Source organism: Cellvibrio fibrivorans, from assembly GCF_031457055.1.
Classification (GTDB): domain Bacteria; phylum Pseudomonadota; class Gammaproteobacteria; order Pseudomonadales; family Cellvibrionaceae; genus Cellvibrio; species Cellvibrio fibrivorans.
In genome coordinates, this window is sequence record NZ_JAVDVX010000001.1 from 519,041 (window position 1) to 634,383 (window position 115,343).

91 protein-coding genes, 1 tRNA gene and 1 other RNA gene (2 of these 93 running past the window's edge) are annotated in these 115,343 nt (G+C 49.1%); 40 read left to right on the forward strand and 53 right to left on the reverse strand.

The window, feature by feature from the left end; all coding sequences use genetic code 11:
- The 8 genes from J2X05_RS02215 to J2X05_RS02250 all read right to left on the reverse strand — a co-directional run.
- Positions 1 to 97, reverse strand: partial view of a DUF3301 domain-containing protein gene (locus J2X05_RS02215; protein WP_310068080.1) — the start only. Its footprint begins 221 nt before the window's first position; 97 of the gene's 318 nt are visible here — the first part of the coding sequence; it begins with the start codon at positions 95 to 97; the stop codon falls past the left edge of the window.
- 141 nt (positions 98 to 238) lie between these two features.
- Positions 239 to 448 carry a cold-shock protein gene (locus tag J2X05_RS02220; protein ID WP_039912329.1) on the reverse strand — a complete coding sequence of 70 codons (210 nt, stop codon included), beginning with the start codon at positions 446 to 448 and terminating at the stop codon, positions 239 to 241.
- A gap of 282 nt (positions 449 to 730) precedes the next feature.
- A complete protein-coding gene (locus tag J2X05_RS02225) occupies positions 731 to 1,105 on the reverse strand; it encodes a hypothetical protein (protein WP_310068084.1) in 375 nt (124 codons plus the stop codon).
- Positions 1,106 to 1,141: 36 nt separating this feature from the next.
- Positions 1,142 to 1,657 carry an MgtC/SapB family protein gene (locus tag J2X05_RS02230; protein ID WP_310068086.1) on the reverse strand — a complete coding sequence of 172 codons (516 nt, stop codon included), beginning with the start codon at positions 1,655 to 1,657 and terminating at the stop codon, positions 1,142 to 1,144.
- 21 nt (positions 1,658 to 1,678) lie between these two features.
- Positions 1,679 to 4,222 carry a 2-octaprenyl-6-methoxyphenyl hydroxylase gene (ubiH, locus tag J2X05_RS02235; RefSeq protein ID WP_310068089.1) on the reverse strand — a complete coding sequence of 848 codons (2,544 nt, stop codon included), beginning with the start codon at positions 4,220 to 4,222 and terminating at the stop codon, positions 1,679 to 1,681.
- The gene (locus J2X05_RS02240; RefSeq protein WP_310068090.1) at positions 4,219 to 5,745 is read right to left on the reverse strand and encodes an ArnT family glycosyltransferase; all 1,527 of its coding nucleotides are present in this window, start codon (positions 5,743 to 5,745) and stop codon (positions 4,219 to 4,221) included. The genes ubiH and J2X05_RS02240 overlap by 4 nt, the downstream gene beginning before the upstream one ends.
- Positions 5,732 to 7,060: a Xaa-Pro aminopeptidase gene (pepP, locus tag J2X05_RS02245; protein WP_310068092.1), complete on the reverse strand. Its 1,329-nt coding sequence runs from the start codon at positions 7,058 to 7,060 to the stop codon at positions 5,732 to 5,734. The genes J2X05_RS02240 and pepP overlap by 14 nt, the downstream gene beginning before the upstream one ends.
- A gap of 18 nt (positions 7,061 to 7,078) precedes the next feature.
- Positions 7,079 to 7,693 (reverse strand): UPF0149 family protein, encoded by a 615-nt coding sequence (locus tag J2X05_RS02250; RefSeq protein ID WP_310068094.1) that lies wholly within the window; start codon positions 7,691 to 7,693, stop codon positions 7,079 to 7,081.
- A gap of 230 nt (positions 7,694 to 7,923) precedes the next feature.
- Between J2X05_RS02250 and J2X05_RS02255 the strand changes: the two genes are divergently transcribed.
- From J2X05_RS02255 to J2X05_RS02270, 4 genes are all read left to right on the forward strand, one after another.
- On the forward strand, positions 7,924 to 8,130 hold the full coding sequence (locus tag J2X05_RS02255; RefSeq protein ID WP_133680147.1) for a TIGR02449 family protein: 207 nt from the start codon (positions 7,924 to 7,926) through the stop codon (positions 8,128 to 8,130).
- A gap of 11 nt (positions 8,131 to 8,141) precedes the next feature.
- Entirely contained in the window at positions 8,142 to 8,441 is a 300-nt protein-coding gene (locus J2X05_RS02260; RefSeq protein WP_310068098.1) for a cell division protein ZapA, read from the forward strand.
- Positions 8,442 to 8,568: 127 nt separating this feature from the next.
- A non-coding RNA gene (gene ssrS, locus J2X05_RS02265) (6S RNA) lies at positions 8,569 to 8,745 on the forward strand.
- A 32-nt stretch (positions 8,746 to 8,777) separates the two neighbouring features.
- Positions 8,778 to 9,434 carry a 5-formyltetrahydrofolate cyclo-ligase gene (locus tag J2X05_RS02270; protein WP_310068101.1) on the forward strand — a complete coding sequence of 219 codons (657 nt, stop codon included), beginning with the start codon at positions 8,778 to 8,780 and terminating at the stop codon, positions 9,432 to 9,434.
- 505 nt (positions 9,435 to 9,939) lie between these two features.
- Here J2X05_RS02270 and J2X05_RS02275 read toward each other — a convergent pair.
- Entirely contained in the window at positions 9,940 to 12,528 is a 2,589-nt protein-coding gene (locus J2X05_RS02275) for a beta-N-acetylhexosaminidase (protein WP_310068102.1), read from the reverse strand.
- 232 nt (positions 12,529 to 12,760) lie between these two features.
- Positions 12,761 to 14,317, reverse strand: a complete 1,557-nt coding sequence (ilvA, locus tag J2X05_RS02280) for a threonine ammonia-lyase, biosynthetic (protein WP_310068104.1) — start codon at positions 14,315 to 14,317, stop codon at positions 12,761 to 12,763.
- 103 nt (positions 14,318 to 14,420) lie between these two features.
- Here ilvA and rpiA point away from each other — a divergent pair, with 103 nt between their 5' ends.
- From rpiA to J2X05_RS02310, 6 genes are all read left to right on the forward strand, one after another.
- Entirely contained in the window at positions 14,421 to 15,095 is a 675-nt protein-coding gene (rpiA, locus tag J2X05_RS02285) for a ribose-5-phosphate isomerase RpiA (protein WP_310068105.1), read from the forward strand.
- Between the two features lie 17 nt (positions 15,096 to 15,112).
- A complete protein-coding gene (locus J2X05_RS02290; RefSeq protein WP_310068108.1) occupies positions 15,113 to 16,282 on the forward strand; it encodes a helix-turn-helix domain-containing protein in 1,170 nt (389 codons plus the stop codon).
- Between the two features lie 153 nt (positions 16,283 to 16,435).
- Positions 16,436 to 17,749, forward strand: coding sequence for a glycoside hydrolase family 5 protein (locus tag J2X05_RS02295; protein WP_310068112.1), 1,314 nt, complete (start codon positions 16,436 to 16,438; stop codon positions 17,747 to 17,749).
- A 34-nt stretch (positions 17,750 to 17,783) separates the two neighbouring features.
- Positions 17,784 to 18,593: a pirin family protein gene (locus tag J2X05_RS02300; protein ID WP_310068114.1), complete on the forward strand. Its 810-nt coding sequence runs from the start codon at positions 17,784 to 17,786 to the stop codon at positions 18,591 to 18,593.
- A gap of 97 nt (positions 18,594 to 18,690) precedes the next feature.
- The gene (locus J2X05_RS02305) at positions 18,691 to 20,331 is read left to right on the forward strand and encodes a family 43 glycosylhydrolase (RefSeq protein ID WP_310068116.1); all 1,641 of its coding nucleotides are present in this window, start codon (positions 18,691 to 18,693) and stop codon (positions 20,329 to 20,331) included.
- 72 nt (positions 20,332 to 20,403) lie between these two features.
- Entirely contained in the window at positions 20,404 to 22,023 is a 1,620-nt protein-coding gene (locus tag J2X05_RS02310) for a methyl-accepting chemotaxis protein (protein ID WP_310068118.1), read from the forward strand.
- A gap of 82 nt (positions 22,024 to 22,105) precedes the next feature.
- On the opposite strand, the gene J2X05_RS02315 is transcribed toward J2X05_RS02310, so the two are convergent.
- Positions 22,106 to 24,898 (reverse strand): TonB-dependent receptor, encoded by a 2,793-nt coding sequence (locus J2X05_RS02315; RefSeq protein ID WP_310068120.1) that lies wholly within the window; start codon positions 24,896 to 24,898, stop codon positions 22,106 to 22,108.
- Positions 24,899 to 25,252: 354 nt separating this feature from the next.
- Between J2X05_RS02315 and J2X05_RS02320 the strand changes: the two genes are divergently transcribed.
- On the forward strand, positions 25,253 to 27,295 hold the full coding sequence (locus tag J2X05_RS02320; RefSeq protein WP_310068121.1) for a metallophosphoesterase: 2,043 nt from the start codon (positions 25,253 to 25,255) through the stop codon (positions 27,293 to 27,295).
- A 76-nt stretch (positions 27,296 to 27,371) separates the two neighbouring features.
- Here J2X05_RS02320 and J2X05_RS02325 read toward each other — a convergent pair whose 3' ends face one another.
- Both J2X05_RS02325 and J2X05_RS02330 read right to left on the reverse strand, forming a co-directional pair.
- A complete protein-coding gene (locus J2X05_RS02325; RefSeq protein ID WP_310068123.1) occupies positions 27,372 to 28,307 on the reverse strand; it encodes a choice-of-anchor A family protein in 936 nt (311 codons plus the stop codon).
- Between the two features lie 217 nt (positions 28,308 to 28,524).
- The gene (locus J2X05_RS02330) at positions 28,525 to 29,754 is read right to left on the reverse strand and encodes a glycoside hydrolase family 26 protein (RefSeq protein ID WP_310068125.1); all 1,230 of its coding nucleotides are present in this window, start codon (positions 29,752 to 29,754) and stop codon (positions 28,525 to 28,527) included.
- 184 nt (positions 29,755 to 29,938) lie between these two features.
- Here J2X05_RS02330 and tsaA point away from each other — a divergent pair, with 184 nt between their 5' ends.
- Both tsaA and serA read left to right on the forward strand, forming a co-directional pair.
- Entirely contained in the window at positions 29,939 to 30,661 is a 723-nt protein-coding gene (gene tsaA, locus J2X05_RS02335; RefSeq protein ID WP_310068126.1) for a tRNA (N6-threonylcarbamoyladenosine(37)-N6)-methyltransferase TrmO, read from the forward strand.
- A 123-nt stretch (positions 30,662 to 30,784) separates the two neighbouring features.
- Positions 30,785 to 32,014, forward strand: a complete 1,230-nt coding sequence (serA, locus tag J2X05_RS02340; RefSeq protein ID WP_310068128.1) for a phosphoglycerate dehydrogenase — start codon at positions 30,785 to 30,787, stop codon at positions 32,012 to 32,014.
- 77 nt (positions 32,015 to 32,091) lie between these two features.
- Here serA and J2X05_RS02345 read toward each other — a convergent pair whose 3' ends face one another.
- Positions 32,092 to 33,060: a DUF368 domain-containing protein gene (locus J2X05_RS02345; protein WP_310068131.1), complete on the reverse strand. Its 969-nt coding sequence runs from the start codon at positions 33,058 to 33,060 to the stop codon at positions 32,092 to 32,094.
- Between the two features lie 96 nt (positions 33,061 to 33,156).
- Entirely contained in the window at positions 33,157 to 34,158 is a 1,002-nt protein-coding gene (locus J2X05_RS02350) for an alpha/beta hydrolase (protein ID WP_310068133.1), read from the reverse strand.
- Positions 34,159 to 34,360: 202 nt separating this feature from the next.
- On the opposite strand from J2X05_RS02350, the gene J2X05_RS02355 reads away from it, so the two are divergent.
- On the forward strand, positions 34,361 to 35,521 hold the full coding sequence (locus tag J2X05_RS02355) for a helix-turn-helix domain-containing protein (RefSeq protein ID WP_310068136.1): 1,161 nt from the start codon (positions 34,361 to 34,363) through the stop codon (positions 35,519 to 35,521).
- A 114-nt stretch (positions 35,522 to 35,635) separates the two neighbouring features.
- Positions 35,636 to 35,711 (forward strand) — tRNA-Phe (locus J2X05_RS02360).
- Between the two features lie 351 nt (positions 35,712 to 36,062).
- Here the strand turns inward: J2X05_RS02360 and aga27 are convergent.
- From aga27 to J2X05_RS02385, 5 genes are all read right to left on the reverse strand, one after another.
- Positions 36,063 to 37,280: an alpha-galactosidase Aga27 gene (gene aga27 / locus J2X05_RS02365; RefSeq protein WP_310068137.1), complete on the reverse strand. Its 1,218-nt coding sequence runs from the start codon at positions 37,278 to 37,280 to the stop codon at positions 36,063 to 36,065.
- 155 nt (positions 37,281 to 37,435) lie between these two features.
- Entirely contained in the window at positions 37,436 to 38,788 is a 1,353-nt protein-coding gene (locus J2X05_RS02370) for a glycoside hydrolase 5 family protein (RefSeq protein WP_310068138.1), read from the reverse strand.
- A gap of 30 nt (positions 38,789 to 38,818) precedes the next feature.
- A complete protein-coding gene (locus J2X05_RS02375; protein ID WP_310068140.1) occupies positions 38,819 to 40,036 on the reverse strand; it encodes an AGE family epimerase/isomerase in 1,218 nt (405 codons plus the stop codon).
- Between the two features lie 3 nt (positions 40,037 to 40,039).
- Entirely contained in the window at positions 40,040 to 41,221 is a 1,182-nt protein-coding gene (mgp130, locus tag J2X05_RS02380; protein WP_310068142.1) for a 4-O-beta-d-mannosyl-d-glucose phosphorylase Mgp130, read from the reverse strand.
- A 140-nt stretch (positions 41,222 to 41,361) separates the two neighbouring features.
- Positions 41,362 to 43,233 (reverse strand): sodium:solute symporter family protein, encoded by a 1,872-nt coding sequence (locus tag J2X05_RS02385; protein WP_310068145.1) that lies wholly within the window; start codon positions 43,231 to 43,233, stop codon positions 41,362 to 41,364.
- A 320-nt stretch (positions 43,234 to 43,553) separates the two neighbouring features.
- Here J2X05_RS02385 and J2X05_RS02390 point away from each other — a divergent pair, with 320 nt between their 5' ends.
- The 3 genes from J2X05_RS02390 (at position 43,554) to gshA (ending at position 46,695) form a co-directional block, all read left to right on the forward strand.
- Positions 43,554 to 44,555 (forward strand): LacI family DNA-binding transcriptional regulator, encoded by a 1,002-nt coding sequence (locus J2X05_RS02390; protein ID WP_310068147.1) that lies wholly within the window; start codon positions 43,554 to 43,556, stop codon positions 44,553 to 44,555.
- A gap of 98 nt (positions 44,556 to 44,653) precedes the next feature.
- Positions 44,654 to 44,986 (forward strand): hypothetical protein, encoded by a 333-nt coding sequence (locus J2X05_RS02395; RefSeq protein ID WP_310068149.1) that lies wholly within the window; start codon positions 44,654 to 44,656, stop codon positions 44,984 to 44,986.
- 80 nt (positions 44,987 to 45,066) lie between these two features.
- Positions 45,067 to 46,695 (forward strand): glutamate--cysteine ligase, encoded by a 1,629-nt coding sequence (gene gshA / locus J2X05_RS02400; protein WP_310068152.1) that lies wholly within the window; start codon positions 45,067 to 45,069, stop codon positions 46,693 to 46,695.
- A gap of 64 nt (positions 46,696 to 46,759) precedes the next feature.
- Here the strand turns inward: gshA and J2X05_RS02405 are convergent, their stop codons facing one another.
- Complete coding sequence (locus J2X05_RS02405) at positions 46,760 to 47,329, reverse strand: flagellar basal body-associated FliL family protein (RefSeq protein WP_310068154.1); 570 nt, start codon at positions 47,327 to 47,329, stop codon at positions 46,760 to 46,762.
- 239 nt (positions 47,330 to 47,568) lie between these two features.
- Here J2X05_RS02405 and J2X05_RS02410 point away from each other — a divergent pair, with 239 nt between their 5' ends.
- Together J2X05_RS02410 and rsd are read left to right on the forward strand one after the other, a co-directional pair.
- The gene (locus J2X05_RS02410) at positions 47,569 to 48,066 is read left to right on the forward strand and encodes a disulfide bond formation protein B (RefSeq protein ID WP_310068157.1); all 498 of its coding nucleotides are present in this window, start codon (positions 47,569 to 47,571) and stop codon (positions 48,064 to 48,066) included.
- 134 nt (positions 48,067 to 48,200) lie between these two features.
- Positions 48,201 to 48,665 (forward strand): sigma D regulator, encoded by a 465-nt coding sequence (gene rsd / locus J2X05_RS02415; RefSeq protein ID WP_310068160.1) that lies wholly within the window; start codon positions 48,201 to 48,203, stop codon positions 48,663 to 48,665.
- A gap of 81 nt (positions 48,666 to 48,746) precedes the next feature.
- Here rsd and bamJ read toward each other — a convergent pair whose 3' ends face one another.
- Positions 48,747 to 49,490, reverse strand: coding sequence for a BamJ family beta-barrel-assembly machinery protein (bamJ, locus tag J2X05_RS02420; RefSeq protein ID WP_310068163.1), 744 nt, complete (start codon positions 49,488 to 49,490; stop codon positions 48,747 to 48,749).
- 439 nt (positions 49,491 to 49,929) lie between these two features.
- Between bamJ and J2X05_RS02425 the strand changes: the two genes are divergently transcribed.
- Entirely contained in the window at positions 49,930 to 50,781 is an 852-nt protein-coding gene (locus tag J2X05_RS02425; RefSeq protein WP_310068166.1) for a hypothetical protein, read from the forward strand.
- A 129-nt stretch (positions 50,782 to 50,910) separates the two neighbouring features.
- The gene (locus tag J2X05_RS02430; RefSeq protein ID WP_310068169.1) at positions 50,911 to 51,141 is read left to right on the forward strand and encodes a DUF2789 domain-containing protein; all 231 of its coding nucleotides are present in this window, start codon (positions 50,911 to 50,913) and stop codon (positions 51,139 to 51,141) included.
- 7 nt (positions 51,142 to 51,148) lie between these two features.
- On the opposite strand, the gene J2X05_RS02435 is transcribed toward J2X05_RS02430, so the two are convergent.
- Positions 51,149 to 51,649, reverse strand: coding sequence for a TIGR02444 family protein (locus J2X05_RS02435; RefSeq protein ID WP_310068171.1), 501 nt, complete (start codon positions 51,647 to 51,649; stop codon positions 51,149 to 51,151).
- A 50-nt stretch (positions 51,650 to 51,699) separates the two neighbouring features.
- On the opposite strand from J2X05_RS02435, the gene J2X05_RS02440 reads away from it, so the two are divergent.
- Complete coding sequence (locus J2X05_RS02440; RefSeq protein WP_310068174.1) at positions 51,700 to 53,610, forward strand: ATP-binding cassette domain-containing protein; 1,911 nt, start codon at positions 51,700 to 51,702, stop codon at positions 53,608 to 53,610.
- Positions 53,611 to 53,687: 77 nt separating this feature from the next.
- Here the strand turns inward: J2X05_RS02440 and J2X05_RS02445 are convergent, their stop codons facing one another.
- The 3 genes from J2X05_RS02445 to J2X05_RS02455 form a co-directional block, all read right to left on the reverse strand.
- Positions 53,688 to 54,251, reverse strand: coding sequence for a hypothetical protein (locus tag J2X05_RS02445; protein WP_310068176.1), 564 nt, complete (start codon positions 54,249 to 54,251; stop codon positions 53,688 to 53,690).
- A 248-nt stretch (positions 54,252 to 54,499) separates the two neighbouring features.
- Complete coding sequence (locus J2X05_RS02450; RefSeq protein ID WP_310068178.1) at positions 54,500 to 56,065, reverse strand: TerC family protein; 1,566 nt, start codon at positions 56,063 to 56,065, stop codon at positions 54,500 to 54,502.
- Between the two features lie 21 nt (positions 56,066 to 56,086).
- A complete protein-coding gene (locus tag J2X05_RS02455) occupies positions 56,087 to 56,740 on the reverse strand; it encodes an exopolysaccharide biosynthesis protein (RefSeq protein WP_310068181.1) in 654 nt (217 codons plus the stop codon).
- A gap of 178 nt (positions 56,741 to 56,918) precedes the next feature.
- On the opposite strand from J2X05_RS02455, the gene J2X05_RS02460 reads away from it, so the two are divergent.
- A complete protein-coding gene (locus J2X05_RS02460; protein ID WP_310068184.1) occupies positions 56,919 to 58,064 on the forward strand; it encodes a GNAT family N-acetyltransferase in 1,146 nt (381 codons plus the stop codon).
- 114 nt (positions 58,065 to 58,178) lie between these two features.
- Here J2X05_RS02460 and J2X05_RS02465 read toward each other — a convergent pair whose 3' ends face one another.
- Positions 58,179 to 60,326, reverse strand: a complete 2,148-nt coding sequence (locus J2X05_RS02465; protein ID WP_310068186.1) for a family 16 glycosylhydrolase — start codon at positions 60,324 to 60,326, stop codon at positions 58,179 to 58,181.
- A gap of 160 nt (positions 60,327 to 60,486) precedes the next feature.
- A complete protein-coding gene (locus J2X05_RS02470) occupies positions 60,487 to 63,042 on the reverse strand; it encodes a glycoside hydrolase family 3 protein (protein WP_310068188.1) in 2,556 nt (851 codons plus the stop codon).
- A 658-nt stretch (positions 63,043 to 63,700) separates the two neighbouring features.
- Between J2X05_RS02470 and J2X05_RS02475 the strand changes: the two genes are divergently transcribed.
- Both J2X05_RS02475 and J2X05_RS02480 read left to right on the forward strand, forming a co-directional pair.
- Positions 63,701 to 64,378, forward strand: coding sequence for a hypothetical protein (locus J2X05_RS02475; protein ID WP_310068189.1), 678 nt, complete (start codon positions 63,701 to 63,703; stop codon positions 64,376 to 64,378).
- 153 nt (positions 64,379 to 64,531) lie between these two features.
- Entirely contained in the window at positions 64,532 to 64,993 is a 462-nt protein-coding gene (locus tag J2X05_RS02480) for a hypothetical protein (RefSeq protein WP_310068190.1), read from the forward strand.
- Positions 64,994 to 65,067: 74 nt separating this feature from the next.
- Here the strand turns inward: J2X05_RS02480 and J2X05_RS02485 are convergent, their stop codons facing one another.
- The 5 genes from J2X05_RS02485 to J2X05_RS02505 all read right to left on the reverse strand — a co-directional run bounded on the left by J2X05_RS02485 (position 65,068) and on the right by J2X05_RS02505 (position 75,115).
- Positions 65,068 to 66,552, reverse strand: a complete 1,485-nt coding sequence (locus J2X05_RS02485; protein ID WP_310068193.1) for a tryptophan halogenase family protein — start codon at positions 66,550 to 66,552, stop codon at positions 65,068 to 65,070.
- Between the two features lie 41 nt (positions 66,553 to 66,593).
- A complete protein-coding gene (locus J2X05_RS02490) occupies positions 66,594 to 67,607 on the reverse strand; it encodes a cupin-like domain-containing protein (RefSeq protein ID WP_310068195.1) in 1,014 nt (337 codons plus the stop codon).
- Positions 67,608 to 67,676: 69 nt separating this feature from the next.
- Positions 67,677 to 68,405: a SapC family protein gene (locus J2X05_RS02495; protein ID WP_310068198.1), complete on the reverse strand. Its 729-nt coding sequence runs from the start codon at positions 68,403 to 68,405 to the stop codon at positions 67,677 to 67,679.
- A 105-nt stretch (positions 68,406 to 68,510) separates the two neighbouring features.
- Positions 68,511 to 71,471, reverse strand: a complete 2,961-nt coding sequence (locus tag J2X05_RS02500; protein WP_310068201.1) for a TonB-dependent receptor — start codon at positions 71,469 to 71,471, stop codon at positions 68,511 to 68,513.
- Between the two features lie 359 nt (positions 71,472 to 71,830).
- Positions 71,831 to 75,115, reverse strand: a complete 3,285-nt coding sequence (locus tag J2X05_RS02505) for a glycosyl hydrolase (protein WP_310068204.1) — start codon at positions 75,113 to 75,115, stop codon at positions 71,831 to 71,833.
- 327 nt (positions 75,116 to 75,442) lie between these two features.
- On the opposite strand from J2X05_RS02505, the gene J2X05_RS02510 reads away from it, so the two are divergent.
- Positions 75,443 to 78,196, forward strand: coding sequence for a TonB-dependent receptor (locus J2X05_RS02510; RefSeq protein WP_310068207.1), 2,754 nt, complete (start codon positions 75,443 to 75,445; stop codon positions 78,194 to 78,196).
- 38 nt (positions 78,197 to 78,234) lie between these two features.
- Entirely contained in the window at positions 78,235 to 79,134 is a 900-nt protein-coding gene (locus tag J2X05_RS02515) for a transporter substrate-binding domain-containing protein (protein ID WP_310068210.1), read from the forward strand.
- Between the two features lie 89 nt (positions 79,135 to 79,223).
- On the opposite strand, the gene J2X05_RS02520 is transcribed toward J2X05_RS02515, so the two are convergent.
- The 4 genes from J2X05_RS02520 to J2X05_RS02535 all read right to left on the reverse strand — a co-directional run bounded on the left by J2X05_RS02520 (position 79,224) and on the right by J2X05_RS02535 (position 87,614).
- Complete coding sequence (locus J2X05_RS02520; RefSeq protein WP_310068213.1) at positions 79,224 to 80,390, reverse strand: pectate lyase; 1,167 nt, start codon at positions 80,388 to 80,390, stop codon at positions 79,224 to 79,226.
- Between the two features lie 305 nt (positions 80,391 to 80,695).
- The gene (locus J2X05_RS02525) at positions 80,696 to 81,790 is read right to left on the reverse strand and encodes a glycoside hydrolase family 5 protein (protein WP_310068216.1); all 1,095 of its coding nucleotides are present in this window, start codon (positions 81,788 to 81,790) and stop codon (positions 80,696 to 80,698) included.
- A gap of 116 nt (positions 81,791 to 81,906) precedes the next feature.
- Positions 81,907 to 85,815, reverse strand: coding sequence for a translocation/assembly module TamB domain-containing protein (locus J2X05_RS02530; protein ID WP_310068218.1), 3,909 nt, complete (start codon positions 85,813 to 85,815; stop codon positions 81,907 to 81,909).
- A gap of 20 nt (positions 85,816 to 85,835) precedes the next feature.
- Positions 85,836 to 87,614: an autotransporter assembly complex protein TamA gene (locus J2X05_RS02535; RefSeq protein WP_310068221.1), complete on the reverse strand. Its 1,779-nt coding sequence runs from the start codon at positions 87,612 to 87,614 to the stop codon at positions 85,836 to 85,838.
- A gap of 187 nt (positions 87,615 to 87,801) precedes the next feature.
- On the opposite strand from J2X05_RS02535, the gene J2X05_RS02540 reads away from it, so the two are divergent.
- From J2X05_RS02540 to J2X05_RS02590, 11 genes are all read left to right on the forward strand, one after another.
- Positions 87,802 to 88,650 (forward strand): 23S rRNA (adenine(2030)-N(6))-methyltransferase RlmJ, encoded by an 849-nt coding sequence (locus J2X05_RS02540; protein ID WP_310068224.1) that lies wholly within the window; start codon positions 87,802 to 87,804, stop codon positions 88,648 to 88,650.
- A 15-nt stretch (positions 88,651 to 88,665) separates the two neighbouring features.
- On the forward strand, positions 88,666 to 89,055 hold the full coding sequence (locus J2X05_RS02545; RefSeq protein ID WP_310068226.1) for a hypothetical protein: 390 nt from the start codon (positions 88,666 to 88,668) through the stop codon (positions 89,053 to 89,055).
- An 11-nt stretch (positions 89,056 to 89,066) separates the two neighbouring features.
- Entirely contained in the window at positions 89,067 to 89,420 is a 354-nt protein-coding gene (locus tag J2X05_RS02550; protein ID WP_310068228.1) for a DMT family protein, read from the forward strand.
- A 143-nt stretch (positions 89,421 to 89,563) separates the two neighbouring features.
- Complete coding sequence (locus J2X05_RS02555) at positions 89,564 to 91,498, forward strand: putative bifunctional diguanylate cyclase/phosphodiesterase (protein ID WP_310068230.1); 1,935 nt, start codon at positions 89,564 to 89,566, stop codon at positions 91,496 to 91,498.
- Between the two features lie 179 nt (positions 91,499 to 91,677).
- Positions 91,678 to 92,505, forward strand: a complete 828-nt coding sequence (locus J2X05_RS02560) for a glycoside hydrolase family 11 protein (RefSeq protein ID WP_310068233.1) — start codon at positions 91,678 to 91,680, stop codon at positions 92,503 to 92,505.
- 150 nt (positions 92,506 to 92,655) lie between these two features.
- On the forward strand, positions 92,656 to 93,072 hold the full coding sequence (locus J2X05_RS02565) for a hypothetical protein (protein WP_310068236.1): 417 nt from the start codon (positions 92,656 to 92,658) through the stop codon (positions 93,070 to 93,072).
- A gap of 407 nt (positions 93,073 to 93,479) precedes the next feature.
- Positions 93,480 to 93,899, forward strand: a complete 420-nt coding sequence (locus tag J2X05_RS02570; protein WP_310068239.1) for a hypothetical protein — start codon at positions 93,480 to 93,482, stop codon at positions 93,897 to 93,899.
- A gap of 147 nt (positions 93,900 to 94,046) precedes the next feature.
- Positions 94,047 to 94,748 carry a hypothetical protein gene (locus tag J2X05_RS02575; protein WP_310068241.1) on the forward strand — a complete coding sequence of 234 codons (702 nt, stop codon included), beginning with the start codon at positions 94,047 to 94,049 and terminating at the stop codon, positions 94,746 to 94,748.
- Between the two features lie 150 nt (positions 94,749 to 94,898).
- Positions 94,899 to 95,198 (forward strand): hypothetical protein, encoded by a 300-nt coding sequence (locus J2X05_RS02580; protein WP_310068244.1) that lies wholly within the window; start codon positions 94,899 to 94,901, stop codon positions 95,196 to 95,198.
- A 197-nt stretch (positions 95,199 to 95,395) separates the two neighbouring features.
- Positions 95,396 to 95,830, forward strand: coding sequence for a hypothetical protein (locus tag J2X05_RS02585; protein WP_310068246.1), 435 nt, complete (start codon positions 95,396 to 95,398; stop codon positions 95,828 to 95,830).
- Positions 95,831 to 95,878: 48 nt separating this feature from the next.
- A complete protein-coding gene (locus tag J2X05_RS02590; protein WP_310068248.1) occupies positions 95,879 to 96,313 on the forward strand; it encodes a hypothetical protein in 435 nt (144 codons plus the stop codon).
- A gap of 115 nt (positions 96,314 to 96,428) precedes the next feature.
- Here the strand turns inward: J2X05_RS02590 and J2X05_RS02595 are convergent, their stop codons facing one another.
- From J2X05_RS02595 to J2X05_RS02625, 7 genes are all read right to left on the reverse strand, one after another.
- A complete protein-coding gene (locus tag J2X05_RS02595; protein WP_310068250.1) occupies positions 96,429 to 97,703 on the reverse strand; it encodes a sensor histidine kinase in 1,275 nt (424 codons plus the stop codon).
- Positions 97,700 to 98,434, reverse strand: a complete 735-nt coding sequence (locus J2X05_RS02600) for a response regulator transcription factor (RefSeq protein ID WP_445343906.1) — start codon at positions 98,432 to 98,434, stop codon at positions 97,700 to 97,702. Before J2X05_RS02600 ends, J2X05_RS02595 begins: the two co-directional genes overlap by 4 nt.
- Before the next feature lie 37 nt (positions 98,435 to 98,471).
- Entirely contained in the window at positions 98,472 to 100,898 is a 2,427-nt protein-coding gene (locus J2X05_RS02605) for a TonB-dependent receptor (RefSeq protein WP_310068252.1), read from the reverse strand.
- Between the two features lie 260 nt (positions 100,899 to 101,158).
- Positions 101,159 to 101,563: an NIPSNAP family protein gene (locus J2X05_RS02610; RefSeq protein ID WP_310068254.1), complete on the reverse strand. Its 405-nt coding sequence runs from the start codon at positions 101,561 to 101,563 to the stop codon at positions 101,159 to 101,161.
- 31 nt (positions 101,564 to 101,594) lie between these two features.
- A complete protein-coding gene (locus tag J2X05_RS02615) occupies positions 101,595 to 102,050 on the reverse strand; it encodes a GNAT family N-acetyltransferase (RefSeq protein ID WP_310068257.1) in 456 nt (151 codons plus the stop codon).
- The gene (locus tag J2X05_RS02620) at positions 102,040 to 102,447 is read right to left on the reverse strand and encodes a hypothetical protein (protein WP_310068260.1); all 408 of its coding nucleotides are present in this window, start codon (positions 102,445 to 102,447) and stop codon (positions 102,040 to 102,042) included. The genes J2X05_RS02615 and J2X05_RS02620 overlap by 11 nt, the downstream gene beginning before the upstream one ends.
- A gap of 32 nt (positions 102,448 to 102,479) precedes the next feature.
- Positions 102,480 to 103,859 (reverse strand): MATE family efflux transporter, encoded by a 1,380-nt coding sequence (locus J2X05_RS02625; protein WP_310068261.1) that lies wholly within the window; start codon positions 103,857 to 103,859, stop codon positions 102,480 to 102,482.
- A gap of 276 nt (positions 103,860 to 104,135) precedes the next feature.
- Between J2X05_RS02625 and J2X05_RS02630 the strand changes: the two genes are divergently transcribed.
- The gene (locus tag J2X05_RS02630; RefSeq protein ID WP_310068263.1) at positions 104,136 to 105,350 is read left to right on the forward strand and encodes a DUF418 domain-containing protein; all 1,215 of its coding nucleotides are present in this window, start codon (positions 104,136 to 104,138) and stop codon (positions 105,348 to 105,350) included.
- Between the two features lie 4 nt (positions 105,351 to 105,354).
- Here the strand turns inward: J2X05_RS02630 and J2X05_RS02635 are convergent, their stop codons facing one another.
- The 9 genes from J2X05_RS02635 to potB all read right to left on the reverse strand — a co-directional run.
- Positions 105,355 to 106,044, reverse strand: coding sequence for an SDR family NAD(P)-dependent oxidoreductase (locus J2X05_RS02635; RefSeq protein ID WP_310068267.1), 690 nt, complete (start codon positions 106,042 to 106,044; stop codon positions 105,355 to 105,357).
- Between the two features lie 61 nt (positions 106,045 to 106,105).
- A complete protein-coding gene (gene pbpC, locus J2X05_RS02640; RefSeq protein WP_310068269.1) occupies positions 106,106 to 108,439 on the reverse strand; it encodes a penicillin-binding protein 1C in 2,334 nt (777 codons plus the stop codon).
- Between the two features lie 159 nt (positions 108,440 to 108,598).
- On the reverse strand, positions 108,599 to 109,807 hold the full coding sequence (locus J2X05_RS02645; protein WP_310068272.1) for a heme biosynthesis HemY N-terminal domain-containing protein: 1,209 nt from the start codon (positions 109,805 to 109,807) through the stop codon (positions 108,599 to 108,601).
- A complete protein-coding gene (locus tag J2X05_RS02650; RefSeq protein WP_310068274.1) occupies positions 109,804 to 110,892 on the reverse strand; it encodes a uroporphyrinogen-III C-methyltransferase in 1,089 nt (362 codons plus the stop codon). Before J2X05_RS02650 ends, J2X05_RS02645 begins: the two co-directional genes overlap by 4 nt.
- Positions 110,893 to 110,896: 4 nt before the next feature.
- Positions 110,897 to 111,745, reverse strand: a complete 849-nt coding sequence (locus J2X05_RS02655; protein WP_310068277.1) for a uroporphyrinogen-III synthase — start codon at positions 111,743 to 111,745, stop codon at positions 110,897 to 110,899.
- A 3-nt stretch (positions 111,746 to 111,748) separates the two neighbouring features.
- Positions 111,749 to 112,693: a hydroxymethylbilane synthase gene (hemC, locus tag J2X05_RS02660; RefSeq protein ID WP_310068281.1), complete on the reverse strand. Its 945-nt coding sequence runs from the start codon at positions 112,691 to 112,693 to the stop codon at positions 111,749 to 111,751.
- A gap of 156 nt (positions 112,694 to 112,849) precedes the next feature.
- Entirely contained in the window at positions 112,850 to 113,953 is a 1,104-nt protein-coding gene (locus J2X05_RS02665; protein ID WP_310068284.1) for an extracellular solute-binding protein, read from the reverse strand.
- Between the two features lies 1 nt (position 113,954).
- Positions 113,955 to 114,722 (reverse strand): spermidine/putrescine ABC transporter permease PotC, encoded by a 768-nt coding sequence (potC, locus tag J2X05_RS02670; RefSeq protein WP_310068287.1) that lies wholly within the window; start codon positions 114,720 to 114,722, stop codon positions 113,955 to 113,957.
- A protein-coding gene (gene potB, locus J2X05_RS02675; RefSeq protein WP_310068290.1) for a spermidine/putrescine ABC transporter permease PotB crosses the window boundary here: on the reverse strand, positions 114,706 to 115,343 show its 3' portion. The gene runs 235 nt beyond the window's last position; the window shows 638 of its 873 coding nt (coding positions 236-873); the start codon falls outside the window, past its right edge — the gene reads right to left on this strand; its stop codon occupies positions 114,706 to 114,708. Before potB ends, potC begins: the two co-directional genes overlap by 17 nt.

Below are 115,343 nucleotides of genomic sequence, written 5' to 3' on the forward strand. Positions count from 1 at the left end.
CATGATAAGCGCGATCTTTAACGAGCAGCGCACCGCGCCAGTAATAAATAAAAATCGCGATGCAGGTGAGCCAAATAATGGATTGCAGATCAAACATGGAGGAAAAGCCAACAGCGAGGGCAACAAAAACCCAACGCTCATAAAGAGTGGAAGAGAATAGCGAATGAGAAGACAACAAGCCCCTAAAACAGCAAAGGGCGATTGATTGCTCAATCACCCTTTTCGGAACTCACTCAACTTAGAGTGGAGTTACGTTTTCTGCTTGCGGACCCTTTTGACCTTGGGTTACTTCGAAAGTCACTTTCTGACCTTCTTTCAAGGTTTTACGGCCATTGCCGTTGATTGCACGGAAGTGTACAAATACATCTGCACCACCTTCACGCTCAATAAAACCATAACCCTTGTCATCGTTGAACCATTTAACAACACCAGAGACTAGATCTGACATAGCTTCCTCATCTTGCATCTAAAACGTCAGCGTAGCTGACCGAACAAAAAAACCGACTTTACTAAAAGCCAGAGTGAAATAGCTTGAAATAAAGCTATTGCTCAGGTCGTGGTACGTCCAAGTGTCTTCAGCAAGCGGTTGTCTTACAAAAGTCTAGTCTTGGGGCGGATCTCAATCTGTAGCAGTTCAAAATTAAAACACTAAGCCTTATCGAGTCAAGCAGTTATCTATGAAATTAGTGATTATCGACACTTTTTGTAATGCTGTGTAAGAGGCACACAATTAATCGGGCATTTTTCGGCTGTCATCGCTTTGCTTGCCATTATTTTGTGCAGATTTTGCAGTCGCTTTACCCAAGGTTTCGTGCAAAAACAGTGCAAGCGGAATTAAAGTAAACCCAAGAATCATCACGTGGCGCTTAATGCTTTGAAATTCGTAACCTTGCTTTGCTAATTGATAACATGCCAGCGCCCAGGCAGCCGCCGCAAAATATCCCCAGCGTTGCTGTTTAAAAACGCCCCAGGCAATTACTGCAGTAACGCAGGCTAAAAATAATCCGTAGATATTAAGAAATGAAATAAAACCGGCAATGGATGCAACTAAAATAATAAATAGGAGGCCATTTAATACGTTTGCAACAATCAGGAGTTTTGACATAAATACTTCTTTAAAAATGTTACTTTTCTACACCAACTAATCTGAACTGGATTTACCTTTACCGCGCCAGTCCTGATATTTTTTATGTACGCCGCGCGTAAATGCCTGCGAGTAGTCCTCAAGAAAGTCTACCCCCACGAGCACCAGAATAACCACCAGTGATAATTTGATCGCCACCATGTTGTAGCCTATCGCAATTACAACGCCAATAGACGCCAACATCCAGATGGTAGCCGCCGATGTAACGCCCAGCACAAAACCATCGCGCGCCAGCATTACCCCTGCACCGAGAAAGCCAATACCGGTAATTACCTGCCCGATAATGCGCGAGGGATCTGTGACCACTTTTTCCGGACCCGCCATGTGGGCCGAAACATACAGCGATGCCGCGATAAAAATATAAGTGCCTAGCGTGATCAGGGAAGAGGTGCGGATTCCCACCGGCTTGCCGCGTAACTGGCGCTCGATACCGATAATGCTCCCGCACAACAGCGAGGTTCCAATCGCATGCCAATCAAAGGGCGTGACTGACAGTATCGCCTCTACATCCATAGACTCACCTCTAGCGCCGACTCAAGAAACACCCAGTGCAGTATTGATAATGATTTTTTTAATTGCTGATACAGAGTTTAGTTGGCGCATGCCAGTATTGCGCAACCAATTTACGGCCAGAGTGCGATTGCCAAACAAACGCTTGAAGCCCTCCATTGCCGACATCATGCCCAGATTACTGGCGAGACGCTGACGCTGATAACGGCGCAGGATCGAATAATCCGCAAGCGGAATAGCGCGCGTGAGGGCTCGTTCGATTTCTTGTGCAAGCGCGATCACATCGAGCAAACCCAAATTGACTCCCTGCCCCGCCAACGGATGGATGTTGTGTGCCGCATCCCCAACCAATGCGATACCGGGCTGGATATAACTAGTGGCATGACGCTGGCGCAAAGGGATTGCATAGCGTTTATCGCAAGCGATAACGCGACCAAGGCGAGCCTCAAATGCGGAGGTTAAACGCGCACAGAAATCTTCATCATTCAACGCTATTAATTCCGCGGCCAAATCATCTTCTGCTGACCAGACGATCGAGCAACTATGCGCATCGCCATTATGTTGCAGCGGTAAAAATGCCAGCGGCCCTGTGTGCATAAAGCGTTGCCACGCGGTGAATTCGTGCGGCCGCTCAGTGCGTACCGTCGTGATAATCGCCTGTTGGCCGTAATCCCACTCACGCGTAGAAAATTCTGCGAGTTCGCGCACTTTGGATTGCGCACCATCGGCTGCAATTAATAATGCAGCGGTAATTTCACCACCATTCGTAAGTTGCACACGTACACGCGGAAATTCTGCTTGCGCAGGAATAACCTGGGCTACAGTGACCGGCTGTATAAGAAAAATATTCTTATGTTGTGCCATACGTTCACGTAATTGATTCACAACCACTGAATTCTCAATGATATGGCCGAGATGGGATTGCTTTACGTCAGCGCAATCAAATTCAATCGCTGCTGTACCTTCACCGTCCCAGACTTTCATTTCGCGATAGGCACAAACACGCCGCTTAACTATGCTATCCCAGCAGCCAATATCTGATAATAATTTTTGCGATGCATGAGTGAGGGCAACTACGCGCGGATCAAAATGATCACCACTAAAATGTGGTAAGTCACTGCTGGCTTCGATTACGGCAATGCGCAAGTTCCGCGCCGCATCAGTTTGCGCAATTGCGCAGGCAAGCGATGCACCGACCAAACCAGCACCGACGATCACCACATCATAATCAACATTATTGAGAGATTCATCGGCATTCACGCGCACGCAAGAATCAATAATTTTTTCATCACCGGCTGCTGCCGAATTCGACTCCTCCAACTTCCAACGAAATTGGCGGCCAGCATTACCCATAGTCTGGGCGATAAATTGGTTTTTGATTAACGGAATGGACTCGAGGCTCAATAGCCCGAGATGACGCATGGCGATCAGTGGCAACTGGTCGCTGGAAAATAGCCGTACCAATTTATCGCTAAATTCAATCGTAATTTGCTGGTCAAACGATTGTTTGTGGATATAGGTTTGCAACACCGCTAAATCACCGGGTGATTTATTTTTTTCTGTTGCCTCGCGCAGGGTTTCTACCAAACAGACGCAATCGCGCAGCGCGAGATTAAACCCCTGCCCCGCCACCGGATGTAAAAAATGTGCAGCGTTGCCGAGCAATACCAAATGCGAACGAATTTGCTCTTCAGCCAACACCAGCTGCAATGGATAGGAAAAACGTTTGGCAACACGATTAAACCGCCCCACACGAAAACCAAATCGCTCCTGCAACTGTATAAGAAAATCGGCATCATTTAGTGCCAGAATTTGATCGGCTTGCGCCGCAGGTAAAGTCCAAACTAATGCAGATTGCTGTACACTATTGGATTCACCTAAGGGCAAAAGCGCAATTGGGCCATCCGCTGTAAAACGCTCGTAAGCAACGCCATGATGTGGCTCGGAAAATTCGACATTGGTAATGATGGCGGTTTGACCGTACGCGCGCACTTGCGTACCTATGCCGAGCGATTTACGCAAGGGTGAATCGCCACCATCGGCGATCACAGCAAGTGATGTTTTTATTAAGAATTCTTGCGCGTTAGTTTTAACATTCAACAATGCACAATCTTGTTGTGGGGTTAACGCAGTTACTGTAGATGAAGCAAAACATTGAATATTATGTTGTGCTTGTACATGTTCGAGCAGAACCTTTCCCAACCAGGCATTTTCAACCACATAACCTACAGCATCGAGATTATTTTCTTCTGCATCGATCACACCGCCCAGAAAATGCCCACGATCAGATACATGCACTTGCGCAATAGGCGTTATGTGTTGCTGCAATAAATCCCACAAACCCAACTCGCGCAAAATCGCAACAGTGCCGTATGAGAGCGCTGTCGAGCGCGCGTCAAAACTCGGTTGGAAATGCATTTCATCCGCACGCGCGAACGCCTGCGCTTCAATCAACGCAATACGCAATTGTGGTTGACTGGCAGAAAGCAAACTGGCGAGACTAGCGCCCACCATGCCGCCTCCAATAATGACGATATCAAAAGTATCTTTTTGGATTACAACGTTCATTGCCGATCCTTATAACCTGCCACACACACAGCGCTCTCAACTAAAGGCGCGGTAATTAACTGGCGCACTGTTGCCATATTTTTATAATCACAGGTTGCGACTAGCCCATTTACCAAATTGGCATCAGCGAGTCTGGCAACCTGAACATCAATTCCCTTTTGTTTTTCGAGCTGAGCATAGAACTTGAGTTCCGGATTGTAGTCAGTGAAGCCTGCTGTATTGTCCGCCCCGTCATCGAGAACAATTATGCGATTGGGCATTCGCCCAGCGGTGTGCAAATGATTAAATAGAATACCGTATTGACTGATATGGGTTTTATCTTTTGATTTTGCGGGCAAACTTATTGCATTCCTATAAACAGAAATAATCACAGGCAAAGCAATAAACATAACAAGAAATGCTCGCCAGTAATTAATAGGAACTTGCATACCTTTTTTTATAGCGTCAACCAAAGCGATAGCGGCAGCTATGCACAGTAAAGGAATCACCGGAATTAGATACCAATGAAGCTGCGTTTTGGCGGTGGTAAGTAGAATTAAAATTCCTGCGCCCGATAAAAAGGTTATCTGCGCAAGACGTTTGCGCGTGGCATCCGCGCCCAACAGTGAATAACCAAGTAACAATAAAAACAAGCACCCGGGTACCCACTGCTTAAGCAGTTCACGCAGATAAAACCAGGTACCTTTGTAGTGTGATTCATTGGTTTCGCTGTAGCGGCCACCCAGCTCATTCATCCACACTGCCTGTAAATAACCTGCATCGTAGCTTTCACGAACGATGTAATAACTCGCGCAAATTAAGCAGGAAAATATTGCTACTAACCACCAGCGCCAATCATTAATAACATTTAGCACCTGACCAGTCAGGAGTAAAAATAAACACAGGCCTACTACACCAAAAAAGCCTGCTGGACCTTTGGTCATCACCGCCAATACCAGAAAAATTCCCGTGCTCAACATCCAGACTATTTTTTGCCGCCCTGATTGTGCCAACGCTTGCCAAACGCTCAGCACATACCCTGTCGTAAATAACGCGAGAAGTGTATCAAAGTCACCTGTGTGAGCACCATGAATGCCCGTGTAACCCTTGGAACTTAGCAAGAGCGCTGCAGCGATTAGCGCAGCCAATCTATCGCGCAAACCAAAACGTACAGCGGCCCAGACCATAATCAGAGTTGCAGCGGCGGCCAATGCGGAGGGCAGGCGCAAAGCCAATAAGGGCGGCAAATCCAGTTTCATTAAGCCGGCAATCAGCCAAATTAGTAGCGGCGGTTTGGTATTCCAATGATCAGGAACGCCTTCGTAGGTTGGCACAAGCCAACCGGAGCCGAGCGCCATTTCCAACGCGTTATTTGCATTGCGGCTTTCATCCCAATACTGCATGGGTAGGCCTTGATAATTCCAAAGTAATGCAATTAGTGCCGAAATGACTAATCCGCCGATACAAAATGCATCAACTAACCAGGGAGCAACTCTCCATGTATTTACTTGATAAAAATCTGCTTTATTATCAAGCGCCCGCATAAGTTCCTGCCATCAAGGCTTCGATTTCCACAACAGTTTTTGGTACGTCTTTAGTAAGTACTTCGTTGCCGTCTTTGGTGATAACCACATCATCTTCGATGCGGATGCCAATGCCGCGCCATTTTTTGGCGACGCGCTCATTGTCGGGAGCAACATAAATACCCGGTTCAACAGTCATCACCATACCCGGTTCGAGCACACGCCATTCACCACCGACTTTATAATCGCCGACATCGTGCACGTCCATTCCCAGCCAGTGACCGGCGCGATGCATATAAAATTCTTTGTAAGCTTCACTTTTAATTAATTCGCTTACGTCACCTTCAAGCAAACCAATTTTTACCAAACCTTCAGTGATGACGCGCACTGTGGCTTCGTGAGGATCATTCCAATGCTTACCTGGCTTACATTCAGCGATGGCTTCGAGCTGGGCTTGCAAACAAATTTCGTAGAGGGCTTTTTGTTCAGGAGAAAATTTTCCGCTGACGGGAAAGGTGCGGGTGATGTCAGCGGCGTAATAATCCAGTTCGCATCCCGCATCGATCAACACCAGATCACCATTTTTGAGCGGCGCAGAATTTTCGATGTAATGCAAAATGCAGCCATTTTTTCCGCCGCCAACAATCGTGTTATACGCGGGAAAACGCGCGCCGCTCATTTGGAATTCATGCAGGATTTCGGCTTCGAGTTGGTATTCCATCACGCCCGCTTTACTCGCTTTCATGGCGCGCACATGAGCGCGCGCAGAAATTTCGCCGGCTTCTTTCATCACACGCAATTCAGCGGCGCTTTTAAATAAACGCATATCATTTAAAAAATGACTTAAATCCAAAAACTCGCCGGGTGGGGTTGCACCTGAGCGCACTTTGGCGCGGATGGTGTTGACCCAGTCCATCACATGTTTATCGAATTCGCTGTCTTTACCCATGGAGTAATAAACGCGCTGTTTGCCCTCAAGCAAGCCCGGTAAAATTTCATCGATATCGTCGATAGGAAATGCATCGTCGGCTTCAAATTCACTGCACGCACCTTCGGGGCCAGCGCGATAACCGTCCCAAATTTCGCGTTCGCGGTTGCGCTCGCGCACAAACAAAACATATTCGCCATGTTCGCGGCCAGGGATTAACACCAGCACCGCTTTGGGTTCTTCAAAACCTGACAGATATAAAAAGTCGCTGTCCTGACGGTAGTGATATTCGGTGTCGCGGCTGCGCGGACGCTCAGGCGCGGCGGGAACTATGGCGATGGAGTTGGGCTCCATGTGCGCCATCAAAGTTTTGCGGCGGCGGGCAAATTCAGTTTTGGAAATTCTCATAGAGGCACTCGCAAACAATTAATGCAATTGATTCGACGCTGGCGCCATGCTTGCAGGATTTACACCTTCAGCATGTTCGGCAGAAAATTCAAAATAGAGTGAGTTGACGACGACGCGGACATATTCGGTGACTTCCATGTAATCCGCCTCTGCGCTGGGTTCATCCTCTTCATCATCGGCCTGGATTTGTACGATGTTCGCCAGGTCCTGGAGCATTTCTTCAAATTCTTCGTTGATCACACGTTTGCCCTGATGATCAACACTGCCGAATCCTGTGAGGAACCCGTGACACCATTCGCTTAGGGCGCGCACGCGATCATTGAGCGTGTTGTCATCGTCCGGCAGCATGAGTTTCAAACTGAATTGGCCGCGCAATTGATCGCAGGTGGTGTGATACAAACGGCTTAGAGCGATGCGCACTTGCTCGTCGGGGGCGGCGATAAAATCGAGGAATTCGACCGCCTCCAACAACCAGTTGATTTCGCTCAGGGTCGCACCGCCCGATAATTTCCCGCACAGCAAACCGTGCAGTTCGGAGGGGCTATTGAGGGTGCCGAGGGGCGCCAACAGGTTGGCCAGATCGTCAAAATTCAGGGGAGTGAGCAGTTGTTCGGGGGAAGTTGTATCGGTCATAGAGGCCTCTCATCACAGTGGATGAATGCTATCACGATTGGCTTGGGCGGCTCTGCAAACTTTTTATATAGCGATTTATAAGGTTGAGGTGGTTCAAGTAAAACCTGTTTGTTTATCATTTGATAACAACCAACTTCTCGAATTCACATTAACTTGGGTTGCGCGATTGACCACCCGCCGAGCGCACAATATAGTGGGCGACCCGCGCTATTTATTGGTTATTTATTATCATGTCTGACGATCTGTTACTCGCCCTCGAAACCAAGCTGGATAAGCTGATCCTGCTGTGCAACCGCTTGCAGCAAGAAAACGCCGAACTCAAAACCCGCGAAAGCGAGTGGCAACGCGAGCGAGTGCGCCTGATCGAGAAGAATGAATTGGCGCGCAGCCGCGTAGAAGCCATGATCACCCATTTACGTAATTTGGACGCTGAGTAATCGAGGCATCAATGAGCAACGAAACTGTTTTTGTAAAAATCCTCGATAAGGAATACCAGGTCGCCTGCCCGCGCGAAGAGCGCCAGGCCTTGGTGGAATCCGCGCAGTTACTCGACGAGCGCATGAAAGCGATCCGCGGTACCGGCGCGGTCATCGGCCTTGAACGCATCGCGGTAATGGCCGCACTCAACCTGAGCCACGAACTGTTGCAAGCCAAAAATAGCAGCACGGGCACTGGAGGATCTGCCAACCAAAGTGATTTGCTGCGCTTGAATGAAAAACTGGATCGCAGTCTGGCCAATCTGGGTTAAAAGCGAGCACAAGCGCAAATTGCACTTTTTTACCAGCCCCGTTTAAGACGATTAACAGCTAACCGGTTAACTAAGCCAAGCATAATTTCATTTGCGGAAGGCCAGTGACCTTGGGTTATACTGGCGCCACGCCCTGGAATGTTTGCAAACCGACAAGTCCTTGAGCCGATTTCCACAAAACTGGTGGTGTCTCGTTGTGTTTGGTGTGCATGTCCGCCTGACGGAAAGCCTTAAAAACCACAGGTGCTACCTCCTTGAACCTATGGGTTCAAGGCCAGCTTGGTTGCGGCATTTCGGGGTCTCTTAACTCACTTCTGTGTTTTTTTAAGGCTATTTATGGCCGATTCGTTTGATTCCCAATACGACCAACCACTCAATCATCTCGCACTGACCAAAAAGCAACTGCGCAATGAATTGCGTGCGCGCCGCCATGCCCTTAATCCCACCCAACAACTGCAGGCATCGATGTTCCTGCTACGCCATTTGATGAAGCTGCCGCAATTTATGCGCGCGCGCAATGTTGCCCTGTATATGGCAAATGATGGCGAGATAGACCCTGAGCCCATTGCCCGACAGCTGTGGAAAATGGAAAAGCACTGCTTTTTGCCGGTACTCCGCCCGGATAAGCGCAAGGATTTGTGGTTTGTGGAATACACGCCTGATGCGCTGCTCACTAAAAATCGCTTTGGCATTCCCGAACCAGACTTCCGCTCACAGCACAGAATGTCGGCACAGTTGTTAGATGTCGTGCTGATGCCGCTAGTGGGATTTGATCGTACTGGAGCGCGCTTGGGGATGGGGGGTGGTTTTTACGATGCGACCTTCGCCTTCAAACAAAAGCTTTCTGCAGGAAACAAAACATCCACGGGAAAACCGGTACTGATTGGTTTGGCGCACGCTTGCCAGCAAGTCGATGCACTTGCCACTGATACTTGGGATATACCGCTGTTTGCGATTGCGACCGATAAAGAAATTATCCTGACGCAAACCTAATATTGTCTCCATCGCCTCCCGCAGAAAATCTCACTCCACAAAAAACAACTCCCGCCGAAGCGGGAGTTGTTGTCGAAAATTCCGTTTACTCGCCTGTTACTACTCAGAGGTGGATTCTACGGCGGCCTCTGCAAATGACACTAACGCGCCTATATCCAACAGGGTTACACATACTCCCAAGCAAAACAAAAAAATTACAACGGAGAGAACATCGACTTTCATGGTTGTAACCTTGCGCAACATTATTTTTGAAAAAAACAACAGCCCTTACGTCAACCACAAAGCAGCCCGAGGCTGTGACGTGAATAAATAATAGGCAAGGAATGATAATAATGAAACACGAGCGATGGATAAAATCGCAAAAAGCAGCACAATATCGCAAAAATAATGCGTTTTTCCCGAGGTTTTTAGCGTTTTCCAGCAGCCGCGGTTAAAAAAGACTGGAAAAGAAGGGTTTTTACGCTGTGATGAGTGAAGCCGTAGCGCGTCCTTGCGCTGGCTGGTGTTAATTACCTTGCTTCGTTTCAGCGGTTGTTACACGGCTAGTCGCCTCGCCCAAGCGGGTGCGTAACAAGACTTTAGATTTACTCACGGCGTGCTCATCCGTGTATGCATTCCAGCTTAAGCCGTTGTCGATGCTGAACTCAATTGCCAAACCTGGCAAGGCTGTATTGGCCAACAATTTACCATCGTCCACTACACCACCGGGCGGCGGCAGATAAAAATCGCCACCCAACGCAGCCAGCTTCGGCAATTCTTTTACGCTTAATTGCACCGCAAATGCAGCCCAATCAGCAGTGCGTGCAGCGGCATCCGGTTTATCACCTTCCCATTCAGCCTTGTGCCAAGCGCGCTCGGCGAGTGGAATTAAACGCGGATAAATCATCTGCTCCATCTGCGCACCGGTGCGAATAGTTTCAGTCCACACTTGCCCTTGCATACCGCGCAAATTCTCCGGCTTTTCCAGTGCGGGCATAGCACGACCTACGAGCGCCTCCAGATTTTCAATCGGTGCGCCGTTGCGGGTTTTATCGGCATTGGCGTAAAGGTTATCCGGCATAAAACCAAATACTTTTGCGGTATCTGTGTAGCGCGCTGCCCAATAATAGCCGCGCTCTTCCGGATTCACTTCATGGGGATGATCGAAATACAAATGGGTAGCGGGCGATAAAATCGGTTCATAACCGGCATTCGCCAAACGATAGGCGCGGTCAGCAACGCCCCATTCCCAGATGTTATCCCAAGCATTGGCGAGCACATGTTTATTGGCAAATTGACTGCGATTAAAGGTGTTGACCGGGTCATACATCAAGCCATCTTCCCAACCGGCCAAATCCAAACCGCGCGCAGATGTGATCGCAGAAACTTTGCTCACAAAGTAAGGCTTCAAATCAGCCGGGCCAGCAACGCCCTGTTCACCTTTGGCAAAGAGTGCATTACAGGCAGGTGATGCAGTCCAGGAACCTGCGCCCACTTCATCGCCGCCCATATGGAAAGTGACGAGCTTGGTGCCCGCTTTGCGGTACATCTGCTGCAATTCATAAATGACTTTATCGACAAACGCATAGGTCGATGGCAGGCACACGTTGATGGAGTTGTCGGTGTAACTTTGCACGGTGATGTATTGGGATTTATCCAACGGATCGGATAACAAATACTGTTCGGCTTCGGCTTTTTTCCCGGCCTTCAACAATTTTTTGTAACGCGCTTCCATGGATTTCACTGCCGCGCGCGCGTGGCCGGGCATATCGATTTCAGGCACCACTTCGATATGGCGGGCGCTGGCGAATTTTATAATTTCAATAAAATCGGCCGTAGTGTAATAACCATTACCCGAACCGGATGCGTGCGGACCTGTACCCAATTGGGTCAGTAAACAAGTCTGCTCAGTGAGGTCAAAACAGCGCTTGGCGCCTATGTCGGTCAGCTCCGGCAAGCCAGGAATTTCCAAGCGCCAGCCCTCATCCTCTGTTAAATGCAAATGCAATTTGTTGAGTTTGTAACGCGCCATTTGCTCGATCAAACGCAGTGTTACATCCTTGCCATGAAAGTTGCGCCCCATGTCATATTGCATGCCGCGCCAGCTGTAACGCGGTGCATCCTTCGCACTCAATAGCGGCAGTGCATGGCTGCTCGCTGCTTGCGCGGGCAGCAAACTCAACACGCTTTGGATGCCGTAGAAAGCACCAGCGTTATCGCTGCCGATGATGGTAATTTTGTCGGCGGCGATATCAAGTGTGTAGGCTTCTGCTTTCGCATTTGAGTTATCAACTTTTATCTCAATCACTTTGCCCGTTGCAGCGACATGATCCGCAGCAGCAGTGAGCGTGATCCCGGCTGATTTTAATTGCGCAACAAAATAGTTGGCTTCACTTGTGAGGCGCCCGGCGTAGCGAATTTGCCAACTGCTATCAAGTGTCGCTGTGCCTTTGCGATATTTCACATCGGCCGGTGTAGGGATAATTTTGGGGCTGGCATCGAGCTTGGCGGCCGCGTGATTAACGGCGAGATTATCCTGATAGCGGGTGGCCGCAGTGGCGATGGGATAGAGGTCGGGCGAGAAGCGCTGCAACTGTTCAGCTTTGGTAAAAGGCTCGACAAATTCTTTCAGGTTTTCAGTATCGGTATTGGCGAACACCACCGCATCCGCCCCCTGCTGGGCGATAAATGCACGCGGCATAAAATCGGTATAACTCACCATATGCGCACTGGCGGTATAGGGCACTGACAAGCTTGCGCCCACAGCGAGGCCTTTAAACCCGACTGTCGGTGCCAACTCGTGCAGGTCACCTTGCACATGGCGCAGGCTCAAACCGTCTATTACCGTCGAGTCCAATTTGCGCACGGAATGAAAATAAATCCTCCACTCACCCTGCCCCGCAGGCAAGGCTGTTCCAGAGTCATTGGTCAGCGTCAATTTCGCTTGCGGCTTGGCCGCCAGATTGTTCACCACGCCAAAACGCAGCTGGGCCTTGCCCGCAAATTCATTGAGTTGTTGTTGGCTGAGGTTTGCGGCGAAGACGCCCTGGGCGAGCCCCAGCGCGAGCGTCAATGCGCCCAACCGCGCAGCTATGTGTTGACCTGCAGATTTCATTATGGAACTCCTGCCTCTATTTAGTTGATTGATTTGGCATGTGGATTTTTCTGACAACGTTGTCCAGATTACACCAAAATCACCGGCACGCCAGTGCCTGAACATAAATTAACCCTTCGGACGAATGGGTTAAGGATAGATGGGGATAGCCAAAATGCTTCAGGACCAAAACAACAAAGGGCGCCGAAGCGCCCTTTTTATCGAACAAGCAATAACAAAGCCGTAGCCGGGATCAACCCAGAAAGAACTTGGCGGCTTCGTTTTTGGTTTCATCCCAATAGGGATAATTCAGGTCATTCAAAAACGCTTGCAGGTCGGCGTATTCTTTTTTCGGCACTTGCATGCCAACCAACACGCGCGCTGACGCCGAGCCATGATTGCGATAGTGGAACAGGGAGATATTCCAGCGACCGGCAACTTTATTGAGGAACGTCATGAGCGCACCCGGGCGCTCGGGAAACTCAAAGCGATAGAGCACTTCATCGGTGATTTGCGGTGCGTGGCCCCCCACCAAATGGCGGATGTGCAATTTCGCCAGCTCGTTCTCGGTCATATCCACGAGGTCATAACCCTGTGAATGCAACCCACTGACCAGATCCGCACGATCATTGCCACCTGCTGCCACTTGCACGCCAACAAAAATCTTGGCGTCTTTGGCATCGGCATAGCGATAGTTAAATTCGGTGATATTGCGCTTGCCTAAGGCTTTGCAGAATTCCTTGTAGGCACCAGGGCGCTCGGGAATGGTTACCGCCAGAATCGCTTCGCGCTGCTCGCCGATTTCCGTGCGCTCGCTAATGTAGTGCAAGCGATCAAAGTTGATGTTGGCACCACAGTCAATCGCGATCAGGGTTTGGCCGGTGATGCCGTGTTCCGCCACGTATTTTTTCAGCCCCGCGATACCCGTTGCGCCTGCTGGCTCGGCAATCGAGCGGGTATCTTCAAAAATATCTTTGATGCCCGCGCAAATTTCGTCGTTAGTCACGGTGATGCATTCATCGACCGTTTTACGCAGCACGCGGAAAGTCTCCTCGCCGATTTGCGCCACCGCGATGCCGTCGGCAAAGATACCCACTTGCGGCAGTACCACGCGCTTTTTCTTTTCCAGTGCCGCTTTCAAGCAGGCAGACTCTTCCGATTCCACCGCGATGATCTTGATCTCGGGGCGAACATATTTCAAATAAGCGGAAATACCAGCCGCCAAGCCGCCACCGCCGACTGCGATAAAAATCGCGTCGATTTTGCCGGGATACTGGCGCAGGATTTCCATCGCAATCGTGCCCTGTCCTGCGATCACATCCGGATCATCAAAAGGGTGCACATAGGTAAGCCCTTTTTCTTCCACCAGCTTTTTGGCGTGGGCAGAGGCTTCGTCATAGCTATCGCCATGCAACACCACTTTGGCACCGCGCGCTTTTACTGCATCGACTTTAATCGCGGGCGTCGTGCGCGGCATTACGATAGTGGCTTTGATCCCCAAATGCTGGGAGCCAAGTGCAACACCCTGCGCGTGGTTACCGGCAGAGGCGCAAATCACACCGCGATTACGCTCTTCTTCGGTCAGCTGCAACAGCTTGTTGTAGGCACCGCGCAATTTGAACGAGAACACCGGTTGCAAGTCTTCGCGCTTAAGCAGGACTTTATTGCCAGTGCGCGCAGAGAGCAGACGCGCTTCGTCGAGCGGGGTTTCCACCGCGAGATCGTAGATACGGGCATTGAGGATACGTTTTATGTAAGTTTCAGGCATGGGAGTTCTGGCATTCGCGAGTGAGGTGGACTGTTTAGTCAATGAATGAAAAAGTCGCCGCAGTGTAAACAATTTAGCCGCCGCTGGCACGGCGAAAATCCGTATAATGCGGCAAGATTTTGACCCAGCTCCCGAGAATAATCACATGACCCAAGACCAACTCAAACAAGCTGTCGCACGCGCGGCGATCGAATACATCAAACCCAAACTGTTTAGCGACTCGATTATCGGTGTCGGCACTGGTTCGACCGCGAATTTTTTTATCGATTATCTGGGCGAGATCAAAAGCCAATTCGCCGGTGCTGTGGCAAGTTCAGACGCCTCAGCCGCACGCCTGAAGAAACTCGGGATAGACGTGCTGGATTGCAACTCGGTGACTGAGCTGGTGGTATATGTCGATGGCGCCGATGAAAGCAACGCTTATTTACATTTGATTAAAGGCGGCGGCGCTGCCTTGACGCGCGAAAAAATCGTGCGCGCAGTATCCAAAGAATTTGTGTGCATTGCCGACGAAAGCAAATGGGTGGATGTGCTGGGCAAGTTCCCGTTGCCAGTTGAAGTCATTCCTATGGCGCGCTCTTATGTCGCGCGTGAATTGGTCAAACTCGGCGGCACACCGGTGTACCGCGAGGGTGTAGTGACCGACAACGGCAATGTGATTCTCGATGTGTACAACCTGCAGATTATCGATCCGGTCGGTCTGGAAACCCGCATCAACCAAATCACTGGTGTTGTGACCAACGGTTTATTTGCAGCACAACCGGCGGACGTCTTGTTGCTCGGCACCAAAGAGGGTGTGAAAACCCTCTTTCCGCGCTAAAAACCAGCAGCGCGTTTATGCAGCACTTTTATAACCGAGCCCTTATCGCCCTGCTCTGCCTGCTGGTGGTGAGCGGGGCACTTGGTTATCTGTGCGTGAGCAAAACGTTTATGCAGGTCGCGCTCTTACCCGGCGGCCAAGCCGATCTTCGGTGGCAAACCGAGCCGCAAACGGATGTCTATCAGGGCGGAAGCTCCAGCCTCCGGATTGCCGATGACACTTTCAGTTTGAATTTTAATTTCACCCTGACCCGTCAAGCGCAATATCCGTTTGTAGCCGTTAATCTGGTTTTTACCGACCCCAAGAATGCGCCTGTACTGGTGGATTTATCCGCGTTCGACAAAATTGTCTTTAGCGCGAAATGCTCCACCGCCAACACCCTGAGTTTCTCCTTGCTCACTTTTGATGAACAGGTATCAAAGGCCGGCGACTTTTTGAGTTATCGCTCGCCCTCCACTTTTTTTTCTTGCGGCCCCGAGTGGCGCGCAGTCGAGCTTGACCTCACCCGACTGGAAACACCGCAATGGTGGTTCGAAATGTTTAAGGTCGAATTGTCGCGCAAGGAATACAAGCTCAACAAAGTGGCGAAGCTCAATTTTGGCAGCAGCGTCCAGACCCAAATGGATATGGACACCAACGTCCAGTTGAGCGAAATCACCCTGATCGGGCACAACGGATTTTATTTGTACCTGTACGGCGCTTTTTTGCTGCTGCTTTGGGGCGCTTACGCCCTGTGGTTTTTCCGCCAGCATACTCACACACTGATTCGGGAGCTGCACAACAAAATCCAGCGCGACCGACCGCTGATTGCCTACCAACAATTATCTGTTGAGCCGCTGCGCGATAAAGACCGCAGCGCCATACTGCATTTCATGGCGACACGCTACGCCAACCCCGAGCTGGGTCTGGATGCCATGGCCAGCGAAATAGGCGTGAGCCGCACCAAAATTAATGACATCCTCAAATCCGAACTGGGTTTTACCTTTACCGGCTACTTGAACAAACTGCGCCTGACCGAAGCGGCGCGTTTATTGGCGCAAGCGGAAGATGCCAACATCGCCGAAATCGCCTACTCGGTAGGTTACAAAAACGTCTCCTACTTCAACAAACTCTTCAAAGAAGAATACAGCTGCACCCCCAAAATCTATAAAAGCCTGTGCGACAAAACCCCCGGCTCTTCAACTTAAATTAAAAAAACTTCAACTTTTTACCAATTGATAGCCTTTTTAACGCAAGCATTACCACTTGCCACCCGTCATTAGCAAAACTCTCACGTCAAAATTTCCCGAGCTGCTGTATCTGGCAGCTGCAGGTTATTCACAACAATAAAGAGAATTGCTATGACCTTAAAAAACAGACTTCTGTTATCAAGCCTATTAGTCTCCCTGCTGGGATGTGGCGGTGGCGGTGGCGCAGCGACTCCAGCAGCCAGCTCCAAACCTCAACAATCGTCTACAACCCCGAGCTCTATGGCAGCGATTAGCTCATCAGCTGTTGCGGTGCCATCCAGCATCGCGGCTTCTTCCTCCAGCGCTCCGGCAACCGGCGGAATTTACCCCAGCTACAACCTGAATCCTCTGCCTGCCGATACCACCGGCATGGAGAGCACTGCCACGCAAATCGCCAGTAAGATCAAGATCGGCTTTAACATCGGCAATACACTGGAAGCCATGGGCGGTAAATCGGAAACCTATTGGGGCAATCCAAAAATCACTAAAGAGTTTGTAGCCTTCGTAAAACAAGCGGGCTTTAGTGCAGTGCGCCTGCCCGTGTCATGGGATCAATACGCCAACCAAACCACCGCTGAAATCGACCCCAACTGGCTCAATCGTGTGAAAGAGGTGGTGCAGTATTGTGTTGATAACAATCTCTACGTGATCGTCAATATCCACTGGGACGGCGGCTGGCTGGAAAACAATGTGGTACCCGCCAAGCAGGAACAAAACAACGCAAAACAGAAAGCTTTCTGGGAACAGATCGCCACACAGCTGCGCGATTTTGACGAGCGCGTCCTCTTTGCCAGCGCCAACGAACCCAATGTGGAAACCGCTGCGCAGATGGCGGTGTTGCACTCCTATCACCAAACCTTTATCGACACAGTGCGCGCAACCGGCGGCAAAAATGCGCAGCGTGTGCTTATCGTGCAGGGGCCATCCACCGATATCGAAAAAACCAACACGCTGATGACAGCACTACCAACTGATTCAGTCGCCAACCGCCTGATGGCCGAGATTCATTTTTACAGTCCCTGGAATTACACCGGCATGACCAAAGATGAAAGCTGGGGCAACCAGTTTTTTTATTGGGGCAAGGGATTTCACTCCACCACCGACACCGCTCACAACCCCACCTGGGGCGAAGAAGATTATGTCGATCAGCAATTCAAATCCATGAAAACGAAATTTGTGGATAAAGGCATTCCCGTGATCATGGGCGAATTTGGCACAGGCGTGCGCAAAAACTTAACCGGCGCCGATTTGCAATTGCATCTCGATGGCCGCGCCTATTACCTCAATTACGTCACCAAACAAGCCATCGCCAACGGCATGGTGCCCTTCTTATGGGATATAGGTGAACTGCTTGATCGCACCAATAACAAAGTATTGGACCAGCAAGCGTTTGATGCGCTGATGAATGGCGCTGGTGTGCAATAACGCTTTTTCTCACAAGATCGCCGAGGAAAAAAACATGACCACTTCAACAACCGACAGCAATAGCAACATGACAGCCACTTATCTGCAGCATAAAAATAATTTGTTTGCAGCAGAAAGTGATATCGAAAAAATCAAACCCTTTGTATCGCTCAACTTGTTGAGCGCCCAAAGCCTGCAAGCTGAACCCGCGTTAACACCGGCATCAGGACAAGCGATTATCACCTACGTGATTGCCGGTGAGGCCGCTTACTCGGACTCCACTGGCAAACAGGGTCGATTACAAAAAGACAGCTGGGCCTGGGTCATTGCGGGCGCCGGCATTTGGCATTCAATAGCGCCCATTACCCGCGACTTTATCGCCGTACAAATGGGTATTGCCCTATCGCCCGCACTGGAAAATTCACCCCCACAGACCGCCTATTTACAAGCGGAACCAAACGCAGCAGATGGCGACCCCGCAAAATTATTAATTGGCTGGCACGGCAAAAAACGCAGCGACTTTGCGATTCCCTCCCAGTTGAATTATTTAGTCGTGCCGCTTAAGACACAACAATACTGGAGTTATGAGTTACCGCTGAACCATCAGTTTGCATGGGTAACCGTGGTCAGCGGACTTGTAACTACGAGCACGGGGAAAACCCTGCCAAGTGGCGTAAGTATTTTTAATCGCCCCACTGCAAAAATAGATTTTCACGCGCAAGCTGATTCGATTCTAGTGTTGGGTTCTTCGCTGGAATTTGGCCACGATTTAATTCTCCAAAATACGTCAGTGCACACCTCAACCGAAGCTCTACAGCTTGGACATAACGGAATTTCTGCCGCAGCGAAAACTTTACGCCTATAAATAATAGGCCCGGGCAAAAACAATCTGTACAAAAAATTAAAGTGATCATCCTGAAAATTACTCTAATTTTTAATCACTTTTTTACTTGAGGTTATCCATGCTGGACATCACCCGCAGAAATATTTTTAAAGCCTGTCTCGCGGGCGCCGCTGCATCACCGCTCACATTTATCGGTGGCGCGCAGGCCGCACCTTGCACACCAACCGTTGCTCCATTGCGTCCACACTGGGCGCGCGGTATTGAAGGCCAGCGCAAAGCCGATTTAGGTAACGGCACTTTTTTAAATCCGATTCTCGCCGGTGACCACCCCGACCCTACCGTGTTGAAAGATGGCGATGATTACTACATGACGTTTTCGTCGTTTAATTCCTACCCGGGAATTATTATTTGGCATTCGCGCGATCTGGTGAACTGGACACCTATAGGTCCGGCACTACAAAAAAATATTGGCACTGTGTGGGCATTGGATTTATGCAAACACGGCGATCGCTATTACATTTATATTCCCGCCGCACCCGATGGTAAACCTTGGGGCACCTATGTCATTTGGGCGGATAATATTAATGGCCCCTGGAGTGATCCAATCGATTTAAAAATCGATGGTTGTATCGACCCTGGCCACGCAGTGGGCGAGGATGGCAAACGTTATTTATTTGTGAATGGCATCCGCAAAATCCGGTTGAGCGATGATGGACTGGCGACCGATGGCGAGATCGAGCCAGCCTACAGTCCCTGGCGTTATCCCGATGACTGGATAGTCGAAAACTTTGCGCCCGAAGGCCCCAAACTATTGCGCCGCGGTGAATGGTTTTATTTAGTTACGGCGGTGGGCGGTACAGCAGGGCCAGTGACCGGGCATATGGTCATTGCCGCGCGCTCACACTCCATTCACGGCCCCTGGGAACACTGCCCGCACAACCCTTTAGTACGCTCGCAATCGGAAGCAGAGCCTTGGTGGTCGCGCGGTCACGCCACATTAATTGAAGGTCCGGTTATCAACGGCAAAAGTAGCGGCTGGTGGATGATCTATCACGCTTACGAAAACGGGTTTAGAACCCTAGGCCGCCAAACCATTCTGGAACCCATTGAATGGACGGATGATGGCTGGTTCCGCGCGACCGGCGGCGATCTTTCACAGCCCTTACCCAAACCCAATCCCGCATCAAGCGGCGCACACGGCATCGCCTTATCTGATAATTTTGCGCGCAATAAAATTGGCAGCCAGTGGTGCTTTCACCAGCCGGGCGCTCAGGAAATGGCGCGCGTCGTTTACAGCAAAAAAATGCTGGAGCTCGCAGCCAAAGGAACATCACCCGCTGACTCATCACCGCTAACTTGCGGAGTGGGTGATCGCGCCTATCAGGTTGCAGTCGATTTCACGTTAGTGGGCGATGCCGAAGCGGGCCTGCTGCTGTTTTACAATCACAAAGCCTTTGTGGGCATGGGTTTTACTGCCGATGCGATTAAAAGTTTTCAATACGCCGAGGAGCAAAGTTGGGCGCGTATCCCGCTTAAAACCCGCAACCTGCGGATGCGTATTACCAATGACCAGCAGGTCATCACATATGAGTATTCGCAAGATGCCGGCCGCACCTGGGAGCGCCATCCTACCCGCATGGAGGTGTCGGGTTTGAACCACAATGTGTTTGGCGGGTTTTTAAGTTTGAAGGTGGGCATTTACTGCGCGGGTGGCGGCAAGGTGCAGCTGCGTGATTTCCGCTACAGCGCAATTGCTTGATACGCCAGCCATCACTGTCGCATTTTGTCTCCTATACTCGGAGGACTTCCATCATTTTGAAGGCCTTCTACCATGCTCTCCTTTTCCAGTATCCAAGGGCGCCTACTGGTTGCAGTAAGCGCTGGCATTATCCTGTTTGTGATGATCAGCGGCATCGCCATTTCCCTGCTCAGTGACACCATCTCCGACTATAACCGTCTGATCGCCGGTTCAGTCGCGCAAGAGCGCAGCATCAACAAGATGAATTACCAGTTCAAGACCCAGGTGCAAGAGTGGAAAAACGTGCTGCTGCGTGGTAAGGACCCGCAAAAACTCATGCAGTACTGGACGCAATTTGAAGCCCTGCACCGGGATATCCAACAGCAGGGCACAAAGCTGAGGGGTGAACTCACAGGCGATAGCCGCGCCAAAGTCGAGGCTTTTTTACAAGCTCATCAAACAGCGTTCGGGAAATACCAAACCGGTTTGGATGCGTTTAAAGCAGCCAACTTTGACCCTTCTGCAGGTGACAAGGCAGTCACCGGGATTGACCGCGAGCCGAGCAAATTACTGGAAGAATCGGCGCAGCTGATTAGCGCTCGTGTCACCACGGACACGGAAACCAATCTGGCAGCGAGTAAAAGTGTCTCCTTCTGGGCAAGCGCATTGATTCTGCTGGGCGGGGTTCTAGTGGTATTTATGGTGCTGATTATCCTGCGCAAAAGCCTTATTACGCCCTTGGCGACTATTAATAACCATCTCGCTTTGCTCGCGGGCGGCAATTTCCGCCAGACCTTACAATTCAAAGATGCAGGTGAGCTGGGCAAACTCGGGCGCAATATCCATCAAGTGCAGCAAAGTATTGTGCAGGTGGTGACCACAGTACAAAACTCCATGCAGAAACTTGCTGACGCATCGAACCAAATTAGCCAGAGCGCCTCGGCCGTGGCGCGCTATACCGACCAAGCCCATCACTCCACCGATCAGGTTTCCGCTGCCATCACTGAAATGACGGCGACCGTACAGGAAGTGGCGAGCAATGCAGGTGGTGCGGCAGACGCAGCCCAGAGCGCCGATCAAAATGCACATCAGGGTTTAAAAATGATGGACAACACCCTCGATGCAATCAACCAATTAAATACCGAGGTCAACCGCGTCGGCACAGCTATGACCCAGCTCGAGGCAGATACCAATCGCATTGGCGGCGTGCTTGATGTGATTAAAAATGTAGCCGAGCAGACCAACTTGCTCGCCCTCAATGCGGCGATTGAAGCGGCGCGCGCCGGAGAGCAGGGGCGCGGCTTTGCGGTAGTGGCCGATGAAGTCCGCTCACTCGCCAAACGCACGCAGGACTCTACAGCGGAGATTCAACAAATTATTGAAGCGGTGCAACGCGGCGCAACCAACGCGATGAATGCGATGAAAACCAGCCAGGGCAAAACCGGCGCGACCCTGGAGATGGCAGGACAAGCGGGCCAATCGATCAACCAAATTACCCAATCCATCTCTGCGATTTTAGGCATGAATATGCAAATCGCCACGGCGGCCGAAGAGCAAAGTTATACCGCGGAAGAAATTAATAAAAACATTATTCAGGTCGTCAACCTAATCGACAGTTTGAATCAGGATGCGCGCAAGTCCGAGCAGATAGCACGGCGATTGGATGACACCACCAAAGATCTGGAAACCCAGATCGCGCACTTTGCTGTATAACTAATTTTCCCTACAGCATTAATAAAAAAAGGATGCCCCAAACGGAGCATCCTTTTTTCTTTTTTATCTTCTCTTTTTTATGTTAAAAGTCCGCTCTCACGCCCAAACTGATGCGACGACCGGAAAATTCGTACATGGATGGGAAGGACGGATCAATCGTATAAGCACTGGTTTCTTCATCGGTCATGTTGATACCTTCCAACATCACTTTGATATTTTCCGTCACTTGATACCCCAGAGAGAGATCGGTTTGGCCATAGGCATCGCGGTAAACCGGGTACATATCGCTAGCGATGTATTCGACATATTTGTCTTTGTAGTTGTAAGAAACGCGCGCGTCGAATTTTTCATTTTCGTAATAGAACGTCAGGTTGTAAGTCTCATCTGCCAGACCTTCCGGTGGAGCGGGAATATCCAAATCCGATTCGCCGGTCAGTGAGTTGTCCAGCATGGTGTAGTTGGCATTGATACCAAAACCATCTAGAGATTCATGCAACATACTCAGCGGGAATTGTGCAATTAATTCCACGCCGGACACATCGTAATCGCCTTCAGCGTTCACTTTTTGATAAATCTCAAAATCATACACGCCATCGATGGTGCCGTTAGCATTGTATTTGGTCACATCTTTTACTACGCCAGTAAGCGACTCGCGCACCACACCTTCAATTTTTTTCTCGAAGTAAGATGCGGCAAAGAGAGCGCCTTCACCAACATACCATTCCAGACCCAATTCCCATTGATCCGCATAAGTGGGTTTAAGATCGGGGTTACCATCGCGATATTTAAAATCATTGAGGCTTACGGTGCGCTTATACGCAATGTCACCCAGTGCTAGGCGCATTAAGGTTTCGGAAGCGGCCGCGCGCAAAATCAAACCATCGCGCAATTCCATATTCATATTGATGCTGGGCAACACGTCAGTGTAACTACCTTCTTTCGAAATAGGTGTTGGGGTGTAACCGGTTGAACCGTTTGCATTTTGAATTTGGTGATAACCGAAAGACAGCACTGATGTATCAACGGTGCGCACACCGGTATTCACCATCACCGGCATTGCAGCCAAATCAAATTTAAAATCAGCCATAGCATAGAGGCTCACAACTTCTTCATCGACCCGGTAGTATTCGCTATCGGCAAAATCCACTTTAAAACCGTCATAGCGGAAGGTATCGCGCGCATAACTATTGGATACTTGCGACCACGAAGGGCTGTTTGATGATTGCGACAAATAATTGCCACCGGGCACCAATTCAGAAATGGGCGTCAGCTCACTGTCTTGCAGGGTGCGCACATTGCGCCATGAATTGTCGCCCGCTTTTGGCCCGCGCACGGTGGTAGTACCGCGATCACGCTCCTTGGATTTATCGGTATAGCGCGCGCCGAATTGCACTTGGTCTAACGCGCTCAGAAAATTTAATTCCAGCGGCTTGATAAAATCCAATTGTGCTGCGTATTTATCATCCTGGATTTCTTCGAGATTCACTTCGTAGGAATCAAATAAATATTTTTGCGGCGAATTGTACATATCAAAGCTATTTGGATTAGCGCTTAACAATGTCTCACCACCATTGTTAGTGTAGCGGCTGCGCGAGGGTGCAAAGGCAACATGTTTCAGGTTGCTGGTATCGGAAGTTTTTTCTGCACCTGAGTAGCCGGCAAGCCCTTCAATTAACCAACCGCCAATTTCCCAATCCATATTCAGGCTGTATTGGGTGAAATCTGTTTCGTGGACGTTTTCTTTGCTCAAAAATTCGTGCTGTGTCGCAGCGTAGGAAACATCGGTTAATACCAGAATGCCGTGTTTTGCCAGCGTTGTATTGTCATAAGCGTGAACAGTTTCCAATGCACTTATACTTGATGCCGTGTACGCCGCAGCATCATATTCATCTTCAGTGTTGTCGTAACCGCCGAGCATGGCATCAAAGGCGAGACTAAAGGTGCTGCTGGGTTGGTATTGGAAGGCCGCTGTTGCGCCCCATTTATCCTGCTCATTCAAATAAGCGCGATCGCCAATTTTGTCGTGGAACACAACTCGATTGGTTACGTCTTTGTTGAAGCGATCAGTAATTACTACACCCGTATCCCGCTCAAGCACTGCGACGGTTTGATCAGCTTGCCATTTTGACGAGCCGGTTTTTTCGGTCCAGCGCGACAGTGGGCGGAAGTTAATACCGGAATTGGAGTCGGTTCTATTCGTGCGCTCCGCCATTGAAAATGAAACCAATGCGCCAAAATCGCCAAAAGTGTCGCTCGCCAGCAAAGATACTTTTGGGTCAATTTCATCAGAGATTGAATTGTGTGCGCCTTCAGCCGAGACAACAAATTTTGATTCGTTATAATCAAACGGGCGCGCAGTCGAAATCAGCACTGAACCCGCAATGCCGCCTTCCTCATCGGCAGCGGTGGGCGATTTTTTTACGGTTACACTTTGAATAATTTCTGACGCGAAAATATCGAACTCAACATCGCGGCCGCCACTGCCCGAAGCCGTGGAAAGATTATTGATAGAGACATGGGTAAATTCGCTCGGCAGGCTGCGTACGTTTACTTTACTGCCTAAGCCCTTATTGCGTTCGATAGTGACGCCCGGCATACGTTGCAAAGCTTCAGCGAGGTTTTGCTCGGGGAAATCGGCGATGTCGGTCGCGACAATAGAGTCAGAGAAACCAATCGAGTTACGTTTAATATCGATGGCCTTTTCAAGACTTTTTGCGTAGCTGCCAGTCACAACCACTTCTTCCAATTGATCTGAACTTTGCGCCATGCCCTGCAGCGATAGAGTTGCCAAAGTCGCACCAAGAATGACACGTGTAATCGCAACACTTAACTGACTTCTGTTGGTATGAATAGTGGATTTGTTATGGACTCTCACGTTAACTTCCTCTTATTTATTACAGTTAGAAAAACAACAAACGACCATTTCTAGCTCTCATAAAAAGAGAAAATTCCTTTTTACTTCCCAAGCAGATCAACTCTCCTGAACAGGAATTAGAAACGCGGCGGAAATGTAATAGGCGCGCATTTCACTTTTATTGCTATCATCAACCTAATAGCGCTTTTAACAATAATTAACAATTAAAACGCAAATCAATAGAGCAAAACTACCTCTGTCACAAATGTGTAGTTAAGCTGCTATAAACTCCCGAAAGTCATTTCGTTTTTTGCACAGAACAACTGATGCAGACTCTCTTATCGCACCCCTAATACACCATCGAATCGCCTCATTATGAAATTTACTTTCCTATTACTTTTGCTGAATGGCCTTATTTTTTTTGCCGCTAACTGTGAGGCAGATTCGCAGAAATCAAATCTTGCTGCCGAACACGTGAAAATTGCGTTTATGCCGGACATACACTTTCATGATATTTATGGCCACTTCAGCGATGATATATTTCAGGGGCTTCCGACAAATACTGCGCAGGGTAAACAAAATGCCAACATCCGCTCGATGCGCACGCAACTGCAGTCCACGCGCCTGTTTAATGAAAATTATTTTGCCTTGCTCGCGGCACTCGATGACATTGTAAAACGCAAGATCAAGTACGTTGCTTTGCCCGGCGACTTTAGCGATGACGGTCAACCGGTTCACATGCGTGGGTTAAAAAATATTCTCGATAAATACCATCACCAATACGGCATTGAATTTTTTGCAGCGCCGGGCAACCACGATCCAACCAGGCCATTTTCACATCCAGCGGGTAAACCAGATTATTTAGGTGCAGGAGGAAAGGAGCAACCAGTTTTTAGCTTGCAACATCCACTGTGTAAAAATAAAAATTACGACAATGATAAAGACAGGCATGCAGTTATCTGTTCCGATGATGTACAGGAGTTGGGTTATAAACCTATTATGGATTTGCTTGGTGAACACGGATTTTATCCAAAGAAGAGTTATCGCTATTTTGAAACGCCTTACTCTAGTGAAAAGAAATCCCACTACGATTTTTCGAAAGCAAAACACGAAGCCCAATTTGATAAGAGACACTATGAGATATGCCATCAGGGAATTGGCGGAAAACATAAAAAGCCCCATTACAGCGACTGTTATCAAGTGGCGGATAGCAGCTATTTGGTCGAGCCAACAGCGGGGCTTTGGCTGCTAGCGATTGATGCCAATGTCTACCAACCTAAATTAGGTACTGATGGTAATCCACAAAACGCAGAAAATTTTTTAGGTTCCAGTGATGCAGGCTATAACAAAGTCATCACCCACAAAACCCATTTGCTGGAGTGGATAACCGATGTAGTGCAGCGAGCACAGGCACAAGATAAAACCCTGATTGCATTTTCCCATTTCCCCATGCAGGAATTTTATGACGGCGCCAGCGCTGATATAGCGCAGTTAATGGGCGAACAAAAATTTCAACTGAGCCGCAACCCAAGTACCAACACCAGCAAAATGTTGGCGGACACTGGGCTGAAAATTCATGTGGCTGGCCATATGCATATCAATGACACAGGTGTTTATCGCGGTGAGCACAACAAGGTGTTATTTAATATCCAGGCACCTTCGCTCGCCGCTTATATTCCCGCCTATAAAATCCTGAGCATCAGACCCGACCAGCAAATTGAAGTTGAAACTATTGTATTAAAAGATGTTCCGCGTTATGACGAGCTCTTCGGGCATTACCTTACTGAGTGGAATTATTTACGGTCTATCGATACGCCCGACATCTGGGATAAAAACATTCTCCAGGCCAAAAATTATCACCAATTTGCCGAATGGCATCTGCGCGAACTGGCACGTTTGCGCTTTTTGCCACAAGATTGGCCTGCAGATATCCGCCAACTCTTGATGCAATTAAATGGCGCGCAGCTGTTGATTATTTCTCAATTAAAAACCGACATTAGCCTTGCTCAAATAGGGGCACTGATTAATCATCAGGATCAGGATAATTCGCTAGCAGGTGAGTGGCAGCTAGCAACCAGGCAGGCAGCAAGTTTTGCAAAGAAAAACGGATTATCGCTCGATAGTTTTTCAACCTGGACAGGAACGGATTTAAGCGTGGATTTTTATCGATTGTGGAGCGCCGATCAGCTGGCGTTAAAGGATATTGATCCGCAACGGTTCAAGCATTATGAATTGCTCGCACAACAGTTGTTGGTTAGCGATCGGCAAAACACAAAAAAACAATCAGCTAAGCCGCGCACTATTTATCAGGAAAAATTGGGCACATTATTGAACATCCTAGTGCAATTTTCCGGCGATGCACCAAGCGATCATTTTTTGCTGGACCTGAAAAATGGCAAGATCAAACCACTCCCCTAGCGAGTCACTCATTATTGGGTAACTGGCAAAAAAAATGCCCCGGGTGATCGGGGCATTTTTTTAAAACACATTCAACTTAGCTGCGACGACGCAAGCGAGTAAGCCCCAACAAGCCCAAACCACTCAACAACAACACCAAAGAACCACTTTCCGGTACCTCTTCGGTAGGCGGGGTGTAATCCCAGTAGTAGTGATGAATTTGACCCGAGCCGGTGTAAGATTTAGCAGCCAGGGAGCCGTCGATATCATTCATGATTTTCACATCAGCATCCAATGCCAACACATTTCCTTTCCAACCATTACCCAAATTCAGGCTGGTAGCATCGTAGAAATTCCACAGGATGTTGGAGTAGGTGCTGGAGGTGAAACCATTGCCGCTCAAATTCACTGAACCCGGATTGCTTAGAACAGAACCGGAGACGTTGATGACTACCTTGCCTGCATTACCAAAATTCAATTGCCAGTTGGCGTTATTGGCAAACAGATCGCTACCCGCAATATTGAATACCACCAAATCAGTAGCAAAACCGCTGTAACTCATAGTGGTGCCAGAAACGCTCCCCACTTGGGTAAAGTCGCGATAAAAATCTGACTCAGCGCTGAGGGCATCATAAAAACCGTCAAGCTTGTCAGTCACAGCACCCACATCATCCAATTCCCTTACGCAGGAATTCTGGGGCAGACCGCCTTCATTACAGTTGAGGTTGCCGATCGACTTGGTCTCGCCATAACCCAAATAACCATTCTGGATAGTTAGGTTGGGCGAGGTGACGCTGCCGAGCACTTCAACGTTGTTGGTGGCATTGAATGACGAATCTGTCAGGTGCGAACCGAATTCGCCACTGGATTTCAGGTCACCGCCAATCAGCGCCTTGCCGTAAACCTTCACATTGCTGTTGGTATTCAAATCGCCAAACAGAATCAGGTTGTAGTCGCTCAAAGGTGAGGCAGATGCCATCGTCGACAGCGATACCAATCCAGCCACGGCAAATATCTTGGAACAAAACGTCATAAAAGTATCCTTTGTAGTAGTGTCATCTTATTTGTGTATTCACCACTAAGCACAAGGTATGCCTATTTAATTTTTTCTAGTGATATCAATAATTCGCGCCAATTAATGCCAAATACGTCACATTAAAGTGTCAATTTAGCCGACAGTTATAAAATGACAGCGAAAGACATTATTTTATTAATAAAAATAAACAATCGATTTTTTTCATCCAAAAACGCTATTCGTAAAGCTTTGGAAGCTCACTTTCAAACAGCACAAAAGGATGGGCTAAGAAGGTTTTAAAATCCTCGGCTGTCGCCTGCCCCGGATAGGGTGCAAAAAATTGTTCTGATTTTTCTCGCGCCAGATTGGCATTGCGCCAGACCATCATGTAGGTGATTTGCTGCGCCTCGGCGCCCGCCAAAATCGGGTTGAGGATGCGCTCAGTCCAGAAGTTGTGAATAGTTAGCCGGTTGTTGCCCGTCTCCGTGAGCGCAGCAATTTTATTGCGCGCCTGGGCAACTTTGACGATGCCTTTGAGCGCGGTGACAAACCCTGCTTTTTGTTCATCCGCCGACGCGGTATTAGCTTCATGGCCAACATCCCAGTAATTGTCCAAACCAATCACATCGACATATTCATCCCCCGGATAACCATAAAAATAATCGCTCTCGAATTTGCTTAGATCGATGCGGCTGCGGTCGGGTGAGTAGGCATAGATAAGGTTGTGGACACCTTTTTCATCGCGAAGGTATTTCACCGTGAATTGCCAGAGGGCGATGTAATCCTGCTCGCTCACATGGCCTTTGCCCCACCAGAACCAATCGCCGTTGTGCTCATGCCAGGGGCGGAAAATAATCGGAATAGCGTGTTTATTGCCGGCCGCATCGGTTGCTACCAGTCCTTCATTAAAGGCGACAAAAGTATCGAGGTAAGCCTTAAACACGTCGTGCTTGGCTCCGCCGGGAACCAATTCGTGCACCGTCGGGGTTTTATCCCATGAATTGGCGCCGGATACCGGGCTGTACATATGCCAGCTGATGGTAATAACTCCGCCACGGCTGTAGCCCGCCTTAATCCACTCCTGCATTTGCTTGAAGTTGACCCCATCCAGATTCTTTTCGTGTCCCAATTCCAAACCGCCCAACTCCCAACCGTAGACGGCCGGGTTGGAACCGGTCACATCGCGCACATCGGAGCGGTCGAGATCGCCCTCCCAATTGACGCCATAGGCGAGGCTATCTTCATGCCCGAACAGCATGTGCCGGCCGCGTAAAGCGGCGAGATTGTTGTAGAGCGCGAGGGTTTCGGCGCTGGCATTTTTGTCGCTGAGCTTGTGAGCGTAGCGTTGCTCAGCGATAGGTGGTGGTGTACTTGATGACGAGGACTGCTGGTCGCACCCCAGTAGCAATCCGCAGGTGGTCAGTACCGCGAGTGCTGTGCGAACAAGGGAATAAGATAGGCTCATGGGATCTCCCAAGCTGTAGATAGTTATTGTTGGATAACGTATTTTTGCACAATGTAACCGATTTCATTAACTGTATGCCAGCAGTTATGGCGCAGGATTGTGCCATCCCTCAACTAAAAACGGTTGAGATAGCGCAAACTTTTGCCTAGCCTTGCGCCACTTCACTTCTGCGCAGCGACCTTTTATGGACTTCAACTTCCCCGCCATCGGCCTAGTGCACTCCTGCTTCAAGGAGAAGTTTGGCATTCCCCGCCAACCGGGCCTGGCGCCGCTGGCCTGCGCCGAGATTGAGCTACTGCCGCCCTATAACGACCCTGCTGCATTTGAAGGCATGGAAGGTTGTACCCATGTGTGGATTCAGTTTGTCTTCCATGCCAATAAGCGCGAAGAGTGGAAAGCCAAAGTTAAACCACCGCGCTTGGGTGGTAACAAAACCCTCGGGGTATTCGCCACCCGCTCGCCCACCCGCCCGGCGCCGATCGGTTTGTCGGTCGTGCGTTATCGGGGTGTCAGCGAACGCAAGGGAAAACTGTTTGTGCAGATCAGCGGCGTGGATTTGCTCGAAGGTACACCGGTGCTCGATATCAAACCCTACGTGCCCTACGTTGATTGTGTATTGGAAGCAGAAAATTCGTTTGCCGATGCACCACCCGAGCTGATCGCTGTGGATATCCCCGCCACGCTCATGGCGGTGTGTGTCGAGTATTGGCAGCGTACAGGCACTGACCTGGCCGGTTTGATCACCCAAATTCTGCAACAAGACCCGCGCCCGCAATATCAGCAACTGGACACCGAGCGGATTTACGGGATGCGCTTACTGGATCTGGATGTGCGCTGGCGCTATCGCCAAAACGGTGCCGACCCGGCAATTATTCTGGTCGATCTGCAGGGGGCGCAGCCCGCCTGAGCTGTGGTATGATGCGCGCCTTTTTCAGCCTGCCCCTTCCGTCTCCCGTTTGATGCCATTGCTCCCGGAGACGCGCTGACCGACTTTTAATTTTAGGTGCCTGGCACTTTAGGAGTTGTTCCCATGAGCAAGACCTCGTTAGACAAAAGCAAGATCAAGTTTCTGTTGCTGGAAGGAGTGCACCAATCAGCGGTGGATAGCCTGAATGCACAGGGCTATACCAATGTTGAATACCTGAAAACCGCATTGGGCGAAGATGAGCTTATCGCCAAAATCCAGGATGCCCACTTTGTCGGCCTGCGCTCGCGCACCCAATTGACCCGCCGCGTCTTTGAAAATGCGCCCAAGCTGATCGCCGCTGGCTGCTTCTGCATCGGCACCAACCAGGTGGATTTGAAAGCGGCGCAAGAGCACGGCGTTGCGGTATTTAACGCGCCCTACTCCAATACCCGCTCGGTCGCTGAATTGGTGATTGCCGAGGCAATTTTGCTGCTGCGCAATATTCCGCAGAAAAACTTTGTCTGCCATCGCGGCGGCTGGGACAAATCGGCCAATGGCTCATTTGAGATTCGCGGCAAGACCCTCGGCCTGATCGGCTATGGTTCGATTGGCAGCCAAACCAGCGTGCTGGCAGAATCCCTGGGCATGAAAGTACAGTTTGTCGATGTGGTCACCAAGTTGCCGCTGGGCAATGCCACTCAGGTGCGCAGCCTGGATGAACTGCTCGCCACTTCCGACATCATCAGCCTGCATGTGCCGGAAAACCAATCGACGCAAATGATGATTGGCGCACGTGAAATTAGCCTGATGAAACCGGGAGCGATCCTGATCAACGCTTCGCGCGGCACAGTAGTGGATATTAATGCGCTGGCCGATGCCATTAAGTCCGGCCACATCGCCGGCGCTGCGATCGATGTGTTCCCGGAAGAGCCCAAAGCCAACGGCGACGAATTTATCAGCCCACTGCGCGGTTTGGACAATGTGATCCTCACCCCGCACATCGGCGGCTCCACCATGGAAGCCCAGGCCAATATTGGCTTGGAAGTGGCTGAAAAACTGATCAAGTACTCTGACAACGGCACCACTACCAGCTCGGTCAACTTCCCAGAAGTTGCCCTGCCCGGCCACCCGGATGCGCACCGCCTGCTGCACGTCCACGCCAACGTACCGGGCGTGTTGTCGAAAATTAACAAGATCTTCTCCGACAACCACATCAACATCGCATCTCAATACCTGCAAACCAATGACAAGGTGGGCTACGTGGTAGTGGACATCAACTCCCCTTACGATGAGATCGCACTGGAGCAGTTGAAGAATATTGAAGGGACGATTCGTTGCAGAGTGTTGTTCTAAGCATTACCAATTTTTAATAGCTCAATAAAAAAACGCCGCGTCCAGCAATGAACGCGGCGTTTTTGTTAGCGCAGGGATTAGACCGAGGCCGGAGCTGTGGTACGACGCTTGATCCAATGTGCCGCCAATTCCACTCCCAGCACCAACGCCACACCCAGAAAGGCCCATAGTATGGCCAGGCCGATGGTCGGCTCATTGCCCGTCACCGCGAGAAAGTTGAAAGGATTGAGGTTTTCTTGCTGCAACACCACGGTGCGACCATGGCTGTCAGTTGTAGTGAGCAGGGCGTTTTTCCAGGGCCAGGTGACATAGAGTGACCCCACCAGAAAGCCGATCAGCACCGACAGGGTTTGGTTGTGATAGCTGTGCAGCAGCCAGAGCAGGAAACGCGAGAAGACCACTAAACCGCAGATACACCCGGCGCCGAACCAGAGTAATTTCACGATTTCCAGATTGTGGATTGCCTGCAAAAATACCGGATACAGACCAACCAACAATAAAATAAAACTCCCGGAAATGCCCGGCAGAATCATGGCGCAGATGGCAACAAAACCGCCGAGGAACAAAATCCAGCCGTGCCCGGGCAACTGCGCGGGCGCCATAAAAGAGATGGCGAGAATAAATGCAATGCCGAACAGCAAACCAAAGGCTTCAGTCAGCCCCCAACCCCGCTGCTCGCGCACCAAATGATAAATCGACGCGGCGACCAAACCGGAAAAAAACGCCCAGACCAAAATCGGGTAAGCATCCATCGCCACTAGTACCACTGCAGCAAACGTCTTGAGGCTGATAAGAATGCCGCCAAACAAGGCCACCAGAAAATTGCCATTAATGTATTGCCAGGTTTTAACAATCCCCTCTCGCTTGAGCATCAACAGCACCGCTGGTGTACAGCGTTTGAGCGAACTGAGCCACTCATCGTAGATACCGGTAATAAATGCGATGGTGCCGCCGGAAACGCCAGGCACTACATCGGCGGCCCCCATACACAAACCCTTGAGCAGGATAAACAAGTAGTCTTTAATCGTTCGGTTGGGCTGATGCAAAGCAAGCTCCTTTTCTACGCTGGTCAGGTAGAGATAATGGGAAAGGGGAATAGTAAGCTGGGGCGAGTGTGCCTGATGAGCGCGCAGATCGACAAGTCAATCACCAAAGAAGTGGCGATTAATCGCCGTAAAAACTTGCGCCCGCAAATCGCTGCTCTCATTGACCAGTTGATGCCCGGCACCAGGAATCAACTCGATCCGGGCATTGGGCAATGCGCGCCAAATCTGCTGCAAGTTGTAACGCCAGGCGACTGTTAAATCGTCAGTACCCTGAATGACCAAGAGCGATTTCTCAAGCGGGGGAAAACGGCGGAACTGCTGATCCCAGGCCTTCATCGCCCCCACCCAGCGCACCGACAGCGTGCGCGATTGTAAACAATCCAGCTCATCAACAAAGTGGATAAAGTCCGGATTGTGGGAATTACGCGAGCGGCCGCGCGGCATTCGCTTGATAAACGAGTGCACCAACGCATACAAAAACCGGCCGGAATAGCGCCAGCCGCGAGGCAGTATCAGCGGTGCGCACAAGGCGATGCGCGCCAACCAAGGCGCCGGTCGCACACTGTCGTAACGCCAGAGATAATTCAATAACACTGAACCGCCGGTGCTCTGCCCCAAGGCAAAGTAAGGTGCGGGCAAGAGTTTCTGTGCAATGGTTAAAATTACATCCAACACATCGGCATAGTGATCAAACGAATCGATTGCAACCTGCTCTCCGCTACTCAGGCCATGGCCAGGCAAGTCAAACGCCAATACCGCAAAGCCTTGTTGCAGACCAAACTCAATCGCATTGCCAAAAAGCCCCACGTGATCGTAATAACCGTGCACCACCACCAAAGTACCTCTGGGGTTTTCCGGCAGCCAATAATGGGTGGCTATGCGAAAACCGCACGCATCGATTGTGCCAAAACCATGGGTGATGCCCGTATGGGTTCGCGCGAAATTGATCGCATAAAAATCCAGGTAGGCCTGCGCGGTGGCATCTGTAGCCCAGTTCGCATCCGCGGCGGGGGAAAACAGAAGTCCCGGCAGGTGCGCCCTTAAAAAGTCGCGCCCCGCAGAATCGAAACGGGATTGACTGCCTCTGGAATCACTCATAGTTTGCTTATGTATCCGGTAACAATAAGAAAATAGCGGCCGATTTATGCACATTCACATTAACGGGTAAAAATAGCGGATGACAACGAAATCACAGCATTCAGGAATTCGATGCGACACAACCCATGCCATCCTCTATAATCTTGCGGTCGAACCACCAGACCTAAAAAACACATAACAATGACAACCAGGGTTTGAACTCATGCAAAAGCACATATTCAACATACACGACGTGATTCTGTTTATGACGGTCGCCGAGTGTATCCTACTGGTAATTTTTCAGGCGATACTCCCGGTCAAAAATCAACTCGCCAACCGCCTGCTCAGCATTTTCCTATTATCGATTGCCGTCAGCTCAGCCTGCATTATGGTGCTCTGGAACGACGATGTAATGCTGTTTGACCTGTTTGATGAAACACTGCTGCCCTACTTTTTGGCAACAGCACAGCTGCTTAAAGGGCCGATGCTGCTGTTCTATGTAATATCGCTCACCGAAGACGCATTCCAGTTTGCCCGGCGCCATTTGCTGCACCTCATCCCCATTGTGATTTCACTCTTGTGGCTCTTGGTATTCCAACTCGACAGCTCTGACTTGCGCTTTAAAACCATTGGTCAGACTGAAACCGAGCGCCAAATTGCCAATAGCCTCTGGCATTTTATTAAAATCATGCCGTTCTTTTATGCACTCGCCGCCGTTAACCGTGTGCGCCTGTACCGGATCGGGTTGCACAATCAATACTCCAACTTTTCTCCCACCGAGCCCACTTGGCTAAATATGCTGAGTTTGGGGTTTTTGTTTACCTGGAGCTTCTCAATTCTGGTGCATGTTGTTGCCAACACAGTGGCACTGGGTGCTCCGCAAATATCTGATCTATTTGGAATTACCGAAAACTACATTATTTTCATTTTGATCAATGCATTGTTTATCAACAGTGTGGTGCACACCCACAAATTACTCACCACCAAACCGGAAGTCGCCAAAGACAAAACCGATGAAAAACTGACCGACTCAGCGATTCAAAAAGTACAGTTAGGCATGGAAGTCCAGAAATTATTTTTAAAACAAAACCTGAATATCGATGAATTTTCCAAACGCATCAACCTGCCGGTAAAAGAAGTCTCCGCCGTAATCAACAAACACTACGGCACCAATTTTTTTGAATTTATGAACAGCTACCGAGTGGAAGAAGCGAAACGTTTGCTGGGCGACGCTCAACACGCCGATATGACGGTAATGGATGTGTTATTGCACGCAGGCTTTAACAGTAAATCGGCTTTCCATCGCTTTTTTAATCGTTTAGTGGGAATGTCGCCGACTGAATACCGGAAGCAACTTTTACAGAAAGACGTGAAAACGGTTTGAAAGAGCGGATGTAATAACTATTTTTACTTTTTGGTATTGACTCAAAATGCCCAAGCGGGTTTAATACGCGCCTCTTGCGAAGCGAGCTTCACACAGCAAACAAGCAAGTGACACGCCCAGATAGCTCAGTCGGTAGAGCAGTGGATTGAAAATCCTCGTGTCCCTGGTTCGATTCCGGGTCTGGGCACCATGATTCCCTTGTGGATCAAGGTGCTAAAATCACGTACTTGATCGTCACAAAGCGTCTATACAAATGCGATAGACATGAAAAAACCTCCCGCGCGGAGGTTTTTTTGTTTATACACAGCATCAAGGCAAATTTGCCAGCGCACCACCTACCCACCCACTCAACACCCAGCGCTTGGCGAGAATAATCTGCCTCATTAATCCCTGTTTAAATTGGCTCACTTTAGTTGCATGAGCATTGGTATCGGCAGATACACCTGACCGGCCCGTAAGCCCATTCTGGACATGGACACCAGCATCCACACCCAATAAAAAAGCCAGCGAAAGCTGGCTTTAGAGAAAACAGATTTTTAGATCACTGTGGAATTAACCGCAGCACCCTGACACCATGTGCAGGCACATTGATAGTGAGTTTTTCTGCCGTGCTGCCTTTTTCATCGCTCCAGATATCGCGCCAGTTGAATTTTTTCTTGTCGAAGAAAATTTCGTGTTTGCTGATATCGTCTTTCATGTAATGGAATGCCCAATCCAAACTATAAGTCGTTGCCGCATCGGCGCGATTTAAAAACAGGACAGCAAACTCACCTTTTTCCAAGGGTTTTACAAAAATTTCAAAGTCGCCTTCATCAATCCATTTCATGGCTTGCACACCTAGCTTGTCCTGATTGATGGCAAGTGTATCTTTGTGGGTGAGAATTTTTTTGGTGGCCTCGCTCATGTTGCGCAAATCATTACCGGCGATCAGTGGTGAAGCCATAATTGCCCAGAGCGAAAAGTGCGCGCGATCTTCCTCTTCGGTCATGCCGTTGCCGACTTCCATCATGTCCATATCATTCCAGTGTCCCGGACCGGCGTATTTACGCAAACCCGCTTGTTTATCGAGGATGGGCAATACGCCCCATGACGACCAGGAGCCGTGGTTGTGCTCGCAATTCCAGCAGGGATAAATATCGCCGGTGGTGCGCCATGAATGACCAACGTCAGTTGCCCACTCCCAGGGTTTGTTATCGCCCCACTCGCAAATGCTAAACAACATTGGGCGGCCCGCTTTATAAATCGCATCACGCATAGTGGCGTAGGCCGATTTGGGATTGATATCTTTGGTATCGCACCAATCGTATTTGACGTAATCAATTCCCCAGCTCGCATAAGTAACTGCATCTTGATACTCATGACCACGGCTACCCGCACGACCGGCACAGGTGGTTGCGCCTGCGTCAGAATAAAGTCCGATTTTTAATCCTTTAGAATGCACATAATCAGCAAGCGCTTTCATACCCGATGGAAAATTCTTTTTATCAACTTGGATAAAACCTTGTTTATCGCGTTCACCGTGCCAGCAATCATCGATATTAATGTATTCATAACCCACTTCTTTCATGCCCGATGACACCATCGCATCGGCCATTTCACGAATCATGTTTTCATTTACATTGCAGGCAAAAGTATTCCAACTGTTCCAACCCAACTGCGGCGTTTTGGCGAGCTGATCAAATTTTTGCGCATGGGCTTGGCCACCCAGCACCAGCGCTGCGGCAATAAAACCGAGACTGAGCAATAGTTTGTTAGTCATAAAATTTACCTGTGTAATTGCAGTTTTTATTTGAGAATGTCGTTTTTAATTTAAGAACGCCGGTGTTTTTATTTATGGATAATACTAATCATACAAATTAAATGATTTGTAAAAAAAACTGCAATTCACATTGCAGTTTTTTACTGTTCAATCATTTATTTTTTATTGAGAGCGTGAATACTATTATTAAATTGTTGGATGATCGCAATGGTCGAGGTATCTGTATCGAACACACCGTACATACCCTGCTGCTCTTGTGGTGGATCGCCATTCAGGTCATCGCCTTCCTGCCACCAATAATTACTGCGCGTCGTGCGCCCTGCACCATTCCATGCCCAAAAATTGTAACCGGCAATTGGCTCGCCTTTTTGCATGCGCGGCAGAAGCACATCGAACACCTGCTGATAAAATTTATCGCGGTATTGCGTAGTCGCTTTAATATCGTATGAACCCATATCGCGATCCAAACCAAACTCCTCCAATACGATAGGTTTATTTATCGCTTTGGCAGCATCGATGTGCGAATTCAAATAATCTTTACCTTTTTCCCACCCGGTATCCCAGGTTTCAGCCGGTTTGGTCTTATCAAACCAGCCCCAATTTCTGATCCACATATGGTAAGTCAGGTAATCTACATTCACTGAACTGTGCGCATCGGCAAATAATTTTGCATCGTTAACAGAACCCATCAGGCCTTCACTACCGGTGCTAACCAAATGGTGTGGATCGAGACTTTTGATGTAAGCGGTAACCCCATTGATCCAATCAATATAAATTTGTTTTTCTTTCGCCGTGGTTTTGGAATTGCCCGGACGCGGTTCATTGGCCAATTGCCAGGACATAATCGTTGCATCATCCGCATAGGCTTTGCCATTGACAGTATTTGTGCGAGTGATAATTTTTTTAATGGTATTGCGATACTCCTGCTGCGCTTTTTCGCTCTGATAAAAGCTGGCAGATTTGGCCATGAAGCCTTCCCAATCATTGGTGACATTCGGGTCCTGTACCGGTTGGCCATCAATCCAGCTCATGTATTGCGTCATACCGCCAGACCATTGCCAGAAATTATTAAAGTACAACACTACCGTCATATCGCGCTTGGCCAATTCAACCAATAAATAGTCCAGACCTTGCAGCAAGCTTTCATCGTAATTACCAAAGCCATTTGTCGTGGCCGGTTTTACCGATGAATTGATATCGCTTTTTTCCGATACTGCCAGTACGCGCAAATTGTTTACACCCATTGCCTTGAGCGTATCCAACTCTTTGGCCAGGCGCGCGCGATCACCTACCTTACTGGGCGAACCTAAATAGGCTGCGTACCACATATTGGTACCGGCGATGTAATAGGGCTGGCCATTTTTCTGGAAATGCGTACCCGAAACTTTGACAAAACCGTCCGCAGCGGGCCCGGCAGAAGCCACAGATTGGGTGTTATTACAGGCGACCAAGGCAAACAAACACGCCATCAAAAACGCAGCAATTGAAAATCGATTGTATTTATTCATTATTTATTTCCGCTGAGAAAAGTAACCAGTTCAAACACTTTTTTGCAAATAGCGAATTGCTTCCATCATTGCGCGACCATTGTGATAGGGGCATTTCCAAAAACCCACTTTATAGTAAGAATCAGAATTCAGTTTATTCAGGCTGGATAACCAAAACCACTCGCCGCGCTCATGATCGATTTGATAGGTTTTAATAAACCTCCAACAATTTTCAGCCGCGCGATAATACTGCTCTTCACCGGTAGTGGCATAGGCATACAGAAAACCAACCAGAGCCTCAGCCTGCACCCACCAGACAGTATCTACATTAGTACGTCGGGTAGAAAAATCAAACGAGTCGATCACCTGCCCGTGCTCACCAATAGCCTCATTTACAGTCACCTGTGCAATGCTGATCAGTGTCGGCGTTAATTTGGAGGTGTACACTGCATCACCGAGTGATTCCAATGCTTTTGCAATTAACCAACTGGCTTCAATATCATGCCCGTAGGTATAACCCGGAGAAAAATCTTTCCACTCCAGATCCATAAACATACGCAGGTGATGCGTATTTTTATCGATCATGTACTTATCGAACATCTCAATATTGTACCTAAGCGCTGCTTTGACTTCTGCGCCGGGGTGCACCTGATACAAGGTTGTATAGGCTTCCAGTATGTGCAAATGCGTATTTTGGGATTTGGGGTAGTTCAAATCTTTTTCGCTGAGGCGCAAATCATCAATCACGCCCCACTCGCGTGTAAAGGCTTCAAGATAACCTTCATGCGCGTGATCAATTGCGTATCGTTCAACTAAATTAAAACATTCCAGCGCATGCGCGAGTGCCTGTTCGTCGCGCGTGAGCTGGTAGTAAGCGCAGAGCGCATAAATCGTAAACGCCTGCGCATAAACTTGCTTTTTGGTATTAATGGGCATGCCAGCTGCATTTAATTCCCAATATACACCGCCGTGTTCATTATCGAAAAAGTGCGCTATCACATAATCGTAGGCGCGCGTCGCGCAATTGCGATAAACGGGGTTATCCACCTCCTGCGCGACTTCGCTAAAAAACCACAAAATACGCGCATTTAAAATAATCCCCTTGCTCGCATGTTTGACCGGCTGATTCTGCGCATCAATTTCGCCGTAAAAGCCACCCTGCTCATGATCGACTGTATGTGCAGCCCACCAATCAGCAATAGCAATTAACTCTGCTCGAAATTCTTGTTGCAGTGGTGCAGAACGCACAGGAAGACTCGCGACCTGCATGGGTTACACCAAGTCCTTAAGCACTTTTAAATTTGCACTGATCAATTCATTGCGCACCGCAACAGAGGCAGCAGAGCGCAAACCATCTGCCGGCGTGTTTTTGCAATAGTCGATCAGCTTTTCCACGGTTGAAGTAGCAACATGCATGCGCGTATCGGATGACGCGTAATAAATAAATACTTCATTTTTTTCATTCACTATCCAGCCATTGGCAAATGCCACGTTGGAAACATCGCCCACACGTTCTGCGCCATGCGGTGCAATAAAATGGCCTGCCGGGCTGTGCGTAACAACCCAGGGGCGCTCCAATTCCGTCATGAACATATACAATGTGTAACGCAAACCTGCAGCAGTATTGCGCACGCCGTGCGCGAGGTTTAACCAACCTTCTGCGGTTTTAATTGGCGCCGGGCCCTGGCCATTTTTGACTTCTTTAATGGTGTGGTAAACCTTGCCGTCTACGATCACTTCCGATTTCACTTCAGCGCGGGTCATGTCGTCCACTAAACCCCAACCGATACCGCCGCCACCGCCAACACTGATAAAACCATCTTGCGGGCGCGTGAACAAACCGTATTTACCATCGATAAATTCCGGATGCAAAACCACGTTGCGCTGCTGGCCGGAGTAAGTAATTAAATCCGGCAAACGCTCCCAGCTAATTAAATCTTTAGTGCGCGCGATACCGCATTGGGCTTCTGCTGCAGAGGTATCGTTAGGGTGATTTAAATCTTTGCGTTCGGTGCAAAATAAACCGTAGATGTAGCCATCTTCATGCGCGGTCAAACGCATGTCATAGACGTTGGTATCCGGGCGATCCGTTTCCGGCATGGTGATGGGATAATCCCAAAAGCGGAAATTGTCGATGCCGTTCGGGCTTTCAGCAATCGCAAAAAACGATTTGCGATCAACACCTTCAACACGCACGGCCAAAATATATTTACCGTTCCATAAGATCGCACCTGAGTTAAATGCGGCATTAACGCCCTGGCGCTCCATCAAATGCGGATTGGTTTTTTCATTCAGATCGTAACGCCAAAAAATAGGCGCATGTTCTGCGGTGAGAATCGGGTTCTCGTAACAATCGTAAATACCATTGCCCTGCGCTTTCACAGTATTTTTTTTGGTGACCAGCACTTCGTGTTGTTGCAACAGCGCCTTGGCTTTTTCTTTAAAACTACTCATGTTCCCAATACTCCAATGAGTTTTGCTAGTGTGTCGTTCTGATAGGTGTTTCATCACCCAACGGATTTAAACGTAATCGATTACACCGGTAGTTAAAATTTTTTGCACTGCAGGAAAATCTGCAGCGCAAAAAATAACTATCAGGATTTAGTTAATAAATGTTCGTCATTAGTGCCTTGCAATAGCACCGCAGGTGTATCTGCTGCATAGTCTTCCAATTTTTTGTACCAGTTAAACCAGAGGAAAATACTGGTAATAACCGCAATAACCATAGCGATAATAAATTCAGGCCAGTGTTTGATCACCATGAAAATCGGCGCCGCCACCAGTGAGGTTTGCCATACAATTCCCACCACTACATTGATTGCATCACGCGCAAAATTTTTGTTGGCGCCAACTTGCGGATAGTCTTTTTGCACTTCGGCCAATACTGGCGCCCAGAAACCCCAGGGGCGAACTTTGGTGTAAAACTTTTTCAGCACGTCCATATCATCCGGTTTGGTCAGCAGCGATCCAATTACACAGGCGGCGATACAGGCAATGAACATAAACGGAAATGCATTAATGGGAGATATATCGGTAAAAATCAGTGGGAACGCAATGGCAAAACCAGCGACCATTCCCCAGAAATACCCGTACCCATTAAAGCGCCACCAATACCATTTGAGGACATTGGATGCGGTGTAACCACCATAGAGCGCGCTTACCAACCATTGAATAACTTGATTCAAGGTGGGGATAAAAAAGCCGATCGCTACGCCGAGGATTACAAACAACACCGAAATAAAATAACTCATGCGCACATAGGTTTTTGGCGCTGCATCCGCATTGATATAGCGTTTATATAAATCATTCACGACATAAGCGGGCGCTGCGTTTACCGTTGCCGCAAAGGTAGACATAAACGCAGCGAGTAAACCGGCAATTAATAATCCCAATAATCCACTCGGCAAAATCTCACCCGCCAATACCATTGGCAATATCTGTTCAAAATCGACGTCTTTGCCCATCGCATTTAAATCGCCCATAAACAAACCCAGCGCAAGCACGGTTAAACCGGCAATCAGCATGTAGCGCGGGAACATTAAAACGATGGTGACAAAACCACTCATTTTGGCAGCATCTTTCGGTGATTTTGAGGAGAGCACTCGCTGCATATCATAAGTGGGTTGCGGCCCGGCCAAACTTTGCAAAGTACCTTTAAACAACATCAGCATAAAAAAGATGGCAAATAATTCATAACCATCGGCGTCGATTTTGTCATTGGCAGCTGCCAGTTTTTCTGACCAATCCAGATTCAATTCCCAACTGAAGAAAATACTGGTCCAACCTTCCGGGATGGCGGCATTGAGCATTTCCGGTGAGACGCGCTGCATGGCAATAACACCAACCGCAATGCAGGCAATGGTCATAATCACAAATTGGAAAACTTCAGTGAATACCACGCTGAACATGCCGCCTTTCACCACATAGAGCGTCGTAATCGCAGTGATGATCAAACCGTAAAACACGTCATTCATGTGCGAGTCGGTGGACAATTGCCAAGGCATAAATACTGCCGCAAATTTTCCGATACCGATAAATCCATAGGCGATAAACCCGATCACATTGACTAGCGCAAACAGCACCACAATTAAATGCGAAAGGCGCGCTCCGCGTCCCTCGCCAAAGCGGAAAGTAATCCACTCTGCGCCGGTCATCACACCAGAACGGCGCAGCCACGCAGAGAGAAATACCATCAGGAAAATCTGGTTGAACACCGGCCACAACCAGGGAATAAACACGCTGGTCAGCCCATACACAAACAATAAATACACCAGCCACATGGTGCCGGAAATATCGAACATGCCGGACGCATTCGACAGGCCAAGCTGCCACCAAGAAAGTTTATTGCCACCGAGAAAATAACTTTTAATATCTTTTGACGCGCGACTGGAAATCCAGAAGCCCACCACCAGGGTTGCAATGACATAGGCAAGGATGATGGCTATATCCAGAAGTGGAAGATTCATGAACAGATTCCGAATTTATTATGTAGATCGAATGATCGCTTTTCTTATCTGATCCCATTACTTCCGTGCGGCAACTCATCAACAATAATGTTTAACAGAGGGGCTGAGACTCAGGGTAAAACGGCAATCGTCAGTGTCAGATCATCCAAGCATATATCAAGAGTGACCATAAGCACCGACATGGCAAACTAATGTAACCGTTTACATGTTATTTTTCTAGTCTCTTTTGACGAGCTGTAGTAAATTTTCCGGCAAATAAGTCAATCTTCAATAAATCCAATCTCAACTCACCCCCATATCGGCTCCTAAAGGTCGTTTTTATGTCCAATATTCGCGATGTTGCTCGCCTGGCTGGCGTATCTGTTGCAACTGTTTCACGAGCCCTGAGCAACCCCGAAAAAGTCTCCGACGAAAGCCTGGAAAAAGTTCACAACGCAATCGCGCAAGTCGGCTATCGCCCCAATATGCTCGCACGCAACTTCCGCTCGGCGCGCGCCTATGCGGTAGTGGTGCTGGTTCCCGATATCGCGAACCCTTTCTATTCCCTTTTTATCCGCGCCCTGGAAGACCGCGCCCAACAAAAGGGCTACGCGGTATTGCTGGGCGATACCCGTGGCACACCTGAGCGGGAAATGGAGTACATCCGCCGTGTAGAAACTCGTCTGGCTGACGGTATAGTGCAGCTACGCCCCAGCTCGGAAAAAAGCCAGAACAACATTCCGCCCGATATCCCCTGCGTCAACGCCTGCGGCTGCGAATACACCACCGGCCCGGCGATCCGCATCGACAACCGCGCCGCCGCCAAAACTATGGTGAATTACCTGATCAGCCTCGGCCACAAGCGCATTGGGGTGATCTCTGGCCTGAAGGACAACCCTCACGCCATCGACCGCCTCGAGGGTTACAAAGAAGCTCTGGCAGACGCGGGTATACCCTTTGAGAAGGATCTGATTGCCGAGGGCGACTTCACCATGTGGTCAGGCCTCAACGCTGCCTTCCAGTTCTGCAATATGAAAGTTCGCCCAACAGCGGTTTTCTCGATGAACGATGAAATGGCGATAGGCGCTATGCAAACCCTGAAAAACCAGGGCATCCGCATTCCGGAAGATATGTCGGTCACTGGTTTTGACGATATCGCCTACGCCAAATATTCCGACCCCAGCCTCACCACTATTTCGCAACCGGCGGAAGAGATGGGAAAAATGGCGATGGATATGCTGCTAAAAGTGATTGAGGGTGAACCGCTGAGCCAGCGCGAGTGTGTATTGCCAACGGAATTTATTATCCGCAAAAGCACCGGGCCTGCGCCGGGTAAGAAATAACTTGAAGTTGGGCGCTGCCACCCCCACATCGGCGCCTTACTATTCTTCAACTTGTTGTTAAAAGCGCTTGGCATTTTTTGATCAACTGTGGGTGGATTATGAGTGACCTATTTATTCTGCAAAACCAAGACAAACTTTTTCTCGGCCGCCAAAACAACTGGCTGGATGGGCGCGATCTGGCTGCGCTCTACAAAACCGTACATAAGGATGAGGCCATCAACCAGATGTTTGAAGCCAGCTCCAAAGACTACCGGCAGCGCATTAAAGTGCTCAGTTGCAGCGCCAATGAGAAAGGCTTGCCAGTGATCGACCCGGAATTGATGCCCGAACCACTGCCCAAAGCAGGTAAAGATTTATTTGAAACCCTGGAGCAGGCTGCAGCACCCGGCGCACCGGATGAATCCTCGGCACCACAGGCTGACTTGACCTAAACTTTGTCCACTTATCCCTATCCCGTTATTTACGCCCCCTGCGGCCTACCCGATTGCTCTTGCAGCTAAAGGAATCTGAAGTGTCTGTATCCCAAGGCTTAGACCAGCACCTATCGCACGAACTGCTCGCCACCTTCGCTGAGCCAGCCAACAATGCCAGCTTGCGGGGAATATTGCGCGGGCTGGAAAAAGAAAGCCTGCGCGTTAAACCGGAAGGCACACTGGCGCAGACCGATCACCCACAGGCACTCGGCTCAGCACTCACGCACCCGCATATCACCACTGACTACAGCGAAGCGCTGCTCGAATTCATCACCGAGCCATTCACTGATGTGGAACATTTGCTCGAGCAACTGGATAACATCCATCGCTTCACCTATCAACAACTCGACAGTAACCGCGAACGCCTTTGGCCTGCGAGTATGCCTTGCACGCTAGGCAGCGATGCGGAAATTCCGGTTGCGCGTTACGGCACATCCAACAGCGGCAAGATGAAAACGGTGTATCGCGTAGGATTGGGGCATCGCTATGGCCGCTCCATGCAAACCATTGCGGGTATCCACTACAACTTTAGTTTGCCGGATGATTTTTGGCGCGCGCTGCAAACACAGAGCGGCAACCAGCAATCACTACAGGATTTTAAAACCGAACGCTACTTTGGCTTGATCCGCAATTTCCGCCGCAATTTTTGGTTGCTGATTTATTTATTTGGCGCATCGCCTGCAGTCTGTTCCTGTTTTGTAAAAAATCGCGCGCACAAATTGCAGCCGTTTCCCGCCGCTGAAAAAACCATGTATTTGCCTTATGCAACATCGCTGCGTATGGGCGATTTGGGCTACCAGAGTGATGCGCAAAAAACCCTGGTAGTGAATTACAACAACCTCAGCGATTATTTAAAAACCTTGTGCGGTGCGATTACCCACAGCCATCCAGCTTACGAGCAAATCGGCGTAAAAGATAGCGCGGGAAATTATCAGCAACTCAACAGCAGTTTGCTGCAAATCGAAAATGAATTTTATTCCAGCATCCGCCCCAAACGCACCACCGAGCGGGGCGAAACGGCATTGCAAGCATTGCGCTTGCGCGGCGTGGAATACGTGGAAGTGCGCTGTGTGGATTTAAATCCGTACGAGCCGCTCGGCATTACCATCGAGCAGATGGAAGTGATGGATGCATTTTTACTTTACTGTTTATTGAGCGATAGCCCGGCAACTGACGAGCGCGAATTTTATCAGGGGCAGGAGAACCAAAAGCGCATCGTCAATAGCGGACGCGATCCAGCACTGGAACTATTGCGCGGCGATAACAGCGTACCCATGCGCATATGGGCACAGGAAATTTTGCAGGGCAGCACTGCCTGTGCGGAATTGCTCGACCAGGCTAAAGGTGGCGATGCTTATCGTCAGTCACTCACCCTGCAATTTGCCAAACTGGAAAATCCCGAGCTGACGCCTTCAGCGCGTGTACTGCGCGATATGACCAGCGCGCAGCAAAGTTTTTACGCGCACACACTGGCATTGGCTGAACAGCATCGTGCTTATTTTGCAACGCGGCCATTGGCAGAAAAAGACTACACAGAATTTGCGCAGATGAGCGCTCAGTCACTGCAAACACAAACGGAATTGGAAACTAAGCAACAAATGAATTTTGATACCTATCTGGAAAGCTATTACGCCCAGTATCGCGGTTGTACCGGTTGCGGAAGTTAAGGCAGGCATTATTACGGAGCAAATAGTGAATCAGTCGCCCGCAACGAGCGAATGATTCGCTGCATTATTTCTGCACGACAAAATTATTGAAAAACAAATCAGACGCAGGGCCTTTGACTGGCTTGATAGAATCGAGGGAAGGCGCCGCCGATGCTGTAGCATCCTCCATTTTATGCTCAGGTTCTTTTTCATCATCGTGCTTGGCAATTTTTTTAGCGGCATCTTTCTTTTTATCCGCACTGTGTTTTGCGTCATGCTCGTCAGGATCGTGCCCTTCCACTTTCAAGAGCGCTTTATTAATTTCAGCCAACGCATACACGCGTAAATATTCCTTACCTTCAGCGGTGCTGATCGCCTCTTCCGTTTGCGCGCTAAGGATACTCACCAGACGATCGCGGATTAATGGTAAGTGATGCATCACCTCAGTGGCATCCTCTCCGGTTTCTGTGCGAATCGATAATTCCGCCTTGATAAACCGCGCCTTACCCGGCCCACCGTAATTCACCACTAACGCAGGTTCCAGCGGAATATAATTAACCCCCTCCGCTACCGCAGGTCCACCACCACTGGCCAAGGTCGGCAGCGCCGATACCCACCCAAGGATTGCAACACAATATTTAACAGCCACTTTCATATTCGCTCCAAACATCTGAACTTGCGCGCTACTTTGCGCTCCAACTGACGCGATAATCGCACTGCCCCAAAGCATAGACTATTCCGCTGGCGTCAGGCTGCGCTTTTGCGTTGCCATTGCACAATCGAGAGCAGAAAACTACTGGCTCTGGTGCAGGCTTATTGCTTACCATTAGCCGCACCCCTTATCGACCAAACGCACACCCAACAATAAGCAGTATCCCTTTTTAAGGATTTATTATGATCCCCAGTTTTCGCAACACCAATTTTCTTATCTTTATCGCCTGCACATTAATGATCCTCGCCGCTGCCTATATGGAGCACGTGATGAAGATGATCCCCTGTTCACTTTGTATCACCCAGCGCGGTTTCGTGGTCCTCACTGGCCTCTTGGCACTGGCTGCAGCACTGCATAATCCTGCGCTCACTGGCCGGCGCACCTATGCCGTATTGGGTATTGTCAGTGCCATCCTTGGTGCCTGTTTTGCTGGTCGCCAACTATGGTTACAAAGTTTACCTGCCGATCAGGTGCCCGCCTGTGGACCCGGTTTGGCTTATATGTTTGAAGTGTTCCCGTTTATGGAAGCGCTGGAGCTGCTACTGCAGGGCGATGGCAACTGTGCCCACGTCGATAAAATCCTTGGTCTAAGCCTTGCCGCCTGGACGTTTATGGCCTTTATCGGCTTGGCTGCAGTGAACCTATACCAACTGCTGCGCAAGCAAGACAAACTGGTCTAGGTGTCTTGCCCTCACGCAGAAGATGGCCTATTGTGGCAAACTCAAAACCAACAGCAGTGTGTTTGACTCTTCCTGAAGCCAGCGTGCGGCCTCATTAAAAACACACTGCGTCGAACAACGCATAGGATTACCTGATGTTAGAAAATTGCAAAAGTGCCAAAGAACGCTGGGGCGGTGTGAGTGAAATTATTGATCGCTGGCTGGAAGAGCGTCAGGCAATGCTGGTGCAATACTGTGCACTGAGCGGCTTGGACCAGGACTTGAGTGACCTGCAGCGCGGTGAGAAATTGCGCAGCTTTTGCCAGATTCTGGTGGACTATGTATCCGCTGGCCACTTTGAAGTCTACGATCAATTGATCAAAGAAGGGCGCGAGTTTGATGACGCAGAAGCCCTGCAAGAAGCCAGCAAACTCTATGACACTATCGATACCACCACCGAAAGACTGCTGGATTTCAATGATAAGTATTTAGAAACCGACGACATCAGCTCGCTCACGGCCGACCTGTCGCACTTGGGCGAAGCACTCGAAGTGCGTTTTAGTACCGAAGACCGCCTTATCTCGGTGCTGCACACATCGCACAAAGATTTGGTTAGCTAATTAGTCAAACCATAAAATTACTGCCATAAAAAAACCCGCTCATGAGCGGGTTTTTTTATCGTCATAAGATCGGGTCAAATCTTATTTAGCTTCTGCCGCAGCTTCAGGCGCTTTGATTTCCAACAATTCAACTTCAAAAATCAAGGTTGATGATGGTGGGATTGGGCCTTGACCGCCAGCGCCGTACGCCAACTCTGACGGGATTACGATTTCCCACTTGGAGCCTTGTGGCATCAATTGCAGGGCTTCAGTCCAGCCTGGAATTACACCATCCAACGGGAAGGTTGCTGGTTGGCCATTTTTAACAGAGCTATCAAATTCAGTACCGTTGATCAGCTTGCCGACATAGTTAACAGTAACAGTGTCAGTCGCTTTTGGCTTGGCGCCTTTACCTTCGGTGATTACTTTGTATTGCAGGCCGCTTGCAGTGGTAGTTACACCTTCTTTAGCCTTGTTTTCTTCGAGGAATTTTTTGCCTTCAGCAATATTGGTTTCGCTCAGTTTCTTTTGTTCTTCTTCTTGTTTAGCCATGGCTTTTTGCTGAACTTCCTGCATGATCTTTTGCATATCTTCTTCACTGATGCGAGAAGGTTTGCCATCGCGGATATCAGTCAGCGCCAATGACAATGAGTCAGGCTCAATGGTCAGGCCACCATTTTGCAGGTTTTTACCCAAATTTTGACCAATGATGTAGTTCGCTTTTTGCTCCAGAGTCGCCAGCTTTGCACTGTCATCAACCGGTTTTGCTTCTTCTTTTTTGTTGCAGCCCATCAAGCCAGCAGTAGCAGCCATCAGGCCAACAACCAATAAACGTTTGTTAAACATAATGCACCTTATTAGTAATCATTGATTTGTAATCGTTGTCTGTGTGAAGCAAGCGTGCCGCTCACTTGGTCCTAGCCGACACCTTATACTGCGGCGCCAGAGCAGGCGGCAATGGTATACCAACTCCAGCCAAATGTGCGCGTTTTTAGCGCCTACCCATGTTAAACCGCTAGCCAAAGTGTGTGCTGCAGCCCATTTACCTCCAGGGCGCTTAAGCCGCTAGCATCAGAACCGGTTCAGACTGCTTGCTTTTCACAAAGTTCACGTCCTTTACCCTCTATCGCTCAGGGTTATTGCCAGCTAAAGTACAAGCCCATCGCCCCGCATAGAGGCATACACTTTTTAGTGGGGCGCAGCTACAATTCGCCCGAAATGCATCAACAATTTGCTGTGCCACTCATTAGACGTTTTCAACGCTTTTTTCATACAGGTATTTTTTATGGCCGCCACCAAAACTCCAAAAAATTCAATTGCTGAATTGGAACAAGAAATCGCCAAGCTAGGTGCTGCGCTGGATAAAGCGCGCGCGCAAGAACTTGCTGCTGCAGAAAAAACAGTTGCTGCGGAAAACAAAGCGCTGGTCAGCGCCAAGAAAAAAGTGGCTGACCTGGCGAAAAAAGAAAGCAAAACGCCCGCTGCCAAAGCGCGCCTGAGCCAGGCGAAAAAAGATTTAGCCACGCAAGCCAAAGTCGTTGCTGGCGCACAAGCATTGCTGGACAGCTTAAAAGCAGCGCAAGCAGCGAGCAAAGAAATTGCCAAGGCGGTTGCAGAACAGCTCAAAGGCAATGCTAAAAAAGCCGGTAAGGCCGCCAAAGGAAAACCTGCAAAAACAGCTACAGCAAATGCTGATGCACCCAAAGCTGAAAAAACCGCAACCAAAAAAGTAGCGAAAAAGTCCGAAACAAAAACAACAGAGCCAGTAAAAAGCGCCGCAACCAAAACCAAGGCGACTAAAGCCAAAGCGACCAAAATCAAGCCTACTGCAACACCTGAAGCTGCCCACGCTGCAGTTGCTGCCGAACAGCCAGCTCCAAAAGTTGCAGCCGCTAAAAAACCTGTCGCAAAAAAAGCCCCTGTTAAAAAAGCGCCAGCCAAAAAAATAGAAAGCACCACTGAAACTGCTGCACCTGCACCAACTGCTGTTGTTGAGGCACCTGCTGCCCCAGCAGTTGAAGCACCAGTTGTGGTTACCGAGCCATCTGCTGTTGAAACACCGGCAGTCGCGGCGAGCATCGAATCACCTTCGACTGCCACACTGCCCTTCGATGATGACCAAGGTTCATTAAATTAAGTGCCAGCTGAATCACGTCGGGTTACATAAAAAAGGGCGCCAACGGCGCCCTTTTTTAATAACAAAAGATTCAAACCTACGCACAAAATCTCGGTCATACTCAAGCAGGATAATCAGGAGAGCTTCGTCATGCACACATCCGCTATCACAATGCCGCAACTGTTTGAACAATTAGGTTTGGAATCCAGCAATCTGGCCATCGCGCGCTTCATCAAACATCATCATTTACCTGAGGATATTAAGCTGCAAGCCGCCGATTTTTGGACCCAATCGCAACGCCAATTTATTAAAGATAGCCTGCAACAGGATTCCGACTGGTGTGAAATTGTCGACCAGTTGGATGCGCTCTTGCGCCACTGAGTCAGTACTATTTACCGAGCAATGCCAGCAATTCCGAAATCGCTGTATCAGCAACATTAAGTTGCCGTAAGTAAAAGCGCAGATTTTCACCAGCAGTCGATAGATACGTATTGGCTGTGCCTGGATTCTCCCAAGTGTGCGCCAATCCTTGCAATAGCGACTGCAATTGTTTTTCCGCGAGCGATTCCGCCTGTTTAATTTGGCTGCGCACTTGTTCGATATCCGGATCCGCACCACCAAATTCTGTTTTCATCCGCCGCCGCAATTGTCGCAGCGGTACAACATAGTGCTCGTCCCATGCGTGGATACGCTTCTGCGCGTTGCGCAGACGCGCTGCATCCAGAGTTAATCCTCGCTGTTCCAGCCAGAGGCACCATAACAATACATTCACATTTACCCCATGCTCATCTTGCAGGCGCAGGCACGCATCCGCCACACCGGCGCGGGCATACTGGCGCAGGGAAAAATCCCACAGATTGGATCTATCATCGAGTGACGCAGTGGGCATAACAAAATCCGCTAGCAGAGGTTTGGGGCAAGTCTGCTAGAATGCGCGCCATGATTCAATTACAAAACACTTCCGTTCAGCGCGGCACCAAATTTTTATTAGATGGCGCCGACCTCACTATTTATCCGGGCCAGAAAGTCGGTTTAATCGGCGCCAATGGCACTGGCAAATCCACCTTGTTCCAATTGTTGCTCGGCAAACTGCACAGCGATACCGGCACGCTTGATATCCCCAAACAGTGGCGTGTAGCACATATGGCGCAAGAGGTTGGGCATACCAGCCGCAGCGCGCTCGATTATGTGCTCGACGGCGACAGCGAATTGCGCCGTCTGGAACAGGAAATTGCCACCGCCTTGCAAGATCCGGAACACAATGGCGAACAACTCGCACACCTGTATAGCGATATGGAAAATATCCATGCGTACACCGCACCCTCGCGCGCGCAGCAGTTGTTGAATGGTTTGGGCTTTGCGCCGGGCGATGATAAACGCCCAGTATCGGATTTTTCCGGTGGCTGGCGCATCCGTTTAAATCTCGCCCAAGCATTGATGTGCCCATCGGATTTATTGCTGCTCGATGAACCGACCAACCATTTGGATTTAGATGCGACCCTGTGGCTGGAAGAGTGGCTCAAACGCTATCCCGGCACCTTGATTATTATTTCGCACGACCGCGATTTTCTCGACAATATTGTCGATCGCATTGTGAATATTGAAAAACAAAAACTCGATAATTACAGCGGCAACTATTCTGCGTTTGAACGCCAACGCGCCGAAAAACTCGCACAGCAACAGGCGAGTTTTGAGAAGCAGCAAGAGCGTATTGCCCACGTTGAAAATTATATTCGCCGCTTCCGCGCGCAAGCTACCAAAGCGCGCCAGGCGCAGAGCCGGATTAAAGAATTGGAGCGCATGGAAAAAATAGCGCCCGCGCATATCGATTCGCCATTTACGTTTACCTTTAAATGCAACGATAAAATGTCAGTGCCGCTGGTGCACATCGCGCGCGCCGACATTGGTTACGGCACTAAAGTCGTTTTAAATAAAGTTGAATTGAGTATTCGCGCTGAAACCCGCGTAGGCTTGCTCGGCCCCAACGGTGCAGGTAAATCGAGCTTGGTAAAAACCCTTGCCGGTTCCTTACCTTTGTTAGCTGGTGATCGCACTAACGGCGAACATTTTAAGCTCGGCTACTTTGCGCAACATCAATTGGAAGCACTGGATATTAATGCTTCCGCGGCATTACACATCCAACGTTTGGCGCCACAGGCACGCGAGCAGGAAATCCGAGATTTCCTCGGCAGTTTTGATTTCCACGGCGACCGCGCCTTTGAACCCATCACCCATTTTTCCGGCGGCGAAAAAGCGCGTTTGGCATTAGCGATAATCGCATGGGAAAAACCCAACGTATTATTGCTCGACGAACCCACCAACCATTTGGATTTGGAAATGCGCCACGCGCTCACCATGGCGCTGCAGGAATTTGAAGGCGCGGTGATTGTGGTATCGCATGATCGCCACTTGTTGCGCAATACAGTGAATGAATTTTTGCTGGTTGCAGATGGTAGTGTGAGTGAGTTTGATGGCGATCTGGAAGATTATTACAAATGGATGCAGCAACAAAAAACCAATGCGGCTACCGCTGAAAAAGAAACTGCCATTGCCAGTGAGAGCGACAGCAAAGTCGATAAAAAAACCCAGCGCCAACAGTCGGCAGCGCAGCGTGCGCAGTTGAAACCACTCACCAACAAATTAAAAAACCTCGAAAGCCAGCTGGAAAAACTGCAGAAGCGTTTAGCCGAAATCGAAACTTTATTGGGCGATAGCAGTATTTACGAGGATAAAAACAAAACCAAACTGCAAGAGTTATTGGCCGAACAAGGCAAGCTGCAAGCTCAACTGGAAGAGACTGAAGAAAACTGGCTGATGGTCAGCGAAGAATTAGAGGCGGCAAGCCAATAAGTTTATCAACGAATATATATCATCTGAAAATAAAAAAGCCGGAATAAATTTCCGGCTTTTTTATTACTACTGCAACATTAGAAATTCATGCGCAAACCAATGCCAATTTCTGAGGCTTCTGAACCCAGGCCAACATCGGCAGTCACTGAAAATTGTGGTGCAAACCAGTAAGCAACTCCACCGCCGAGAACTGTATTGCCATCAAATGCGGTGTGGTGGGAGAGTTCTACTTTCGCTTCAACATTGTTGTTGAGAAAACCGCGCAAGCCTGCAGCAACAATCAAACCTGAATCGCTATCACCAGAGTCCGGGGAAATATTTTCCGCGCTTAGCGTGCCGAACATGCTGGAGTCAGCACCAAACAGGGTGTGATATCCAATACCGGCGCTGATTGCTTCTGAACCGCAGCGACCACCACTCACATCACTGTAAGAACCTATCGCAAAAAAATCATCATTTAATTCAAGGCTGCCGCTCAAGCGCAAACCATCCTGGTTGCAATCGTAATCATCAACATCTTGATCAATAAATTGCAGCGCAGCGTAATTGTAGCTAATGCCAGGTGCTGCATTAACACTTACGCTACCCGCTAAACCTGCAGCAGCAACGAAGTAACTCATTTTTTTCAGTGTGTTTTTCATAATTTTTACTCTCCAGTAAGGTCGTTCACGGTGATACTAGTTGTTGTGGATGAATCAATCCTGAACACAATTGTGTGGGGAATTTGCTGCGCGCATTATCGATGGAAGTTATCGATTTGACGGTGCGGTAGGTCACGTTAAATTATTTACTGTTCCACCCTTGGACTTAAATAGGTGCCATTGCCAACAAAAAGCGGCAATTGATTATCTCTGCAACATAATGATATGAATTAATTTTCATCAATAAATTAATAGCCGATTTGCGTGATACCGGGATCACCTTGCAACAATATTGCATGGACTTGCAAAATACGGCGCCCTTCCATACGGCTAATAGTAAATTCGTAGCCCGCGAGCCTGATGGCTTCACCAGCAACCGGAACATGTTGTAATTGTTCAAGCAATAATCCAGCGAGCGTAAAATAATCGCCGTCGCCGCGCGTTAGTCTGATGCGCAGCAATTCTTCTACTTGTTCCAGCGATATGCTGCCATCAAGTATCCAACCGCCTTCGGTTTCGCTAGCGAGGGGTTCATCGTGGGTATCCGCCAGTTCACCTGCAATGGCAGCGAGCAGGTCGCCCGTTGTCACCACCCCTTTGATGCTGCCGTATTCATCGATCACTATTGCCAAGGGTAATGGCTCCTGGCGCAGCATCTCCAGCACCTTAAGCGCGCTGGTACCCTCAGGAACGGCGAGGGGAGAGAGCGCAAGTTTGGCGAGGTCAAGCGGTTGGTTGCTGAGCGCGGCGGTGAGCAGATCGCGGCTTTGCACTACGCCGAGCAGGTTATCAAGCTCATCGCGCGCTACCAGCAGACGGGTTTGCGGAGTGGTTTTAAGGATTTCCAGAAGCTCGGCTGGTGTCGCCTGTGCATCGACCCACACGATATCCGGGCGCGGTGTCATCAGCGATTGAACCGGGCGCTCCGACAACTGCAATACGCTGCGAATCATGCTGCGCTCGCTGTGTTCAAATGCCAGCTCTTCATCATGGGGGGCGGCGGTCATGCCGGCGATATCAGCGCCGACTTCATCAGCATCACTGCGCCCACCCAACAATTTCAGCACAGCTTCGGCGGTGCGATCGCGCAGCGGGCGTTCGCCGATTAAATGGCGAGTGCGATTGGAGCGCGCCAACTGGTTGAATATTTCGATCAGCACCGAGAAGGCGATAGCGCCGTAGAGATAGCCTTTGGGGATTTCAAAGCCCGCGCCCTCTGCCACCAGACTAAAGCCGATCATCAGCAAAAAACCGAGGCAGAGCATAACCACGGTGGGGTGGCGATTAACAAAATCGGTCAATGCCTTGCTGGCGATAATCATGATCAGCATGGCGATCACCACCGCAATCATCATGACTTCCAGATGATCGACCATACCAACCGCCGTGATTACCGCGTCGAGGGAGAAGACCGCATCAAGCACTATAATCTGGGCCACTACCGCCCAGAAAGCGGCATGGACGCGGGTGTTGCGCGGCAGGTGGATCTTACCCTCCAGCCGCTCATGCACTTCAACCGTCGCCTTGAACAGAAGAAAGATGCCGCCCAGCAAAAGAATCAGGTCGCGCCCCGAAAGACTTTTATCAAAAATGCTGAACAGCGGTTGGGTGAGTGTCACCAACCAGGAAATGCCAGCCAGCAGCAATAGGCGCATCAGCAGCGCCAAGCCCAAACCGATGACCCGCGCCTTGTCTCGCTGGTGTGGCGGTAACTTATTAGCCAAAATCGCGATGAAGATCAGGTTGTCGATCCCCAACACAATCTCCAACACTATCAGGGTTAACAGCCCCAGCCAGGCACTGGGATCAGCCATCCATTCCACGATATATCCCCATCACACCATTTGATCGAGCATGGCCAGCACGGTCTGGACTGCCACCCACACCAATCCGCTCAAAAGCACCCAGGCTGAAATGCCAATCGCAATGCCCACCAGCACACATACGCCATCGCTTTCGATCAGACCCAATGCGATAAACAGAATGCCTAATGCGGGCAGCAAGTTCCCTAAGGGAATTGGCAACACCAGCAAAAACGCCAGCAGGACACAAAATGCACCCAGCCAGCGCTCAGCGCTGCCAAGTGTCAGGACAGAAATACGTGGGCGCATCAGCTTTTCAATACGCCTTAGCCAGGGAGCAACCTTATTGACCAATTTTTGGAAATCAACGGTGGCGATAGAGCTGTCGGCAATCCAGCGCGGCAAGTAGACGCGCTTGTGCCCTAGCGCCATTTGTACCGCGATAAACAGCATCGGCAAGCCGGTAATGGTCGATACACCTGGAATACCAATAATTGGCAACGAATTTGGCAAGGCGAAAATCAGTAGGATAAAACCAAAGGAGCGCTGCCCAAGGGATTCGGTAATGTCGCGCACCCGCACCCGCTCAGCGGTGAAGTTCGCGGCAAAAGCGATGAGTAACGCAGATAAACTGGCACTGGAGTGACGCAAAGCAGCTGGCCTTTGGTCGTGTTCAGACGATGGCATTGAGAAACCAGACGTTATAAAGATGGCGGGATTCTACTGTAGTCAGAGCGACAATGACCAGCTGAGGGGTTTGCCGTTGCGAAACTTTACGCATATGCAACGCAAAATCACCCACAACCGTATTGCAGGTATTAATCTAACCGCCTGTTTTTCTATCTTACGACCAAGGGATACAACTGTGCAGATTCGTTTTATCGATTCAATTCACCAGATTAGCGCTGCGCATTGGAATCAGCTTTGCCCACCCGACTACCCTTTTGTGCGTCATGAATTCCTTGCTGCACTGGAAGACAGCGGCTGCACCAGTGCCGCAACCGGCTGGCAAGCGCATCATGTGGTGATGCATGCTGATGGGCAATTGCTCGCTGCCATGCCCGGTTATATAAAAACCCATTCCTACGGCGAATATGTGTTTGATTGGAGCTGGGCGGATGCTTATCGCCGCTATGGCGTTGATTATTATCCAAAATGGATCAACGCCATTCCCTTTACTCCCTGCGTCGGCCCACGCTTGTTAAGCAAAGCCGATACACAGACAACAGAACTTATTAATGCTGCGGCACAAGCCTTAATAACAGAGTCTATTGAGAAGAATTTTTCCAGCTGGCACTGTTTATTTCCGGACAACGCAACCAGTACAAAACTGTGTGAGCAGGATATTCCCCAACGGTTAGGCTGCCAGTTTCATTGGTTTAATCGCGATTATAAAAGCTTTGAAGATTTTCTCGCGCAGATGAATTCGCGCAAACGCAAAAACATTATCAAGGAGCGGCGCCAGGTTATCGAGCAAGGATTTGTGTTTGAAGTAAAAAATGGAACTGATTTGACTGCACGAGACTGGGAAGTATTTTATGCACTTTATCGCAATACTTATTTAAAACGCAGCGGCCACAGCGGTTACTTGAGCGCTGATTTTTTTCAGCAGCTGGGTGCAACCATGAGTAACAACTTAGTGCTCATCAACGCTTTGCAGCCAACAGAAAATAGATCACACAGCATCATTGCAGCTGCGCTGTTTGTGCGTGATGGCACAACACTTTATGGGCGTTATTGGGGTTGTTTTGAAGAGTATCAATTCCTGCATTTTGAAACTTGTTACTACCAGGGAATTGATTATGCCATCGCTAATCAATTAACACGTTTTGACGGCGGTGCGCAGGGCGAGCATAAAATTGCCCGCGGTTTTGAACCGGTGCTGACCTATTCCAACCACTGGATTGGTTCATCCGATTTTCGCCCAGCGATTAAACAGTTTATTGCACAGGAGTCAGTTAGCATTCGTGCCTACGCCAATGAAGCGCGTACTTCACTGCCGTTCAAATAAATGTAAAACGACTGCAAAAATATTTCAGCCAAACAATTATGCATAAAAAAGCCGGGAAAAACCCGGCTTTTTTATGCTTGAGCTACAATCCTTTTAGGACGATAGCTGCCGTTTTTATTCCACTAGCAAACGTACATTATCGAACGAAACATCAATTGCACCCGATGGCTCCACCACAAAAATATTGGTAATCGCATTAAGTTTGGCGATACCAGGGCAGCAGGGAACCGAGTTGCCGTTATCGATCAAATCAGCGACACCGATAGTGTATTCTGTCCAAACGCCGTCGGCAGGTAATGGAATGCTCACATCACTCACATTTGGCCAACCGCTGTCCATTTTGATTAACAACTTAGTACCTTCGGCTTTGCTGTTGATTTTAAAGTCAAACTTCAGTTTGCCCTGAGCTCCCCATTTGCTCAAATTCACTGGATTAGTGATCACATTGAAAAACACATTACCATCAGTACCTGTTTTTACCACGTTAAATACATTACCACGCCCGGCTTCTGCTTTTTCGGACGAGGTAATATGACCCGCAGGGTTATAACTTTGTACTTGCAAGCCAGCAGCAATGTTGTCGTTGTACATGTTAAACAAGGGCAAGGGGGCAAACTCAGTCACACCGCCATCAGCTTCTTCACCTTCAATGCGAATATTGTCAAAAGACACATTCATTTCCGCCGAAGGATCAACCACAAAGCTATTTACTACTGATGCCAGTGTTGCTTGTCCACCGGCAAGTGAATTGCCATTGTCGAGCAAATCGGCGAGAGTGATGCGATATTCTTTCCACTCACCATCAGCAGCCAAGGGCACACTGACATCGCTCACATTCGGCCATCCACTATCAATTTTTACCAGTAATTTTGCACCTTCGGCTTTGCTGTTAACTTTTACATCAAACACTAATTCACTATCGGTTGCCCAGTTACGCATATCGGCGGGGTCACCTTTTATTTTGAAATAGGCATTACCGTTTGCGCCAGTTTTTACCACATTCCATACGTTGCCACGGCCAGCTTCCTCTAATTGGGAGTGACTGATTTTGCCGTCAGGATTGTAGGAATCAAATTGCAGCACACTCGCCAGGCTATTGTCGTACATTACAAAAAGTGGTGGTCCGGGTAATTCAACCTGACCAATGACCGGGCGCTGATGGCCAGCAACTAATTCTGCGTTTGCACCAATTGTTGCGCAACCTTTACCCGTTGTTGGTGAAGCGCTGCACTCATACACGCGCACATAATCCACTAACAATTTTTGCGGGAACACGGATTCATCGACGCCTTTATTGTTAACGTTGCCAGCCCAGTTTCCACCGACTGCGAGGTTCAACAACATATGGTATTTAGAGAAGCGATCAAAGGGAGCGCCCACAGGTGCATCTTTCAAAGTACCGTCTTGCATATATTGACTGTACCAGCCAGTGTCGCGCTGTGTAGCAAAATGTACGTCGTCAACATACCAACGAATTTCGCCCTCTTCCCACTCCACGGCATATTCATGGAAATCATCCGCAGGGTTGGCATTGTTGGGCAATTTATAATCTGCACCAGAGTTCACATTGCCTGGCCAGTTGCGGCCAAAATGTAACGTACCGTGAACAGCGGCTTCGGGTTCGCTGCCATTGGTCACTACTTTTAAATTCACCGCTTCCATAATGTCAATTTCACCGCTGGACGCCCAGGTTCCGTAAGGTGAATTGGTTGGCAGCATCCAAATCGCCGGCCAGGTGCCTTGTCCGAAGGGCAATTTTGCGCGAATTTCAAAGCGACCAAAGGTCCACTCCTTAATATTTTTAGTGCGCAGGCGTGCGGAAGTGTAAGGCAAGGTTTTAGTTGTTGGACTTTCACCTTCCGGCGAATCCGAACCGGTAAAATCTTCGCGCTGCGCCACAATGTTTAATGCACCGTCAGCAACAAATGCGTTGACCGGGCGATCGGTGTAACACTGTTGTTCATTGTTGCCGCCACCCCAGCAATTTTTTTCGAAATTCCATTTGCTGGTATCAATAGTTGCACCATCAAACTCATCGCTCCACACAAGTTTCCACTCGGGTGCGGATGAACTGGCGGCAGAGGACGATGCAGGCATCGAAGAAGCCGGGGTTGATGATGCGGGGGCTACGGAGGATGCCGCTGCACTGGATTTGTTATTGCTCGACCCGCCAGAGCCACCGCAGCCAATCAAACTGGCCAGTGCGATACCCAAGCAGACATTTGTTAATAATGGCTTAAAGTCTAACTCGTGATTTTTCATAATTACCTCTATTGTTATTGTGTAAAAAACCTGGATTTTGTTGCCGTATCGATAAAAAACCGGATACCTCCGGGTGAAACAGAAGATACAAAGAGCTGTAGTTTTTATTACGAACATCTGGTGCGATAGCTATCGCACCAGGGGTTTAACACATCACACATTATTCTGCGCAGGCAGGTGCCGTTGCATTTTTTTCGATGCGCACGTTGTAAATGGACACATCCAAGGTGCCCGCCGTGCTCAACATAAATGGCGCCAAAACCATATCCATCTTCACACGTTTTTTCGCGAAGCATTCCAGCGCAATACTGACGCTCGTCCATTCTCCGACTGCAGCAGCGTTCAATTGTTCAGTCACCGGAATTTCACCAACACAATCACTGCCACAATACATACCCAGGTTCACTGCAGTGCCCGGTTTTGCATTCACTTTCACATCAAATACCAGTGCGCCCTTGCTCTGCGCATAAGCAGAAAAATCAGTGCGGGTAGTGGAGCCAAGCGATACGGTTGCTTTGGCAGTGCCGTTGAATTGCAAACGGCGGCTGTCTTCCTGTACTTGCTTGTCTTCCGATGAAACAACGACTGCACCCAACTCACCGCGGCTGGTGGTCACCGGCAACATATTGTTCATATGATCGAGCAATACCAGCGTCCAGGGATTCATCACGCGCTGATTAAAAATCGACGCTGTGTCCGGCGCATTGGCAGCAACAACCTGTGCAGCGGTTTCGTCCAGCAAACCGGTTTCGATTTTGTCGCTGTAAGTCAAACCAAAGTCGTAGGCAAATTGCGGTTTGTAATCGGCATCACCGACATTCAATGGCGATTGCGCAGGCGATGCTGGCCAGGAGAAAGGCAATTTGCCTTTTACATCAAAGTTTATTGAACCATCAGCTTTGGTCAGCACCACGTCAGCGATACCAACACCTTCTGATCCCGGCAACCAAACCACCGCAAATGCATCAGACGCATTGATAAAATTGTTGGCCCAGAGCGGACGACCAGTGATGAACAGTGAAACCACTTTAATGCCATCGGCTTTTAATTTTTTTAGCAGTGCAAGGCTGGCTTCATTTTTATAAATCAACGCACCTACATCGCCTTGCATTTCCGCGTAAGGGTCTTCACCAAATACCACGAAGGCAACATCGGGTTTTTCGCTGTAGCTGCCATCAACACTTAGCACTGCTGAACCTCCAGCGGCTTTTGCTGCATCGGCAATACCTTGATAAATAGACGTGCCGCCGGGGAAATCGGCATTCACATTACCAGTGCCCTGCCAGGTAATACTCCAACCGCCGGATTGTTTACCGATATTGTCAGCGCCATCTCCCGCCACCAAAATTTTACTGCTCGCTTTTGCCGGCAATGTCTGCGCGTTGTTTTTCAGCAACACAACCGATTCGCGTACCGCTTGACGCGCAACCGCGCGATGCTCTGGCGAACCAATTACTTCGCGCTTACCGGCAAGCTCACGTGTTGATGGCGCACCTTTTTCAAATAAACCCGCACGCAATTTCACGCGCAAAATACGTGACACAGCATCGTCCAGACGCGCCTGCGAAATTTCGCCACTTTTTACTTGCGCCAGCGTGTTGTGATACAGCTCTTTCCAGTTCGCATCCGGCGCCATAAAAATATCCAGCCCGGCATTGATCGCTTGCGGGCAGCTTACTGGCGTACAACCGGAGACAAATGCATGGCCATTCCAATCGCCTACTACTAAACCATCAAAACCCATTTGGTTTTTTAGTTGGTCGGTAAGTAAATATTTGTTGCCGTGCATTTTCACATCTTGCCAACTGCTGAACGATGCCATCACCGTTTGTGCGCCCGCCGCCAATGCAGTTTCATAACCGGCATTGTGAATTTTTACTAATTCTTCTTCGCTGATCTTGGCGTCTCCACGATCCTGACCACCTTCAGTACCGCCGTCAGCAAGAAAGTGTTTTGCAGTGGCGATCACATGGCGCTCACTCAACAAATCCGCACCGGCAACACCTTGCAAACCTTCCACCATTTTTCCGCCGTAGGATTTTACGACCGCAGGATCTTCGGAATAGGATTCATAGGTGCGGCCCCAGCGATCATCGCGCACTACTGCCAGTGTTGGCGCAAAACTCCAGTCGATTCCCGTCACTGCAATTTCTGCCGCCGTCGCGGCACCGATTTGTTTGATCAATTCAGGATTGCGCGTTGCACCCAGAGCGATGTTATGCGGGAACAGGGTTGCACCGATAATATTGTTGTGGCCGTGCACTGCATCGGTTCCCCACATCACTGGCACTGGTACACGGCCACCTTCAGTGCTCATGGATGCGTTATAAAATGCATCGGCCAAGGCAATCCAATCTTCCACTTTGGCGTGTTTGTTCTCTCCCGGAAACGACCCGCCGCCATTCAAAATGGAACCCAGTGAATATTCAGTCACATCAGCAGGCGTTACCAAACGTAACTCGGGCTGAATCAATTGCCCTACTTTTTGTTCAAGGCTGAGCTTGCCTAACAGCTCGGTAATTTTTGCCTCTATTGCCGGATCTTTTTTAACCGCACTTTGCACACGAGGCCAAAGCGATTGTTCAGTCGCCATTGCTGGTGTGACCACAGTATCAGCAACCGTTGCCTCGTTAGATTTTTGATCGCAACCGCTCAATGCGGCTAGCACCACTAAACTGCAGGCCGCAAAAGTACCCGGCTTATAAAAATCAGGCATAAATTACCTCGCCAAAAAAATGTTGTTGTAAGCATATTGTTGTTGTCTGAGCCAGTAGCAGAGGTTGATTGAAAAACAATAATGAACCCTGAAGTAAAAAAGCCCCCGCTTTCTACTGAGAGGAAGAACGCGGAGGCTAAACAAGGAGAATTAACAAAAATAGCTAGGGTTGGCATTGTCTACCTAACTAAACTTGCTAACACCCATGGGGACCTGACATCACCCAGGGGTTCATCTGCTAATGAGAAAAAACACACCAGCAACAACTCTCATGCGGCTCAACCACGGGCACTGCACAAGATTTTGTGAATACATAGTGGCACCAGATGACAAAGACTGTCGTCCCACTTTTGCTCGCAGCTCAACATGGGGCGCATCACTTTTACACATGCGCTTATCGCTGCTCGCGTTCGTTTAAAAACCATCGCAAACATCCAGTCGAACGCCTATCAAAAAATACCATCTTCAACCTATTAAACATGCGATCAAACACCGTCTCCATTCTGTGTAGCAACCCAGTTTTAATATCTGCCCAAAGTGGGACAACTTACGCATTTTGTTTTTGATAGAGTTCGGCCGAAGGATATGAAGCACCTATTTAGATCCAACTCAATATGCATTGCTAAGGAGATAACGGCATATGCCACAAGCGCTGAAAATGACCTTAATTGCTATTGCATCTGCCATCGCAGGTGCGGCTCTGGTAAACCAGTACAACAATAATTATTGCCAAGTTGATATTCCATCCCAGCAGAAGGCCACGCTGACAGATGAAAAAATTGCACAACTCCAGCAAGAGAACATGCAGTTAAGCGCTCAGCTTAAGCAGCAGAACTCTCGCACATCAGCACCCACCAATCCCATTGCAGACACAGCGCGGCATCAACAGCGGGCAAATAGCAGTCAATCTTTGCCAGAAAACAGCAAAGTAGACGAATACGTGCTGCGCAAATCAGAACGTTTCAGCAAATGGCTGGAAGACACCCTTAAAGAAAATGGCAATGTTGATTTGAATAAAGAAATGCAGCGCCGTTTTGACGCAGAAGCAATCGATCCCGTTTGGGCAGCAGCGGAAGAACAGGAATATTTTTCGTTATTTAGCCAAAACCCGGAATTGTCTGGTTTGGCACTGCGCGAAACACAATGCCGCACGCAACAGTGTGTAATCACCGTCAGCGTTACTGACCTTGATCAAGCTAATCAACTGGCTGAAAAAATGGCGTCGGTACTGCGCCAAAAAAATAAATATCCAATGATTATTGCAGCCACCGACGAGCAACAGGGCATCACCAAACTCTATATAGGGAAAGATGAAACCAGTTTTGATTTTAATTGAATCCATCGGAACCAATTAAGATCAAAAAATTAGACAGGATTTCTAATTCGCTGAAATATCAGCAGTGATGCTAACAGCCGTCACCGTGAACACAAGGCAGGAGCCCAGTGCGAATTCACTTGGACAATAACCTTAAAATTAATAGGAGTTTTTATGAGATTTTCAAACATAATCGCAAGTCTTGGCTTTGCCATTCTCAGTAGCGTGGCAGTTAGTGCAAGCGCACAAACTACCACTGTACCTTCAGGCTGTAGCTGGACACTCGTCAGTCAACAATCCGGTCCTAGTAGCGCTATTATCACCATGGCTTGTAAATTAAATGGTGTTTCACTCGCAACACGCGAGCAACGCTATAGTGCCTATTCCCCTGCCACCTGTAGCATTCAATGGGTTGCATCGGGCTATACCTGGAGCGGCTCGTGCGACAGCGCCCAAATTCTTAAAGTGGTACCTGTATCACCAACCAGTTGCAACACTGGTGCAAGCACCATTTATCAGCCCGGCCCAGGAACTCCAGCGTTCAACGTTGCTGCATTCTGTGGTACAGGTTGCCCTTACAGCGTACAACCTCAAGCAAACTATTCTTTTCCGCCGTTAAAATATACCTGCCTCTAATACGCTCTTGTTAACGCACGATTGAAACAGGTAAATCCGGGTGGTGAATAATCACCCGGATTATCACTGGCAACTCATGGCGCCAATGCTTTGCAATAATGATCAATGAATTGCTGGTGACTGGGAAAACGTGCCAAATATTGGTCGTGTTCCTTTTCGATACTCTTCAGTAAGCGCACCAATTCATCATCGGATAATTTATCCACCACCGGATGGTAGCTACGCGGTGTTATTCCCTGCCCCAACATCACCTGCTGCCAAGAACCTTCGTGGAATAATTCATCCTGCTCTTTAAATACGCTGGTGGTATTTTTGTAGACCTGGACTTTGCGCGCGAGCGTATCCGGAATAGACATAGTGCGGCAGTAATTCCAGAAGGGACTGTCGGTGCGCTGGGTGACGTGGTAATGCAAAATAATAAAATCGCGGATGCGCTCGTATTCAAATTGCGATTGACGGTTGTACTCCTCCACTTCTGATTGGTTGATATCGTCGCCGGGAAACATTCTAATCAGGCGCACAATACCCGTTTGGATAAGATGTAAGCTGGTAGATTCCAGCGGCTCTAAAAAACCACTCGACAGGCCTATTGCAATACAGTTTTTATTCCACTGTTTTATGGCGCGGCCGGTTCTGAATTTAATCAAGCGCGGCTCAGTCCTTGTTGCACCGTCCAGATTTCCCAACAATAATTTTTTTGCATCTTCATCGTTAAGATACCGGCTGCAATATACCAACCCATTGCCTACGCGATGCTGTAACGGAATACGCCACTGCCAACCACTTTGATGGGCAATTGAACGCGTATAAGGAATTGGCTCACTAACTGATTCGGTTTGCACAGCAACGGCTCTATCGCAAGGGAGCCAATGCGACCAGTCTTCAAAACCGGTATGCAAGGTGTGTTCAATCAGCAGCGCACGGAACCCGGAGCAATCAACAAAAATATCGCCTTCAATTGTTTGACCCGAGTTTAAGGTGACTGACTGGATAAAGCCGTTGTCGGTATGGGTTTGTACTGTGTCGATCAAACCTTCAATGCGCACAACACCGCGCACTTCGCTGTATTTACGCAAATAGGCAGCGTAGAGCCCAGCATCAAAATGATAGGCGTAGTCCACACCGGAATTAGGATCTATAAAAAATTTATCGCTATTGGCAGTGCGAATATTGAGGGAATAATCAAAATAACTTTTTGCCACCCCCATGCGGTTGGCTTTAAGCCAAAAATGTTGGAAGTTGGCCATCCACGAATCTTTGCCTACCAAACCAAAGGGATGCATATAGACATCGCCTTGTGCGCCCCAGTTTTCAAATTGAATTCCCAATTTGAACGTGCCTTGGGTATTGCGCATAAATTCAGCTTCATCTATGCCTAACAATTTGTTAAAGGATTTTACCGCCGGGATAGTGGCTTCACCGACACCCACAGTGCCAATAGCATCCGATTCGATCAGGATAATTTTTTTGGTGGTGCCAAAGGCATTCGATAAAGCCGCAGCAGCCATCCAACCTGCCGATCCGCCGCCGACAATGATGATTCTTTGATTATTTTTCATGGAATTGCCCGGAGTAAAAAACAGTATTAGTAAAAATGCTGTTAACGATTCAAACGATTGAGTAGTTGCGAGCGCAAGCGGCGCGCAGCCATTTCATCCATGTCACCCAATATGCCCAGTTTTTCTTGCGGAATATGTTCAAACTTTTCGGGGCTGGAATTGAAAATGTAATGATCAAACATATTTTTCCAATGCTGACGCTCATCTTCCGGCAGGGTACGGATATTCATCAATGCATGGGTGAAAGCATCCTGCGGTGAACCCACGTAAGAGGGAAAGGCTGTCCACCAATAATTCACCATTAGATTAAAGGGCATCAACCCTTCTACGTGGTGCCACCACATGCTGGGAATATAAATGGCATCACCTGCATCCAGTTCCGCGATTTGTGCGTGCGCCAAGGCTTCACGATAGCGTGGATATTTTTCAAAATCCGGATTGTGTAAATCCACCATGCTGATGGCGGGGCCGGCAGGATTAAAATCCAGCGGGCCGATATACAGATTGTTTAATTGATTGGGAGGAAAGAGTACAAAGCGGCGTTTGCCAATGACCACGCAGGCAATATTGTCGGGAATATCATGGTGCGCTGACACTATGGTTTTATTGCCCATCCACAAACTGACACGCGGGATAAATTGCCCGAGTTGTAAATCATTGTGCGCGCGAAAACCGGGCGCACACATATCAACAGGCGCTGAGTCGACATAATAGGCGCGCTCTGAACCGCTAGCGTGCAAATTCTTAATATTGTTATAGGCATTGGTTAAGGACGAACGCGCACGTTCGTAGGCAAAACCACTGAAATCCTGATTGTAAAAAATAGCACCTTTATTATCGCTATCCCCAATCGCGGTATTGACCAATTCGCCATTATAAAATTGGCATAGATAGTTGTAACCCGCCTCAGCTGACTGCCCTGCCGCTTTCACAATTGGCCAATCTTTTACCAAACCTTTTAATACCAGCGGCACGGGCGATTCCAAAACCGCTTGGGGAATTGCGTCAGGTGCAATACCGTTGAACGTTTTGATCGGCTGCATGTTATCCAACATAGAAACCTTCTCTCAGTATCAATCTCTGCTTCAATTGCACTGGTTTTCAAGTGTGAAGCGTTCAATTTCTTAAATTTTATTTTTTAACAAGGCGTTTTTCTTATTGATCAGTTTTTTAATATTGGCCAATGAGGCGATGGACATATAAATCAATTCCAGAAAATTCTGGCTGTGCAAACGCGCTAATTGTTCAGCGTTTAAATCGCGTAGCACTTTTTCATTGATCGTATAGAAGCCACCCATTTCGATTTGCTGGCCATTATCCAAAGTAATTTTTAATACAAAGGGTTCAAGCAAATCTTCCGCCTGCAAAATATCGGTGAAGCGCTTGCATACATTCACCCCATTAATTAACTCTGCAAGGATGCTGTTGATGTTATCCAGATAAGGAGAATTGCCACCATGTTCCAGGAACACCGGGTTGCCTTCAGTAAAACTGACTCGCGGGTGATCCATGTCGACATGCACCACAGGTTCACGCTGGCCGGTTTCAGTATCCTGAGTATAGCCAATCGCAAACGGAATTCGCGCAACCGACAGGGGAATATAAATATCCTCTCTGCGCTGATCGCTGACATACAGATTTTCATCAGGTGCGAAACCAAACAAAGCAACCACTTCAAATTGGTTATCGCTTTTCGTCCGACGAAAAAAAATCGGGTAGCAAGCTGCTGCCTGGCGAAATTCCCAGGGAATAATTGCAGCGTAACCAACGTTGTCACCACCGCGGCTAGTGTGCCCCTGAATAATTTTTAAATCCTTATGGGTGACATTACTGAGCAATTCATTCTTGGCCACACACAGCTCCCGGAAACTAATTGATAAAACGATGAAATTAAAAAAAGAAAAAGCCGCCAGGATATCAGCGGCTTTTCCTTGTCTTACATAACAACCTGAACGTTATTAGAAGCTGTAACGAACACCCATGTTGTAACGCGCACCATACTGGTAGGCCGATTTAAACTGGTTTTCGTAACGGGCGTACACGCGCTGGGAAGCATCGTTGAGATTGATACCTTCAACAAACACGGTCAGACCTTCAGCAAATGGCAGCTCATAGCTAACTGTCATGTCAATTTGACCATATTCTTCAACGTAGTAAGGTGCATTACCTTCGCCAACGCCTTGCAAGTATGTGTCACGCCAGTTATACGCAATACGCACTTGCAAACCATTCTTGTCGTAGAAACCGATCAAGTTGGCTGAGTCACTCATACCTGGCAGAACGAACTGGAAGTCAGTTGATGCGTTATCAACTTCCAGATCGCCATCAACGAGCGTGGCGTTCGCTTGAACACCAAAACCTGATTCACCAAACATATGTTGTACAGCAAATTCCCAACCGTACAGCTGTGCTTGTTCCTGATTGACTGGCTGCGATACGTTAAATAAGGCCAGTGGATCTGCGTCGTTTTGTACGACAGCGTCAGTTGGTGCCAAGCCAGTGTTAATACGGATTTGATTGAGCACGTTGGTTGCGTCGTTCGCATCCTTACCCGCTGCTTTCAGATCAGCAATTGCTTGCGCAGTGCGAGGACCTTGTGAAGGATCTCTCAGGTTGCCCACTTCACGCGCAACGATCTCGTTCACAATGAAGTCATCTACCTGCTTAACAAACAAACCAGCTGATACATAGCTTGCTTCGTTGTAATACCACTCGGATGACAAGTCGAAGTTGTTAGATGAATAGGGCTGCAAATCCGGGTTGCCTGCAGTACCAGTTCTTTCACCCGGCTTCGGACGCGAGGTAACGTCAAAGGTGCCAATCATAGCGCCCAACGACGGACGGGTAACCGATTTGCTATAGCTGAGACGACCTTTAACGTCATCAGTAATATCCAAGCCAACATCCATACTTGGCAACCAGATATCGTAGTCACCTTTTTCAGCGGTGTAGCTGCTGGTAGCGGCGCGGTTAAGGCTCCACTCAGTTGAACTTACCCATACCAGTTGAGTTGGGTCTCTTTGGAAGCTGTTGGATTCAACATCAGTTGACTCATAACGCAAACCAGTAGTGATTTGCATTGGCATACCGGCCAAGTCGCCTTGGTTGTTAAATTCAACATAAGCACTGGTTGTGTCTTCGGTGACTTTATGGTCGTTGACAGGGTTACCGTTAAGATCTGGACGCATTACACAAGGCTTACACGCCGTTGGACCTGAACCCCATGCCCAATCTACTGGATCTTTCCATTTGCCATTTTCCAATACACCCACGTTGGTTTCGAAATCCCATGAATGATAGAAAGGCACGTTTGAGCCACCACCAGAGAATGACGGGGTCAAACCATTGAGTTTCTCTTGCTTGAATACTTCATCCGGGAACAAGTTAGCGTTGCCACCATACCAACCAGCCGGCAATTGGCCAGTACTGTAACTGCGCCAGCGGTTGGCAATTTCAGATTGACCCACACCAAAATCGATTGAGGTAATACCTGAATCAGCATTGGTGTCAAAAGTTCCGTTGATTTGGAACTGGGTCACTTCAGATTTGTTGAGCGCCAGGTTAGCTTCACCAAAGAGTGAGTCATAAGACGCAGCTGTCGGGAAACCATCTACGATGCCAGGACCATTAGGCTTGAAGGTGACATGCATATAAGGAATATCTGCACCAGCAGTTGCATCGTAGGTCTTTTTATCGATAGAGGCAGCTGCCAGAATCAAGAAGGCATTTTGACCACGGCCAACACCACCGTTTTCATTGGTAGAGTTGTGCGCGTCAAACTCCAGGGTCAGGTTGTCATTCGCTTCCCACTCTGCGTTAAAGCCCACTGAGTTATTTTCAGTTTCGGAAGTATTCAAGCGGATATTGGAAGCAAAGTCGTCGCCAGCAGCGGTCAAACGGGTGATGGTACCGTTCTTATCGATAACCACCTCACGCGCATCGCTACCCGAGTCGTTGTACCAAATACCTACACCGGTATTCAATGCAGTCAGGTCTACTTTGGCATAGGTGTAATCCAGAGTGGTTTTGATGGTGTCGGTTGGGGCGTATTGCAATACCAACTGGCCATTGGTTCTCTCGCGATGGAAATCCTCAATGCCATAACCAAAGTTTCTTGGGTAGTAGATGTTGCCGTTTTTGTCGGCACGGTTATCTTCCAGCACAGTCAAGTTAGCGCCGGCCGCAGTTTCGAAGTCGATGTTATTGCGCCAGTTAGCAATATCCGCATTCACTGCGCGGTTGTCACGCTCTTGGTAGGAGCCGGAGATTGCGATGCCAATAGTATCGTCCGCGAAGGTATTACTGAAAATACCGGATACTTCCGGAGTCAGGTCTTCACCCACTTCGTTAGTGGTATCCATTACTGCCTTGGCACCCACAGAAGCCTTCAAGCCTGGGTTATCCAGCGGACGGGCAGTCTTAATATTGACCAGTGAGCCGATACCACCGCTTGCACGGGTTGCGCTGAAGGTTTTGTACACTTCCACGCCGCTTACAGTTTCTGCTGCAAGGTCAGAAAACTCAAAACTACGGCTGGAACCGTTGGTGGGCATCTGGCGATTATTTAAGGTCACCAAGTTGAAGTCTGGACCAAAGCCACGCACAGTGATTTGGCTACCTTCGTTGTTATTACGACTGATAGATACACCCGAAATACGCTGTAAAGATTCTGCCAGGTTGGTATCAGGGAACTTGCCGATATCTTCTGCAGAGATGGCATCAACTACACCTTTGGCTTCGCGCTTGGTGTCCATCGCGCGCTGCAAGCTACCTTTAATACCGGTAACCAGAACTTCTTCCACGTTATCGTCTTGTGCGAGCGCAATACCACTTACGCCAATCATGGCGGATGCAATGGCGGTTGCGATCAATTTTCTCTTAAAGCCAGTTGATTGTGTCATTGTTAGTGTCTTACTCATGGAGTTCTCCATTTATTTATTGGTATGGACTTATTTGTCGGCCCGGAGCATGTAGGCGGTTCTCTCACAAATCCCCCTCTGCCGGATCACAACTGCTTTTCTAGCCACTCCATAATCACAACTGACGCCTAAGGTGTCGTCCCACCTTGAAAAATACGCCAACCTGAGGCATATCACTTTTTGCGACCCTGGGTGGGAAGACTTAATATTGTTATTTTTCAATAACTTAATTAATTTTTACGCATTACCAGGGGTGTGTAAATTCTACACAACATAAAAAGTGGTACGCATAAAAAACCCCTGACAGAGTTGGCTCTGGCAGGGGTCAGGTTTATCCCACTGGTTGTTTTAAGCGATAGTTACAACTTGGTAATCCGGAACCAGTTCAAATTCCACCCTGACTGCTGCGCAAAGATGCCAAAGCTGTGGGTGCCCGCATTCAAGGTCACCGTTTGGCTTACAGTCGTCCAGTTTTGCCAGCCACCAGTCGCCGGGATTGTCACATTGCCCAGCTGGATAGCACCTGCATTCAGGTCAGATGACAGCAATGAACCTGAAGGGCTGGCGACGCGGTATTCGATGCGATAGCTGCCGGTGGTCGGGATGGTGATATTGGCGTAGGCCATCCAATCACCTGCATCTATGTAAGACACGTTTTGACCGCCGTTAGTATCGGTGGTGGCTTCCGTCTGTACGCCGCTCATCGCCGTAAATGCTTCCGCCTGAACAAGCTGGCTGAACGCTGGAGCCGAGCTGGCTACAGAGCTACGACTACTGGAAGCGGGAGTGCTGCTAGCGGGAGTGCTTGAGGTGCCGCCGGAGCAGCAACCGAATTGCACCCATGCGGTATCAATTGCACCTGCGCCCTGGGCGATGGTGAAGAAGTAGCGCACGGTCGCACCTGCCGGAATGTTGGTCAGGGTATAGGTGTTGTTATTGCTCGCATTGGTCATGCGAATGTTTTGCTGCGCACCACCGTTGATGGTGTAGTGAATATCCGCCCAAGCCGCATTGTTCGCATGGAAACGCACGCTGTTGCCGGTCAGTACAGTGTGACCGTAAGGCGTAGCCGCGACTGAACTGGCAACAGAGCTTGGTGCCACTGACGATCTTGAGGATGGCGCAACACTGCTCGGAGGCACCGAACTTGGCGCTGAGCTGCTCGTACCACCACAACCAGCACCGCTGGATACTACCGATTGACCAGTGCGCTTCAAGGCATAGCCTTTTGCGGGAACCGAGAAGCTGGTGCCATCGGAGTAAGCCACATTGATAGCTGCGCAACCGAAGTTGTAGGCGATATAGGTCAAGATGCCGTTCTTGTTGAATGCTACCGCCGCCGGGTGGTTAGCAGTCAGCGCACCGGTACCGGTCGCCAGATGACCCAGTTGTTTGTAGGTGTACACCCAGTGATAGGTGTGCGCTTTGGTCTCGCCTTCTTCCGGGATCAGATTGTTCAGGCCGTAGGCCAACATATCGTCCACCGCCGCCTGGCCGTTGGTCATGGACCAGATATTCCACCAGACATCGCGCCATTGGCCGTTGGGCAGGCCGGACGGTTTGCCGTTGGAAGACTCGCTCAAGCCCAGGGTCACATAGTTATTCAGGTAGCCTGGGTGTTGGCCGATATGCAGTACCAGCGGGCTGAGTGGCAGGCCTTGAATACCGAGGATGTGCGCGTAGGCACCGCTGAACCAGGTAGAGAACACATGGCCGTTGCCCCAGATAATTGAGGTAGTCGGCTTGGTATAAGTCGAGGTGAAGTTGTCGTAATCACCACCCAGACCTTTGTAGCGGTCGATATTGTTCCAGTATTCCCAGTAGGCCGCAGTCGATGAGGCATGCAAGTACATACCGCGCTCGGTGATGGCGTTGTTGCCGGTGATCATGCCGTACAGGACGATAGCGCCGTAAGCGTTAGCGGCTTCTGAAGTCGATTCGTTGTTGTTACCCAGGGCGAAGTTGGCGTGGCCAGATGCCCAGGAGAAACCGTAGGCTGGGTCAAAGTTGCGCAGGTAGGGGAACATGGCATCGTCGCGGCCAGCGGCATAATCGCGGATCAGCAACTCGACCATGGGGCCGTATTGGGTAGATCCACACCAGGCAGCATCGATACGGCAGATTTCCGCAGCGGCACGCACAAAGTAACCATAGTGGAAGTGGTGATCGTTCAGCTGTTGTTGCGCGCCGAAGGATTCATCAAACCCAAGCAAGGTGTTCCAGTTACTTTCGTAGGCGAAGTATTTGGTGGTATCCAGGGCGCCGGTAGTATTGGCGCGGAACCAATCCTGCAACTCAGCCTTGAGCCAGACGATCATCTGGTTGGCTTCGGTGGTCATGCCGATGGAACGGGCAATCGCTGCCAGTTCAGCAACTTTGCCGTAGTTTTTACCGGCCCAGTAGGTGTCGGTCGCGGTGTTCCACTTGGATGTACCCTGATTAACAAATTCGGTCACCAGCGCGCGCAATTGGGTCGCGTTGTAATCGCCAATGTTTTCCGGGAAGTAAGGCAACACCCCCACATAAGGGATGGTGTAACTAAAGTTGCTGGTCGCCGCAAACTTGGTCACACCGCGCGCAGAGCGCACTTTGTAACTGGTGACGCCTTGCGTAGAGTTTTTCCAGTGCAAGGGCAAGAGGCCCGCCATAGTCGTCACATTGGCACCGTTGAATTGGTACTGGTGGCTGACGGTCACTTTGTTGGCCGCGCGATCAACGGTGTAGTTGATATTTACCTTGTCCACACGCTGCGCAGCATACTGGGCAAAGGCAGAGATCATTGCTGCGTCCGGAGTACCGGCCAGCTGTGGCAACCAGGCCACCGTCATGCGCTTGGTGCTGTTGTTAACACCGATGCTGTTGGTGTTCACACCGCTATAGGTGGTGGCATCGTGGCCGACAATCAGGAAGGCATTGCGGTTGCCCGCCACATCAGTCCAAATCCCCAGGTTGTTGCCACTTTGGTGGAACACACCCTTCTCGCCGCCATCAGCCGACTTGGTGCGAATAACCAGATTGCCCTGTAGGGCAGTGAAGTACACGTAGGGGGAGCCGTGCACGAAAGTCGCTTCCATTACGGCGGTAGCGCCGCTTTTCCATTGCACAGTGACCGAACCATCGCTGTAATCTTTCAGGAAGGCTTCCAGATTGGAATAGGCCGAGTTGCCAACCGCGATACCGTCAAATACTTCGCTGAACGGATCGGGAATTGAGTAGAGGGTATCGTTGGTACCGGTGCGCAGGCCACCGGGAATCCCCAGGATACGCACACCGCGCTCGGTAATCCGCGCGGTGATGGGATCGGGGGTGATATAGCCAGAATCAGTTGAAGCACCGACCTTCATCTCACCCATAAACGGGATTGAACCCCACCAGCGGTGAGTCATGGTGGGCTTGGTGCTCGCGGGTGCGACTTCTTGCGGATACAGTTGGGTAGGCGCACCTATGGGATTACAACTGCTGACACCGGGCTTGACCACACCGGCATTGTGGATCCAGTTACCGTAATCGACGGTACATTTCCAGCCCGCGGTGTTAATGGTATCGCTGATATTACCGGCGCCATAATTGAGGATTGCAGATTGGCTCGCATGGGCAAAACCCAGCGCGCCCAGCAGAAGCAGGACTCGTTTGAATCGTTTCATATTAGTGACCCAATAATTGTTATTGATTATTTGAACCGGGAGCACAAGCGTCTCTGGTGGATTACTACGTCACTGTTATTGTTGTTAGATTCCTGTTGTCGGATTGCCCTGAGACTGGGGGGAAACTGTGCTCCAGTGTGGTTATCGTCTACCTGAAATTAAGTCCGGTCGTCCCATGTTGGCGCTAAAATGCAAACTGGGCCTGTTTCACTTTACGTTTTTGTGAAGAGGGAATGTTTGGTGACAGCTAATGCCAGCACATATTTCGGCTGCTATTCTTTAAGCGACTAGGCTTAGATCAGCCAGTTCATCCCCGGACCCCCATTTATGCCACCCAGTAATACGTTAATACGTTATCACCATCCAGAATTACCAATACCGGCCGCTTTGATGCTTCTGGCAGGCTTGGTGCTAACCTCTGGCAGCTACGCCCAACCCGCCAGCTCCATCGATGATTACCTGAATATGGACCTGAGCGAGTTGATGCAAACCCGCATTACCGGCAGCCATATATCTGCTGCCAACGCCTCACCCACCGGCCCTATTACCCTGATTGACCGGGATACCATTGTCCGCACCGGCGCCACTTCACTGGAAGCACTGCTGCAACGCCTACCCCTATCGGCAGGTTATGCCGGCAACCAGAGCAACGCCTACTGGGCAGTCAATGGCAATGGCAGTACCCATGTCAATCTGCGCGGGTTAGGCATCAACCGCACCCTGGTCTTGCTTGATGGCCACCGTCTGGCCAATGGCGGCACCGGCGCCAACGCGGCGGTTGACCTGAATGCAATCCCTTTGGCACTGGTTGAGCGGATTGAAATTTTCCGCGATGGCGCCTCGGCAATTTACGGTGCCGACGCGGTCGCCGGGGTGGTTAATATCATCACCCGCACCGGGCTTGCAGGTGGTGAGGCCAGTGTCCGCTATGGTGAAACCAGCCAGCAGGATGGCGCCGAGCAAGCGGCGCAAATAAGTTGGGGCACGCGCGGCGAACAGGGTTCGCTGCTGCTGAATCTCAGCCACTTTGAGAGCGACGCCGTAAACATGGCAGATCGCGCGCCCTGCGGCTTGGGTGAAGTCGCCGGCGAATTAACCTGCGTGGACAGCGGCAATACCATCGGCGGACGCGCCCGGCTCGCCAATGGCCAGCGCGTCAACTTCAACCAGACCGCGGGTGGCGACGGCGACTTTTACGAGCCCTACTCCGCCAGCAAACACAACTTCAATGCCAACTCCTATCTCAATGCCGTCAATCCGATTGCGCGCTTCAGTCTAAGTGGAAAAGGCGAATACCGGTTCGATGAGCAAACGCGGCTCACCTCCACACTTATCTACACCAAACGCGAATCAGAACAACTGGCCTCGCCCGGCACCCTGGGTACCAATCGCCCGATTTCACTGGCTACTGATCACCCCACCAACCCGACCGGGCAGGCGCTGGTACTGGAGCGGAGGCGCCTATTAGAGGCGGGTACGCGGGATTTTTATCAGGATGTGAATTACTACTACGGGCTAATTGGGCTGGAGGGCGCCTTCAACGATCTCTGGCACTGGCAGACCGCCATCAACTGGAGCCGCAATACCGGCACCGATGGCTGGACCAATGTCGCCAACCTCGATCGAGTCGAGCAATCGCTCGATACCAGTATCTGTAGCAATGCCCCCGGAGCCAGTATTCCCTGTGGTGACTACCTGGGCTATGGCGACCTGAGCCAGGAGCTGCTCGACTTCCTGATGCTCGATACCACCGACCATGGCGGCAATGAACAACAGAGCCTGAGTGCCAACCTGAACGGGGAACTGATGCAAGTCCCCGCTGGTGCACTGATGCTGGCGACCGGACTGGAGCTGCGGCGCGACAAGGCCTGGCGTACACCCGATCCACTCAACCGTGCCGGTATCGCCAACAACAATCCCCAAGAGCCGGTCAAGGGGCAGCTAGAGGCGATCGAAGGATTTATTGAAGCCCAGGTTCCGCTTGTAAACAGATTGCCGGGTATTGAGTCATTGGAACTGAGCACCGCTGTGCGCTATTCCGATTACGACCAGTTCGGCAATACCACCAACTACAAGTTGGGGCTCAATTGGCAACTAACCCCCAGTCTGCAAGTGCGCACCAACCTTGCAAGTGCCTTTCGCACACCCAATATCCCCGAACTGTTTTCCGGCACCCAAGTACTCTTTCAAATCACCCGCGACCCCTGCAGCAACTGGAGCAGCTTGCCCAGCAGCTCACCTGTCTACCAGAACTGTCTGGCCGATGGTGTGCCCGCCAATTTCCAGCAGCTAACCACCAGCATACCCACCATACTCGGCGGCAACGCGGACCTTAAACCGGAAGAGGCGCAAACCCGCACTCTGGGAATCCAGTGGCAACCGGCCTTCGCTGTGCCACTCACCCTCAGTCTGGACTACTTCAACATCAGTATCGACGAGGCCATTGTCACTATCGATGGCAATACCCGTCTCGCCGCCTGTTATAACTCCACTTTATTGTCCCTGCCGTTCTGCGGCGATCGGCACTTCACCCGCAATCCCAACTCCGGCGACGTCAACTTTCTCTCGACCCGTTTGATGAATGCTGCCCAAGAGGAACAAGAGGGCATCGATATTGGCGTATTTAGCGAATTTGCAGTGGGTAGCTGGCAGGCACGCCTGGATTGGGAGAGCAGCTATTTGCGCAGTTATGAAATCCAGCTCTACCAACAAGCGCCCAAAACCGAGTATGCGGGTAAGGTCACCAGCGGTCGCGGCAGCTATTTGCAGTGGCGCTCACTCGCTCGACTCACCCTGGAGCGCGGCGATTGGTCAGGCGCCTACAGCGTGCAATATCTGGATAGCGGCAAGCAGTTGGGCGCCCCGCCCGAAGCCATAGGCGCACGCCAGGAAAGCATTACCTACCATCATGTACAACTGCAATATCAGGCCAGCCAGGCGTTGCAGCTCGCCCTCGGCATCGACAACCTGTTCGACCAGCGCGCCCCTTACGTGGCCAGTTGGCTGGATGTGAATACCGATACCATGACCTATGATGTGGCCGGGCGCCGTGGGTATATCACTGCCCGACTAACCTGGTAGCGCCAGCTTATGAAGCCACCACTAAAGAGCGACTTATCGTGAAATACGTCCTGCTCCTATCTATCTTGCTGATGGCGCTGCCCACACTGGCCGCGCCCTCATCGACTACAGCAAAAGCGCCCCCGGAAGATGCCACCACAACGCCGAATCCGATGGTAGTGCGTTACTACGACCGCGGCGCCAAAGATGCGCGCCACGCCTACAAATTTGAATTGATTGCCAAAATCCTGGATGTGACCCGCGCTGAATTTGGCGAGTACCAACTCGTCCCCTTTGGTGAGGAGCCCAGTGCCAAACGCCAGGCATTGCTAATCAGCGAGGGCAAAATCCTCAACCTGCTCTGGGCGTCACCGGGCACAGTGATCGCGCGCGCCGATGTGATTACTGTACCGGTCGATATACTGCGCGGCCTGCTCGGCTATCGCGTGTGCCTGATCAATCCCGCCAACTTTCCCGCTAGCGATAAATTACACTCGCTCAACCAATTGCAAATCGCCCAAGGGCTCAACTGGGCCGATGTAGAAATTTACAAACACAATGGCATCCACCCTAAACAGGCGCCCACCTTTGAAGCACTGTTTGAAATGCTTGCCGCCAAACGTTTTGAATGCTTACCACTGGGGGCTGACGAGGTGATGTACACCTGGCGCGACCAGAAAGCCAAGTTCCCGTTTTTAGCGGTAGAACCACATGTGTTGATCTACTACGACTATCCAATTTATTTGCACATCAGCAAACAATTTCCAGAGTTGGCGCAGCGGGTGAAATTGGGTTTGCAAAAACTGCAGCGCAGCGGTGAGTTTGATCGGTTATTCAAACAGCATCACGCCGCTGATATAGCGCAGTTGCATCTCAACCAACGCAAAATATTTTGTTTGAAATCGCCCTACTTACCTGAACAGGGTCAATGCGAAAAACCCCTGAACTTTCCAAAATAATGCAGTTGCCCAGATGCCGTGCCCACATAAAAAAACTGCCCAATCTTTGCAGATTGGGCAGAAGCGATGCGCTACGGACGACGAAGCGCTTAGGGAATGGGGCAAGATCCCGCACAAGCAGAGGTATTCATTTGGCTGACACCGAGCAAGGTCACATCGGCTTGGCGTACATCACAATTGGGAGTATCAAACTCCACACCGAGCGCCGAACTGCTGCCTGAACCTTTCACTACACCTTTGTACACCTGGCAGATTTTGGTCTTCGAGGTGCCACTGTTGTTCAGTGTTAAATTGCGAATCGTGGCGGTATCACCAAAGTTGGTATTGATACCCACAATCGTGCTGACATCGCGCGTAATCACATCGTTGATCACAATCTTGCGCGGGCCACCGTTGTTGGTGCAGTCGCCACAGGTGCGCGCCAATTTACCTGCGCTTTGCACATAGAATTTGCTGATGTGCAATTCGCCGCGACCATTAAATTGGAAAGTTTTGTCCGAACCATTGAAGGCTGCACCGCAGGTCACATTCATGATGGTTCCCGCTGGTCCCATTGCCGTTGCTGCATCCTCACCGATGTCTTCCCACCACACATGATCGATGGTGCAGTTGCCTTTACAGTGGATACCATCAGCAGCTGCAGAACCGATAATGACATTGCGCACCACCCCGCCTTCCTGCACATCAAACAACGGTGGTTGGCCTTCGCCCTGACCACCACCAGAAAGGTTGTAGCGCTTATTTAAACCATCAAACACTTCACCTGCGACAACAACACGTGTAGCCGGCAATTGCACAGTTTCTGTCGGCTCGGGTTTTTCACAACCCGGATAGTAACTACCGACCGGAGGATTGGTCACGGAACTGGATGACGAACTGGCCACAGAACTTTTCACGCTACTAACTGAACTTTTTGAACTGGGTGCCGAGCTGGGCGCACTGCTCACTACCGGTTTGCTGGATGACGACTGCGCAGGTAAAGAGCTGCTTGAATTTGTGGTGCGCGCTATCGAACATTCATTTACGCCACCGGCAACGCGCGCGCCAAATACCGCTTCAGAGCACACAAAACTGCCCGACAATAATTTATAGGTAAATTTATCCGCGCGGCCAAAGGCCACCGTCGTTGCATTCGCAACCGAACAGGTTTTATTTTCAGAACAGATAGTGACATAGCCCGCGGGGCGATTCGCCGCTAGCGCACTGGATGCGAGCGTGGCGAGCACCAGCCCGGACAATAAAATTTTGATACGCATAAAAAATCCCTCGATGAAATTTAGTAGGCTGAGCTTTCAAGCGAAAACTACTGCCGCAAAAACACATGAGGTATTGAACCAACAGAAACTGCAAAAACTGGGAGACCACGCCGACTAACACATTATTTCATTATTGTTATTGGAACTATTGCCGCTGTAGCAACAAGTGTCGGCGAGTCTACGCGCTCGCCGCAAAAAAACAATTGTACTTAAGTGACAATGTGTGAAATCAGGACGCAGCACACAAGATGATTGTGTGCTGCCTCTTGCTTTCATAGATTGTAAGGAAGGGGGTTATATAAAAACTATTTCTTATTTTCGCGCTGCATGACTTCGCGGAAATGCTTGCCTTGCATGGTTGGCTCGTAGGTGTTGTAGTCGGTAAACAGTTGCGGCGACCAATCCGGATCAAATACCCAAGCCACCCAACTAATACCTTTATCGCCAAAATAATCAGTGATGCGTTTGCCGTATTTACCATCGTCAATCACCGGAATATGCGCGCCTTTATCGGTTGCTAACTGGTAGCCAATTTCAGTGGCGAATACCGGGTATTTATCCGCGAGAAAGCCAAAATCGCGCGTCCAATTTTTTTCGTAGGGAGCGCCCACTTTCATCGGGTAAGGATGGCTGACATAAGCCACATTCTCGCGCTCGATTGGTGCAGTCGCCACCGGGGTCAAATCGTAAGCCCAATTAAAACCGGCAACGAGTGAAATCGCATTGGGGTTGTGCGCCTGAATCACCGTGATAATTTCTTCGTTGATCGCCTTCCACTCCGCCCAGCTCACCACCCCTAAACGGCCACTAAATACCGTCGGCTCATTAAAAATTTCATAGAAAGCCACGGCATTTACACCGGCGTAGCGTTCGGATACGGTGCGCCAGAAATCGTTGGTTTCACCTTTATCGGTGTAATAGGAATTGTTTTGGAACATTTGCGATTTGAGATTGCCGATCGAGTGCCAATCGATAATCACATACATACCCAATTCATTCGCCCAGATAACAGTTTGGTCGAGCAGCGCCAAATAGGCTTTTTTACCCTGCTTGCGCCAGGCCGATGGATGTACCGGCACACGCACCACATTAGCGCCCCAGGCCTTGATCACTTCAAAATGTTTTTTGGTAAAGCGTTTGTCATTGGCGATTTTATCCGGGTCGGCAATATTCACCCCGCGAAAAATCACAACATTGCCCTTGGCATCGACAAATTTATTGCCCTGCACTTTTACCAATGAAAGTTGCTGGGTGATTTTGCTTTTATCAAACGCGGGAATATCCGTTGCGTTCCACCAACCGCTGGCGTTTTGCCAGGCATCGTCGGCCAGCACATTTGCACTGATAAAAATAAACAGCGGAAATAAAAATAGCTTCAAATAGTGATGCGGGGATTTCATAGCAGCGCCTCGTGGGTTCTTATTGGGTATATATATGAGAGGCGCTAGAAATAACATAAATGAAAACACAATGCAGCGTGAATAACGCAAGTTTACCCGCTTGGGTGCAGGATACTTTAGCGCTCGATTTTATACACCACATCCACACTTTGGGTTTCACCGGACTCAGCTTCCAGGCGCAAATGCTTGGTCAGTTGATATTCCATACCCAAACTAAAGGCGCGATCAAAAATCCCCACCACATAACGCACTAACAGTTTTGGCGTGAGATATTTGCCAATAAACAATTGGCTTTGATCAATACCTTCGTCCGATTTCACTTCGAGCTCATCGAGCCGGAATAACTGGGTAATTTGCGATGCGATGGAACCATCGGAATCCACACCCAATCCACTCATCGCCCCAAGCAGCACTGATGCGTCAGCCCTGGTCACATCATTGGCTGGCTTGCCGGTGAGCAACATCATCATCGCCTGGCTTTCAGAGCGGGTCGGCACGGAAAAAACATGGGCAATTGGGCGCTGCAAGGTACCGCCAATTTCCAGGCCTACTTTGGTTTCATCGTCATCTTTAATGACGCGTGAGGCGCGAATATCCAGCCCCGGATTTTCATAAGGTCCCTGAAATACCAGGCGACCGCGATCAATGGTCAAGGTCTGCCCGTAAGCTTTATAACTACCGTCGGCCACACTCACATAACCACTGGTAAAAAATTGCCGTCCGGATTCTTTTAACAAACTTAACTTGCCCGACAATTTACTGTTTAAACCAAAACCTTTGAATTGCACATCATCGCCCAACGACAATTTTAAATTGGTAAAAAATTCAATGGGCGGGGCTTCACCATCCGTTGAGAAATTTTCATTCACTATCACCGCATCGTTCGATACCTGGACGGCGGATTCCGGCAAACGTTTGATATTGGCGCGCGCCCAGGGAATAACGGCCTCGCCTGAGATGTGCATCGCCTCGCGATTCGCGGTGAGTTTAAGATCGGGGCTTAGCGTTGCTTTTAATTGCAGTAGCGAGATCACTTTAAAATCGGCGCCATTGATAAACCCCTGCAGGTTCCAATCGGGTGTGCCGAATTGATGTAAATCGCCCACCAGCGATAAACGCCCGTCACCGGATTGCAATTGGCTCACCAGATTAATATCACCCGCTTGGGTGGAGTTAATCTGCAATTCAATATTGGTGAGGTCCAACCCCAGGCGCGGCAAATTAGCCGTGCCATTGCGCAGGCTAATATCGCCCAGTACGTAAGGCTTGGTAAAACTTCCGCCTGCGGTTAAATCCGCGCGGAAATCACCTTTCACATCGTTGGCATAAGTCAGCAGTGTTTCCAGCGGAGCAAGGTTGTCAAATCGCGCCTGCAATTTGCCATTGTTAATTTTTTTCTGCGCCAAATCCAATTGGCTATTGGCATCGATATTGCCATAGCCAACCCACTCCATTCCGGCAACAACATCGAGCAATGCCTTATCCAACGTCGCACGCACACCAAAATTTCGCCAGGCGTAAACTTCCGTAGTGCCACCAGAATATTGGTAGCGCAACTCGGCATTGCGCGTGCTGATATTGGTACTGACCTGGGTGTTTGCGAGCGAAAAATCCTGGCTGGTTGCATGCAGCGAGCCGTCCATCACACCGGCGAAATACACTTCCACTTTAAAGAGCGCGAGGAATTGGCGCAGAGGTACAGAATCCACCAGCACATTTAATTTCGCACCTGTGGTTCGCGCCCACTCGCCATCAATACACAATTGCGGCAGCGAATATTTTTCTATGCCAGACGAAGGCAAGGCGTGATGCTGATCCAACCATGCATAGGGGCTTTTAACCGGCGATTGATTGGGCAGCCACTCGCCGATCAATTGTTCGCGCTCTAACAGTTCCGCATTTTCCACCACCGCCGTTAAATTGCTGCGTGTGGTCAAACACTGTGTGCCCAACTGCACTGAGGTTTTATTGACGCGAATCGGTTTACTGCCGGTGAGCCACCAACGCGGTACACGCTTTGCTTTGATCGCTAGCTGCGTTAATTTTCCTTGCCATTCGCTGCCATCATAATTGCCCACCAATTTAAAATCCGCATGGCCATAGGCCGTACTTTTTATCACTGCAGCTAATTGATGTTGGTTAATGGAACCTGTGCCATCAAGCTTGAGGGTAGAAAAACGTTGTTGAGCAACGCGCAACTGTTTGGCATTAAACACCAACACATAATGTTCATTGACGATTTCACTGACTATGCCAGCCAAGCCATTTTCATCCGCTGGCATTTGCGGTGTTGGATCTGTAATTTTTTGAGTAGTATTTTTTTCCGGGGCTGTTTTTTCTGGGATTGTTTTTTTCGAGACGGTTTTTTCCGGGGCTATTTTCTCCGAGACGGTATCAGCCAATGCCGGAATTAATGAGAGGTCGAGTTTGTCGACGGCATAATTGCCCCAGGAAAATTTTACTGCACTTGCCTGCATTTGCACGCGCGGTTTTTTCCAATCGCCACGCAATTCACCGCTGCTGATCACACTGCCGTTCAGGCTTTCATCCAACTGCTGCAGCAAAGGCGCATTGAGATTCCAATCGAGATTAAATTGTTCACCAATTGCACCGTTCACTTGCAAACGATTAGCGCCCACAATCACATTGAAGGCATCGCTACGCAGCGCATTTTTTTCAAAAAATACGTCGCCTTCGCCACGAACATTAACGCCGCGCAACTCGCCCGACAATTGGAAATCCTGTAGCGCCGCTTGCCATACACCATCAATACGCGAACCGCTGGTGGTAAATCCCAGGTTGATATCGCTCGACCAATCGTCAATCACGCTGGCGAGATTTAACCGTTTTGCACCGGCGGTCACTTGCCATTCCAACTGTGGCAACCAGCGCACATCACCGCTGAGCTGCAATCCGGTTTCGCTATCGCTGCCCGCTGCAACGCTGGCAGAATCCGCTGACGGATCAAGCACGGCATTAGGGTCTGAGGTAATGACCTTGTGCAATTCGCGGATAAATAAATTGCTGACGTTAATTTTTTCCAAGTCGCCATTGGCCGCTGCGGTAATCGCCAATGCCGGTGCTTCGGGTAAATGAATATCGCCATCCAGCTGTGCAGTGTATTGCCGCCAAGTGCCGGTTGCCGTTAATTTTCCATTAGTGATAGGTAGTGGCTGGGCAGGAATCCACCAGAGTGCGGGCAAGGTTTGCTGTTGCCAACGTAATAACAGCGTCATAGGTGGAGTTGTCTGCAGCTGTTGTTTTTTATCGACCAACTGCACGGTAGCATCAGCACTCAACACCACCGGCAAACTGAGTTGGTTGTGCAATTGCAAATCAACCAAATCCCCCTTCAGCTCAGTTACGCCCATATAGGCAAGGGGGGCTGCACCGTCCGCGTCTAGCGGCTGAGCTTGCCATTGCCACTGCAGCATTGCTTCGGTGTCATAGGGAAAACGTAAATTAGTTGTGCCACTTAAATGAAGTGCATAGTCGGCGTGTTGCAACGCGAGGTTGTCATAGCGCAGATGAAAGGTACCCAGCCCCAGCGAGCCACTTAATTTTTTCCAGTGCAAATGCGCAGCGCCTTGCACGTAATCAATATTAGTAACCGTCAATTGGTCCAGGCGAATACGCACCGGTAAGGCAAGGGATGGCCATTGACTGAATGGTTGTGCGGTGGATTTTTTTTCGCTTGCAGGCGGAACTTGAATTAATACTTTTTTTGCGCGTAACGATTGAATCGATACCGCACTGTAGAGTAAAGCCGCGGGGCGCCAGCGAAATGAAACCTGCTCTGCGCGATAATGATGCTCGCCCTGCGCGTAATCAATAAAATCGATATCCAGACCGCTGCGCAAATTGCCCGACATATCGCCCAGAGTAATATTCACAAAATTGGCGATACGTGTGACCACCCAACGGCTGCCGGTTTCTGTTTCAACCAGCGCGCTGAGGCTAGCGAGCAGGATTAACACCAGCGCGAGCAGACTAAAAAAAAGATTGCGTGCTTTTCGTAACATCATATGCAAAACATCAGCGTGCATTATAGATCCGGCCCCATGCTGATATGCAGGCGCCAGCCTTCGTCGCCATCCAAGGCTTTGGCCACATCAATGCGGATGGGGCCTATGGGCGAAATCCAGCGCGCACCTACACCGGCGCCGCGCTTGACCTCAATTTTGGTATCGTTAGCCGCATTACCCGCATCAAAAAAAACGGCAGCAGCCCATTTGGAATCCTCAAACCGGTAATCGTATTCGATGCTGTTTACCAGCAGGTTATTACCACCAATCACTTCATCAGCCAACTTCGGATTTTCCAACGGCCCGGTAAAACCGCTGAAATCGCGGGTCGGCCCTAGGGATTTATAATCATAACCGCGCACACTGGCGTCACCACCGGCAAAAAAACGAACCGATGCAGGCAGCTCACTGAAATCGTCCAGCTGGGTTGTACCCAATTCCGAACGCAATAAAATCCGTCCGAATGAAAAACCTTTTATATATTTTGCGCGCAGATGTAATTGCACAAAACTGAAATCCGAGCCCAGACTTTGCGGTGAACCGGATAATTTTGCCAACAGCGTCCAACCCGATAACGGATAGGGATTGCCATCTGTTTTGGTGCGCGTAATCGATACCGAGGGGATAATCAAATCGGTACTGGTTTCCGGGTCTGTACCAATGGTGGAATCTTCCCGCTCATAATCCAGCGCATAGGTTTGCAGCCATTTATTATCCTGATAATAGGTATAGCTGGTGCCGTAAGTATCCTTGTAACTGCGCGTGGTATCGGTAATTTCTTTTTCATAACCGGTGTAAATGCGCAAAAATTCATAGGCTGGGCGACGCATGGGAATGGTGTAGGCAAGCAATGCGTTAGTTTTCTTTTCAGCAGCATTAATATCGGCGGCAATGGAGTGCCCGTTGGAATTGACATAGCGGTCCTCAAAACCCAACAACACACGCGGACCCGCGTCCGTGTCCACACCGGCACCCACGGAATATTCGCGGCGCTTGCGCGCTTCCAGCTGCATGTCAACGGTGACCTTGTTATCTTTTAATTCCTGCAGGTTAGGTGCAATACTCGCCACCGAAAAATAATTGCTGGCGTTGTATAAATTTTTTAATTCGAGTAATTGGTCTGAATCGTAATAATCACCTTCCGCGAAATTAAAATAACGCCGCAAAAAACTCTCGTTGAGAATATCGTGCTGCAAATTAATCGCGCCGATACGGTAGCGATTACCGGTGTTATACACCAATTCAATAATGGCTGATTTCTCTTCGGTATTAATGGATATCCGGGAGTGCTCAAAAGTCGCATCAAAATAGCCGTGGATTGCCGCCAAGGTGCCAAAGCGCGCTTTCAAGGCTTCATAATTGCCATGATTTAATTTATTGCCAATCTTGATGCCGGGTTTCTCGTAGAGACTTTTAAAAATATCGTCCTGCCTGCCCTCGCCGTTAATCTCGATGCGCACCTCTTTAACGCGCACCGGCTCACCGGGAGTGAGCGTGATATCCAAGCCCCAACACTCTTTATCGTTGCGCAATTTAGCTTCATATTCGAGTTCGTAGTAACCCAGCGCCTGTGCAGCGACCGCAATTTCATTTTCAGCATCGGTGAGCAGCGCGTGCAAACGCCACAAGGGCGTTTTACAACTCTCGTCAGCGAGGGTGAGGTGTTGGCGAATATTTTCGCGCAGGCTTTTGGTGCCGCCTTCAAGCTCGATCTCAGGTTCCGCCGCCATAAGTGGCAAGGCAACCAGCGCAAGCAAGAGCGCAAATCCGCGCGCAAAGGGAGAGACAGAAGTCAGCAATTCCGGATTCTTCTTGGTGTGGTGGGGTCAGGCGCTACTTTAACTGCTAAACCCCACGGCTAAAAGGCTTCTTTTGTGACAATCTTGTAGGGGCAATTGTTCCTGCAGGTCGCTATAATTCAGCTCCTTGCGCTGCGCTGGAACTATTCCTTGCCGCAGCCACACCGCTTATCGTTGGAATTTCTTTATGCTCAGCTATCGCCACGGCTTTCACGCCGGTAATTTTGCCGATGTACTCAAACACACAGTGTTGGTTCACATACTGGAGTACATGACCCAAAAAGATAAACCGCTGCGTATTATTGATACCCATGCCGGTGCGGGCGTATACAAATTGAACGGGCCACAAGCGCAAAAAAATCGCGAATTTGATAATGGTATTGGCCATCTGTGGTCAACCGCACAGACGCCGGCGGCAATCACCCGCTTGCTGGATTTGGTGCGCACTATTAATGACGGCAAACAATTGCAACTCTATCCGGGCTCGCCGTTAATTGCACAAACATTGATGCGCCCGATTGACCGTTTGTTTTTGCATGAATTGCATCCCGCCGATTTTCAATTTTTGCGCGATTGCATGCGCGACGATAAGCGCATTAAAGTAGAACATGAAGATGGCTTTGCCGGCCTGCAAGCCCTGCTGCCGCCACCGGAGCGTCGCGCACTGGTACTGCTCGACCCTTCCTACGAAGTGAAAAGTGATTACCAACATTTGATCAAACAATTACTACAGGCGCACAAACGTTTTGCCACCGGCACCTACGCGATTTGGTATCCTGTCGTGCTGCGCCAACGTATTGATGAAATGGAACTGGCATTAAAAAAATCCGGCATTAAAAACATTCAGTTGATGGAATTTGGCCTGCGCGCCGATAACCCTGAATACGGTATGACATCGAGCGGGATGATTGTGATTAACCCGCCCTGGACACTCTGGGGTGCAATGGAAGAAACATTACCCTGGCTGGCCGAAAATCTCGGCGGCGAAACAGGCGAAGCCTTTTATCGCCTGGAACAATTAGTACCTGAAAAATAATGAGCGCACATTTTTATGACTAGCACAAAACCATCAGAGACCTTCAGCCAAGCAAAACGCGCGGCAATTTTATCGGCAACGATTTTCCCCGGTGCAGGCCTATTTTTTTTACGTCACCACTTGCGCGGTTGCATCTTTGCTATTCCCGCAGCGCTGGTGATTATTATGCTGTTCAAAAATTTATTTGCCGTTGCATTCAAACTCAATGAAGAGATGGCTGCTGAAATCGAAAAAGGCAATATGGCAATCGATATCGGTCACATGTGGAATTCACTCCACGGCGCAATGTTTACATCACCTTATTGGGAGCAAGGTAAGTGGATATTATTAGCTAGTTGGATCTTGAGTATTATCAGCTCTTATTTCGCCGGCAAAAAAGCCGATCTGGCCAAGCACACAGAGTAATCGGAGCCTCCATGCAAGCCTCATTAATTTCTATCGGCCTATTGTTTTGCAGCAATATTTTTATGACCTTTGCCTGGTACGCCCACCTCAAAGAGTTGAACCACAAACCCTGGATCATTGCTGCACTGATCAGCTGGGGCATAGCCCTGTTTGAATATTTATTGCAGGTGCCCGCCAACCGGATTGGCTATACCGTGATGAGTGTCGGCCAATTAAAAATTTTGCAAGAGGTCATCACCCTGAGCGTATTTGTCCCCTTTGCTGTGTTTTATATGAAGGAGCCGCTGAAGCTGGATTACCTCTGGGCAGGCTTATGCCTTTTGGGTGCAGTTTTCTTTATGTTTAGAGACAAAATGTCAGGATAAAACCGGCTGCCGCTGTAGCACTCTGGCATAAATCAGCTATACATAAAGTTGACCTCGGATTAGCTCGTTGGAAAAACCCACTTTTATGGAGATACGCTGTATTCCCGCAGGTTAGCCAGACTTACCAACTCCAGGGTGTTAGCGTGCACAATCAAAACTCCAATAAATCTTCTCGCACTCAGGTTCATGTACATCAGCCATCCCTTGCCTATCAGGATTTTGGCCGACAAAAAATCAAACGGCTCGTCCAAATCCTGCGCATCACCCAGATCGCCCTGCTACTCGTCAGTATTATTACCATCAGTGCCGGCCGCTATAGCGATGCCATTGTCATGCTCGCTACCGGTATTTTTTTATTCAGTGTGGATTGGGCGATTTATAAAAAACACCCGGTGACTGGCGCTGCCATTTTTTTATTGTCACTCACGCTCATGCTCTCTTATCTCATTTGGGTCGGTAGCGGCATTCGCGATAGCGCGGTGCTGGGCTATAGCGGCGTATTGATTTTTGCAGCCATGCTCGGCAATAAACGCCTGCTGCTGGTACTACTATCGATTATGGTGACCGTGTTGATGGCTATTGCCTATGTCAATGAATACGGCATCGTCCTCAACCAGATCGAACCTATCAATTTAGCGACCGGCACCATCACTATTGTGATTCTCACTGTGATTGGTTTTGCCGTCTGGATGCTGGCGCACGACTACCGCGGCGCACTGGATGAACTCGCGCGCGAAAACGAACGCGTCAAAACCGCCAAAAGCCATATCGAACATATGGCGATGCATGACCCCCTCACCGGTTTGCCCAACCGCATTATGGCGCAGCATAATTTCGACAGCATTTTTCAAAAGGCGCAAGCACAGAAACAATTGCTGGGCATTATTTTTATTGACCTGGATAACCTCAAACCGATTAACGATTCACTTGGCCACCAAGCGGGCGATCAAATTTTAAAAGAAGTAGCGTTGCGCCTATTGAGTTACACCAAAAAAGTCGATTTGGTATGCCGCTACGGTGGCGATGAATTTATTGTATTTATGCCCCACATCAACTCCGCCGATGAAGTATCGCAAGCGAGTCTGGAGATTTTGCAGTTAGTGTCAGAGAATTATCTCTATCGCAATATTGAAATTTTTTGCACCTGTTCGATTGGTATTGCACTCGCACCGCAAGATGGCGAAGACCTGGATACGCTGATAAAAAAAGCCGATATCGCCATGTACCACTCAAAAGATTCCGGGCGCAACAGCTTCCGCTTTTTTAACCCAGCCATCAGCCGCAATATGCTGGAGCACATCAGTTTAATTTCCGGTATGCGCAAGGCGCTGCAAGAAAACCAATTCAGTTTGTACTATCAACCTAAAATTGATTTGCAAACCAACGATATCTGCGGCCTGGAGGCGCTGTTACGCTGGCATCACCCGGAACAAGGTTTCATTCCACCAGCAACGTTTATTCCGCTCGCGGAATCGTCCGGTTTAATTATTCAATTAGGCGAATGGGTTATCATCGAAGCCTGTGAGCAAGCCAAGCGCTGGTATGATGAAGGCATTTTGCAATTTGCTGTTGCAGTCAATATTTCATCGATCCAATTCAAGCGCGGCAATATCGATGCGATTGTTTTAGGCGCGCTCTCTACCAGCGGCTTACCGCCGCAATATCTGGAACTGGAACTCACCGAATCATTATTGATTGAAGACAGCGACCGCCTCGCCAATACATTATCGAGTTTGCGCGCAGAAGGTGTGCATTTATCGATTGATGATTTCGGCACTGGCTATTCCAATCTGGGCTATTTGAAAAAATTTGAAGTGGAAGCACTTAAAATCGATCAGTCCTTCGTACGCAAAATGGATGATGAAACCGGTGATGCCGCCATCGTCCGCGCCATCATCCAAATGTCAGCCAGCCTCGGTTTAAAAACCATCGCCGAAGGCGTAGAAGACGCTAGCACCGCAGCCCTCTTACGCAGCCTAGGCTGCACGCAAGCGCAGGGATATTTTTGGGCACGACCAATGCCAGCCAATGAAGTCGCGGGTTTTGTGGAGTTTTGGCGAAAAGATAATTCAAGTTAAGTTAGATTACACAGGCAGGCCACCGTGGTAGCGTACATGACTGAAGCAGTGGATTTGATCCACATAACCGCTTTACTCAATAGCATCACAACTACAGCTGTGGTGTGTTTAACCGCACACTCGCATTCACTGCGAGCGCGCGTCAAAAAAATACATAAATAGAGACGGGGGATATTCGTTTGAAAATTTATTTCGGTTTCAAAACAACACTATTGCTGGCGGCAATCAGCATGGCTGGCTGCACCACCGAACAGAAAGCAGCGGAGACGGCTGCGATGAATTCGGCCGCTCAGGTTCAGGCGAGCGGCATCGAAAAATTTAAAGCCTATACCCAAAAATTCACCGGCAACACCACCATCACTCAAAACCACGCAACTGGTCATGTGGGCAACCTTTTCTTCACCCACTGGAAAGATGGCGGCGCCGCCTCGTTGACGATGAGCACCGATGGTTCATTCAGCGTGGGCTGGCAAGGCGGTGGCTACAATTATGTCGGCGGCCCCGGCTGGCATTATGGCGATAAAAATCGCGTGATTGGTTATCGCTTCAATGAAGACAGCGGTGCAAGTTACATCACTTTGTACGGCTGGGGCTTCGACAAAAATATGCCCACCTCTAACCCCGCGCATTTGGTTGAGTACTACATACTGCAACGTTGGACTTACGACCCAAGCAAAGATGGCGTTTACGGCAAAACCTTTGTGAGCAATGGCACTGAGTATTCCACCTACCGCTCCATACGCGAGCAAAAACCGTCAATCAATGGCCCGACGACTTTCTATCAATACTGGAGCAAACCCAAAACGCAAATGCCACTGGGGCAAGACCATAAAATTATTTTTGCCGATCACGTAAAAGCCTGGGCCGAGAGCGGCTGGATTCTTCCGGATATGAACAACTTCAACGCAAGCGACGACCCCACTTATCAGGTCATGGCCGTTGAGGTGTTCAACCCACCAAAAGACGGCACCGCATCGGGCAAAGTGTGGGACGCAGCAGCCAAATAAACCAAAGTGCTAAAAAAACGCCGTGCGATTTTATCCCACGGCGTTTTTTTACATCCCAACAATTGATTTAGTCATGGATCAAGGGAACAATCAGCACACAGGAACCCTATTGTTTTTCAGCAAACATAAATCCCACTGTACGGAGGCACCATGAGCAATGACAACCCTTTGCTTTCAACCATCGAAGCAGCCGCTAAAAAACACAGCACAGAAGCCTCACGGCATAAGATGCTCCACCGAAGCCTATGGGGCGCCTCATCAATAATCTCAGTACTCGTTGCCATAGCCACCGCCTTTGATTTTTCCCTACTCAATTTTCCTAGTAAAAATATCGCTACATTTTTCGCCATTATTTTGCCGATGGTGACCAGCTACATAGTACTGCGCTCACCCGAAAAATTATGGATTCACGAAATCAATATCCGCAACCAATTGTTGGATTTACACACCGAATTAAATCTCTTAATCAAACGCAACGCCCAATATGACCCCGCTGCTTTTGAACAGCGTTATTTTGCGATTATGACTACGGCAAATAAGAAGTGGATTGAGATTAAAGAAGGTTAGTCTTGGTAGCGCCGGTAGTTTAATGCGGTTCGTTATATTGTGTAATTGCTTTTGGGTATGTTTTCGCGTTAATTGTTTTGAGAACGGGTCGCGTAGACCGTGCTTCGCGCAGCAAGCCGCCGAAGGCTGAGTTTACGAACCGCAACAGATTGAAGGACGGCAGCGTGCCCAAAGCGGACAGCCAACCAAATGAGCTCGGTGACTAATTAGGATTGCTTGTGCCGTATAACTCCATAATTAATTCGGAGTGATAGTTAACCCTTTGATTTAGAGCGAGCTAAACGGATTGGGGGTTCATCCAGTTTTTTGGAGTTATACAGCACTACACCAAATTAGTTGGAATAATGTTCTGCGGGTTATATAGTTGGTGCAATTTAATAAACTGTTAAGTTGAAATGGGGTTTGTCGTGAAATTGAAGTCAATCTATATTTTATTTCTCTTCTGTTTTTCCGTGCATACGTATGCGTGTAGTTGTATTATTTTACCTGTTGGTAAAACTGATGCTATAAAATACAAGGCGGAAAACTCGCAGGCTATCTTCATTGGCACCGTCACAAACATATTAAAAAAAGACGAATATACTGAAATTGCTACACTTAAGGTTTTAGAGCCATTAAAAGGAATATCACAATCTAAAATTACTTTAGAGAATTCAGGTTGTTATTCTTCATCAATTAAATTGGGGAGAACATTATTAATCTACAGTAACTTTATAACTCCTGAATTGCTCGGCACCCCACCTACATGTTTTGAAGTGGAGAGCAAAGATGCCGAGTATGACTCTGAGGTTAAAACAGTAACAGAACTCTTAAAGGCAAAAACTTAACAAGCGGTTGCAACGCCGCTACAGCGCTTCGCACTTACGCTCGACAGTTTTTAAGCAGCGCATTTAGCGAATCGCTGCGCAAAGTTTATCGTAAATGCGCTGCTTAAAAACTGCGGTTGAACCGAACGTTAAAAGGAAGCTTCGAAAATGATTTCAGTGGATTCACCACTAAAAAAGCTTTCCGCTCGAACAGATAGGAAGCAGGCAATGATATTTGACGGGATTCGTCATTCCGCTCAAATAGCAAGCTTTGCTTACCTGAGGCTCAGAGAAACCTTAACTGTTTTAGCTCTTAATGAGTTATCGCGAGACGAACTTGATGCTCATATAACAGCGGCATTTTTGGATGCGTGGACTTCTGTAGACGCAGCTGATCGTTTTAAAAGTCTCTGGCAATTAACTAAAAGTAAAAATTCAAAAGACAAAGAGCTGGAGCTAAAACTGCAATCTATAAGAGATTTAAGAAATGTTACTGACCACCTTGCTCAAAGAATAGATTATGTGGTTTCAAAACGAAATGCGGCATTAGGTAGCCTTTCTTGGATTACTATAACAAATGCAGATTCCTGTGAAGGGCTGGTTTGCGCAATTGTTCCGGGAACATTAAGAAATAATAAATTAGAAATTCAATACCCAAAAGGAAAAACGTTTGAGATTCCGACTGGAAGAATATTTCTTGATGCAGGAGAGTATAGTGCGTGTCTATGTGATGTCTTAGTTCATATAGAAAATCGAATTAGAAAATTAGAAAAGGTAATTCTTGAAGGAAACATGGAGCATCCAGAAGATGAAGAATATGCAGCTTCAGACTCGCTGTTTAAAGCTGTAGTAAAATTCAATATAGATTAATTTTAACAAGTCGCTCAAGCATCGCGCCTTTTTGGTTTTGCTGCGCAAAAGTAATCCATGTAAATCCAGCTTACAAACTGCGGCTGAGCTTAGTGTTAGGGAAAGGCGAAGTACTTACAAGCTGCGGTTGTGCTAAACATTGGGAAATTAATGACTCTCCAAGAAGCAATTCTAAAACTTAACTGGATTTCAGATGATCTTTGTATTGTGGCTCAGCGTCCTTGGGTGCCGAACTCTGAAGCTAAATTCACAGAGTTAACTGCTGAATACAGAATTCCTGAAAGTATTAAAGCGAGTGGTTATGAATATTTTCTTGAGGTTTCGCTAATCAACGAAGAACTGTTGGCTCACGCAAAAGTTAAACTTTCTCCAGCCCAGAAGGTAGAAGTAGCCATTTATTATGCTGAGAATGATGCCACACCTGAATGGTTCAATGAGTTGTGCAGGTAAAATTCCTAACAAGCGACTGTTGTAAAAAACAGGTAGATTTGACATCCAAATCACCCTTCTTTTTTGTTGTGCATCTTGCCGTCAATGTCCGAAATTGGCCGATTTGCGAAGTTCGAAAAATACTGCATGCAGCTCATTGTAAATCCGCCATCTAAAAAACAAGACTCAACAGAAGGTTATGTATCAGGAGATAGAACATGAATGACGAAAGACCAGTGATAGTCGCTATAGATCATGACGACTATCACGCAAAACATATTGGGATTACTCAGGACGGTTTGCAATTTTTTCTGACAACTCCATTCGAACCAGGAAAATGTGAATATATTGCACTATTTAGATTTGATAGACAGGGAAATCTCGTTGACTCAGATATAGAAGCTTTAGGTCCTAGAGGTTCATTTTCAAAAGAAGAAGCAAGAAAAAAATACGATTCAAAACTAGAGAGTCTTGGTGATGTAATCTATCGAAGGATTGAGGTTAAACCTTTTTCTGTAACATTTAATAACATTGATATCGGGCTTATTGCCAGAGAACCAGAAGACGAAGATGACGTTTGGGCAGTAGAGCTTCTGCCTGGGAACTACATGGCATTTTTTGAACCTTGGGATAGCGGCGACTATGACACCTAATGTATAACAAGCGCACCCTGATTGATGTCATCACTCGTGGAAAAACCAATGCCAACTACCCACCACACATTCAAAACCATTTTTTCTCTGGACGCACCGTCGTTGCTTGTTCGCAACGATAAATACGACATGTTTCAGCTGATCGACCCCGACGATGAGCTGGCAGCAATAACAGCTTCCGCTTACGAAAAAGACGGCGGGACACTTGATGAGTTTTCTGAGTTTCGCTTTGCGGGTGTTGAAAGTGTTTACAAACCCGTTTCGGATATTCAGACCATTGAAACAAAACACGCGATCATCAAATTTCAGGAATATGAAGGAACATTTCCAGATGAGGATGTACCTACCTACTTTGTTGTTAACTGCATTCAAACGGGTGATATTTTTCTGTCCCTCACATTTGTAACCACACGTGAGCACTACACAGACTACCGCGACCAATACAATGCTGTGCTTGCGTCTATTCAACCCTGTGCAAAGTAGCTGTGCCCATCCAACGCATCACTTACAATATAAACAATTGCCTTATGCACTTCCTGTTTGGTGCTTACTGTTTGGCAGATGTTGCTTTAGGTTTCTAGCTGATGAACTGCAGCTATCACCATGAAAGGCGCGCGGCTACACGCGTTTCATCGGCGTGCAACGAAAACGACCAGCCATTGCGTTCACACAACCGTTGAACGATACCCAAGCCCAGGCCATATCCGTGAAACGACGACGCATCATTCGGTGTGTACCGCTCATCTTTGCCCACTTGGTTGGTGACTAACGCACCCACCTGATTGGTAACTAATAGCTCGTGTTCTTTGATGAGAATAGTGATCGGCCCCTGCCCGGCGAGTGTTTGCTCGAATGCATTTCGCACCAGATTATTAACCGCGATAGAAAACGCCTGTGGATGCCCGCAGACGTTAGGTTTTGCGAGTTGGTCGATTTCAACATCGACTAACTTGCCGCTCAACAAGTGGCGGTGCTGTTCTATCGCCTGGCTCACCAGCGGCATCACAAGAAATTGCTCGTCATACAAACCGTCGTCGGTTTCGCGCGCGAGGCATAAGAACATTTCAATTGTGGTTTTCATATCGAGCGTCGCACGCCTCACTCGATCTACCACTTTCACATCGGCCGCTGACAGATCGCTTTGTTCCAGAAGTTCAAGTGCGCCGGTTATCACCGTGATCGGAGTGCGCAACTCATGACTGGCTGAATCGGTGAAGTATCGCTCGCGCGCAACAAACGCGCTGATACGCTCAAGGGTCTTTTCAATGGTGCCAGCGAGCACGCCAACCTCATCATCGCCGAACCGGCTGGACTCTATGCGTTTATGATCTTCAGCCGATAGATGTTCGACGTCTATGTCCGCGACCACTTTGGCGAGTTGCGCTACCGGGGCAATAGCGCGACGCATCACCACAATTCCTAGCACGAAACCAAGAGCACCGAGCGTACCCACGACACCGGTGATAACGAGCAGCAACCACCAATCCTCTGACGACGCTGCCTCAACCCCGGCAACATCGAAAACCACAAATGCGCGCGACGATTTATTGTCAGCAGATAGCTTTTCATCGTCAGTGGACAGCACAGCAACGTGCAGCTCTTCGGATTCGAATTCGTATAAACCCTCAGCGGGGTTTGTCTGCGCCCATTCCCTGAGCGATTCCGGCAGGCTACCAACCTCATCGTATCCGCGCAGGTTCATAGTCAGCGCAGGATAGTTTTTAGCGGCAAGCTGTAATTGTTGCGTCAGCACACGGTCTTCGCTCAATCTGATCGCCCCGAAGAAAGCAAATCCCCACGCGAGGCTAAGTACCGCAACGCACAGCGCAAATGCAATGGCGACACGCGTGCGTAAACTGTGCCGGTAGATCACTGACTGCCCTCTGCATTATTAGTCTCTACAATATTGGCTTCTGCAATTCGGTAGCCGATACGATGCACGGTATGAATTAGCGAGCTATCAAACGGCCTGTCGATAGCCTGCCGCAACTTGTACAAGTGCGAGCGAAGCGCATCGCCATCGGGGCGCTCGTCAGCCCACAACAGAGTTTCGAGATCTTCGCGAGCCACAACAGACGGCGATTCTTCCATCAATCGTTGTAGTAGCCTCATACCCGCAGGCGTGAGATCGATAAGCCGCCCCGCGCGATGCACTTGTAGCCTTGACCTATTCATCGTCAGATCACCAACCTTTAACAGATTGTCGGTTTTGCCGTGCCTACGTTTGTACAGTGCTTGCAGTCGCACATGTAGTTCCTGCAACGCGAATGGCTTGACCAAATAGTCATCGGCTCCCGCCGCAAACCCTTTCAGTTTATCGTCCAGCGTATCGCGCGCGGTTAGCATAAGCACGGGGGTTTCTATTTCGGCATCGGTTCGCAGCTTTTGGCAGAAACTTAGGCCATCCATTCTCGGCAACATCAGATCCAGAACAATAACGTCGAACCGATTCGTCAACGCCAGATGCATCGCACTGATACCGTCATAAGCAAAATCCAAAACATAGCTGTGCTTTTCAAAATACGCAGCAATGTTCGCACAAATGTCGCGGTTGTCTTCGACAATTAATACTCTAATCGGCGCTGCACCAAGCGTGTTTACCATCCGCTGCTCTCCTTTACCAAAACCCTTGCCATGCCCCTTACCACGCATAGTCCAGTCGCAGACCAATCAGCGGCTCGGCTTCGCTTTCATCTTCCACTTCAACGCCTCTACGGTAATCAAACTCACTGTCATCGCTCGACGATGCTGCCGTTGCGTTGATGACATCGAGAAAGGTTGTGAGATCGATAGGGCCAAATGCGCGCCGATAATCAACACGAAGGTTCACCAAGCTGTAGGCGCTGTTGCGACCAACATTGCGCTCAGTGATTTCTTTTGAGTAGCGTAGCGGTTGTCCGGGTCCCAATACATCCGAATGAATAATAAATTCTTCGCCTGGCCGGCCGGACAGATATTTGTAGCGCCCGGCGATCTTCCAGCGGTCGTTGATTTCCCACGTCAGGCCGAGGGTCGCGACATGCTCGCGGCTGAAATCGGCGGCCAGATCGCCGCGACCATCTTTGCGGTCGATGACGATATCGTTGTAAGAATAGGTGGCGGTAGCGTATAGGCCATCGCGAATTGTCCCTTTAGCCACGAAATCAACACCGTAGGATGTGCCGTCACCCATATTGGCAAAGGTACCGCTGGCTCGATCAAGATCGAAGACCAGGTCGTCGAGGTTTTGATAATAGACTTCCGTTAACAGCGACCAATTGTTATTCAGGAAATATTCAAAACCTAAACTGCCATGCGTGATTTTTTCATTCTTAAGATCGTTCGACTCGTTAGCGGCAAGTTCTAAAAAACGTGGCGATTGGTGAAACAGCCCTGCGGTCGCAAAATATCTAACCGTATTACTCGGCTTCCAGTTGACGCTGAACCTGGGCGACGCGAAGCTCTCGTCGGCAAAACCGTCCTGCTCGAAGCGTAAGCCAGTGCCAAAATCCCAATCACCGCGCTCAAAAATTTGCTCTACGTAGCCAGCATAGCTCGTTTCTTTTCGGTTTATTGAAGAGTTAATCTTCTCGGGCGTCAGCACAATAAAACGCTGGTCGGGGTCGGGTCTAAAATCATCGCTGTCGTAAATAAAGCGATGCCAATCGCCATCTAAAACCGTGTTGTAGTCCAGTTCAATTTGCGTTACTTGCACACCGGAACTGAATACGCCCCATTGATTCAATGTCTCGAAATCGCTGCGCCAGCCGAGCTCTGTCTCATCTTCACCGATGGTAATAATATTCTCCCGCACGGGAAAACTGGACGCGGGTGATCCCGCCGGTACGAGATCAGGAAATGCTTCACCCTCTGAGCTGATCTTGTCGCTGGTGCGGTGGTAAACCCTATTGGTCCAGACCGCTTTTTCACCGACCAATGTTCGCAAGGTCATACCTACCAAATCACTATCTTGCTCAGAATCTTGCAGGGCAGCATCTTCGAAATTCGGCGACGCAAAAACGTGCGTCACACCGCGCGTGTAATCTTCGTGTGTGTCTATCAGTAGAACTTCGACTGTGTTGTTATCGTTGATGGGGATGACCGACTTTACGATGATGTCTCGTAAGATCGGCTCGCCAATATCGAGCTCTTCGATAGTTTCAAATAACGCGCCGAAATCCAAACGTCGAGCAGAGACGAGCATCGTTGAATCTTCAGTGAGACCGGTCGGGCCGTCGTAACCCACTTCATAACCCGCGAGGTCGTAGCGCAAACTTGCGGAAGGGCTTGGGTTGCCATCAGCGACGTCCAGTTTAAGTAGCGATGCCGACCGGCCGCCATAAGCCGCACCCCAACCACCCGGTGAAAATTCTGCACCACTGATAACATTGGGTGCGAAAATCGAGAAGCGCCCGCCACCGCCGACATCTTCTTGTTCACCGAGTGACGCATCAAAATGCACCGCTTTATCAAAAGGAAAATCATCAACGAATAATAAATTATCTCTTGGGCCACGGCCGCGTACGCTAAAGTTCGCGAATTCTCCGGTGGATGCAAGTCCGGGTAAACCGTCCAGCGAGAGGAGCGGATCTGAACCACCGCCAACGGCATTGGCCAGGGCTTCTCTATCGAGATAGCTGCCGTTAACAGATGCAATGACTTGCGTTTGCTTTCCGAGAACCAGCAGTTCCTCAATGTCAATTGCCTGCTCTCCAAGCTCGAATTCAAGTTTGATATTTTTGCGCGTAATCACCCGTACGCTTGGCTCATAGGATGAAGCGAACCCGCTTTTGGCCAAGTTCACTGAGTAGAGACCGGGGTCGAGTTGTTCAACGACGATGCGACCTTGTGCATCGGTTTCTACCGATCGCGTGGAATTGGTTTCCCGTTTAGTGATCCTGATCTGCACGTTTGAGAGTGGCCGGTCAGTATTCTGATCTTTGACAATGACAGTCAGCGCACCGGGCGCCTCTGCTGCATGGGTAGAAAGTGAAAAGCCAAAAAGTGGAAATCCAATCAGGAGCACCGACAGTGTTAACCACGATAACTGTCGCAAATTCCTGCTCATATTGCTCAAGTGCCTGTTCATATTGCTATTCCTCCAGGAATCGACCGTATTTATTTGATAAAACGCCGGAAGGTTAACAACACAGATGTGACCAAAAAGTCGCTGACGAAGCCTGCCTACTCGAAGCGCAAGGCACCATGATGGGAATAAAGCTGGATATAAAGCATTGCATGCAAAATGCAGGGCTTGCGGAAGAAGATTTTAAATCGCAGTGCGAAGGCATGCCGCAAACGGCGGTGGCGATTGTTGGGCGCGCGACAGACGCGCCCACTAGATTCAAATTACTTGATTGCGGAAAAATCAGTAGCCACTAAAAACGTTGACTCAACGCCCGCCACTATAGGCCCATTGGCTTCACTTTCTGTGCGAACTTTTATCCATTCCGGATCAGCAGCAAATGCTTTCCACGCGGCGTCTGCCGCAGCACGGTTCTTGTATTTCAAAATGTAATGCAGTTTATCGCCATTTTTTTGTTCGGTCGGCAACCAATAGCCCACATTTTCCATGCCGTGGCGCTCAAAAAGTTTGGTGGTGTGATTTTTAAAACGCGCGAGCAGATCCGGCATTTTTCCTGGATGAGTGGTGTAAACACGCAACTCAAAAACTGGGGTGTCATCGGCGGCGAGAACGGGGGTAATCGCAACAATACTGAACAGAGTAATTAGCGCACAGATTATTTGTTTCATGAGGATCTCAGCCTGTAGTGGGATAGCTTATTTAAAGTGTTTTCGTCATAAATGCACTGTAAGGATCTTCCGCATAATCGCCAAAAGGCCCACAGTATTCAAAACCAAACCGCTCGTAGAGTTTACGTGCGGGGATAAAAAAATCTTGCGTTCCGGTTTCCAAACTCAAACGCTGGTAATTGCGCTCCGCCGCCACACCTAATATATGCTCCATGATTTTTACCGCTACGCCCTTACCGCGATAGGCATTGGCGGTGCGCATGGATTTAATTTCCGCATGCGTTGCATCCAATTCTTTTAATGCACCGCAACCGGCTAATTGGTTGCCGTCCCACACTGACCAAAAGGTAATTTCCGGTTTGCGTAATTTATCCAAATCCAATGCATGTACACTTTCGGGTGGCGATACGGCGTACATATCCGTTAAATGTTCCGTTAGTATTTGCGCCACTTCGGGGCCACGCAGGTCGTCGATTTTAATTAACATTATTAGCTCCTTTTAATTTACTGAATAATTCAACCCCAAGTAGATACTGCGCCTCTTGCCATTCGTGGCGATTGCACATGCTTTTGCATTTGTAAGCCGCTAGCGTGTTACATATTGCATCAACCCAAGCTTGCGCACTACTGATGGCAGGGCCGGGTTGTGCAGCTTCAACCAATTGTTGTGCGGCGGGTGCAAGTGAGGTATTGGCACCCTCGGCGACGATAAATTTTATGTATAGAAATTTATTGTATGCCGCTTTAAATTCTTGATGTGTAGGGACAGCTAGAGAGATATCGGGCAGACAGGATACGATTCCAGCATAGTCAGTTTTATTCTGGTTACCCGCGCGAAACATCGCCAGAAGAATCCAGGCATCCATTCTATTTAATCTAAACATTGAGATTCCCGGGATATTCAGCACTCAAAGCATTATTGCTGGGTTAAATTATTCATCCACTTGCGACTGATAATACGCTTGATCACGGGAATAAATTTCAACCCGTCTTCCAAAAACATCAATGCATAAATATAGACAAACGATAGTTTGGTCAAAAATACCACGGCGATATAAATCGGTAAACCAAACACCCACATGACGATGGTATCGGTGATCAAGGTAAAGCGGTTATCGCCCCCTGCGCGAAGCACGCCGATAATGCGCATCATATTGATAATTTTTACCCAGACCAGTAAACAAAACACACCGAGGGTGCTTAACAGCAGATCGGTAGATTTTTCGTCGAGCTGATCAAAAATCAAAAGCATCCAGGGGCGTGCGAACCAAAGTGCGGAGCAAAATACAATTAACAGCACAAAGGTGATGCGATCAAAAAATTTATGCAGCTGCCATGCAGTATCATTATTGCCTGCACCCAATTCGCGCCCGATCAATACCGCTGACGCATTGGCGAGGCCGACAAACAACGCAAAGAACGCACTTTCAATCGGCACTATGACACCCATTACGGCGAGCGCTTCTGTGCCCGCATAACCGGTAACTAAATGATAAGTGGAATTGCCCACGGCCCAGATCGCGTAGTTGGCAACCAGCGGCAAAGAAAAGGCGAGATAGCGACTAATTTGAACTTTATCCAACCCCATGCGCAATTGCGCAAAGCTCAACGCAAAACCGTGTTTTTTTGCGTAAACCCAACCCACCACAATCAGCAATTGCAAAAAGCGCGAGCCTAACGTCGCCCAGGCTGCACCAGCGACACCCAGGGCGGGAAAACCCCAGTTGCCGCCAATTAATGCATAGTTGCCGATAATATTTAACGCCGCGGCAAAAACACCGGCAACCAATGGCATAGTGGTGCTACCCAATGCGCGCAGCGAGGCTTCGTAAATAACTATCCATTGCGTAAACAATAATGCCGGTGCGGTGATGATGAGATATTGCGCCGCGAGCGCTACGACTTTTTCATCCGGGTTAATCCACCCGACCCAGGTATTCGAGGCAAAACCAAATACCAGCACAAACGGAATCATCACCGTAGTGCCCACCAGCAAAGTAACGGCGAGCGAACGCTGGCAACTGACAAAATCTTTTGCGCCTATATATTGGGCAACCAAAATACTGCAGCCCGTCGCAAGGCCGCTCATCAACACCAATAATAAAAAATGGATTTTGGCAGCGAGGCCCACGGCGGCAATTGCACTAGAACCCAGGTCGCCCACCATAATCACATCGGCCATACCCAAGAGCGACTGCATGAGCATCTGCGCCGCTACCGGCAGCGACAATAAAATTACACTGCGCCAAAACGCGCGTTTATCATCGAGAGAAACCAATTGGGGGGAAGAAACCACGTAAAGCTCCGATGCGGGACAAGCAAACCAGCATTATAAAGGGAATTGTGCCGGGTGATTGTTAATAAGTGGTAAGGCGTTGTGCGTGCAGGGTTCACTTTAGGCAGTGAGTAAAGCGAAACTGCTTTTTACAAAAGTGAAGCTTCATTGGTAAAAAGTGCCACGCGTTCGCGCAAAAACTCAGACGATTTAACCATTCTTGATTAGCCAAAATAGTATTGGGTATTACACTTCTGCTCATACCCGATAACCATAACATTACTACGGTATTACACGATGAATGAACCTCTGCCCAACCACTACTTCCCCCAGCGCAGCGAGTTGATTGACTCGTTACGCGGCTTTGCCTTGATGGGAATTTGTCTCGTCCACTTTATGGAATATTTTGAACTCTACTGGGTCAATCAAGACCCGACTTTTTTGCACAATCTGGTTTTCTTTTTATTTGCCGGAAAAGCCTACGCGATTTTTGCGCTTATGTTTGGCCTGAGTTTTTTTATCATTATGGATAACCAGGCAAAAAAGGGCGTGAATTTTAGCTACCGTTTTGCGTGGCGATTACTGATTTTGCTCGCTATTGGTTATATACACACCCTTTATTATCTGGGTGATATTTTGTCGGTATTGGGTGTGATCGGCTTGAGCCTGCTGTTTGTGCAGGGTTTGAGCAACCGCTGGTTGATCGCCATCGCCCTGCTCTGCCTATTGCAACTGCCGTTTTATTATCATTTTTTTGCCGCACTCAATAACCTACCCGGCGCGAATGATAATCCCGCCTTTTTTTCATTGTTTGGCAATGTGTACGCCGCGATTGAAAAAGCCAGCTTCACTGAATTGATGCTACTGAATAGCAGTGCTGGCCTTTACGCAAAATGGATATTTTTTGTGGAGTCTGGCCGCGGCTTGCAATTGATTGGATTATTTTTACTGGGCTTGGTATTGGGGCGCATTGGTTTTTTTACCCAAGCAGATAAATTTGATCGCCATCGCATTAAAGCTTTGGGCATAGCACTGCTGGCGGTCATCGCCCTCTACGCGTTTGACAAATACCTCACACAACTTCCTGACACTATTTTTCAGGAAAAAGGCATGGCGAAATGGTATTTACAACAAGCCATTGGATCTTATTTAAGTACTGCGGTAATGGCCAGCCTGGTGCTATTGTTTGTGCAATTTTATCTGTGGCAGCGCAGTGCAAAATTATTAAACCTGCTCGCGCCCTGCGGGCGCATTAGTTTAAGTATTTATTTAATCCAATCGCTGGTGGGTGTGCCGCTATTTTATCCCTATGGTTTGGGCTGGTATAAAACTATCGGCCAAACCAACAGCTTGCTGGCGGGTATCGTCTTTTACACGCTGCTGATTATGTTGGCGCACTGGTGGGTAAAACGTTTCCATTACGGCCCGGTGGAATGGCTGTGGCGCAGTGCGACCTATATGACGACGAAAGTTCCGTTCAGACGGACAACAACACAGCCAACCAATAACTGATGAATTAGTTTTTAAGTGTGGACATACCGCCATCGACGTGCAGTATTTGGCCGGAGATCCAGCCCGCTTGTGGTGATAACAAAAACGCTGCCATAGCGGCAACTTCTTTGGGATCACCCACTTTTTGCAATGGATGACGTTTGGCGGCGGCATCCATTTTATCGGCGCTATTTAATAATTTTTCGGCAAGGGATGTATTCGTCAGCGAAGGTGCAATGCCGTTCACACGAATTGCCGGCGCCCATTCGGCGGCCAAACTTTTTACCAAGCCTTCAATTGCCGCTTTGCTGCTGGCAACACTCGCGTGAAAAGGCATGCCCAGAGTCGCAGCCACACTGCTAAATAACACCACACTAGCGTGATTGGATTTTTTTAAAAGGGGAGCAACAGACTGCAAAGTGCGCACTGCACCGAGCACATTGATTTGAAAATCCTGCAGGAAATCGTCCACCGATAAACGCGCAAAAGGTTTGAGGTTGATACTGCCGGGGCAATACACCAACCCATCCAACACATCGGGTAAACCGGTGAGATCAGGCGCGCGCTCTGCAGGGTTATTTATAAAGAAATGCGCACCGTCAACATCGACGGCATTGCGCGCCCAGATGGTGACACTGTGCCCCTCGCCAATAAGCTGGGTAGCAAGTGCTGCACCAATTCCGCGTGTGCCGCCAACAATTAAATAGTGTTTCATGATGTTTCCCGTTATCAGCCAGATAATAAAGCTGATACGAAATCATCACGGTTTTGGATCCTTATTCTTTGCCAATGACGCGAAAGCGGCGCTCCAGGCGATAGCCTTGTTTATCGACCACCAATAATTTATGCACGCCCGGTTCGAGCGCTGCTTCGCGCTCGTGGAAGATTTTGGTTTCGCCCAGGAATTCATCGTCCAGATGCCAATACAATTGTGCAGCGGGATTTCGGTGTACCGCTTTTAATACTACGCGGCTGCGTTTGCCATCCAAATCCATTGGAATATAGATGCGGCTCTCTTCATTTGGGTAAACCAATTCAATCGGCTGGTCTTCATCGATTTGCAATAAATCATTCAAACAATCACTGCGCCAGGGCGGCAGGGCTTTGTATTCACTGTGATGTTGCCGCCAGTAAAATTCTTGCGTGGGGGGCAAGACAAACCAATCGTGCGCGCGCATATTGTTTACAGTTTCACAGCGACTGTGTACGCGAAATTGTTCATCAATATCGAGATGGATGTGGCGATGGTTTTGGGTGACCTTGGCAAAATGGCTGGTGTTGGGAATTTCCATATCCACGGCATCACATTGTCCACCGGTGAGATAACCATCATCTTTACACACGGAAATGGTTTTGAGCGCGTGTGCAGGCTTGGAAAACCAATTAATGCTCGGCAGTGCATCAAACACATCGAATAAAATTGGTGCGGCGCTGCTTTGTCCGCTGATAAAACTGGCTGGCTCACCACCAGCATTACCCACCCATACCCCGAGCGTGTAGCGACCATTACTGCCAATCGCCCAGGCGTCGCGCAGGCCATAACTGGTGCCGGTTTTCCAGGCGATGGTTTGACTGCCGGAAAAATCGCGCCAGTAATTATCATTGCCGGGGCGTGCGACATCGATCAAAGCTTGCAAGGTTAACCAGGCAGCACCTTGTTGGATTACTGGTTTAATCGATGGTGTTTTTTCTTGCAGCACGATTTTATTTTCGAGCGCTTTTTTATTCTGTAGCAACAGCGTCGGAATAGGTTGGTTGATGTTGCCATCGCGTGCGCTGGCGGCGAGCCGCGCATAAATACCGGTGAGATCCCACAAGGTTCCTTCCGCTCCACCCAAAATTAATGTGAGGCCGTAATCATCAGCTGGGCGAAATAAGGTAGTCATGCCCATCGCCTGCAATTTTTCCTGAAACTTTCCAATGCCGTAATCGCGCAACATACGCACTGAGGGAATATTTAATGAGTGCGCCAATGCAAATTGTGCGGGCACTGCACCGCGAAAACTGCGGTCATAATTTTTGGGGCTGTAACCGCCGAATTGCGTGGGGATATCGGGAATTAAACTGGTGGGTGCAAGCTCACCTTCTTGCAGCATCAAACCATAGAGGAGCGGTTTTAGAATGCTGCCAGTAGAGCGCGGACGCTGCACCAAATCCAGATCCGGCGCGTAGCGTTGTTGTTTTTGCCAGGCTTGGTTGCCGACATAAGCCAGCGCATCCATACGCTCGTGATCAATCAACAGCAGTGAAATGTTATTCACACCTTCATTAGCTAAACGCAGACTATGGCGCTCGGCCACTTGCGTCGCAATGCGTTGGATAAACGGATCGATACTGCTGTGAAATACGTGCTGGGCACTATGTTGTTTTTTTAAGGTCGCCAACAGATGGGGCGCGAGTTGCGGTAGCGATTGTGGCCGCTCAGGTAGAGGTTCAATCAACGCGAGCTGCAAATCCAGATCGGAAAAATAATGTTTAGCATGTAACCGCTGTAATAAACGATCGCGCTTCTGTTTGAGTAAATCGCGTTGGCGCCCCGGATGAATCAATGCAGGACTATTGGGTAACACCGCAAGCAAAGCCGATTCAGCCCAGGATAGATGCTCCGGAGCGCGCCCGAAATAACGCCATGCCGCCGCGCGCAAGCCAACGATGTTGCCGCCAAAAGGCGCATGGCTTGCGTAGTGAATTAATAATTCTTCTTTACTAAAACGCCATTCCAGTTGGAACGCCCTGCCCGCCTCCAACAGTTTGCTGGTGATGCTCCGCGCAGGCAATTTTTTATCTTGCTGTTGGTACTCTGCCTGCCGCAGCAAACGCGCCAACTGCATGCTGATGGTACTGCCACCACTCGTCACTTTTCCGGCCTGCAGGTTACCTTGCAGTGCGCGCGCAATGGCGAGGGGATTTATACCGGGGTGGCGATAGAAATGTTGATCTTCAAATAACAGTAGTGATTTTTTATATTTATCCGGCAGTGATTCCACCGGTGCAAAACGCCATTGCTGATCAGCGGCTATTCCTGCACCTAAAAGACTGCCATCGCGTGCGAGCAAGAGATTAGCGTAAGGGGTTTTTGTTAACGAAGAGGGTAAGGGGAAAAACTGCAATGCTAACAACACTACACAGATGATGAAAAAAAATGTGCAGAATATTTTGTAAGAGCCAACACTACATTTACTGCGCAACCCAGAAACCAGATGTAGGTTGCGCAGCGATAAGATCCGTCGAAAAAAACTGTGCACGGGAATCCTTTGCGCAAGCAGTGGTTATTTGTTGTGGCCAGCGAGAAGCAAACCTTGCTGATAATAATCGGCGCTTTTTTTGTGATCGCCCAATTTTTCCATCAAGCGCGCCAATTCCACCATTGTCTCCAGACTTTGCTGTTGATTCAAACTGCGCTGAAAATACTCACGCGCCAATTCCCATTGCTGGTTGCGCAACATCAAACGCCCCATGCTAAGCAGTAGCGCTGGATCTTGCGGTTTGCTTTTCAACCAGCCTTCAACTGTGCGGATTTGGCCGTGAATTTCTTTCACTTGCAAACGGCCATATAAACTAACCAAAGGTTCATACCAATTATTGGATAGCGCCTTGCGTACAATCACTTCCGCTTCCTGATCTTGATAATTTTCCGTCAGTGCCTGTGCGTAAGCGGTAATAACCGCTGGCAACTTTTGTACACTGCGCGGGAATGATTTCCACAGGCTCTGCAATGCGGGTAAGCGCTCGGCGATCAGCAGGGATTTGCTCTGCTCGCTCTGTGCTTTCATTTTTTCACAAGCCAGCAATACTTCCAGCGCTTCAAATTCTACATTGGACAAAACTTTGGCTTTGCGCATGACCGGGAACATATCTTCCAGTGCGCGCCAATTTTTCTGGGCAATATAAATATGGTGCATTAAATCCAGCACGGCAGCCTGACGCGGCATTTTGATATCAATCGGCTTCAGGATTTCAATGGCTTTTTCATAGCGACCAGACTGCACATGCAAACGCGCACGGGTCAGGGCTACCGGCAATTCACTGTGCGCCAGCGTAAGGGCTTTATCGAGAATATTATCGGCCTCGGCTTCGTCGCCCATTTCAAAACTGCTGCGCGCAGCGGCAATATAATTGGCGAGGGGATATTCCACTTTGTCGAGCGTGCGCACCAATTTTTTGCGCGCCTCCAGCCAATCGCCGGTCAGGTAATCCACCATACCGGTGGCTGCACGTTTTTGCGCACGTTCAACACTGCCAAATAAAAATATTTCGCGGAAGCGACGCACCATCTCCGCACTGCCGAGCATTAATTTACGCACAAACCACAGAGCTGCATATATCAGTGCCGCCGCCAGAGCAGCAACCCACAGGGTCATTTCAATGGTTTTAGTGCCGTAAGCAATCAATAAATAGCCGTCGCCGCGCCAAAGCAAAAACACCAAACCACAGGCGAGCAATAAAAAGAAAATAGCTTTTAACAGGCGACGTCTCATTGGCGCACCCCGCGCCGTGCAGCAGCCATTTTTTCGCGCTTGGTAATATAGTCAGCCAAGGCCGATGAGGAATTACTAAAGTTGCTTAAGTCAGGCGAAATTTCTTCCTGCTGCAACGATTGCAACTCTTCCAACACTGCCGCCGCTTTTTCGTTCAAGCTGTAATACTGGTTAATCCAATTCTGCGCTTTGACCAGACTCTCCTGATAGATACCCTCTTCATTGCGCAGCAGCGCAACCTGTGCCTGTTCCAGCATCAAGCGTAAATTTTGTTGCAGGTATTTTTGTTCGGAGGGCGGCAATACGGCATTGATGGTTTTGCCGTGATCGCGCACACGCACGTAGGAACCCAACTTATGCATCAGCGCATAAAAGTTGCGCGTGAGTTTTTGTTTAAAGGTTTCGTCTGCCGGAATAACATCTTCTTCCAATACTTCTTCTTGTACACCTAAAGGCTCAATGAAAGGGATTGCATCGATTTGATTGGACAGCGCCGATAAGCGCAAATAAATACCTTCACGGTCGATCACGCCCGCAAGTTTTAAAACGGCAATTTCTTCAGCCAATAATTTACGTACTCCAACCAAATCGGCCTGATCTATATCGCGCAACACATCGTCCGCTGATAGCGCCAGTGCGAGTGCGTTTTGGCTATCTTTTTCCAACAGGATACGCTGATCGGCAAGGCGCAATAAATATTGTGCTTCTTGTAACTTCCACTCATCGCGGTTGACGCTCGACAGCGATAGCAGACGCGCGTTGTTGCTGTCCACTTGTTCAGCCAAATCATTCAAGTTGGTTTGGATTGATGCTTGCTGCTCGACAAACTCTTTATCGAGATTATCTTCCAACAGTTGCTGACGGGTTTCTATCGCTTGCGCTTGCTGTTCAACTTGCGTGCGCAGGCTGTCGATAATTTGCTGCTGGCTTTTGGACTGCTGCAATACAAAAAGTCCACCAAAACAAATCGCTGCCACAATCAGCACTACAAATAACCATAACAATGCAAAACTGCCCGTGTGGTTTTTTAGTGGTGCAGGCGCACCGTGAGTTGGCTGTTGAACAATCGTATCGGAATCAGTCACTGTGTTAATCCTGTAATAAAATGCACTCTTGCGTGCGACAATAATTTAACAAGGCTGCCGTCATGGCATTATCGGTTGCATTTTCGGCGCAGATAATCCGCTGGAATCCCGCCGCCTGCGCCGCTGCAACAATTCGTTGGCTGGGCACCAACAAGAGCTTGCTGAGCATCCATCCGCGCGTTTGTTCCTGTTGTGCCGACGGCAACTGTGCCAGCACAGAAGAAAGATTTTGCAAGCTTTCACCGCTGTGCAAACTCAGTATCACCTGTGCACCGGATGATTCACTCGACACAATTAGCTGCTGCAAGTGCTCCTCTGCAGCTGCAGGCAGTCCGCGCTCATACAATTCACAATAATCGACCCAGGCGCCGCGCTTGCGCAATTCTTCAGCGAGATGGCCGCGCCCGCCGCAGCCGCGAAAAATCAAGATTTTTTCGCCATCAACATCTTGCAGATGTTCTGCACTTAATAAATCTTCGCTAGTCATACCACCGCTGGCACTCGCCGCCAGATCCTGCACTGCAACGCCGTAGCTGGCCAATTTTTTTGCAGTGGTTGCACCTACAGCAAAATAATCGATCCCCATCGGCAATTGCGGCCAGTAATCTTCCAGCCAATCCATGCCGTACTCAACCGCATTTTGGCTGACAAAAATCACTTTCTGGTAGAGATCAAAATCCAGAATTTTATTTTTAATCGCGCGAATTTTATCGTCGTCAACAACCGGCGCAATTTCCAATAAATTTAAACGTGCGCAGTTAAAGCCCAACGCCTGTAGCTGCTCATGCCAGACTGCCGCCTGCGCTTCTGGCCGGGAGATAACAACACAATAGTTCTGCGGTGAATCGGCCATGGTTTATTCCGCGTCTGCGTAAACCTCGGCGAGAATTTTATCGGCGCCCGCCACGAGCAAACGCTCAGCCAATTCAACACCGATTTTTTCGGCATCCGCCACGGGGCCGGAAATTTCATCGAATAACATTTGGCTGCCGTCAGGTGAACCCACCAATCCGCGCAACCATAAATTATCATCGCGATGAATAGCATAGCAGGCGATAGGCACCTGGCAGCCGCCCTGTAAATGGCGATTCATCGCTCGCTCGGCGAGCACTTGCTCAGCCGTCGTTTGATGATGCAAAGGCTTGAGCAATTCGATTGTTGCAATGTCATCAACGCGGCATTCGATCCCCACTGCGCCCTGCCCGCCCGCCGGTAAACTTTGCTCGGGGGTGATGTAGTCCCGGATACGCGCTTTCAATTCCAGGCGAATTAAGCCTGCAGCGGCGAGGATAATTGCATCGTACTCACCATCATCTAATTTCTGCAGCCGTGTCTGTACGTTGCCACGCAAAAACTTGATGTGTAGATCCGGGCGGCTTGCGAGCAGCTGGCATTGGCGACGCAGACTGGATGTACCCACCACCGCGCCCTGCGGCAACTCATCGAGTGAATTAAAACGGTTGGAGACAAATGCATCGCGCGCATCTTCGCGCGGGCAGATGACGGAAAGCCCCAAGCCCGCCGGAAAATCCATGGGCACATCTTTCATCGAATGCACTGCGATATCCGCTTCATCGGCCAGTAGCGCCTGCTCCAGCTCTTTGACGAACAACCCTTTGCCGCCAACTTTGGCGAGGGGAACATCGAGGATTTTGTCGCCGCGGCTGGTGAGCGGAACCAGCTCGACCAACAATCCAGGATGATGCTTTTCCAATTCGGCTTTGACATATTCTGCCTGCCAGAGGGCAAGCAAACTTTTACGGGTAGCGATACGCAGCGGGCGCGTGGCGGAGTAGGTCATGGTAGAAATCACACTATTCGAATAATAGCGGCCATGATAACACTCTGACTTGCGATAGGGATTGGCGGATTTTGCGGAGGTGGGATCAGTAACAAAAAACGCCAGCTTTGTGGGCTGGCGTTTTACGCGAATTACACGTTCGATTTATGCAGGGGCCTATTGACCCGCTTTCAGCAATTCCCAGTATTTTTCATAAACCAGAACGGTATCACCCAGATCCTGGTGGAAACTGCCCTTGGCAATATCTTCGGCAGCAGGGAATACGGTTTTGTTGTTACGCAGAGCTTCATCCAGCAAAGCAATACCAGCAGTGTTAGGTGCGGCATAACCCAATTCTTCGATCGCGGCTTTGGCGCTTTCAGCACGCAGCATGAAGTCGATGAACTTGTGCGCGTTTTCCACGTTGGCAGCGCCTTTCGGAATCACAAAGCTGTCAACCCAAAGTACTGCGCCCTCTTCCGGGTAAATGTACTGCAGGTCTTCCATCTCTTGTTGCGCCATGTAAGCTTCGCCGTTCCAGATAGCGCCAATGCTGACGTTGCCCTGGATCAACGGAGTTTTGGGCGAGTCAGAGTTGATCACCTTGATGCTTGGCCAGAGGGCTTTTAACTTCTCATAAGCCGCTTTGATTTCATCTTCGCTGGTGCTGTTGTTTTGGAAACCAGCAACACGCAGACCCACATAGAAGTTGTCACGGACGTCATCCATGATCATCAACTTGTCAGCATATTCAGGCTTCCACAAATCGGCCCACTTGGTGATTTTGCTGGCATCCACATCTTTATTGTTGATCGCAATTGAAGTCGCGCCCCACAGGTAAGGAACGCTGAAATCATTATTAGGATCGTAAGGCTTGTTCATCATGTTGGCGTCAAGGTTGCCGTAATTCGCCAACAAGTCTTTTTTAATCGGCTGGATCAAACCTTCTTTGCGCATTTTTTCAACGTAGAAAGTCGATGGTACGGCGATGTCGTAACCCTTACCTTCCATCAATTTGATTTTGGCGTACATCGCCTCGTTACTTTCGTAGGTGGCGTACTCTACTTCGATGCCGGTTTCTTTGGTGAATTGCTCCAATACCGCAGCGGGAATGTACTCGGTCCAGTTGTAAATCACTACTTTTTGAGGGCCGGTAGCCGGTGCGGGCGCTTCAGTCGCTGCAGGTGTTGCTGCGGTAGTTTCAGCAGGTGCTTGGGTTTCGGATTTGTCGGAACATCCACTGATTAATAAGGCTGCGGCCAAGGCCAACCATTTTTTCATCTTATTTATCCTCACGTAAGAGAAGTTGGGAAATAACAACCAGTACCAAAGAGACGACCAACAAAATCGTCGAAATTGCATTTACCTCTGGCGAAACACCAACACGCACCATGGAATAAACCTTGAGCGGCAGGATTTCATATCCAGGGCCAGTGACAAACGCACTTACAATAACGTCATCCAATGACAGGGTAAAACTCAACAACCATCCTGACGCAATAGCGGGCAAGGCCAGCGGCAGGATAATTTTCCAGAAAATACTACTCTCGGACGCACCTAAATCCCGTGCGGCCTCCAGCATTTTCATATCAAACCCTTTTAAGCGCGAGTAGACCGCAACTATCACAAAAGGTAAACAGAAAGTGATATGGCCGATAACCAATGAGATGAATCCCAGTTTGATGCCCAGCGCCATAAACACAATCAACAACGAAATGGCCATCACAATTTCCGGAGTCAGCATACTCACAAACACCATGGATGACAGTAATGCTTTACCCTTGAACTGATAGCGATGCAAAGCCACAGCAGCAAGCGTGCCAATTACAGTCGCGACACTGGCAGCGACAATGGAAACCGTGAGCGAATTGAGCGCGGCCGTCATCAAACCGTCATTGTTCCAGAACTTTTCATACCACTTGAAGGTAAAGCCGCCCCACTTGATACCGTATTTGGATGCATTAAAGGAGTTCACCACCAGCACCAAAATGGGGATGTAGATCAACGTGAGGATCAACCCCATAAAACCCCATCTAAAAATCGGAGCCATTGAGTCCTCCTTGCTTGCTGACAAAACGGGCAGCGCGGAAATAGAGCCAGAGCATAAAGCCCAGCAGCACAATCAGGATCACACTAAACGCCGAGCCAAACGGCCAGTCGCGCGTGTGCAGGAATTGGGTTTTGATCACGTTGCCGAGCAGCAGGTTTTTGGCACCACCGAGCAGGTCGGAAATATAGAACATACCCATCGCCGGTAGTAACACCATCAAACAACCCGCGACTATACCGGGGGAGGTAAGCGGCACAGTGATATGCCAGAAGCGGCTCAAGGGGCCAGCGCCAAGATCTTTGGCGGCGTGGTGCAAACGCACATCGAGTTTTTCCAGTGCCGAGTACAAGGGCAACACCATAAACGGCAGCAAGATATAACAAAGACCCAGGATCACCGCGAATTGGGTGTAGAGCAGCTGCAAGGGTTTATCGATCAAGCCCAAGCCAAGCAGCGCTTTGTTGATAATACCCTGGTTGCCCAAAATAAATTGGATCGCATAGGTGCGCACCAGCGAGTTGGTCCAAAACGGCAAAATCACCAGAAACAAAATCACCGGTTGCCAGCGCTTGGGCAGACTCACAATCGCCATTGCAAACGGATAGCCAACCACCAGACAAA

Coding starts and splice junctions, on each gene's coding strand:
- J2X05_RS02255 (WP_133680147.1), top strand. CDS start 7,924: ATGTCTGACGATCTGTTACTCGCCCTCGAAACCAAGCTGGATAAGCTG.
- J2X05_RS02455 (WP_310068181.1), bottom strand. CDS start 56,740: ATGCCATCGTCTGAACACGACCAAAGGCCAGCTGCTTTGCGTCACTCC.
- pepP (WP_310068092.1), bottom strand. CDS start 7,060: ATGAGAATTTCCAAAACTGAATTTGCCCGCCGCCGCAAAACTTTGATG.
- aga27 (WP_310068137.1), bottom strand. CDS start 37,280: ATGACTAACAAACTATTGCTCAGTCTCGGTTTTATTGCCGCAGCGCTG.
- J2X05_RS02630 (WP_310068263.1), top strand. CDS start 104,136: ATGAATGAACCTCTGCCCAACCACTACTTCCCCCAGCGCAGCGAGTTG.
- J2X05_RS02635 (WP_310068267.1), bottom strand. CDS start 106,044: ATGAAACACTATTTAATTGTTGGCGGCACACGCGGAATTGGTGCAGCA.
- J2X05_RS02305 (WP_310068116.1), top strand. CDS start 18,691: ATGCTGGACATCACCCGCAGAAATATTTTTAAAGCCTGTCTCGCGGGC.
- potC (WP_310068287.1), bottom strand. CDS start 114,722: ATGGCTCCGATTTTTAGATGGGGTTTTATGGGGTTGATCCTCACGTTG.
- J2X05_RS02530 (WP_310068218.1), bottom strand. CDS start 85,815: ATGATGTTACGAAAAGCACGCAATCTTTTTTTTAGTCTGCTCGCGCTG.
- hemC (WP_310068281.1), bottom strand. CDS start 112,693: ATGACCTACTCCGCCACGCGCCCGCTGCGTATCGCTACCCGTAAAAGT.
- J2X05_RS02310 (WP_310068118.1), top strand. CDS start 20,404: ATGCTCTCCTTTTCCAGTATCCAAGGGCGCCTACTGGTTGCAGTAAGC.
- J2X05_RS02645 (WP_310068272.1), bottom strand. CDS start 109,807: ATGAGACGTCGCCTGTTAAAAGCTATTTTCTTTTTATTGCTCGCCTGT.
- J2X05_RS02230 (WP_310068086.1), bottom strand. CDS start 1,657: ATGGATGTAGAGGCGATACTGTCAGTCACGCCCTTTGATTGGCATGCG.
- J2X05_RS02375 (WP_310068140.1), bottom strand. CDS start 40,036: ATGCAGGTCGCGAGTCTTCCTGTGCGTTCTGCACCACTGCAACAAGAA.
- J2X05_RS02590 (WP_310068248.1), top strand. CDS start 95,879: ATGCCAACTACCCACCACACATTCAAAACCATTTTTTCTCTGGACGCA.
- J2X05_RS02545 (WP_310068226.1), top strand. CDS start 88,666: ATGACTAGCACAAAACCATCAGAGACCTTCAGCCAAGCAAAACGCGCG.
- J2X05_RS02275 (WP_310068102.1), bottom strand. CDS start 12,528: ATGAAATCTGCAGGTCAACACATAGCTGCGCGGTTGGGCGCATTGACG.
- J2X05_RS02485 (WP_310068193.1), bottom strand. CDS start 66,552: ATGAAAAATAATCAAAGAATCATCATTGTCGGCGGCGGATCGGCAGGT.
- J2X05_RS02580 (WP_310068244.1), top strand. CDS start 94,899: ATGACTCTCCAAGAAGCAATTCTAAAACTTAACTGGATTTCAGATGAT.
- J2X05_RS02270 (WP_310068101.1), top strand. CDS start 8,778: ATGGCCGATTCGTTTGATTCCCAATACGACCAACCACTCAATCATCTC.
- J2X05_RS02540 (WP_310068224.1), top strand. CDS start 87,802: ATGCTCAGCTATCGCCACGGCTTTCACGCCGGTAATTTTGCCGATGTA.
- J2X05_RS02240 (WP_310068090.1), bottom strand. CDS start 5,745: ATGCGGGCGCTTGATAATAAAGCAGATTTTTATCAAGTAAATACATGG.
- J2X05_RS02490 (WP_310068195.1), bottom strand. CDS start 67,607: ATGTTGGATAACATGCAGCCGATCAAAACGTTCAACGGTATTGCACCT.
- J2X05_RS02440 (WP_310068174.1), top strand. CDS start 51,700: ATGATTCAATTACAAAACACTTCCGTTCAGCGCGGCACCAAATTTTTA.
- ubiH (WP_310068089.1), bottom strand. CDS start 4,222: ATGAACGTTGTAATCCAAAAAGATACTTTTGATATCGTCATTATTGGA.
- J2X05_RS02600 (WP_445343906.1), bottom strand. CDS start 98,434: ATGGTAAACACGCTTGGTGCAGCGCCGATTAGAGTATTAATTGTCGAA.
- J2X05_RS02300 (WP_310068114.1), top strand. CDS start 17,784: ATGACCACTTCAACAACCGACAGCAATAGCAACATGACAGCCACTTAT.
- J2X05_RS02220 (WP_039912329.1), bottom strand. CDS start 448: ATGTCAGATCTAGTCTCTGGTGTTGTTAAATGGTTCAACGATGACAAG.
- tsaA (WP_310068126.1), top strand. CDS start 29,939: ATGGACTTCAACTTCCCCGCCATCGGCCTAGTGCACTCCTGCTTCAAG.
- J2X05_RS02330 (WP_310068125.1), bottom strand. CDS start 29,754: ATGAGCCTATCTTATTCCCTTGTTCGCACAGCACTCGCGGTACTGACC.
- J2X05_RS02370 (WP_310068138.1), bottom strand. CDS start 38,788: ATGAATAAATACAATCGATTTTCAATTGCTGCGTTTTTGATGGCGTGT.
- mgp130 (WP_310068142.1), bottom strand. CDS start 41,221: ATGAGTAGTTTTAAAGAAAAAGCCAAGGCGCTGTTGCAACAACACGAA.
- J2X05_RS02480 (WP_310068190.1), top strand. CDS start 64,532: ATGAGATTTTCAAACATAATCGCAAGTCTTGGCTTTGCCATTCTCAGT.
- J2X05_RS02510 (WP_310068207.1), top strand. CDS start 75,443: ATGCCACCCAGTAATACGTTAATACGTTATCACCATCCAGAATTACCA.
- J2X05_RS02585 (WP_310068246.1), top strand. CDS start 95,396: ATGAATGACGAAAGACCAGTGATAGTCGCTATAGATCATGACGACTAT.
- J2X05_RS02355 (WP_310068136.1), top strand. CDS start 34,361: ATGCAAAAGCACATATTCAACATACACGACGTGATTCTGTTTATGACG.
- J2X05_RS02225 (WP_310068084.1), bottom strand. CDS start 1,105: ATGTCAAAACTCCTGATTGTTGCAAACGTATTAAATGGCCTCCTATTT.
- J2X05_RS02350 (WP_310068133.1), bottom strand. CDS start 34,158: ATGAGTGATTCCAGAGGCAGTCAATCCCGTTTCGATTCTGCGGGGCGC.
- J2X05_RS02395 (WP_310068149.1), top strand. CDS start 44,654: ATGAGTGACCTATTTATTCTGCAAAACCAAGACAAACTTTTTCTCGGC.
- J2X05_RS02620 (WP_310068260.1), bottom strand. CDS start 102,447: ATGTTTAGATTAAATAGAATGGATGCCTGGATTCTTCTGGCGATGTTT.
- J2X05_RS02250 (WP_310068094.1), bottom strand. CDS start 7,693: ATGACCGATACAACTTCCCCCGAACAACTGCTCACTCCCCTGAATTTT.
- J2X05_RS02410 (WP_310068157.1), top strand. CDS start 47,569: ATGATCCCCAGTTTTCGCAACACCAATTTTCTTATCTTTATCGCCTGC.
- bamJ (WP_310068163.1), bottom strand. CDS start 49,490: ATGTTTAACAAACGTTTATTGGTTGTTGGCCTGATGGCTGCTACTGCT.
- J2X05_RS02655 (WP_310068277.1), bottom strand. CDS start 111,745: ATGGCCGATTCACCGCAGAACTATTGTGTTGTTATCTCCCGGCCAGAA.
- J2X05_RS02405 (WP_310068154.1), bottom strand. CDS start 47,329: ATGAAAGTGGCTGTTAAATATTGTGTTGCAATCCTTGGGTGGGTATCG.
- J2X05_RS02435 (WP_310068171.1), bottom strand. CDS start 51,649: ATGCCCACTGCGTCACTCGATGATAGATCCAATCTGTGGGATTTTTCC.
- J2X05_RS02615 (WP_310068257.1), bottom strand. CDS start 102,050: ATGTTAATTAAAATCGACGACCTGCGTGGCCCCGAAGTGGCGCAAATA.
- J2X05_RS02320 (WP_310068121.1), top strand. CDS start 25,253: ATGAAATTTACTTTCCTATTACTTTTGCTGAATGGCCTTATTTTTTTT.
- J2X05_RS02385 (WP_310068145.1), bottom strand. CDS start 43,233: ATGAATCTTCCACTTCTGGATATAGCCATCATCCTTGCCTATGTCATT.
- J2X05_RS02470 (WP_310068188.1), bottom strand. CDS start 63,042: ATGCCTGATTTTTATAAGCCGGGTACTTTTGCGGCCTGCAGTTTAGTG.
- J2X05_RS02605 (WP_310068252.1), bottom strand. CDS start 100,898: ATGAACAGGCACTTGAGCAATATGAGCAGGAATTTGCGACAGTTATCG.
- rpiA (WP_310068105.1), top strand. CDS start 14,421: ATGACCCAAGACCAACTCAAACAAGCTGTCGCACGCGCGGCGATCGAA.
- J2X05_RS02425 (WP_310068166.1), top strand. CDS start 49,930: ATGGCCGCCACCAAAACTCCAAAAAATTCAATTGCTGAATTGGAACAA.
- J2X05_RS02665 (WP_310068284.1), bottom strand. CDS start 113,953: ATGAAAAAATGGTTGGCCTTGGCCGCAGCCTTATTAATCAGTGGATGT.
- J2X05_RS02500 (WP_310068201.1), bottom strand. CDS start 71,471: ATGAGTAAGACACTAACAATGACACAATCAACTGGCTTTAAGAGAAAA.
- J2X05_RS02390 (WP_310068147.1), top strand. CDS start 43,554: ATGTCCAATATTCGCGATGTTGCTCGCCTGGCTGGCGTATCTGTTGCA.
- J2X05_RS02260 (WP_310068098.1), top strand. CDS start 8,142: ATGAGCAACGAAACTGTTTTTGTAAAAATCCTCGATAAGGAATACCAG.
- J2X05_RS02450 (WP_310068178.1), bottom strand. CDS start 56,065: ATGGCTGATCCCAGTGCCTGGCTGGGGCTGTTAACCCTGATAGTGTTG.
- rsd (WP_310068160.1), top strand. CDS start 48,201: ATGTTAGAAAATTGCAAAAGTGCCAAAGAACGCTGGGGCGGTGTGAGT.
- J2X05_RS02465 (WP_310068186.1), bottom strand. CDS start 60,326: ATGAAAAATCACGAGTTAGACTTTAAGCCATTATTAACAAATGTCTGC.
- J2X05_RS02575 (WP_310068241.1), top strand. CDS start 94,047: ATGATTTCAGTGGATTCACCACTAAAAAAGCTTTCCGCTCGAACAGAT.
- J2X05_RS02610 (WP_310068254.1), bottom strand. CDS start 101,563: ATGAAACAAATAATCTGTGCGCTAATTACTCTGTTCAGTATTGTTGCG.
- J2X05_RS02525 (WP_310068216.1), bottom strand. CDS start 81,790: ATGAAATCCCCGCATCACTATTTGAAGCTATTTTTATTTCCGCTGTTT.
- J2X05_RS02520 (WP_310068213.1), bottom strand. CDS start 80,390: ATGCGTATCAAAATTTTATTGTCCGGGCTGGTGCTCGCCACGCTCGCA.
- J2X05_RS02430 (WP_310068169.1), top strand. CDS start 50,911: ATGCACACATCCGCTATCACAATGCCGCAACTGTTTGAACAATTAGGT.
- J2X05_RS02295 (WP_310068112.1), top strand. CDS start 16,436: ATGACCTTAAAAAACAGACTTCTGTTATCAAGCCTATTAGTCTCCCTG.
- J2X05_RS02325 (WP_310068123.1), bottom strand. CDS start 28,307: ATGACGTTTTGTTCCAAGATATTTGCCGTGGCTGGATTGGTATCGCTG.
- J2X05_RS02550 (WP_310068228.1), top strand. CDS start 89,067: ATGCAAGCCTCATTAATTTCTATCGGCCTATTGTTTTGCAGCAATATT.
- serA (WP_310068128.1), top strand. CDS start 30,785: ATGAGCAAGACCTCGTTAGACAAAAGCAAGATCAAGTTTCTGTTGCTG.
- J2X05_RS02475 (WP_310068189.1), top strand. CDS start 63,701: ATGACCTTAATTGCTATTGCATCTGCCATCGCAGGTGCGGCTCTGGTA.
- J2X05_RS02445 (WP_310068176.1), bottom strand. CDS start 54,251: ATGAAAAACACACTGAAAAAAATGAGTTACTTCGTTGCTGCTGCAGGT.
- J2X05_RS02505 (WP_310068204.1), bottom strand. CDS start 75,115: ATGAAACGATTCAAACGAGTCCTGCTTCTGCTGGGCGCGCTGGGTTTT.
- J2X05_RS02565 (WP_310068236.1), top strand. CDS start 92,656: ATGAGCAATGACAACCCTTTGCTTTCAACCATCGAAGCAGCCGCTAAA.
- J2X05_RS02290 (WP_310068108.1), top strand. CDS start 15,113: ATGCAGCACTTTTATAACCGAGCCCTTATCGCCCTGCTCTGCCTGCTG.